This window comes from Sphingomonas edaphi (assembly GCF_003583725.1).
GTDB lineage: Bacteria > Pseudomonadota > Alphaproteobacteria > Sphingomonadales > Sphingomonadaceae > Sphingomicrobium > Sphingomicrobium edaphi.
Genome location: NZ_QXTF01000001.1, coordinates 1169093 through 1281101, shown reverse-complemented (window position 1 = coordinate 1281101; position 112009 = coordinate 1169093). Strand labels below are relative to the sequence as shown.

Below are 112009 nucleotides of genomic sequence, written 5' to 3'. Positions count from 1 at the left end.
CTCCGTCGCCAACCTCCGCCGCCGCGCCCGGTTCCTCAAACGTCGAGGTTCGCGACGGACAGGGCATTCTCCTGGATGAATTCGCGGCGCGGTTCGACCACATCGCCCATCAGCCGGGTGAAGATTTCGTCGGCGACATCCGCCTGCCCTGCTTCGACCCGCAACAGCGAGCGATTGGCGGGATCAAGCGTGGTTTCCCACAATTGCTCGGCATTCATTTCGCCAAGCCCCTTGTAGCGCTGAATGCTAAGGCCGCGACGTCCGGCGGCAAGCACCGCATCCAGCAGCTCGGACGGACGGGTCACAGAAATTGCCTTGCCCTTGGTCTCCTGCTCCTCCGATTCTTCACCCTCCGTGGTCGACTTCTTCAGTGTGCGCAGCGTCGATGGGGAAGCGTAGGTCGCGTCCTGTTCGGCGGCGAGGGCGTGCAGCTTGCGCGCTTCGGCGGAGGTCAGGAAGCTGGGTTCGATGATGTAGGCATCGGTGACCCCACGCCACAGCCGCTTGAGCAGGTAGCCGCCCTCGGCCGCGACTTCGCCCGACCAGCTGGCTTCCTGGTCGCCCTTGCCGAGCCATTCAGCAACGCGCGAGATGATGTCGGAACGCTGCGCGGACGTTGCTACCGGATCGAGGGCCCCATTGATCGCCAGCGCTTCGAGCAGCGCCGGATCATACTTCTTCGGGGCATAGCGCATCAGGGTGCGGACGCGGCGCGCATGATCGACAAGCGTGCGCAGGTCGGCGCCCGAGCGCTGTCCGCCGTCGGTGTCGAGAACCAGCCCGTCTAGCCCAGCATCGACCAGATATTCGTCGAGCGCTGCGTCATCCTTCAGATAGACTTCCGACCGGCCGCGCGCGACCTTGTAGAGCGGCGGCTGCGCGATCATCAGGTGACCCGCCTCGATCAGTTCCGGCATCTGCCGGTAGAAGAACGTCAGCAGCAGCGTGCGAATGTGTGCGCCGTCGACGTCGGCGTCCGTCATGATGACGATCTTGTGGTAGCGCAGCTTCTCGAGATTGAACTCCTCGCGGCCAATGCCGGTGCCAAGCGCCTGAATGATCGTACCGATTTCGCGGCTGGACAGCATTCGGTCGAAGCGGGCGCGTTCGACGTTCAGCAGCTTTCCGCGCAACGGCAGGATCGCCTGGTTATGACGGTTGCGGCCCTGCTTGGCGGAGCCGCCGGCCGAGTCACCTTCCACCAGGAACAGTTCGCTGAGCGCAGGATCGCGTTCCTGGCAATCGGCCAGCTTGCCGGGCAAAGAAGCGATATCCATTACGCCCTTGCGGCGGGTCAGCTCGCGCGCGCGCTTGGCGGCTTCGCGGGCCGCAGCAGCGTCGATAATCTTCTGGACGATGGCGCGCGCATTGGTCGGATTTTCTTCCAGCCATTCGCTCATCTTATCGCCCATCAGCGCTTCGAGCGGCTGACGGACTTCGGAACTGACCAGCTTGTCCTTCGTCTGACTGCTGAACTTGGGATCGGGCAGCTTGACTGAAACGATGGCGGTCAGGCCCTCGCGCATGTCGTCGCCCGTCAAGCTGACCTTTTCCTTTTTCAGCATGCCGGACTTTTCGGCGTAATTGTTAAGGGTTCGGGTCAGTGCGGCACGAAACGCCGCGAGATGGGTACCGCCATCGCGTTGCGGGATATTGTTCGTGAACGGCAGGACATTTTCGTAATAGCTGTCGTTCCATTCGAGGGCGACGTCGATGCCGATCCCATCGCGCACCGCGGAAATGGCGATGGGGTCCGGAAACAGGGGCGTCTTCGCGCGATCGAGATATTTCACGAACGCCGCGATGCCGCCTTCGTAGAACAGCTCATGTTCGACCCGGTCCTCGTGCCGCGCATCGGCAAGGATCAGCCGAACGCCCGAATTGAGGAATGCGAGCTCGCGGTAGCGATGCTCAAGCTTCTCAAAATCGAACTCGGTGATCTTGAACGTGTCGGGGCTCGGCAGGAACGTAACACGGGTCCCCTTTTTACCTTCTGGCGCCGAGCCGACGACCTTCAACGGCGCTTCGGCGTCGCCATGGCGGAAGCGCATCCAATGTTCCTCGCCGTTCCGCCAAACGGTGAGTTCCAGCCATTCGCTGAGCGCGTTTACGACCGATACGCCGACGCCGTGGAGGCCGCCGGATACCTTGTAGGCGTTGTCGTCACTGGTGTTTTCGAACTTACCGCCGGCGTGCAGCTGAGTCATGATGACCTCGGCCGCCGAGACGCCTTCTTCCTTGTGGATGTCGGTTGGGATGCCGCGGCCATTATCCTCGACCGTCACCGAGCCATCGGGGTTGAGCTGGATCAAGATCCGGTCGCAATGGCCGGCCAGCGCCTCGTCGATCGCATTATCCGATACTTCGAATACCATGTGATGAAGGCCGGAGCCGTCATCGGTATCGCCGATATACATGCCGGGACGCTTGCGTACCGCATCGAGGCCCTTGAGGACCTTGATGCTTTCCGCGCCATATTCGTTCTGATTGGGATCGCTAGCCATGCTCTCGATATAGGGATTCGCCACAGGAAGTCACGCGCGCATGCGTAAGCGCGCCTGCGCGCACGCGCGCGGAAGTTAGGTCGAGAGACGGGCGTCGCTTCGCCAACTTGTCACCCCGCTTTCGCCGGGACGAGGGAGCACACGCGACGATGCCGGACATGCCAAGCAATTGGCAAATCCGGCACCTCGTAGGACGGCAAAAAGTTTAGACGACTTGGCGGCTGCCCTGCCCGCCACGGCGGCGGCCGCGGAACGGCCGTTTACGCTGGCCGCCTTCGGGCCGATGAGCGGGATGCCCCTCGGCACGCTGCGGGTGGCGCTGTGGCTGCTGGTCCGCCTGGCGATCGTTGCGCGCATCGCGGCGCTGACCGCGTTCGCGGCGGTCGGCCTTGATCTCCGCCGTAGGAGTGAAGCGGCGGCCGCTGTGCGGCTGGCGCTCGCGAGTGTCCGACTTGCGGGGCGCGGGCTTCAGGCGCTTGATTGCCTCCACGGCGGCCATGAAGCCTTCGGGCAGCGACGCGACCGCGATCTGCTGGCGCGTCGTCTTTTCGATGTCGCGCAGATTGTGACGCTCGTCCGGGCTGCAGAACGCCACTGCAATCCCCTCCGCTCCGGCGCGGGCGGTGCGGCCGATGCGGTGGACATATTGTTCAGGAACGTCCGGCAGGTCGAAGTTCACGACGTGGCTGACGCCCGGAATGTCAATCCCGCGCGCGGCTATGTCGGTCGCAACCATAATTGGCACTTCGCCCGAGCGGAACATTCCGAGCGCGCGCTCGCGCTGACCCTGGCTCTTGTTTCCGTGAATGGCGTTCGCCTCGATCCCCGCAGCGTCAAGGAAACGGACGATCTTGTCGGCCCCATGCTTTGTGCGGCTGAAAACCAATGCGCGGTCGATCGCCGTCTTCTGGAAGAAGATAGTCAGCAACGCCTGCTTTTCCGCCTGGTTCACATGGGTCACCGTCTGGGCGATCCGTTCCGCCGTGGTGGCGGCGGGCTTCACCGCGACTTCCGTCGGGTTGGTTAGATAGGCATCGGCCAGCTGGCGGATCATCTTCGGCATGGTGGCCGAAAAGAACAGTGTCTGACGCTTTACCGGGATCAGCTTCACAATGCGCTTCAGCGCGTGGATGAAGCCGAGGTCGAGCATCTGGTCCGCTTCGTCGAGAACGAGAATCTCGAGCGCCGACAGGTCGAGCATGCGCTGGTCGACGAGGTCGAGCAGGCGGCCCGGGGTGGCGACGAGCACGTCGAGCCCGCGCGATACTTCTCGGATAGAGCGCGGTACGGGCACGCCGCCGAAAATGACGCCAACACTGATGTGCTGGCCCTTAGCATAGGTCCGCGCGCTCTCCGCAATCTGAGCGGCAAGTTCGCGGGTCGGGGCAAGAACGAGCATCCGGGCGCGGCCCGGAACGGGGCGGCCATTGGAGGCCGCAACAAGTCGGTCTAGCGAGGGCAACATGAATGCCGCCGTTTTACCGGTGCCAGTCTGCGCGATGCCGAGCAGGTCGCGGCCCTGAAGGACCAGCGGAATGGCCTGCGCTTGGATCGGCGTGGGCTGCCCGTAATCTTTAGCAGCGAGCGCGTCGAGCAGTGGCTTCGAGAGCCCGAGTTGATTGAAATTGGTCAATGAGAAATCCGATATGCAAATCGAACGGCCGCGCCGTTCTATGGGCGCGGTCCGGTCGGGGTTGGTTGAGCACCCCGCGTGAATAGGAGAGCATGAAAGCTGGTCGAGACGCGGGCCGGGACCTCCTTGAGGAGACCGATCACGCCGCTTGCAAGGCGTCTCGTGTTGCGCTGCGATATAGGGAAACTGCAGCAAAAGTCCAGTCAGTCTGCGAACACGCCCCCCTCGGCGACCTGAAAGCGGGACGCAGAAGCGCCAATTCCAGCGAAAAGGTCGGGCTCGGTCGCGGTCATCCAGGTCTGGCCGCGCCCTTCGAGCCGGGCGAACAGGGCAGCGCGGCGATTGGGATCGAGATGGGCTGCAACCTCGTCGAGCAGCAAGATCGGGGGCGCGCCCCGACGCGCCTCGACCAGACCCGCATGGGCGAGCACGATTCCGATCAACAGCGCCTTTTGCTCGCCGGTCGAGCCGCGCGCCGCCGGCTGCCCCTTGGCGAGATGGGTGACAGAAAGATCCTGCCGGTGCGGGCCCACGGTAGCACGGCCCGCCGCCGCATCACGGCCGCGACTGGCCTTCAGCGCCGCCGCGAGAGTGGAACCGTCCCACCCTTCGAGTGACAACGCCGATCGCGGAAAATCATCGTCGGGGAGGCCGGTCATCGCATCGCCCAGCGCGGCGACCGTTCGGCCCCGGGCAGCGCCGAGCGCCTCGCCATGATCGGCCATCCCTGCCTCGAGCGCGGCGAGCCAGGCCTCGTCCGCACCGTCGGGCTCGGCGAGCAGCTTGTTGCGGGCGCGCATCGCGGCGTCGTAGCGAGCGGCATGGGTCGCGTGGCCCGGTTCGAGTGCAAGGGTCAGGCGGTCAAGGAAGCGGCGGCGCGCGCCGGCCGTATCGCTGAACAGCCGGTCCATCGCGGGGGTCAGCCACAGAACGGACAGACGCTCCCCCAGCGAATTGACCGACGAGGGGACGCCGTTGACCCGCACCTGGCGGCGGTCGGGGGCGGCCGCAGTTGCGCCGGTGCCGAGTTCAGTGCCGTCGGCCATTCGCGCGGCGACCGCGAACCCACCCGGCCCGTTGCTGCGCGCCATGTCAGAGATCGGCACCTGTCGGAGCCCGCGGCCGGGCGTCAGGAGCGAGACCGCTTCGAGAATGTTGGTCTTGCCCGCTCCGTTGGGGCCGGACAGGAGGACGAAGCCGTCACCGGAGCACAACAATGCGTCGCGGTAGTTTCGGAAATCCGTCAGGGCGAGGCGGGCGATAGCCATGGCGCGGGCTTAAGGCGCGGCCCGCGAGCCGTCCAGCAACCGCCCTAGTCGGCCTTCGCCTTGATGTAGCTTTCCAAGATATCCATCGTGATCGGCTCCATCCGCTTCGTGAATTCGGTCATGATGGCCGTCATGGAGGTGGCCACGAGCGGCTGCGCCTTTTCGGCCAACGCACGATTGGCCTGGCCTGCCGGCGAGGTCGCGAACTTCATCAGCTCAAGCCATTCGTCGCCCGAAAGTTTCTTCATTGTTTCGGAGGCTGCTGCGCGGTTTTCCGCCGCGACTTCCTCAGCCGTCAGCTTGAGGTCCTCGGCCGAATTGGCGCCGGACGAGGACAGCATCATGCTGCGCACGAACTTCAGGCCGGTCGGCGTACGCAGAAAGGCCATCATGTCGCGCATCTGGGGATCGGTGAGGTTGGCGGCGTAAAGATCGGCGAGCTGCCGATGAAGGCCGGGGGCGCGTTCCGTCATCAGCCGTTCCAGCTCGGCGCGGCCGCGCTGTTGAACCTTGGCCATGAACCCGGGAAATTCCTTTTCAACCTCGGCAGCGTCCGCGTCAGGTTTCTGCTCCATCGAGGCGAGGTCGTAGCCCATCAGCACGCCTTCGACGAAGAGCGCGGTTGGCTGTCCCAGTTGCGCGAGTTCAAGCGCAAGGGCGTCGTGACTGGTAGCGGCCGCCGGAGCCGCTTGCGCGGCGGCATTGGTCGGATGAATCGCGGCGTTCGCCAGCAGCGCGGCGGTTAGCATACGCAACATCGATGTCCCCCCTTGATCGTCCACGGGCCCCCGCCGCGTTTCACAAAGCCGTTCGCGTCAGACGCGCATCGGCATCAGGACGTAGAGCGCGGCGCTCTTGTCGTTTTCACGGAGCAGCGTCGGCGCCGCGGCATCGGCGAGGTGAACCTCGACCGTATCGCCCTCGATTTCATGGAGGATATCCATGAGGTAGCGCGCGTTGAACCCGATCTCGAGCCCTTCATTGCCATAGTCGGCGGGAATTTCCTCGACCGCGAGGCCGTTTTCGGGACTGGTGACCGACAGGGTGACCTTGTCGCGGTCGACAGCCATCTTGACCGCGCGGGTCTTTTCGCTGGCGATGGTCGCGACGCGATCGACGCCGGCCATGAAGCTTTTTGGGTCAAGCTTCAGCAGCTTGTCGTTCGCGGTCGGGATGACACGGTTATAGTCGGGGAAGGTGCCGTCGATGAGCTTACTGGTCAGCACCGCATTGCCAAGCCCGAAGCGAACCTTGGTCGGCGAAAGCGAGACTTCGACCGTGCCCTCGACCTCGTCGAGCAGCTTACGCAGTTCGCCGACGCACTTCTTCGGGATGATGATGTCGGGCATACCGTCCGCGCCCTCGGGCTTGTCCAGCGTGATCCGGGCGAGGCGGTGGCCGTCGGTTGCCGCGGCCTTCAGCTTGTCGTCCGCGACGTGGAGGAAGATACCCATCAGATAATAGCGCGTTTCCTCGCTGGAGATGGCGAAGCGCGTCTTGTCGATAATCTGGCGGAGCGTCTGGGCCGGAAGTTCGAACCGGGTCGGCAGGTCGCCTTCCGCGATCACCGGGAAATCGTCGCGCGGCAGGGTTGACAGGTTGAAGCGCGCGCGCCCGGCAACGACCTGCATCTTGCCCTCAGCTGCACTGAGTTCGACCTGGCTGCCTTCGGGCAGCTTGCGCACGATGTCAAAGAAGGTGTGGGCCGAGACCGTCGTCGCGCCGGGCTGGCTGACCTGCGCGGGAACACTTTCGTCGACTTGCAGGTCTAGATCGGTCGCCATCAGGCGGAGCGAGCCGTCTTCGCGCGCTTCGATCAGCACATTGGATAGGATCGGAATGGTGTTGCGCCGTTCGACCACCGACTGGACATGGCCCAGGCTCTTCAGGAGGGTCGCCCGTTCGATCGTCGCCTTCATTTCTGCCCCTTCGCGCGCGTGATTGGCCATCGTTATAGCGAGGCTAAAGCGGCGCGGAAGTGCAAAACGGGCACGAAAATCAGCCCCCGCGACAAATGACGCGAGGGCCGGGCGATTCGACTAGCTGGGCATAAGCACCGCATCTACGCGGTGGATGACCCCATTTGACTTTTTCTCGTCGCCGGAGACGACCCGCGCCTTTGTCCCCGCGCTGTCGGAGATGATGATGGCATTGCCTTCCTTGCTCGCGGTCAGCGTGCCGCCCGCCATGGTCGGCAACAGCGCCTTGCCGCCACCGGCCTGAATTGCCTTGTCGATGTCGGTCGCGAGAATCGCGCCCGGCAGGATGTGATAGGTAAGGACGCCGGTCAGTTCGGCACGGGCATCCTCCTTCATCAGCGTATCGAGTGCGCCCGCAGGTAGCTTGTCGAAACCCGCGTCGATCGGAACGAGGACGGTATAGGGTCCAGGACCCGCCAGCGTAGCATCGAGCCCGGCCTGCTTCGCGGCGGCGGCGAACTTGGTAGCGTCGGCGAGGCCCGACGCGATTGTCGCATCACCGGCGGCATCCTTCGCGGCTTCCGATTTCGGGGCAGGGTTGTCGGCGGCCTTGTCGTTGCAGGCACCTAGCGCGAGAATGGCAGCAAGGACGATGGAGGTGGTCAGCTTGTTCAGGGGCATGGTGGTCCTTCCCTGTTGAATGAGCGGCGCCGCGCGGCAGCCTTCTGACCGTCGCGCGGCGTTTTCATCTTGGTCGGTTAGACGAGCGCGTTGATCACCGCGGTGATCAGCTGCGTCGTCGGGTCGACTTGGTAGATGTAGCCATCATTGTAACGGTACCAGTTGTCCGCAGTGTCGTAGTAGCGATCGCGGTAGCCGAACGGCACGTTGTACACGCTGTATGCCGACGGAAGCGGTTGCCCGACCGCGAATGGATCGCCGGTAAGCAGTGCCGCGATGCCAGAAATCAGTCCGGTCGACGGATTGACCTGATAGATTGCGCCGTCGCCATAGCGGTACAAATAATCGCCGCCGTCCGGATAATACGACTGATACTGGTACGGGACATTGTAGTAATTGTAATAGTCCGGATACTGCATCCCGACCGGATAATAATAATAATCCTGGTTCTGGTACGGGAAGAAGGCGTCGATCAGCCCACCGTCGCGGCGGACGCGATAGATATAATCGTCGTCCCAACGATAGAGATAATCGTCATTGTCCCGATACCAATTGCGGTACGGACCATTGAGCATGCTGCCCATCAATGCCGTTGGTAGCGCCGTTCCGACCAGCTTTTTCGCTTGGCCCGGCGGCATGCAGCCGTTGCCCTTCTTGGCAAGGCCCGGAGGACAGCCATCGGCAAAACCGCGGACGAGGCCCTTGTCATTCCAGCGTGGGACAAAGCGGACGCCGTCAATACGATCGCGATCCCAGCTGACTAAACGGACATCGCGGTCGCGACGGTCATCCCTATTCAAGATGCGGATGTCGCGGTTTGGCCGGTCGGTACGGATCTCGACGCGACGGTCCTTCCCACGATCATTTTCCGCCCGCGCCAGTCGCGTGCGGCGGTTATCGTTGTCGCGGCGCTCGACACGCTGCGCCTTAGCTGGGCGGTCGTCGCGTTGGGCCAAGCGCTGGCGCTCCGTACGTTGCGGTGCGCGCATGGCGCGTTCGCCGCCGCGAGGTTCGACCTTCTGGCCACCTCCGCCGCCACCGCGTTCAGCCTTGGCGGACTGACCGCCGCCATGTCCCTTTCCGCCCCCGTGGCCGCCCTTCTCGGCGAGGGCGGGCGAAACGATCGCCAGAGCGGCCGCGCCGGCGGCTAGCATCCACTTGGTCATGGAAAATCTCCTTTCGAACCCCCTCTAACGGCTCACGATGGCGCGCGTTCCGGCGTTTATGGGGCGTTCAGCTTAGGAGGCGCGATACCAGTCGCGTTTCAGCGTCAGCGATGCGCCAATCATCAGAATGCCGGCCAGAACGTAGAAACCAAGGCCGAGGTTCAGCGCGATGTAGAGCGCATTTTCACCCTGAGAAGGGGCGAGCATGTCGGTCAGCTTCCCGAAGAAATAGACGCCGAAGCCGATGCCGATGAGGTTATTGATGAGCAGCATACTGGCCGAAGCCGTCCCGCGCATCGACGGCGGGACAAGATGCTGGACCGCATTGACGACCGGCCCCAGCCAGGCGAGCGAGAGCATATATGGCAGGATGTAGAGGATCACCCCCAGCGCCAGATTCTCGTTGAGGAACGCCGACGCATAAAGCGGCGCAGCCAGTAGGAAGGCGATACCGGGCACAAGCGCGTAGGCGCCGGGGCGCGCGCCCCCGAGCTTGTCGCCCAACACCCCGCCGAGCCAGATACCGAGGATTCCACCGATCAGCACGATAATGCCGAAATAGACGCCGAGTTGGGTCAGCGGCAGGCCGAGGCTTTCGGTGATGAACTTGGGCAGCCAGAAACCGAGGCCATAGCCGCAGATCGAGCCCGACGCGGCGCCGAAGGAGAGCAGCCAAAAGCTAGGCTTGCGGGCGAGGAGCGCAAAGACGGCGCCGAAGCTCGGTTGTTGTTCCCCGGCTTGCACCGGCGCCGCGTCCAGCGCGCCCAGCGTGGGTTCGGGAATGAACCTGCGAATGGCGAAGGCGACGGGAATGCCGACTAGGCCGATGATGGCGAAGGCCCAGCGCCAATTGAGCTCGGTCGCGATCCAACCGCCGAAAAACAGGCCGAGCGCCGAACCGATCGGAATGCCCAGCGAGAAGATGGCGAGCGCGCGTGCGCGCCGCGAGGGCGGGAAATAGTCGGCGATCAGGGCGTAGCTTGGTGCGACCCCGCCCGCCTCGCCAATGCCGACGCCCATGCGCGCTAGGAACAGCTGCCAGAAGCCGTTCGCCGCCCCACACAGCGCGGTAAAACCGCTCCACACGGTGATGGCGACCGAGATGGTGGCAACGCGGCGGCCGCGGTCGGCGAAGCGCGCGATCGGGATGGCCAGCGTCGAATAAAGCGCCGCAAAGGCGATGCCGCCCATCAGCCCCAGCTGCTCATTGGTGAGCTGCAGGTCCTTCTGGATGGGGATGGCGAGGATCGACAGGATCTGCCTGTCGAGAAAATTGAATACATAGCCCAGCAGGAGCAGAGCAAGCACCCGGCGCTGAAGCGACTGAGTAGGTGCGGGGGCGTCGGAAGCGGTCATGGAGAAAGGGGTGGCACGGGGCGCCAGCGATTGCCAGCGCCCCGTGCCGGGGAAACTACATCTTGTAGCCGACGGTGAACATGATTTGGCGCGGATTGCCGTAATAGGCCGTCAGCACACCCTCGGTGCCCAGCGTAGGTATGTAATTGCCGGTGACCGGGTTGGTCAGGAACTCTCCCGTGTTCGCGTTCTGCGCGAGGAAGTTATAGCCGGCCGTGATGTACTTCTTGTTGGTGAGGTTTTTGCCGTGCAGGCCGACCGTCCAGTGGCCGCCCGGCAGCTCGTAGACCGCGCTGGCGTCGAGGAGCGCGAAGCCCTTCTGATCGAGCGTCGGCGTGGGAACCTCGAACTGCTGACTCTTGCTGCGATAGCTCAGCGTCGACGACAAGGTCAGGTCGCCGTCGTAGAGCGGCGAGGCGTAGCGGAGCGTGCCGCTGCCGGTCCACTTGGGCGTGTTCTGAATCTTGCGGTCGTCCGCGAAGTCGATGCCGCCAGCGCCGATATACTTCTTGAATCTGGAATCGAGGTAGCCGACCGACCAGCCGAAGTTCATGCGCGCACCTCCCGGATTGCCGAAGAGGCGCGCATCGCCTTCGAATTCGACGCCTTGGATCCGGGCGCGGGCAGCGTTTGTCGTCGCGCCGCAGAAGCTGGGAACGCCGGCGACGACACATCCGATCGAACCGGGGATCTGCAGGTTTTTATAATCGGCGTGAAACAGCGCCAAGCTGGTGAACACGCGCTTGTCGAGCAGGCTAGCCTTCCAGCCAAGTTCGTAGCTAGTGACCTTTTCAGGATCGAAATCCATATATTCGTAGCGCTCTTCGGGCGTAACCGTGCCGTTGCCATCGAGGTCCGGGGCAGATGCCGACTGGCCACGTGGATCGAAGCCGCCGCCTTTGAAGCCCTTGGAGAAACTGGCGTAGAGGTGATGGTTGTCGTTCGGCTTGAAGCTGACCGAGACGCGCGGCGTGAAGGCCGTGTCCTTGCGCTTGCCCTCGAAGTCGGACGTGGTCGCGATCCGAACGGGATCGAACGCATCGGTGTCGAACGGCGGCGCGCTGCCGAATTCTGGCGATCCGCCGAGAATATAGGACTCGCGCAGCACCTCAGCATGGCGGCGGTCGACGGTGTAACGCGCGCCAACGGAGACGGCGAACTGCGGCGAGATCTCATATGAGAAATCGCCGAAGACGGCCCACGTCTTCGTGCCAACATCACCCTGCGTCAGCGCGGTCAGGCCGGGCAAGACTAGCGGCAACGACGTATAGAGACGAACGTCGAAGGCAGTGTAGGCGTCTGCGTTCAGGTAATAGGCGCCGACGACGCCGCTGAGCGGGCCCTTGTCGACCTCCAGCTGCACTTCTTGGCTGAACTGCTTGTTCTTGTAGACCGCGGGAACGTCGACATCGACCTGCGCAAGCGCGTCAAAGTCGATTGGCGTCGCGCTGTTGTCCTTGCGGAAGGAGGTAATCGACTTCAGGCGAAGCCCGTCGGCGACTTCGACCTGGCCGTGCGCGGCGACGCCCTTCGAGATCACCTTCTGCTTCGGGTCGAGCAGCGCGCCGCGCGAGTTGAAAACGCCGTCCAGCGGCTCCTGCCCAGTCTGCAGGCTAGTTATCAGGCGATGGCCGCCACGAGTGTTGCTAGTGTCCTTGGTATAGTCCGCGCTAAGGCGCAGCAGGGCGCTGCCGTCATTGCCGATTTCGGCCGAGATGCGCCCCGCGATCACGTCCTTGTTATAGTTGTCGTCACCGGTCGTGAAGTTAGTGCCGAATCCGTCCCGGTGCAGCCGCGCGACGGACGCGCCGATACGGAACATGTCGGCGACGGGATAGGAGGCGGTTAGAACGCCGTCCATCTGACCATAGGTGCCGACAGTGCCGCGGGCGCGCAGATCCGGACGGTTAGGCAGCCGACGCGTGACATATTTGATCGCGCCGCCGATGGTATTGCGGCCGTACAGCGTGCCCTGCGGACCGCGCAGCACCTCGATCCGTTCCACGTCGTAAATGTCGAGAACCGCTCCCTGCGGACGGTTAAGATAAACGTCGTCGAGATAGATGCCGACGCCCTGTTCGAACCCAGCAACCGGATCCTGCTGGCCGATGCCGCGGATGAACGCGGTAAGCGTGGAGTTCGTGCCGCGCGATGCCTCGAGGGTGACGTTCGGAGCGGTGTCGCCGATGTCGGTGATATCAATCGCGCCTTCCTGCTCCAGCTGCTCGCCGCTGAAGGCAGTCACTGCAATCGGAACGTCCTGGAGCGATTCCGCGCGGCGACGCGCGGTGACGACGATGTCGCCGGTTTCGCTGATCTCGGCTTCGACCTGCTCGGCGGCGGCGTTGGCGTCGCCCGCGGGCTGTTCCTGACCTTGCGCAACGGCCTGAACCGGCATGGCAGCGCTGGCGGCAATCCCGGCGAGCAGGAGCGCGCGGGATGCACTGATGGTGCGAATCGACATGAATTTCCTCCCCATTGCAGGCGTGCCGGTGCTGTCCGGTCTGGTGCCTTTGATCGTAGCCATAATGAAAGTTGAACCGGGTTTCAACTTATGGAATAATGGCAGTCAAATGGGGGCAAAGATGGACATTCGCGCCACGGCGGCGCTAGCGGTTGAGCCGATGGCTCGCCCGCCCTCCCCTGCCAGTAAGGGCAAGGCGCCGCGCACTGCGCGGGGAGAAAAGACGCTTCGCAAAATTCTGGACGCAGCGCTCGCAGAATTCGGGCAGCGGGGATTTCACGAAAGCTCGATCGTCGGGATCACGCGGCGGGCGCGGGTCGCGCTGGGTACTTTCTACACGTACTTCGACAGCAAGGAGGCGGTGTTCGCCGCACTGGTCCGCGACATGTCGAGCCAGGTCCGCGACCATGTCGCCCCGGCCATCGAAGGCGCGACCGACGGGCTGGATGTCGAGCGGCTCGCGCTCGCATCCTACCTACGCTTCGTCGTTGATCACAAGGAAGTTTACCGAATTATCGACGAGGCCGAGTTCGTCGACCCGCAGGGCTTTCGAACCCATTATGAAACCACCGCCGAGCGCATTGCCGCGCGGCTTGCCGCCGCAACCTCAAAAGGCGAACTACGCGACGATGGCGACCTCGCCAACGAAGTGCGCGCATGGGCGCTTATGGGGATGAACGTTTTTCTCGGCCTGCGCTTTGGCGTGTGGAGCCACGAGGACGCTGACGAAGTCGCGGACCATGCGAACGCGATGCTACGCAAGGGATTGGAGAGCTAGGCTAGGCGGCCCGCTAGCGCAGCGAAGGTCTCGACGTCTTCCTCATCGTGGTAGAGGCCGAAACCGATGCGCAGCACATCCCCGCGCACGTCGGTTATGCACCCCTGCTCCTTCAATTCTGCGCACCAGCGTTGTGCATTCGGACTGCGCAGCGCGAAGAAGCGGGCATGGCGCTCGCCGCTCGGCGGATTAAGCAGTTCGGCACTGCCCAGCGCGGTGCCCGACAGCCGGTCCAGCAGCATTTCCTGAAGCCCCGCAACACGGGCGGCCAGTCGCTTGGTGGTAATGCCGTTTGCGCCGAGCATTCGTCGAATGGCATTGAAGCGATACAGCGCTGACGGGTCAAAGGTCGCGCCCATGAAACGCATTGCATCCTTCGCGTACCCGACCATCCCGGGCGGCAGCGTGAGATCGTCGAACTCCGCGTACCAGCCGGTGAGCGGCGGGCGAGGGCCGAAACCGGGTGGGCAGTGCATGAAGCCCATGCCTTCGCCGGCCATCGCATATTTATAGCCGCCGCCTAGGTAAAAAACAGACGCGGCCACCTGCGCGTCGATCGGCCGGTCAATAGCCATGAAGGCATGATAGCCGTCGATGACCACCCACGGGCCGCCAGGCCGGGAGAGTTGGGCTAGTTCCGCAAGCCGGTCGAACATCCGGCCGCTGTTGAACAGAACATGGCTAACCAGGATAAGGTCAGCTTCGCCCGATTGAGCGGCGGCAAGGAAACGCTCCGCGAAGTCGTCGAAGGACTCAGCTGTGACCCTGCTCAGCGAAATTTCGCCTGACTCGACCCAGCGCGCCATCTGGCGCCGGGCCGAATGGAATTCGCCGTCGCTCATCAGCACGCGCAACGGGCCGTCGGCACCGCGCGGACAGGCCGCAGCCAGACGGATCAAAAAGTCGTGCGTGTTGGCAGAAAAGAGGATCGCCGATGGGTCGCCACTGCCGAGTTCGTCCGCGACGTGGGCCTGCGCCTCGGGCCAGACCTCCCCCATCACTCGGGCCCATTTCACATCGGCGAGCCGGGCAGCATCTTCCCAGCATTCAACCTGGCCCTCGAACGACGCGTCCGGCCACAGGTGATGGCTGTGCGCGGCGAAGTGGAGGCGGTCGGGTGCGGCGGACAGGCTCTTCGAAAAGAGCGGCTTGAATGTCAAAGCCCAATCCCTCTCACAATTCCGTCCTTAGCGACCAGAGTTCGGGAAAGGCGCGCTTGGTCAGAGTGGAAGCCAGATAGGCGGCGCCAGCCGATCCACCCGTTCCCTTCTTGAAGCCGATGATCCGTTCGACAGTCAGCATGTGCTTGTGCCGCCAGGCAGCAAGCGCATCGTCGAGGTCGACCAGCTTTTCGGCTAGCTGGTAGAGACCGAAGAATTCCTCCGGCCGCCGGTAGATCTCCAGCCAGCCATTCTTAATCGCCTCTTCGCCGCTCGTCCCGAGGCCGGCGCGTGCCAGCGCCGCATTGGCCTCGTCCCACAGCGATGGCTCTGCCAGCGCACGTTCGAGCCGGGCGCGTCCTTCGGTTCCGCCTTCGTAGAAGTTGAGGAACTTCGGATCCTTGATGCCGAGCCGATATTCGAGTTCGCGAAACTGCGCCGACTGGAATCCGGACGAGGTACCTAACACATCACGAAAGGCGCTGTAATCGACCGGCGTTAGCGTCGCGAGCACGTCCCAAGAGAGCGTCATCACCGTCTGTATGCGGCTGACCCGTGATAGAGCCTTATAGGCTTCCGCGAACCTGTCCTGGCGCACGAGTGAACAGGCGAGGCCCACTTCGTGCAGCATCTGCTTCAGCCAGAGTTCCTTGGCCTGATGGATGATGACGAACAGCATTTCGTCATGCAGGTCGCTGATCGGGTGCTGTGCCGACAGCAATGTATCGAGCTGCAGATAATCGGCATAGGTCATGCCGGCAGGGGTCGCGGTCATGGGGACGGCTTAGCGCGCCGCCCCGTCGAGGCCAATCCTGTTACTGCTGCGAACCGGGCAGGCCAGGCTGCGAAATCGAGCCGATGTTGCCGAACAGCTCGTCGAAGAAGCTGCGCTTGCGGCCCAGCGTCGGCGTCTTATCACCCGAGGGGTCGACCGATGCGATCATTTCCTTGCCAGTCTTGCTGACCGCAGCGACATTGCCCGCCTGGTCGAACTGGACGCGAAGCACGGTCTGGTCGGTGACCTTGGGATCGCGGAACGCCAGCTGCGCAGTGTTGCGAGACACATAATACCAGTCGTTGGGATCGAACTGGCCGGTAAACGTCGGACGTCCGAGCGTCTTCGCCACAGAGTCCTTGTTGTCGACACCGACCTGGATACCGTCGGCCAACGTCTGGTCGATCACGAAGCCCTTATGGTCGCGAATGCCCGCGCACGCGGAAAGCGCCAGCCCCAGTCCGACAATCGCTGCAACAGTCCGCTTGGCCATTCAATCTTCCTTCTGCGACCGGCGAGGCCTATCAAGAGCCCGCGAAGGCCCAATATGCGGACCCTTGCCGCTCACGCAAGCCGAGTCTCGGCGAAAGGAGAAATGCGATGCGCTCGATCATGGCAATGCTGCGCCCGAAAGGAGCCGATGCCGGAGCGCTGTATCACGCCATTGTCGCCGAGGCGCGCCAGCCGGCCTGGTATCGCGAGGGTGCGGTCGCGGACTCTATGGACGGGCGATTCGCGGTGCTAGCCAGCTTGGTCGCCTTGGCGATCCTTCGTCTGGAGGAGGGCGACGAGGAAGCTGTGCGCCACTCCGTTGCCCTGACCGAAAGCTTTATTTCCGACATGGACGCGCAAATGCGCGAGGAAGGGTTTGGCGATCCGTCGATCGGCAAGCAGGTGCGAGGCATGGTCGGCGCCCTCGCCAGCAGGGTCGACCGCTGGCGCGACGCGCGGGCCGGTAACGGCGCATGGGACGATGCCGTCCGGTTCAGCGTTTATCGAGACTCACTGCCGCCCGCCGAAACCGCGCTGACTTTTGCCACGGAGTCTCTGCGGCGGTTCAACGAGGGTCTGAACGGACAAAGCGACCGAAACGTCATCCGGGGCCACTTCGGATGATCGATTTTTGCCACCGGCTGCAACTCGACCGAATCCGCGACGGTGACCGGGTCGACCTGGTTGCCGACGAAGCGGAGTGCGCCGCCGTTGCCCAGCGCCTCGGCCTCTTGTCGCTAGACCGGCTCGAGGCCCACGCTGCCCTATCCCGGGACGGCCAGCAGATTCGCGCCCGGGGGCGGATCAAGGCATCGCTCGCCCAAGCTTGCGTCGCGACCGGGGAGCCAGTTACGCAGCATGTCGACGAACCCTTCGACCTGACCTTTGCGCCCGCGCCGAGCGCGGCCGACGAGGAGGAGGTCGAGCTCGACAGCGGCGACCTTGACGTGATTTTTCACGATGGCGCCGCCATCGACCTGGGAGGGGCGATCGGCGACACGCTCGCACTGGCGCTCGACCCCTATCCCCGCAGCGCCAATGCCGAGGCGGCACTTCGCGACGCGGGGGTCATGACTGAGGAAGAAGCGAGCCCGTTCGCTGCACTCGCGGCCCTGAAGGGCAAACTCAGCGGCGATTCCGCTCCTTAGAACGGAACGTCGTCGTCAAGATCGGTGTCGAATGCCGCCGGCTGCGGACGCGATTGCGGACGCGAGCTGGACCCGCCCCCGCCGTAGCCACCACCACCGAAACCGCCACCGGACGACGAACCATAATCGTCGCCGCTGCCGAAGTTTCCGCCACCGCCGCCCTCGCCGCGCGCGTCGAGCAGCACGAGTTCACCACGGAATTTCTGGAGAACGATTTCGGTCGTATAGCGATCGGCGCCCGACTGGTCCTGCCACTTGCGGGTCTGCAGCTGGCCTTCGATGTAAACCTTGCTGCCCTTGCGGAGGTAGTTCTTTGCGACGCGGCCGAGATTTTCGTTAAAAATGGCGACCGAGTGCCATTCGGTCCGTTCCTGCCGGTTTCCGTCGCGGTCCTTCCAGGTTTCGGAAGTGGCGATGCGAAGGTTTACAACTTCGCCGCCATTACTGAAGCTGCGGGATTCGGGGTCCTGACCGAGGTTGCCGACCAGAATCACCTTGTTAACGCCCGCCATGTCACTCTCCAACTTTCGCTATGCGCGAGCAGCGTTAGGCCGCGAGCGCGCAGCGGGCAAGCGTCTCAACCGAGCCCGAACGAGACGGCGGTCCAGTAGGTAGCACCGGCCGCCAGATAGGCGAGGATGAACAGGTAAGTGACCAAGAACAGCGGCCAGCGCCAGCCGTTCGTTTCCCGCCGGGTGACGGCGATGGTCGAGATGCATTGCGGCGCGAAGACGAACCAGGCGAGGAAAGCTAGTGCGGTCGCCAAGCTCCACCGGCCGGCTAGTCGCTGCTCGAGGGTTTCGAGGTTGGACTCGTCTTCGGCATCGAGCGAATAGACCGTGCCGATGGCAGCAACCGCCACTTCGCGGGCCGCCATGGCGGGTAGCAGTGCCAAGCTGATATCCTTGTTGAAACCGATTGGCGCCACAACGGTATGAATGCCATCGGCGATGCGGCCGGCGATGGATACGTCGGACTGCTTCTGACCGGGCCCAGCTTGCGGGAAGCTCGCCAGCGCCCAAAGAATGACCGTGGTAAAGAGGATAATCGTCCCGGCACGCTTCAGGAAGATCATCGCGCGTTGCCATAGACCGATGGCGACGTCGCCGAGTCGAGGCATCTGGTATTTGGGCAGTTCCATCATGAAGGCACCACCTCCGCCTTTAACCGCCGTCTTGCTGAGCACGATCGCGGCCAGCAGCGCGCTGACGATGCCCGACAGGTAGAGTGCGAATAGTACCAGTCCCTGAAGGCCTATGCCCAAACCAACCTCCTGCGCCGGAATGAAGGCAGCAATGATCAGCGTGTATACCGGCAGTCGCGCGGAGCAGGTCATCAGCGGCGCTACGAGGATCGTCGTCAGCCGATCCTTGGGGTCGTCGATGGTGCGGGTCGCCATGATCCCCGGCACCGCGCAGGCGAAGCTCGACAGCAGCGGGATGAATGCCCGGCCGGAAAGGCCGGCATGGCTCATCAGCCGGTCCATGATGAATGCCGCCCGGACCATGTAGCCGGTCGACTCCAGAACAAGTATGAAAAGGAACAGGATCAGGATTTGCGGAAGGAACACGATCACCGCGCCGACACCCGCGAAGATGCCGTCGATGATCAGCGACCGTAGAACACCATCGGGCAGGGCATTGCCGATGGCTTCGCCCAGCGCCATTGTTCCGGCTTCCAGCGCATCGGCGGGCACGGCCGACCAGGCGAACACCGCCTGAAACATGATGAACAGGATCGTCGCGAGGATCAAAGGGCCGGCTGCGGGATGAAGCAGCACGCCGTCGAGGCGGTGCGTGATGCGCCGGACGGGGGTTTCGCTCACGATGGCAGCCATCGCGATGTCGCGCGCACGGCGCTGCAGGTTCAGCGGATCGTGGCTGGGGCCATCGCCGGCGCGGATTGCGCGCGGGGCCAGCAGCAGGCCGTGAAGCCGCTCCATCACCTCGGTCAGGCCACGTTTGCGAACCGCCACCGTTTCGATGACCGGCACGCCAAGTTCGGCTTCCAGCCTCGCCGCGTCGAGCTCAAGCCCATCACGCTTGGCGAGGTCGACCATGTTGAGCGCGACGACCGTCGGCAGGCCAAGGTCGATCAACTGCAGCGCAAAGCGCAAATGGTTGTCGAGGTTGGACGCATCGACAACGATCAGCAGCGCATTGGGAAGTCGTTCGCCCTTCTGTTTGCCGAGCAGGACGTCCCGAGTTACCGCTTCGTCAGGGCTGGTCGGGTCGAGGCCATAGGCACCCGGAAGGTCGACCAGTTCGACCGGTGAGCCGTCCGGCAGCAGAGCCTTGCCGACGTGCCGCTCGACGGTGACGCCGGGATAATTGCCCACCTTTTGGCGAGCGCCGGTGAGGGCATTGAACAGGGCGCTTTTGCCGGCGTTGGGATTACCGGCGACCGCCACCAAAGGCACTGGGTTCATGCGGCCTCTGGTATGACGCTAACAGCGCGGGCGTGATTTCGGCGAATCGCAACCGTCATCCGGCCGACCCGGACCGCCAGCGGATCGCGCCCGAACGGGCCGAGGTGCAGGGGTTGGACCGCAACGCCCTCGTCGAACCCGAAGTGGCGCAACCGGCACGCCTCGCCATGGTCGAGCGACTCCCAGTCGATCGTCGAAATGCGCGCGCGCATCCCGATCTTGAGCTGGTCGAGCGACGTGGGGCTGCTAGTCATTTGCGAGTGATTATCAATTTCATCGGCTTGTGGGAAGAGCCACCTCAGCGCGGCGGGTAGCGCAGGCGCCCAAGAAAGCGGGCCAGGCTGGGTCGGCGCATGTCGCTGTCGCCCCAGCCGGCCTTCCATTTTTCGAACCGGGCGACATCGCCGAGGCGGCGGTCGAGGAACGCTGCAGTATCGGTCCAGCCTTCCGTCCGGTCGTCGAGCCAGGTCAGCAGCGTCGCCGTATAGACGCCGGACAGGATCAGCCGTTTCGAATAATGATTATAGTCGGTGGCCGTGTCACCCGCGAGGCGCCACATCGCGTCCGCCGAGCGCCAGCCTGTGCGAAGGGCCAGCGGAACATTTTGCGGCATGGCGAGGATTGAAAGCGCCGAGCGAACTGCCTCGCGTGCCGGGCCGGTCGTTTCCAGACGGAACCAGATCATCGCCCGGATCCGCTGGCTGACGCGCATCGCCGCGATGACATCCGGCGTGAAATGCGCCTCCATTGCCGCATCGACACCATTGATCCACGCTTCGATCATGTGCTGCGCGTCCTTGGGGAAGGCCAGCCGGGCCTGGGCCGGATCGATCCCGAGTTCGGCCGCGGCGCTATCGACCGCCTCGCGTGTCCAGCCGTCGAACACGGCATGTTCGCCGACCTTGAGCGCGAGGCGGCGGCGGATCGTTTCGAGCGGGGTCATGTCGGCCATGCGCCTTACTTGGCCCCGCCCTCGGTCTCGCGCAACCTCACCAGGATCAGCGCGATGACGATCATCGCCGCCCCGCCCCAGTCGAGCGGCGTGAAGGCCTCCCCATAATATAGCCAACCCAGCAAGGCGGACAGGGCGGGCTGTGTCAGCATGGCGATGCCAACGACCAGCGGCGGCAAATGGCCAAGCGCATAAACGAGCAACCCCTGCCCGACGACCTGGCTGCACAGCGCCAGCGCTATGAGACCGGTCCAATCGGCAGGGAATACGGTTTCCCCGGCCATCGCCGCGACTGGAAGGAGCATGACAGCGCCGAACAGACTGGCAAGAAACAGTAGCGGCAGTGGCTGGAGCTCCCCGCGCGTGCGTTCTACGATGATCAGGTAGCCCGTGTAGAGCAGTCCCGCTAGGGCGGCCAGCAGGTCGCCGCGTAGATGCGCGGCCGACAGTTCGGCGCTGCCCCACATCAGCATTGCGCACCCCGCCGCCGCCAGCGTCAGGGCGAGCGCCTGCACTGGCGACGGGAGCTTGTGCGCCAGCCACAGTCCCCAGGCGGCGAAGAAGAAGCTGGAGATATTGCCGAACAATGTAGCGTTGCCGAGCTTGGTCAGCAGAATGCCGGCGTGCCACGCAGCCAGATCGGCAGCGAAGAAAAAGGCGGCGAGCGCGATGGCAATCGTTAGCCCGTGGCGCGGCCGGTGAACCGGCTGTCCGAACATGCGGGCGAGCAGCCACAGGAACGGGAGCGCTAGCGCAAGCCGCCAGAAGCCAGCCGAGATCGGTCCAACCCCGCTGTTTCGGACCAGGAACGGACCGCACGCAAGCGCGAGGTTGCCGACAAGCAGCGCAACAAAGGCCCAGCCGTGGCCTCTTGGCAGGTTTCGAATCGCCACCTATCTCTGGTCCCTGTAACGAAGGAGCCGCCTTATGCCCACGCTGTTCGACCCGGTCGAGATGGGGGCGATCAAGCTTCCTAACCGCATCCTGATGGCCCCGCTAACGCGCGGCCGCGCGACGAAGGACGCTGTACCGACGCCGCTGATGGCCGATTATTATGCACAGCGGGCTACCGCCGGGCTAATCATCAGCGAGGCGACCGGCATCAGCCGCGAAGGGCTGGGCTGGCCCTATGCTCCCGGCCTGTGGTCGGACGCGCAGGTCGAAGGCTGGAAGCCGGTGGTCGAGGCGGTGCACCGCGCTGGCGGGCGGATTGTCGCACAGCTGTGGCACATGGGCCGGCTGGTCCACGACAATGTCAGCGGCATGCGTAACATCAGCGCATCCGCGACGCAGGCCCCGGACTACGCCCATACCTATGAGGGCAAGCAAGCTTATCCGACGGCCTATGGCGCTACCCTCGCCGATATCGAACGGATTGTCGGCGACTATTCTGCCGCTGCGCGAAACGCGGTCGCTGCCGGCTTCGACGGGGTCCAGATCCATGGCGCGAACGGTTACCTGATCGACCAATTCATGCGCGACGGGACCAACCTGCGCGACGACGATTATGGCGGGGCCATCGCCAACCGCCTGCGCTTTATGCGCGACGTGGTCATGGCGGTCCAGGCCGAGGCGGGCGTCCAGCGGACCGCAATCCGCTTTTCGCCCAATGGAGACGTGCAGGGCTGCAACGACAGCGACAATTTCGCCCTGTTCACTGCGGCGGCGATCGAACTGGAAAAGCTCGGTGTGCCTTGGCTCGAGCTCCGCGAGCCCGGACCGCATTCGACGTTCCGCGCGACCGACGAAGCGCCAGTCAGCCCGGCAATCCGCAAGGTTTTTTCCGGCAAGCTGGTCCTCAATAGCGACTATGATGGCACCAGCGCGCAAGCGAAGTTAGATGACGGCATCGCCGATGCGATCAGCTTCGGCCGGCCCTTCCTCGCCAATCCCGACCTGGTAGAGCGGATTCGTCAGGACGCGCCCTTGAACGAGTGGCATGTGAAGACATTCTACTCGCAAGGCCCAGAAGGCTACACGGATTATCCTCGATTAGAGGAACAGGAAGCCGCTTGACCGGTTCGTCCTCCCGCAAGGAGGATGCAGGCATGCGGAAGGAAGTGTTGGCGGGCGCGGCAGCTATCGGCGTGGCACTCATCGGTGGCGCGGCTTTCTATTATTTCCGCGAAAAGCAGACTGAGGAACCCGATTATCGCGCGCTAACCAGCGACGGCGACTACCAGATTCGCGACTATCCGGCCGTGACGGTCGCGGAAACCGTCATCGAAGGCCCGCGCAGGGATGCGCTTGGGCGCGGCTTCCGGGTGCTCGCCGACTATATCTTCGCGAAGTCGCGCAATGGCGAGAAGCTGGCGATGACCGTGCCCGTTATGCAGGACGGGGGCGACCCGATGGCGAGCGATCCACCCTTGTTCGACGATGAATTGGAGGGCGCGTGGCGCACCCGCTTCGTCATGCCTGCCGGACGCGACGCTGCAGATCTTCCGGAACCGCCGGCTGGTGTCGAACTGGTCGAAATCCCGCCGCGCAAGGTTGCCGTCGTGACGTTCCCCGGATTCGCCGATGACAAGTTGTTAGCCGAGCAGGAGGACCGGCTTCGCGGCTGGCTCGCTCGGCGCGGCGAGGCGGTCGAGGCCGCGCCGGAATATGCCTTCTACAATTCGCCGATGATTCCCGGTCCGCTGCGCCGCAACGAAGTGTGGCTGCCGCTCAGCTGAAACGGCCGCGAAGGGCGAGCAGCGCCAGCGCGGCCTCCGCCGCATCACCGCCCTTGTCGCCCTGTGAGGCGTCGGCACGGACGATAGCCTGCGCCTCATTCTCTACCGTCAGGATGCCGTTGCCGACGGCAAGGCCATCCATCGTCAAGGCCATCAGGCCACGAGCGCTTTCCCCGGCAACGATTTCGAAATGATAGGTCTCGCCGCGAATGACGACGCCCAACGCGACAAATGCGTCGAAGCGCCCGCTTTCAGCCGCGAGCGCGATCACGCCCGGCAATTCGAGAGCGCCGGGAACCGTCACCGTTTCGTGCGAATGACCGGCCCTGTCCAACGCGGCCCGCGCACCGGCTAGAAGCATGTCGTTGAGGTGCGCGTAGAAGCGCGCTTCGGCGATCAGGACGTGGGCCAAGGGTCAGGACTCCGAGGAGATGATGCAGCGTTCTTCGACGATGGCCAAGCCGTAGGCGCTGAGCCCGACGGGGGAATGGCGCGTATTGGAAAGCAGGATCATGTCGTGAATGCCGAGCGCCGCCAGGATCTGCGCGCCGATCCCGTAACCGCGAAGGGCAGGACTGGCTTCGCTACCCTTCCCCGACCGCATGTCGGTCGCCCGACTGAGCGATCCGGGCGCGGCGGCATGGAGCGCCACGATGACACCCGAGCCGTCCGCCTCAATCATCCGCATCGCGCCGTCAAGCAAGCCAGCGCGCGCGCTGGCTTCGCCCAGCAGGTCGGCGAAAAGATCGATCGAATGCATGCGCACCAGCGTCGGACGGGCCGGGTCTATCGCACCATGAACCAGCGCTAGCTGCTCCTCGCCGCTGGCCTTGTCGCGGAATACCTGGGCAGTCCAGGCGGCCCCGGAGCGGGCGGTGAAGCGCGTCTCTGCGACGCGCTCGACCATATGATCCTTCTTAAGGCGGTACGCGATGAGGTCGCGGATCGTCCCAATCTTAAGGCCGTGAGTACGCGCGAAGTCCATCAGGTCATCGAGCCGGGCCATCGTCCCGTCCTCACGCATGATTTCGCAGATCACGCCGGACGGATTGAGGCCGGCCAGCCGAGCGACGTCGACCGCCGCTTCGGTATGGCCAGCGCGAACCAGCACGCCGCCCGGGCGGGCTACCAACGGGAAAACATGGCCCGGCGAGACGATCGCATCCGGCCCGTTGTTGGCGTCGATCGCCACCGCGATCGTCCGCGCGCGGTCGGCGGCACTAATTCCTGTAGTAACGCCGTCGCGCGCCTCGATGGAGACGGTGAAGGCGGTTTCCATCCGAGTCCGGTTCTGGCGGGCCATCGGTTCCAGCCCGAGCTGGTCCACCCGATCCTTGCCGAGTGCAAGGCAGATCAGACCGCGTCCGTGGCGGGCCATGAAGTTGATCGCGTCGGGCGTTGCCATCTGAGCCGGGACAACGAGGTCGCCCTCGTTTTCACGGTCATCATCGTCGACGAGGATGAACATGCGGCCGTTGCGCGCCTCGTCGATAATCGTCTCGGCGCCGACGAGCACGTCCTGAACGCCGCCGTCCAGCAGTTTCTCTAGCCGCACGAGAGTGTCGGCCGTGGGATTCCAGTCGGACGCGCCAAGCTTACGAAGCGAGTTGGGGTGAAGGCCGGCCGCGCGGGCTAGGCCGCTTCGGCTAGCCTCCCCGCTGTCGACGAGAGCAGTGAGTCGCTCGATGAGGGTGGTGGACATGCAGCGCCGCTATCACATCGCAATGTGAATCGCCAATGTCAAAAATCACACTGGGCGGTTGGTCATCCGCTCCAAGTAGCGTGCCAGCACATCGATCTCTACATTTACCGCGTCGCCCTCCTCGAGCGATCCCAACGTAGTGTGGCTAGCAGTATGGGGAATAATGTTCACCGCGAAATGCGTGGCGCCATCGAGGTCGCGCACTTCGTTGATGGTCAGAGAGACGCCGTCGATGGTGACCGAACCCTTGGCTGCAATCATTTTGCCGAGGTCGGCGGGGACACTGACTCCAATTCGCGTCGAGTCGCCGTCCGGGCAAGTGCCGACGACGGTTCCGACGGCATCGACATGGCCAGTGACCAGGTGGCCGCCAAGCTCGTCGCCGAGGCGAAGCGCGCGTTCGAGATTGAGGCGCGACCCTGCCGACCAGCGCGGTGCGGTGCGGGACAGTGTTTCGTGGCTGACATCGACCGCAAACCAGCCCGGCCCCTTGTCGACGACCGTCAGACACGCGCCCGAACAGGAGATCGAAGCGCCAAGGTCGACCCCGGACAGGTCATATGAGCAGCCGATCGTCAGGCGTACGTCGCCGCGCTTCTCCTGCGATCGGATGGTGCCGATGTCGGTGACGATGCCGGTGAACAAAGCTAATCCCCTTCGCGGTCGCGCTCGTATACTTCGAGGCGGTCGATGCCAAGGTGCGCGCCGCTGCCGATCCGCCAGCGGCCGTGCGCATCGGCAATCGCGTCAAGCCCGATATAGCCAAGGCTCGACTTTCCTTCCCCGACGAGAATCGGTGCTCGATAGATCAGGATGCGGTCGACCAGGTCGGCGGCAAGAAAGGCCGTCGCGGTGGCGGAGCCGCCCTCGACCAGCAGGTCGTTGACGTCATGAAGCCGGTAAACATCCTGCGGAGAAGACAGGGTTTCCCAGCCAGCCACAGCTTCGCCCCGGGTCAAAAGGGCCCGTCGCGGCGAATGCCCTTCCAGTCCGGGGAGCCGAACGTCGAGACGGGGGGCATCGGCGAGATAGGTTCCCCGCCCGACCAGGATCATGTCGCTGTGCGCACGTTCTAAGTGAACATGGGCACGCGCGTCTTCTCCCGTGATCCACTTGGACTCGCCAGACGGAAGCGCGATCTTCCCGTCGATCGACAGGGCGAGTTTGAGTGTGATGCGCGGACGTCCGCGTTCGATCCGGCTGAGATAGCCGGCCATGCTGACGCGCGCTGCCCTATTCGCGACGCCCGTCCGAACATCCACGCCCGCGCTGCGAAGGGCAGCGAAGCCCTTTCCTGCCGTGCGCGGATCCGGATCGCGCATCGCGGCTACAACGCGGGCGATGCCAGCTGCGGGGATGAGCGTCGAACAAGTTGGCCCGCGTTCGCTCGCATGAGCGCAGGGTTCGAGCGTGACATAGAGTGTTGCGCCCCTTGCGTTATCGCCGGCGTCGGCGATCGCGACAGCTTCGGCATGCGGGCGGCCTCCGTCGCCGGTTGCGCCGCGTCCGACAATCTCGCCGTCCTTGACGATGAGGCAGCCAACATTGGGATTTGGCGCGGTACGGCCGCGTGCGCTATCGCCCAGCCGCACCGCTTCCCGCATCATGCTCGCGTCACTCAATTCCGAGCTGCTTTTCCAATTTTTGGAATTCGCGGCGGCGCGCCTCTTCCGCCTTGCGCTTTTGCTCGGAGGCCTTCTTCTGGTCGGCGATGATGTCGGCATCCGTGCGGTCCGGCCCGTAATTCTCGACATAGACCACCGTCGGCCCGGGAGCCGTGTTGATCTTCGAATCGACGAAGAAAACGATCAGGATGATCATCGTCACCAGCAGCGCCAGGGCAGCGCCGATGACCTGTTCGCGGCTGCGTTGCCGCATGAAGGAGAGAAGGTCGCCCAGCGCCGCGCGCGGGCCGACCATTGGAGGAAGGATCGCCATGCGGCCGAATGTAGGGCGCGGGGCCGCATATCGCCAGCCCCGCCCGCTGGTCATGCCGAGGCGTCGTCCAGCCGAAACGACAGGCTGATTACCGTGCTGGACGCGACAGCTATCCCATCCTCCATCGCCGGCTTGTAACGCCAGGATTGCATGATGTGACGTCGTGCCGCCGCAAGGAACTCAGCATCGGCGTCGCCGACCGGGTCGACCGCGACGACGCGGCCGCGTGGATCAATCGACAGCCGAAGCCTGAGCGTCGCCTCTTCCTCGCTCCGAATTTTTGAGAGCGGATAGGGTGGCTTGATCGCGCTTTCGGGCGTGCGGAAGACGGCCGCGACCCGGACCGGGGCATGCTCGGGAGGATCGACAACCTGCGCGCCCGGCTCCAGTCCGATCGCCCCGCCGGAGCTATTGATCGCCGGCCCGGGCGCCAGCGGAACGATTGGCAAGCTGGGGAGATTGTCAACGATCGGTGTCGGAATGGTCGCCCTGGAATGGATTGGCACCGGCTGCAGATTGGCCTGTGGCTGCGGCGGACCCACCTCAGGCGGCGGTGGATCGATCCGGACATCGATGACCTTGATCGGCACGAATGGGGTCATCCCGACCAGTTCCGGCTTGGCCGCAAGCACCGCCGCGAGAACGGCGGCGTGCCCGGCAACGATGACCATGAGAGTGCGGGCCGATCCGGCCCTGGCGCCGGGACGGGCGGTGGACGCATAAGCAAGCATGACAAGCCTCCTGCTAAGGCTCGTCATGTTACATCATATCATTTAACTGACAAGTTCGAATCGGAGGGTATTCATTATGTCCGTTATCTTCCGGCTTTCTCAAATCTGCTGACAGCGCGGTCCTTGCCCATCAGCCGGACCAGCGGCCCCATCTCCGGACCGGCGTCGCGGCCGGTCAGCGCACGACGGAGCGGGAGAAACAGGGCCTTGCCCTTGCGGCCAGTGCTGTCTTTCAACTTGGCGGTCAACGCGTGCCAGGGATCATTGTCCCAGTCGAGCTCGGCTGCCGCCGACGCGGCTTCGGCCAGCAGCGGCTTGTCGTCTGGCACGACTTCGGTCACCTCGATGTCGCCGCGAATGACCCGCAGCCATTCGGCAGCTTCGCCCAAATGCGCGACGTTGCCTCGAAGGGCCAGCCACTCCGCCTCTCCGATGTCATTGGGCAACCGGTCGGCAACCTCAGCATAGTCAAGTTGATGAAGCAGTTTGGCGTTAAGCTGCTCGACTTCTGCTAGGTCGAAATGCGCCGGCGCCCGCCCGAAGGTCGAGAAATCGAACCCCTCGGCCAGCTCGCCCAGCGTCCGTTTCGCTTCAACGGGTTGCGACGTCCCGAGTCGCGCAAGCAGCGACAAGAGCGCCATCGCTTCGATGCCCGCATCGCGTAGCGCATCCACTCCGGTCGACCCGAGGCGCTTCGATAATTTCCCTTCTGCGGCGACCAGCAGCGCTTCATGCGCAAAGTGCGGTGCAACTGCGCCCAGCGCCTCGAACATCTGAAGCTGCACCGCGCTATTGGAGACATGGTCCTCGCCGCGAACGACGTGCGTGATGCCAAGGTCGATATCGTCGATGACCGACGGCAACAGGTAAAGCCAGCTGCCGTCGGCACGACGGATGACCGGATCGCTGATCAGTGCCGGGTCAAATTTCTGGTGGCCGCGGACTAGGTCGTCCCATTCGATGGATCGGCCATGGTCGAGCTTGAACCGCCAGTGCGGTGCAACGCCTTGGGGAAGAGGTGCGCCGGCAGGCTTGCGCTCGTAAACCGGTGGCAACCCTCGCCCGAGAAGCACCTTGCGGCGAAGGTCCAGCTCCTCGGGAGTTTCATAGCAGGCATAGACCCGGCCGGCGTCGCGAAGCCGCTCGAACTCCCGCTCGTAGGTAGCGAAGCGCTGCGACTGGCGAACGAAATCGTGCGCATGCAGCCCCAGCCATCGCAGGTCAGCATGAATTGCGTCGACATGCTCCTCCCGGCTGCGCTCCAAGTCGGTATCGTCGATACGCAGCAGGAAACGCCCGCCATGTTTGAGGGCGAACAGCGCATTGTGAAGCGCGGTGCGAATATTGCCGACGTGAAGCCGGCCGGTTGGCGAAGGAGCAAAACGGGTGACAACGGTCATGGCCGCCGCCCTATCATCCTCGACGCCGCGAAAGCTAGCGCCGCTCGAGGGTGAGTGTGCCGGCGGTGCCAGAGAGCGTCGCCTCCTTGCCCTCCTTGCCGAAGATGGCGATGTTAGATTCCGCCAGCGCCGCGAACGCACCTTCTTCGGAAGCGCCCGGCCGCGAGCCGCCGCAATTGGAGCTGCCCGACGGCGAGGTCGTGAAGGCAACCGCGTTGCGCTGCTGCGTGTAGGTCCAGCCGCGACGGAAGCATCCTGTGGAAAGGGTCGCGCTGCCGCCTGCGAACGACGCCGTCATCCCCATGGCGGATGCGTCGCGGCCTTCGGCCATCGTGACGTTCCAGCTGCCCTCCAGGCTAGGCACTTCTTCAGCAGCAGCCGGCGTCTCGGCAGGCTCGTTCTGGACAGGCGCGGGCGCATCATCCTGCTGGTTGCAGGCGGCGAGCATCAGCGTGATGAGCGGAAGAAGATATTTCATGGTCAGGGCCTCACGATCGGAGAGGATGTCATTTTGAGTCCAGCAAGTACGCGGTAATCAGGCCCGGCGTTCCATCCATATCTCCCGCCGCACTTGGTCCAGCCACCCCCGATCCTCGTCGCCTCCATGTTCGTCCACATATTTTGCCACAGAATCTAGATCATTCAGCAATTCGACTTTCCGGTCCGGAATCGCTGCGGCAATCAGACTGCACATTCCATCAATCGCGCGCTGGACGCCCTCTTCGCGCTGCGCGCGTGGCTTTCCGGCTTTGCGCGCCGGGTAATCGCGTTTCAGCCGCTTGTGCTGCATGTCCACATAGGCGCGGACCAACGCCACACCGATTTCCGCCCTGCCATGATCCGCGAACATCCGAAGTGCATCGCGCGCCGGCTCATCCGGCCATGCACAGCTTCTACCGATGTACAACTTGAAGCGCTTGGCATGATAATGCGCAACCGGGTCCAGGGCGCCTTCCGCCGCGTAGCGATGTTGCAATGGAATACGCAGGTCCCAGTCAAGATCGCTAAACATCGCCGCCCCATCTTCGAACGTCAGGCCCTCGCGACCTTCGCGCGCCGCCTTGCTGGCCGCGTTGCTGATCTTTTCGAAATCGATGCGGAAATCCTTGAAACGTGGTTTGGCCGCTGCAATCAGCCCTTCCCCGATTTCGCGATACTTGCCCATGCGGGCTAGCTAGACCGGAAACCGTTAGTGATCGGATAACGGCGGTCCCGGCCGAAGTTTCGGCTACCCAGCTTGACCCCCGGCGGTGCTTGGCGGCGCTTATATTCGGCGATCAGAAGCTTCCTTTCGATGTCCCTGACCAGCTCGGCATCGGCCCCAGTCGCGGCGGCCGTTTCTTTCACAGACAACTCCCTTTCGACCAGACACTCGAGGATGCGGTCAAGCAGCGGATAGGGCGGCAAGCTGTCCTCGTCCTTCTGGTTGGGGCGAAGCTCCGCCGTTGGTGGCTTGTCGATCACCCGCTGCGGCATCACCGGGCCTGCGGGACCAAGCGCTCCCTTCGGCCGATGCCCGTTGCGCCATCGCGAGAGGGCGAAGCAGGTCGTCTTGTAGGCATCCTTCAGCACCGAATATCCGCCCGCCATGTCGCCATAGAGCGTGGCATAACCGACGCTCATCTCGCTCTTGTTTCCGGTTGTCAGCAGCATGTGCCCATCGCGGTTACTGATCGCCATCAGCGTCACCATCCGGAGACGGGACTGGATATTTTCAGCAGCGAGCCCATCGATTCCCGGCAGCATCGCCCCAAGCGCGTCGACGCCCGGCACGATCGGGATGACGTCATGACGAACGCCGAGCAGGCGTGCACACTCAGCCGCGTCCTCCAAGCTTTCGTCCGACGTAAATTTCGACGGGAGCATGACGCAGCGCACCTTGTCTGCACCCAGCGCGTCGACCGCTACCGCTGCGGACAGTGCGCTGTCGATCCCGCCAGACAGTCCAAGGATCACCCCCGGAAAGCGGTTGCGCTGCACATAGTCGCGAAGGCCGGTGATCATCGCCAGGTAAATGTCTTCGGGATAGGTCGACAGGTCCGTCCAATGGCCAGCTTCGCAGTGCCAGCCGTTGACCCCTCGCGTCCAGGTCGTGATTGCCAGCGTTTCCTCGAAATCCGGCATCTGGACCGCGATTTCGCCATTGTCGTTGACGACGAAGCTCGATCCGTCGAAAGCCAGTTCGTCTTGCCCGCCGACGCGGTTGACATAGGCCAGCGGCAGGCCGCTCTCGATTACGCGGTCGCGCACCATGCGCTGGCGAAGGTCGTCCTTGTCGAGTTCGTAAGGGCTGCCGTTGGGCACCAAGAGCAATTCGGCGCCCCGCTTCGCCAGATGGGCGCAGACGGGTTCCAGCCAAATATCCTCGCACACCGGCACACCGATGCTGACGCCCTTGAACAGCAAGGGATCAGGGAACGGTCCGGGCGCGAAGGTGCGCTTTTCGTCGAACACGCCGTAATTAGGCAGTTCGCGCTTCAGCGTGCGCCCGACCAGCCTCCCGCCTTCGGCCAGCACCATCGCGTTATAGTTCGCGCCGCCTTCGGCATGGATAGTGCCGAACAGCATCGCCGGTCCGCCGTCTGCCGTCGCGTCGACCAGCCGCTCCGCCGCTTCCATGGTGCGCCGTACGAATTCGGGTTTCAGCACCAGGTCTTCAGGCGGATAGCCGGTCAGCTGAAGCTCCGGATAAAGGATAAGGTCTGCGCCGCTTGCCGCCTTGCGCCACTCGAGCATCGCCTCCGCATTGGCGGAGAGGTCACCCACGCGCTGGTTTAGCTGGGCAAGCGCGATGGTCAGGCGGTCGGTCACCGCGCCGGTTTAGCGGCTGGCAATAGCCGCGCAACCTTGCCCTTAGCGGCGGGCCTTTCTAAGGGGCGGCGGGGCCAGCGACACGGGACCGTCATAAATGAAGCTTCTTGCCGGGAATTCGAACCTGCCGTTGGCGAAATCAATCGCCGACTATTTGGAGCTTCCGTTGACGCAGGCCAGCGTCCGCCGCTTCGCCGACGAGGAAGTCTTCGTCGAAATCCACGAGAATGTGCGCGGCGAGGATGTCTTTGTCGTGCAGTCGACCAGCTATCCGACGAACGACAATCTGATGGAGCTTCTGATTTGCATCGACGCGCTGAAGCGGGCGTCGGCCAAGCGGATCACGGCAGTCATTCCATACTTCGGCTACGCGCGGCAGGACCGAAAACCCGGTCCGCGCACGCCGATTTCGGCGAAGCTGGTGGCCAATCTCATCACCACCGCCGGTGCGGATCGCGTGTTGACGATGGATCTCCACGCCGGTCAGATCCAAGGCTTCTTTGACATCCCAACCGACAATCTTTGGGCGGCGCCAGTCATGGCCGCCGACATCCAGGCGCGGCATTCTGGCAAGAAACTGATGGTGGTTTCCCCCGACGTCGGCGGTGTGGTTCGCGCGCGCAGTCTGGCCAAGCGGCTGGACAACGCCCCGCTGGCCATCGTCGACAAGCGCCGCGAGCGCGCCGGCGAATCGGAAGTGATGAACATCATCGGCGACGTCGAAGGCCATTGCTGCGTGCTGGTCGACGACATCGTGGATTCGGCGGGAACGCTGTGCAACGCAGCCGCCGCCCTGAAGGAACAGGGCGCAACCGAGGTAATCGCCTATTGCAGTCACGGCGTATTGTCCGGCGCGGCTGAATCGCGCGTCGAGGCTAGTGTGCTGACGGAACTGGTCGTCACTGACTCGATCTACCGCGAGGGTGTCGGCGACGAGCACAAGATTCGCCGCCTGTCGATCGCGCCCCTGTTTGGCGAAGCCATCCACCGGATCGCGGACGAAAGCTCCGTTTCCAGCCTGTTCGACTAGAGTTAGGCAGTCAGGCGGATGTGCAACCTCTACCGCCTGCACAAGGGAAGCGACGCAATCCGGCAGATTTTTGCTGGAATGGGAACGAAGCTGTCGTTCCCGGAAGGCATCCCGAACCTAGAGCCGCGTGACGTCCACATCACGGATCCCGGCGCTATCGTCCGGGCAGGCGTCTCAGGGCCTGAATTGGTCATCCGCCGCTGGAGCTGGCCGCAGGCGACCGGCAAGCCGCTCTACAACCTTCGGTCGGAAGGCCGAAACTTCGCTCGCAACCGGGGCCTCGTCATTGCCGACGGCTTTTACGAGTACACCGCGCCTGAAGACCCGAAGAAGAAACGCAAGGACCGCTGGTTGTTCAAGCCAGCCGATGGTGGTCTGCTGGGGATCGCGGGGATTTTGTGCGCGCATCCGCAGGTCGGCGAGGCGTTCACCCTGCTGACGGCAGAGCCCGGTCCTGACGTTGCACCCTTCCATCGACGACAGATTGTACTGCTGCCGCCGAGGGACTGGTCGCGGTGGCTGGACCCCGCCGTTCCGAGTAGCGAGTTGCTGAAGCCGAGCGACGCCGGCTACCTGACGGTCGAACCCGCCTGAATACAGCAAATTTCGAAGGAATGTCTGGAGCGGGCGAAGGGATTCGAACCCTCGACCCCAACCTTGGCAAGGTTGTGCTCTACCCCTGAGCTACGCCCGCTCTGGCGGACCGGAAAGGATGTTCCGATCGGGTGGAGCGGGCGCCTAGCATCGCCTTTTCAGTCCCGCAACCCCTGATGTCATCGGCTTGCCGCCAAAGTGCGCGAGGCCCATATGCGGACGGCACCGCAAGCAAGGAGTATGGCGTGGCGACATTGGGCGTAACCGAAGCCGAGCGCGAGGCGATCGAGCGTTTCCAACGCGAGGTGCTCGACCCGTCGATGACCAGCCTCGTCATCCTGGATTTCTGGGCGGAGTGGTGTGGGCCGTGCAAGCAGCTGGCCCCGGTGCTAGAGAAAGTTGCCGCCGATTATGCCGACAAGGGCGTTCTGCTCACCAAGGTTGATGTCGACGCCGACAAGCTCATAGCGGCACAATTCCGCATCCAGTCGATCCCGACGGTCTACGCGATATTCCAGGGGCAACCGGTCGCGGATCTCACCAATTATCGGACCGAGGGGCAGCTGAAACGGGCGCTCGATCAGCTGCTGGGACAATTGCCGGTCAAGGGCGAGGCGCAGGACCTGGCAGCGCAAATCGAGCCGCTGGTGGAAATGGGAGAGCAAACGCTACGCGAGGGCGATGCCGCGCGGGCGGAGTCCATCTTCGCCCAGATCCGAGATATGGACCCGGCAAATCCCCTCGTGATTGGCGGTCTGGCGCGGGCGATGATTGCCAGCGGGAAGATCGACGAGGCGCGGGCACTGCTGACAGGGCTGGACGAGCAAGTCCTGAAGCATTCCGCGATTGCGCGCGCGCAAGCAGCATTGGACGTGTCCGCGACGCCGTTCGCCGATGTATCAGCCGAGGAGGCGCGGCTGGCATCCAATCCCGACGACCATGAAGCGCGCTTCGCGATTGCGCAGGCAAAGTTGTCAGCAGGCGACCGCGACGGCGCGGCGGATGCTTTGCTGGAAATCATCGGGCGCGACCGCGAGTGGAACGAGGGCGCGGCGCGAAGCCGCCTGCTGCAGATGTTGGAAGCCGTCGGCTTTGAGGACCCGTGGGGTCGGGCCATCCGGCGCCGGCTATCGGCGCTACTATTCACATGATGGGTTCGAAGCCGGCGCGCATCCCGCTGTTCCCGTTGGCGGGGGCAATCCTGTTTCCGCGGGCGCAGTTGCCGCTGCACATTTTCGAGCCGCGCTATCGCGACATGGTCCGCGATGCGCTGGCCGGGCAAGCGCGGATCGGGATGATCCAGCCATCGGGCAGCGGCGAGCCCCCGCCCCTGTTCCAGACAGGCTGTGTCGGCGAGATCGTCGGCGCTGAGGAACTGGACGACGGCCGGTTTAACATCGTGCTGCAGGGATCCAACCGTTTCCGGCTGATTGCCGAGCGGGACCTAGGCACCGATTACAGGCAGGCGGACGTCGACCTGGCCGCCTATGATGATTCGGAACCTGGGCCGCTGGCGCTGATCCAGCGTGCCGAGGTGGAGCGCGAGGCACGGCGATTCGGCGATGCGCTGGGGTTGGCAGTCGATTGGGGCGCGGTTGGGCAACTGGACGACGAGATGCTCGTCAATGCCATCGCGCAGGTCGCGCCATTCGATCCGGGCGCAAAGCAGGCGCTGCTGGAGGAACCGACCTTGTCGGGACGCGCCGACCTGGTGGTGCAGCTGATGCAGTTTCAGCGGTTAGCGCCCGGCGGCGCAGACGTCGGCCAGACACTTCAGTAGGTTGCACGCAGCTGGTCCAGGACGGGCGAGCCGCCAGTTAGATCGGCAGCCCGCGCAGCAGGAGCGGCAAGTCGCCGCTGGTACCGCGCGCTTCGGCCATCAGTCGGTCCTTGATCGGGCCGATGCGGTTGATAACGCCCATGCCGAAGCGGCGCACCTTCGACGCCGTCTTGCCGGGAACCCCGTATATGCGGGTCAAACCATCGGTCGCCAAGCTGACCATGAAGGTGTCTAGCCCGCGCCATCGCTGGTAGCGGTCAAGCAACTGCTGGTCGCCGAGGTCAAGCCCGAGCCGGGCGCCTTCAACCAGCACCTGCGCCAGGGCCGCTGCATCGCGATAGCCGAGGTTCACGCCCTGCCCGGCGATCGGATGGATGCCATGCGCAGCGTCGCCGACGAGCGCGAGGCGATGGTCGGTGATCCGGGCTGCATGGTGGAAGCCGAGCGGATAGCTCGACCGTGGTGCGAGCATTTCGATCTTGCCGAGGAACCCGCCCATCGCCGCCTGTGCCTCGGCCGCGAAATCCGCGTCGCTTAGCGACAGGAGGCCCGGTGCATCGTCCTTCGACACCGACCAGACAATCGCCGAGCGGTGGCAGCCATTGTCGTCGGTCATCGGCAGAAGCGCAAACGGACCCGCCGGATAGAAAATTTCATAGGCCACATTGTCGTGCGGCTTTTCGTGGCGAAGTGTCGAGACGATCGCCGCATGATCATACTTCCACCGTGCGACGCGAATCCCCGCGGCTTCGCGCATTGGCGAATTGCGCCCTTCGGCGGCGACCAGCAGGGCGGCGCGAAGCTCCGTTCCATCGTCAAGCCGGACCGTCACGCCATGCTCGTCGCGATCGATGGAGGCCGGCCGCGCCTTCCAGTGGAGGGAAATATGCTTCCCGGCCTCGGCACGCGCCAGAAGGGCGGCGTGGAGGTTCCGATTCTCATTCATCCAGCCCAGCGGCTCGTCGTCGTCGCCCGGGTCGAAGACTAGTCCGCCGGGATCCAGCCCGTCGGCTACCTCTATCCGGCGAATCGGGCAGCCAGCCGCTGGGAAATGGTCGCTGATCCCGATCGTGTCGAACATGCGCTTCGAAGAGGATGACAGTGCGCTGGTGCGCCCGTCGAACGAGGCCTGCTTGCGCAAGGCGGGATCGGCGGGATCGACGACGATGGAGGTAAGGCCGCTCGCATCGAGAGCAGCCGCCAGGGCCAGCCCGACCAGGCCGCCGCCGAGGATGATTACGTCGCTTCGCTGCATCACCCATCCCCTATCCTGCAGGCGGCACCGATGGAAGTCTTGCCCCGGAGTCCGCCCGAAGGCACAATTAGCGAACAAATGTTTATCCGGGGGAAATGACGTCATGGCGACGGCGGCGCAGCGTGCGCAAAAGAAAGATCTTGGGCCCGACTGGCGCGAGACCTTGTCGGCGTCGATCCGGTCGTTCGTACGCAAGACCGCTGGCGTGGCGCTGGTCGCGCTGGCGATTGCGCTGGGCGTGTCGCTGGTGACGCATAACAGCGTTGATCCCAGCCTGACGACTGCCGCCGGCGGACCGCCGACCAACTGGATGGGCAGTTTCGGTGCCTATTCAAGTGACGCGCTGCTGTTCCTGTTCGGGCCAGCCGCCGCTCTTTTCCTGCCGCTCATCGCGCTTGCGGGGCTGCGCATGGTGCGCGGCGTCGACACCGGCCGAATAGGCCGAGCGCTGCTGATCGCCGCGCTGGGTGTCGGCCTGATCGGGATGGCCTTGGGGTTGTACGCAGGGACCGCGGTATCGGGGCTTCCGGCGGGCTATGGCGGAGTACTGGGCTTGGGCGGCGCCTATGGAGTTGAGGCGGCAGTCAGCCTGGCGAACAATCCGGCAATCGAGGGCCCATTGCGGCTGGCCCTGATGGCCCTGCTCACCCTTGGCGGATTCGTTGTCGGCTGGCTGGCGCTGGGTATTCGCCCGGAGGAGAAGGATTGGGCCGCCGAAAAGCTGAAGCGCGACCGCGTTGCCGCGCCTCGCCCGCGCCGGACGCGCGAAGTCCGGAACGACGACGGCGAAACTGTCGCGGCGCCGCCACGGTCCCGCCCTGCGGTCGCGGTCACCGAACCTGCCAAGGCCATCGCCCCCGCAGCCAAGCCCGGAGCCCGCAAGGGCAAGGTCGCAGGCGCCGGCCAGGCGAGCCTTGCACTCGGAGACAATTTTCAGCTGCCCGCGCTCGACTTGCTCGCAGCGGCGCCGGAAAAGGGTAAGAATACCATCGACCGCGCCGGGCTGGAGCGGAACGCCCGGCTGCTGGAAAGCGTGCTGGAGGATTTCCACGTACGCGGCGACATCGTCGAGGTTCGCCCCGGGCCCGTGGTCACCATGTACGAACTGGAGCCGGCAAGCGGCATCAAGGCCAGCCGGGTCATCCAGCTGGCCGACGACATTGCCCGCAACATGTCGGCCTTGTCTGCGCGCGTCGCAACCATTCCGGGCCGAAGTGTGATCGGCATCGAGCTTCCCAATCAGAAACGCGAGACGGTCAGCCTTTCCGAACTGATCGGCAGCCAGGCGTTCGAAGACCAGAACATGTCCCTGCCCCTGATCCTGGGAAAGAATATCAGCGGCGATCCGGTCATCGCTGACCTGGCGCCGATGCCGCACCTGCTGGTCGCCGGCACAACAGGTTCGGGCAAGTCGGTCGGCCTCAACTGCATGATCCTGTCGCTGCTGTACCGGATGAGTCCGGACGAGTGCCGGATGATCATGATCGATCCGAAGATGCTGGAACTGAGCATTTACGACGACATCCCCCACCTGCTGGCGCCGGTCGTCACCGAGCCCGGCAAGGCGATCCGCGCGTTGAAATGGACCGTCGAGCAGATGGAAGAACGCTATCGGATGATGGCGAGCCTTGGCGTCCGCCAATTGGCCAGCTTCAACGCCAAGGTGCGCGACGCCAAGGCCAAGGGATCGCGCCTCGGCCGGCGGGTGCAGACCGGTTACGATGCCGATACCGGTCAGCCGGTCTACGAAACCGAAGAACTGGAATATGAAATCCTGCCGCAGATCGTCGTGGTGGTCGACGAGCTGGCCGATCTGATGATGACGGCGGGCAAGGAGGTGGAATTCCTCATCCAGCGGCTAGCGCAAAAGGCACGCGCGGCCGGCATCCATCTCATCATGGCGACGCAGCGCCCGTCGGTCGACGTCATCACCGGCGTCATTAAGGCGAACCTGCCGACCCGAATCAGTTTCCAGGTGACCAGCAAGATCGATTCGCGCACCATCCTTGGCGAACAGGGCGCGGAGCAACTGCTCGGCAAAGGCGACATGCTGTATATGCCCGGCGGCAAGCAAATCCTGCGCGTCCATGGCCCCTTCGTCAGCGACGAGGAAGTGCGGGCCGTTGCCGAGCATTGGCGTCGGCAGGGCGTGCCCGACTATATTCAGGCCGTTACGGAAGAGCCAGAGGACGGGGGATATCTGTTCGACGGGCAGCCTGTCGGCGACGACGACCCCGAGACTCAGCTGTACCGCAAAGCAATCCAGATCGTCGCGGAAAGCCAGAAGGCCTCGACCAGCTACCTGCAGCGGCAGATGCGGGTCGGCTACAACAGCGCGGCTCGCCTGATCGAGCGGATGGAGAAGGACGGGCTGGTCGGCCAACCAGACCATGTCGGCCGGCGCGAGGTCCTGATCGACACCGAGGGACACCCCATCTGAGCCTGAACGCCAGGGAACCCATGGGTTCAGGAGGCATTCAAGGCCCGAGCGCCATGACGGGCGACAATCGAACCTGACGGAGAATGACATGAGTTTTGCCACCAACTTCGCGCGCGCCTTCATACCGATAGCGCTGGTCGCGACCGTGGCGGCGCCCGCCCCCGCAGCGAATTCGGCCGACCTCAAGATGGTCGAGGCGAGCCTTGCGGCGACGACGTCGATGACCGCCAACTTCCTTCAGACCGACGGCAAGGGCCGGCAAATGGCCGGAACCCTGCAACTCAAGCGCCCGGGCAAGATCCGATTCGCATATGGCGGCGGGGTCAATATGCTGCTGGTCGCCAATGGCAAGACACTGAGCTTCATTGATTATGACGTCGGGCAGAAGTCGAGCTGGCCGATTTCCAAGTCACCGCTCGCCGTCCTGCTGTCGCCCAATCCGGACCTGGGCCGAATCGCGCGCATCCAGCCAAGCGATAGCCCGCAGGTCGTAGTCGTTCGCGCTCGCGATGCGCGCCGGCCGGAATTCGGCACGCTGGTGCTCGCCTTCCAGCGCTCGCCGGGCGCACCGGGCGGCCTCCGCCTCGAAGGCTGGACGGCGATCGACGCGCAGAACAAGAAGACGACGGTACGCCTCTCCAACCAGCGCTACAACGTCGGGGTACCGGATAGCGCGTTTAACTATGCGGAGCCGAAGCGCAAAAAAGCGTAGCAATCGAAAACGGTTAAGCTTGGCGACAGCTTCGTTGAGCTATCCGTCAGGCTAGATCGTTGTCCGCCGGGGTTTCCCCCTGTTACCCGGGTTACGCAATGATCGCCTTGCGTGACGAACGCTTGGTCGGCCCTTGCTCCATGCCCCCGGAGCAAGGGCCTTTTCGTATCAATCCGGAGGAGCGATGCGAGTAGGCGCGCCGTGCGCGGAGCCACTTGGGGACTTTTGCAACGGACAAAAACTCCGCTACCGGCAATAACGTGACCAAGCTCAAGATCGCCTCCTGGAACATCAACAGCGTTCGTGCCCGTGCGCATATCGTCGAGCGGTTCCTCGACGAGGAGCAACCGGACATCCTCTGTCTTCAGGAAACCAAGGCACAGGACATCGTCTTTCCGGCCGCGCTTTTCCATGCGCGCGGCTATGTTCATCACGAACTTAATGGCCAGAAGATGCATCATGGCGTCGCAATCTTGTCGCGCCTGCCGCTACAGGACAGCGGGCGGCACGACTGGCAGGACAATGGTGAGGCGCGGCACGTCGGCGCGCGCCTAAACTGCGGTATCCGCCTGGAGAATGTCTACATCCCGGCGGGCGGCGATATCCCCGATCGGACGCTCAACCCCAAGTTCGGACAGAAGCTCGACTTCATCGAGCGCATGACGCGCTGGTCTGAAAAGTTGGCTGAGCCGACTTTAATCGTTGGCGATTTTAATATTGCCCCGCTGGAATGCGACGTGTGGAGCCACAAGGCGCTGCTGGACGTGGTCAGCCATACGCCCGTCGAGGTCGAGACGCTGGAACGGCTCCGGCAGGCACATGACTGGGTCGACTTAGGCCGCAAGTTCATCCCGGCGCCCGAGCGCAACTTCACTTGGTGGAGCTATCGGGCGCAGGACTGGGCGGCGAGCGATCGGGGACGGCGGCTCGACCATATCTGGGCCAGTCCGACTCTGGCGGAACAGGCGGTCGCGCATCGCGTGCTGGAGCCGTGCCGCGGCTCGGAGCGGCCATCGGACCATGTCCCGCTGGTCGTCGAGCTCGAGGTTTGACGGCGGCCCCAGCCATCGAGCAGGCAATTGCCGCGCTTCGCGCCGGCCGCGCGGTGACCGTCGGGTCGAGCACCATCCTTCCGGTCGAGACTGCAACCCAGGCGACGCTCGATCTCCTCGATGCCAAGGGCCGCGCACCGATGCTGATCAGTGCGCAGCGCGCTCATGCGCTCGGTCTCGGCAACGAACGCGAGGCGGCGCGCGACGGGCCGGTCGAGATCAGTCATTGCGAATGGCTCGATCGGGATGCCGCGCGCCGGCTGGCCGACCCTGGGCTCGATTTCGACCGGGAGCCGATCGGGCCGCTGACCGCCATTGCCGTGGAAAAGCCGGACGAGGCGCAGGCGGCGCTTACGCTGGCGCGCCTAGCCGGACTTCTGCCTGCGCTGTGGCTGATAGACGATGCTTCCGCCGTCTCCTTGCTGCCCGCCGATATTGCCGGGGCGGTCGCACGGCCCGAAGCGATGATCGTTGCGCGCGCCCGGCTGCCGCTCGACGATTTGCCGCCCAGTCAGATGGTCGCGTTCCGCGATTCGGCAAGCGGCGAGGAACATGTCGCGCTGGTCGTCGGGGCATTCGACGGGAAGCCGCCGCTTGTTCGGTTGCACAGCGAATGCCTGACTGGCGACGTGTTCGGCAGCCTGAAATGCGATTGCGGACCGCAATTGAAGGAAGCACTGCGCATCATTGGCGCGGAAGGCGGCGGAGTGTTGCTGTACCTGCGTCAGGAAGGGCGCGGGATCGGGCTGGCCAACAAGCTTCGCGCCTATGCGCTACAGGATCGCGGACTCGACACGGTAGATGCCAATCGACGGCTGGGCTTCGCCGACGATGAGCGGGGCTATGGCATGGCGGCAGCGATCCTGCGCGCACTAGGCATCGACCAAGTGCGGCTACTGACCAACAATCCCAACAAATTGACCGGGCTTGGCGATCACGGAATTGAGGTGGTCGAGCGGGTGGCGCACCACATGCCGGTCAATCCGCACAACGCCGATTATATCGCGACCAAGCAGGACCGGAGCGGCCACTTGGCCTAGCGATCAGTCACCGAAAAGCGCCGATCCGACGCGGACAGCAGTTGCGCCGAGCATGACCGCAACCGGATAGTCGCCCGACATGCCCATGCTTAGCCCCTTGACGCCATGACGCCGCGAGAGATCGGCTAGCAGGGCAAAAAAAGGTCCGGGTTCCAAGTCTTTAGGCGGCATGGCCATGAGGCCGGCGAGCGGTAGCTGCGAGGCACGAACGGCGTCTAGCAGGTCGCCGAGCCCGCCGATCGCTACGCCGCCTTTCTGCCCCTCTCCACCGATATTCACCTGCACATAAACGATGGGATAGCGCCCTGCCTTCGCACCGGCCGCGACGAGCGCCTCGAGCAAGGATGCGCGGTCGAGCGAATGAATGACATCGAACAACTCGACCGCCTCCGCAGCCTTGTTCGACTGCAGTTGTCCGATCATGTGCAACCGGATTCCCGGATGCGCCTGCCGAAGCGCGGGCCATTTCTCCGCCGCTTCGGCAACCCGGTTCTCGCCAAAGTCAGTCACGCCCCTCGCAATCAGGTCCTCGATCGCCGCTACGTTGTGCCGCTTGCTGACGGCAACTAGCGTGACGTCCCCGGCATTGCGCTGGGCGGCTCTGGCCGCGCGCGCGATCTGATCGCGGACTTCGGCGAGGCGGGTTGCAGCATCGGTCATCGGGGGCGCTATAGAAAGTCGCATGGCAGCGAACCAGCCCCGATGGCCGAGCGAATGGCTGATGACCGACGAGCGGATGGGCGACCGGCTGTTCGAAGCCATCGGCCGGATGCCGCGAGGCGGGGGGATCGTCTTCCGCCATTACGGGCTTGGGGCGGAGCGGCGGCGGCAATTGGCGCATGAGATCGCGGCCGCCGCTAGGAAACGCGACTTGCAGATGGCGGTGGCTGAAGACGTTGTGCTGGGCGACGAAGTCGGCGCCGTCTTGATTCACAATCCAGCCAGAGACCCTGGAAACCGATCCTTTTCGCGCTCTGCGCACTCAGAGGAAGAAGTCCGCGATGCGGTCCGGGCCGGCGCATCGCTCATCTTTCTCTCGCCGATTTTTCCAACGCGGTCCCATCCCGATCGTGCGCCGTTAGCGCCCGAGGAGGTCAGGCGGATTTTGGCCGACTGCCCGGCCCGGGTGATTGCACTGGGCGGGATGAACCGGGCACTCTTCTTACAAAGCGAGCAAGCGGGCTTCTACGGTTGGGCGGGGATTGATGCCTGGCTGAGCCAGACCAACGGCCAGTATTAAAACTTGAATGCCGTGCCGACGTAGACGGCCTTACTGTCGCGATGGTCGTCGGCAAGCGCCGGGACCTGGTCGCGTTCGATCTTGTAACGGACGCCGCCGGTTAGCGCGATGTTGCGACTTATGCTGTAGGCGCCACCGACATCGACCGACACGCTGTCCGGCCGAGTCAGGGCAGCAACTCGGCTATCGTTGCGCTCGCCCCCGACCGCGACGCGGCCAGTGAACTTCTTGAGATTGTAGCTAACTCCGACGATCGCGCTTTCCCGCGTACCGATCACTGGATCCGGACTGCTGGTGCGCGAAACGTCACCAGAAACCGCGAGCCGTTTCCAGCCGACCGCCATGCCAAGGTCATAACGGGTCGGTGCTAGACTGCTGAGCGGAGCCGCTACCGCAACATCGACCGGACGGGCCGGCCTCGTCGGACCGCTGGCCCGCACCGCGACTCGCAGCTGGCTCGGACGCCCCTTGGCCGCGGCGGGCGTGAAGCGGAAATCGGACATCGACGACTCTCGTCCCGCAAACATCGCGGCCAGACGCGGGTCGGCCCCGGCGGGAGTGAAGGACGAAATCTTGTCGAAACTCAACGCGATGGCAGGCGGACGGTTCTTTGCGGCGGCGGCAAGTCCGATAGCGGGAGTCATGACGAACGCCATGGTTGCAAGCGCCAGCGCCGCCTTCCCTCCCGATGTTGCCACCCTGCTGAACACCGTAAAACACACTCCCGTTCGCCTGGGGATATAGCCCCGGGAACCTGTCGGTTCCATGACCGGAGTCGATTCAGCATACGCCTGTTGCCGAGAGTCCACAAACGAGTCCGCCACTGTCCTAAAATCTGTCGCTTGCCGGGACGGGGCTAGCATCTATAACGCCTCTACGAAGAGCCTCACATCGAAGAGAGACCGCATGTCCCGCCTCACCTTTACCGTCGCCGCCGTGATCGCTGCCGGCGTTGCCCTGACCGGTTGTTCGAAGAACCGGGACGTCCCGACCCAGCTGGCGCCGTCGAAGATGACGATGATCGGCGTGAACAGCTACCTGTGGCGAGCCGCAGTCGACACGCTGTCCTTCGCTCCGCTAGTGACGGCCGATTCCAACGGCGGGGTCATCGTGACCGACTGGTATAGCAATCCGCGCACCCCCGGCGAGCGCGTCAAGCTGACTGTTTCGATCCTCGACCAGGACCTGCGCGCCGATGCGCTTCGCGTCGCGGCTAGCCGCCAAGTCAATCAGGGCGGCTCGTGGGTCGATGCGCCGGTCGCAGCGGCAACCGTACAGAAGCTTGAAGACATCATCCTGACCCGCGCTCGCGACCTTCGCCGCACGACCGTCGGCGGGTAAGGCGTCGCAACCATGACCGACCGCTTCGACCCGGCGGTTGCCGACCGGCGCTGGCAGCAGCGCTGGGCGGATGCCGGGAGTTTTCATGCCGACAGCAATTCGCCCAAGCCCAAATCCTATGTGCTGGAGATGTTTCCCTATCCGTCGGGGCGCATCCATATGGGCCATGTCCGCAACTACACGATGGGCGACGTGCTGGCCCGGTTTCGCCGGATGCAGGGATTTGAGGTGTTGCACCCGATGGGCTGGGACGCATTCGGCATGCCTGCCGAAAACGCCGCGATGGAGAAGAAGGTGCATCCGGGCACCTGGACCCGCGCCAACATCGCCGCGATGCGCGAGCAGCTGCAGCGGATCGGCTTTGCGCTCGACTGGAGCCGCGAACTGGCGACCTGCGAACCTGATTACTACGGCCACGAGCAAGCGCTGTTTCTGGACCTGATGGAGCACGGCCTGGTCTTCCGCAAGGAAAGCGAGGTCAACTGGGACCCGGTTGACATGACCGTGCTGGCCAACGAGCAGGTGATCGACGGCAAGGGCTGGCGATCCGGGGCGCCGGTCGAACGCAAGAAGCTGAGCCAGTGGTTCCTGAAGATAACCGATTTCGCCGAGGAGTTGCTCGACGGGCTGAAAACGCTCGACGAGTGGCCCGACAAGGTCCGGCTGATGCAGGAAAACTGGATCGGCCGTAGCCAGGGGCTGCAATTCTGCTTCCGCCTTGCCGGCAACCCGCCTGGCGGCGCGAATTGCGACGTCGATGTCTTCACCACGCGTCCAGACACCATTTTCGGTGCAAGCTTCGTCGCCATTTCACCGGGGCATCCGATTGCCGAGGCTCTTGCCGCGGACAATCCCGCAGTTGCCAATTTCGTCCGCAAGGCGCGGGCCGGTGGGACGAGCGCCGCCGAGGTCGAAACGGCGGAGAAGCTGGGCTTCGATACCGGACTGGAAGTCATCCACCCGCTGGATCCCGACTGGCGCCTGCCTGTGTGGATCGCAAACTTCGTGCTGATGGATTACGGCACCGGCGCGCTGTTCGGCGTACCCGCCCATGACGCGCGCGATTTCGAATTTGCCAAGAAGTATCATTTGCCGATCCGTCGCGTCGTCGCGGCGTCGATCGACGATGCGAACGCGCCGGTCGTCGAGGCCGAGGGCGGCGACGGCATAGCGGTCAATTCGCAATTCCTCGACGGGCTCACCACCGCACAGGCCACCGCCGAAATCGTGCGGCGCGCCGAAGCCGCAGGCTGGGGCCAAGGCAAGGTGCAGTATCGCCTGCGCGACTGGGGTGTTTCGAGACAGCGTTACTGGGGGACGCCGATCCCTGTTATTCATTGCGAATCCTGCGGGCCGGTCGGCGTCCCGCGTGAGCAATTGCCGGTTGTCCTGCCCGAGGACGTTGCCTTCGATATTCCGGGCAACCCGCTCGACCGGCACCCGACTTGGGGCAGGGTCGATTGCCCGCGTTGCGGGACTCGGGCCCGGCGCGAGACCGACACTCTCGACACTTTCGTCGATTCCAGCTGGTACTTTATCCGATTCGCCAGCCAACCTACCGACCTTCCGTTCGACCGGGCCGAGGCAGAGAAATGGCTCCCTGTCGGCCAGTATATCGGCGGCGTGGAGCACGCGATTCTTCATTTGCTCTACGCGCGCTTCTGGACCCGTGCGCTGCAGCGGATGGGTAAGATTTCGGTCAAGGAACCGTTCCGCGGGCTCTTCACTCAAGGGATGGTGACTCACGAAACCTACCAGAGCGCCGACGGCCGCTGGCTCAATCCCGAAGAGATCGATGTCGGTGAAGGCGGTACGCTGATCGAGCGGGCAACAGGCGCGGGCGTTACCCGCGGCCGCGTCGAGAAAATGTCCAAATCGAAAAAGAACACGGTGGATCCGGAGCCCATACTGGCGCGCTACGGCGCCGACGCGGTTCGCTGGTTCATGCTGTCGGATTCACCGCCGGAACGTGATCTTGAGTGGTCCGAAGGTGGCATCGAAGGCGCGGCGCGTTTCGTCCAGCGCGTTTGGCGGCTAGCCATGGCCCCGACCGGCAATCAAGGCGAGGACAAAGCCCTACAGCGAAAGCGCCATCGCACGGTGGCCGCCGTCGGCGAGGCATTCGAGGGCCTGCAATTCAACAAGTCGGTCGCCGCACTGTACGAGCTGACCAACGCCATCGAGAAGGCAAAACCGTCCGCTACCCGCGACGAGTCGATCCGCACCTTGTTGTTGCTAGTCGCGCCAGGTGCGCCGCACCTTGCCGAGGAAGCTTGGGCCGCACGCGGCGAACAGGGCATGATCGCCGATGCGACGTGGCCTGTCTTCGACCCGGCGTTGCTAGTCGAACAGGAAGTGACCATCGCCGTGCAGATTAACGGCAAGCTGCGCGATACGCTGGCCGCGCCGAGGGGCCTTCCAAGGGACGAGGCCGAGGCATTGGCGCTGGCCTTGCCAAAGGTGCAGTCGCAGCTGAACGGTGCAAGCCCGCGCAAGGTGATTGTGGTTCCTGACCGCTTGGTCAATATCGTCACATGACCCGCGTACTCGCTCTTGCTGCCTTGCTGACGCTCGGGGGATGCGGCCTCCAGCCGATGTATGCGGGAGGATCGACCGGTGTTGTTGCGACGAGCCTGTCGGCGGTGCAGGTCGCACCGATTCCCGAGCGGGCCGGCTGGCTTGTCCGCAATGCACTAGTTGACCGGTTGGGCGGCGAGCCCGTTAGCGCGGCATACCGCCTGGATGTCGAGCTCGACGACGATTTGACCGGCTTTGGCATACGCGGCGACAGTTCCGTCTCGCGGGAGCGCCGAACATTGCGCGCCCGCTACCGCCTGGTCAAACTGTCGACCGGTGAGGTGGTGCTCGACGCGACTGCCGGCTCGGACGCGGGGATCGACGTAGTCAGCAGCGAATATGCGACGGTTGCCGCCGAGCAGACCGCTCAGGAGCGGCTGTCGCAAGTCGTTGCCGACCAGATGGTCGCGCGTCTAGCGCTGTTCATGCGCAATCGCGCACCGGGACGATGAAGGCCGTCAAGGCCAACCTGTCTCGCGCGCTCGATCGGCCGGACCCGGCGATCCGCTTCTACTTGTTCCATGGACCCGATGAAGCAGGGTCTCGTTCGCTTGCTATCCAATTGCTTAAAGGCCTTGGAGACGCGGAGAAGTTCATCGTCATGGGGCAGGCCGTGAAGTCGGACCCCGCAGCGCTGGCCGATGAGGCGGGCGCGATGGCATTATTCGGGGGCAAGCGCGCTATCTGGATCGAGCCAGCCGGCGATGAGATTTCGGAGGGCGTTGAAGCACTGCTGGAAACGCCTGCAAGTGAAAGCGCAGTAATCGCGCTGGCTGGCCAGCTGCGGAAGTCTTCCCCCTTGTTGAAATTGGCTGAGTCTCATCGGCTGGCCTTGTCGCATATCTCGTATGTCCCAGAGGGCCGTGACATGGAGCGGGTGGTCGCGGAACTGGCGCACCAAGCCGGGCTGCGGGCCAGCCCGGATGTCGCCCAACGGATCGCGTCGGCGTCCAACAGCAACCAAGCCATCGCCGCTCAAGAGATTAAAAAGTTCGCCCTGTTTCTGGGCGCGTCGCCCGTCGAACAAATGGAACTTGATCATTTGACGATCGACCTGCTCGGCGCAGACAGCGCGGAGGGTAACCTCATGAAGCTCGGCGATCTCGCGCTCGGCGGGAAGATGGAAGAGCTGCTCGACGAGTTGGCACGCATGCCTCAAGGTGGCGGGGAAGCTATACCGGCGCTCCGCGCATTGCAGCGGCGATTGCTTATGATCGCGCCCTTGCGGACCCGGGTGGAGCAAGGCGAGAGTATCGATGCCGCCTTGACGTCAATGGGTAAATCGTTGTTCTGGAAGGATAAACCATTACTCCAGCGGCTCCTGACTAATTGGTCAGCTGCCCGCATCGCGGAGGCGGCGTCGCGCGTCGCAACCCTTGAACGGCAGCTGATCTTCAGTGGTGTGGATACAGAGACGGCGTTGGGCGAAACGATGATCACGCTTGCTCGGGCAGGTGCCCGGCGGCGCTAAGGCGTCAAGTCAGATTGGCTCGCCGCTGAGCCGCTGGCAGATCAGGTCAAGCTGATCGAGCGAGCTGTAGTGAAGCGCCACCGTCCCACCAGCCTTGCCGTGCGCTACCTTGACCCGAAGGCCAAGCAAGTCGCCCAACTGACGCTCGAGCGCCGCCAGATCGGCGTCCACCGGCCGACCGTCCGGTGCAGGGACGGATTTGGCGGCAGCGGACTTTCCCTGCTTTGCCAATTGCTCCGCTTGGCGGACCGACAACCCGCCACGCACAATTTGGCTTGCAAGCTGTTCGGCGTCAGGCGCGGATGCGACTGCTCGGGCGTGGCCCATGCTGATATCGCCTCGCAACAGCATCTGTTTTACGCCATCCGGCAGATCAAGCAGGCGAAGCAGGTTTGTTACATGGCTCCGCGACTTGCCAACGAGCTTCCCAACCGCGTCTTGGCTGTGGCCATAGCGACCGATAAGTTGCTTGTAGCCCTCTGCTTCCTCAATCGCATTGAGATCTTGGCGCTGGATATTCTCGATTAGCGCAATCTCAGCGGTGACGGATTCATCGAATTCCCGGACGATTGCCGGGATTTGATGAAGCTGCGCCTTCTGCGCGGCCCGCCAGCGCCGCTCGCCGGCAATAATTTCAAAACCGCCGTCCACGGCACGAATGAGGATGGGCTGCAACAGGCCTCGTTCCCGGATCGAAGCTGCAAGCTCGTCAATTGCGGCTTCGTCGAAATTCTTGCGCGGCTGTAAGGGGTTAGGGCGAATTCGACCGACTTCGATTTCGCGCACGCCGGCACCCGATGCGGTCTCCGGTTTCGCGGGCCGAACTGCATCGTCGATCAACGCACTGAGTCCCCTGCCCAGCCCGGTGGCCTTCTTCATGCTGCCTCCGCGGCGAGTTGTGGCAAGCGCGCCAGAATTTCCCTGGCGAGCCGGATATAGGCTTCAGAACCCGGGCATTTCAAATCGTAGATCAGGGCAGGCAACCCATGGCTTGGCGCCTCCGACAGGCGCACATTCCTGGGTACCACCGTCTCGAACACCGACGTGCCGAGGCAGGCGCGGACATCCTCCGCAACCTGCTGCGACAAATTGTTGCGGCGGTCGAACATGGTCAGCGCAACGCCGAGGATCGATAGCCCTGGATTGAAGGCAACCCGGATGCGTTCCACCGTTTGAAGAAGCTGGCTCAACCCTTCCAGCGCAAAGAATTCGCACTGCAGCGGCACGAGCAGCTGCCGTGAGGCCACGAGCGCGTTGACGGTCAGCAACCCCAACGACGGCGGGCAATCGAGTAAGCAGATATCCCAGCGCCCGGCGGGCACTTCGTCAAACGCCTGGGCAAGGCGATGCGTGCGATCTTCCATGCCCACCATTTCGACTTCAGCACCCGACAAGTCGACCGTTGCCGGCAGAATGTCGAGGCGCGGCACCTTGGTCGCAACTGCGGCCTCAGTGATCGTTGCCTCGCCTATCAGAACGTCATAGCTGGATCGTTCGCGGGCTGCCTGGCCAATGCCGAGGCCCGTCGAAGCATTTCCCTGGGGATCGAGGTCGACGAGCAGAACCTTCCAGCCGATCGCTGCCAACGCCGTCGCGAGGTTGATGGCGGTGGTTGTCTTGCCCACCCCACCCTTTTGGTTGGCGACAGCAATGCGGATCATCACTTCCCCCTCCGCCTGACGTGTTCGGCAACGACGATGGCCGCATCAGGATGCGTCTGGCTCGGCACCAGACGAAATTCACCCTGCCACGTCCGGCGCGCCTCATCCAGTTCCGATTTCACCGACTGGCCCTTCGGAAGCACCCATTTCGTCTTATCATGGGCCAAATGGCCCGCCATTTCGAACAGTCGGTCCAGCTTGGCGACTGCCCGGGCAGTAATGATGTCGAACTTTGCCCCGAGGCGCTCAACCTTGGTATCGGCGACCTTCACTTCGGTCATTCCGAGCTCGGAGACGCACCTACGCAGAAAATCGGCTCTTAGCTTACGGGGTTCGATCAGTGTCATGGGTGTGCCCCCCAGAATGGCGATGACCATTCCGGGCAAACCGGGTCCTGATCCTATGTCTGCCCAACGGCCCGCCCGCCCCGCCAAGGTGAACAGTTGAGCGCCGTCGAGAATGTGCCGATCCCAGAGATGTTCGACACTGTCCGGTGAAATCAGGTTCTGCTTCTGATTTTCGTGCAATAGAAGACCGACGAAAGCGTCAAGCTTTTCTAATGTTTCACGTGAAACAGTTGGTCCGAGGCCCCGGTTGTCTCCGGTCATGCGGCACGGCGCGCGAGCGCAAAATGCAGCGCCGACAGCGCCGCAGGAGTCACGCCGGCTATGCGCGACGCTTGGTCGAGATCCGCCGGCGACGCTGCAATGAAGCGCTCCTGCATTTCAGTGGACATGCCAGGTACCGACGCGAAATCGAAATCGCCGGGGATGGCGGTCTCCCGGTCGCGCTGACGGACCGCGAGCTCTACGCGCTGCCGGTGAAGATACGGAGCATAGACGGCGTCATCAATCGCCTCATCAACGGCGGGAGAGCTTGGAAGCATGGACCGCACACTGTCCATGAGGTCATCTCGCCTTACCCACTCAAATAAGGGCTTCCGAGCTTTATCCGCCACGCCGAGCTGCTCGCCGGACACGAGCTGCGCGAGTGCGGCGCTTGCTTTCGCCTTCCCCTCGAGATGCGAACGAACTAGCGTTTCCTGCGGACCTCGGAGAGTACCCAACTCAATAGCCATCGGTCCAAGTCGCGTAACCGCATTGTCGGCGCGCAGGTAAAGACGATATTCCGAACGAGCCGTGAGCATTCGATACGGCTCCGTCACCCCTTGGAGAGTCAGGTCGTCGACCATGACGCCAATATAGCTTTCTCCGCGGTCGAAATGCGCCGCAACCAATCCGATTGATTCCGCCGCCGCGTTAAGCCCCGCGACTAACCCTTGCGCCGATGCCTCCTCATATCCCGTGGTGCCGTTGATTTGCCCGGCAAAGTACAAGCCCGGCACATCGCGATGCTGCAGTGACGCATCGAGCCGACGCGGATCGGCGAACTCATACTCAACGGCATAGCCGAACTGAACGATCTCGGCCCTCTCTAGTCCCACGATAGACCGGACTAAATCCTGCTGAACGTCCCGCGCTAGCGAAGTCGAAATTCCATTGGGATAGACAAGGTGGTCGTTTATGCCTTCAGGTTCCAAAAAGACCTGATGTCCGTCACGCTCGCCGAAGCGATGAACTTTGTCTTCAATCGACGGGCAATACCGAGGGCCCCTCCCTTCAATTGATCCGGAAAACAACGGAGAACTTTCGAGGCCCCGACGGATGACCTCATGACTTCGCACATTCGTCCGCGTAATCGCGCAAGCAAGTTGGGGAAGCGGCGCATCGTTGCCAGCAAGGGCCATGTTCCATGCCACACCATCACTTGGCTGGGGCTGAGTTGCAGCCCAGTCAATCGTCCGGCCGTCGAGGCGGGGCGGTGTACCCGTCTTCAACCGCCCTTGTGCAAGCCCTAATTCGCGTACTTGGGCACCTAGGCGATTCGCCGCATTCGAACCTTGCCGTCCGCCTGCCCAGCGTTCATCCCCGCGAAACATCGTCGCAGCGAGGAAGGTTCCAGTCGTAACGATCACCGTCCTTGCCGATACAAAAAGGCCGTCGGACAGCTCCACCCCATCGACCCCGGTGCCCGAAAACCGAAGGCTCGAGACTTCCCCCTCCATCACTTCGACGCCTGATGCGGCGACAAGCGATTGTATGGCCAGTCGATAAGCTCTTCGGTCAGCTTGGACGCGTGGACCGCGAACTGCGCTTCCCTTGCTCGCGTTCAACATCCGACGGTGAATCGCGGCCCGGTCTGCCGCGATGGCCATAATCCCACCCATCGCATCGACTTCGCGAACAAGATGGCCCTTGCCTACACCGCCGATCGACGGATTGCAGGACATCTGGCCCAAATCATCACTGCGATAGGTTACAAGGACGGTTCGAGCGCCGCGGCGCGCGGCAGCGCAGGCAGCTTCGCAGCCCGCATGGCCTCCACCAATGACCAGAACGTCGAACATCGGCTGCCCTTACCTCGGAGGACGGCCTCGCACAATTCACTCGTTTCACGTGAAACACTCGTTACTTGCCGAGACAGAACCGTCCGAACAGCGTATCGAGAAGATCTTCTACGCCGGCTCTGCCGGCTATCCGGTCAATGGCGGTTCGTGCAACGCGTAACTCTTCCGCAACCAAGACGGGGTCCGTTAACGACGCGGCGCGGGCAAGTGCGTCTGAAGCCTCTGCCAGCAAGTCGCGCTCCCGCCGAACCAGCGCAATTTCGTCCTTCCGCGGCAGTAGCTTCAGAGCAAGCCCGACTAACTTAGTCGACAATTCCGGAATGCCCTGGCCGGTATGAGATGACACAGGCAATGCGTGGTTGCTTGCCTCGTCTCGCGGAATATCGCTCTTCGGAAGTAGGACAATCAAGCGTTCGTGAACTGGTGTCGCCTCCGCGGCGCCCAGCCACAAAAGGATGTCGGCACTCGAAGTTTCCTGACGCGCGCGTGCGATACCGATTGCTTCTACCTCATCGTCGGATTCGTGAAGGCCAGCCGTATCCACCAGAACGAACGGGATCCCGGAAATCGACACGGGGACTTCGATCACGTCCCGAGTGGTCCCGGCAATTGGCGTGACTATAGCTCGTTCAGCTTGGACCAAGGCATTGAGAAGGCTCGATTTTCCTGCATTTGGCGGACCGGCCAGCACAACCCGGATGCCATCGCGCAGCGGCTCCACGCGAGGGCTTTCTGCAAGCATTCGAATTTCCGTCGACAGATCCCCAAGTGCGCCGCTCAAATCGTTGTCAAGACTGCCGTCTTCCTCGTCGGCATAGTCGATCGCCACTTCCGCCCGGGCGGACAGCGACAGCAGTTGTTCACGCCAGCGGTCTAGCCGCACGCGGAGCCCACCCCCCGCTCTCACCATGGCCGAGCGACGCTGTAAGTCGGTCTCAGCCGCTAGGAGGTCCGCGAGGCCTTCGGCTTCGGTGAGGTCAAGCCGTCCATTGGCAAGCGCACGGCGAGTAAATTCACCGGGCTCGGCCAGGCGAACGCCGGACTCCCTGACAAGCACGGCGATCAGAGCGTCGACAGTCGCGCGCCCGCCGTGACATTGATATTCGACAACATCTTCGCCGGTCGCGCTGTGCGGACCGGCAAAGCGAATGACCAGAGCGTCATCAATAATGTTGCCGTCGGTGGGATCAATCAGGCGCCGCAGGGTCGCTTGCCTTGCAGGTGGCAGCGATCCCGCCACCTGTTGAGCCAAAGCGGACGCGCGCGGACCGCTTGTTCGTACGACGGCAATGGCGGCAGGTGGCCGCCCGCTCGACAAGGCGACGATCGTATCACCAGCACCTAACGCCATCAGGCGAATAGGCGGCCGAGCCCAACCTGCGGATCAACCCAGCCGTCGTAGATCATCTTGACCGCGACCCACAGGATAACCGCCAAGCCCACGTAGGCGATCCAGCGGTAACGCTCGATGTATTTGGCAATGATATTGGCTGCGATACCCATCAAGGCAACCGCGAAGACCAAACCGACTATCAGGATGCCAGGGTGGTCGCGCGCGGCCCCGGCGACTGCGAGCACATTGTCGAGGCTCATGCTGACGTCGGCGATGGCAACGGCCCAGGCGGCCGCGGCAAAGCTCTTGGCGGGCCGGAGACCGCTATGCTCGTCGCCGTAAATTTCGGGCGAGCCATGGCTTTCGCCGGTGTGGCGAAGCTCTCGCCACATTTTCCACGCGACCCAAAGCAGGAGCAGGCCGCCTACCAAAATGAGGCCAATGATCTGCAGGAGCTGGGTGACGATGAGCGCGAAGAGGATACGTAGAACAAGCGCGGCCAACACGCCAAGCACGATGACTTTGCGCCGCTGTTCGGGAGGAAGGCCTGCCGCCAGCGCGCCGACAACGATCGCATTATCGCCGGCCAATACAAGATCAATCGCCAAGACCTGCAGGAACGCGGCAAAGGCCGCGGGCTCGCCGATGTTGGAGAAGTCCTTAACGATGGCTGCCCAAATATCGGCGGGTCCGCCAAAGCCCAGTCCGGTCGTCGCGGCCGCGGCGGCCAGCAGATTCTCGATCATCATCATCCCCTAAGGTCGTTCAGCGGGCCAAGTCGCTAACGACGCATTTGTTCCCTAAGCGATTTTACTGGTTCATCGAGGCGAAGAAGTCTTCGTTGGACTTGGCGTCCTTCATCTTGTCGAGCAGGAACTGCATCGCGTCGATGGTGCCCATTTGCATCAGGATGCGACGGAGGACCCACATCTTCGACAGTACGGCTTGGTCGACCAGCAGCTCTTCCTTGCGGGTGCCAGACTTGCCGACATCTAGCGACGGGAAAATGCGCTTGTCGGCGACCTTACGGTCGAGAACGATTTCGCTGTTACCGGTGCCCTTGAACTCTTCGAAGATGACTTCGTCCATCTTTGAACCGGTATCGATAAGAGCGGTAGCGATGATCGAAAGCGAGCCACCTTCCTCGATGTTGCGTGCAGCACCGAAAAACCGCTTCGGGCGCTGCAGGGCATTGGCGTCGACACCGCCGGTCAGCACCTTGCCCGAGCTCGGAACCACGGTGTTGTAGGCGCGGCCGAGGCGAGTGATGGAGTCGAGGAGAATCACGACATCCTTCTTATGCTCGACCAGGCGCTTGGCCTTTTCGATCACCATTTCGGCGACCTGCACGTGGCGCGACGCGGGTTCGTCGAAGGTGGAAGAGATCACCTCGCCCTTCACGCTGCGCTGCATATCGGTGACTTCTTCCGGGCGCTCGTCGATCAGCAGAACGATCAGGAATACTTCGGGATTATTGTCGGTGATGGCGCGGGCAATATTCTGAAGCAGCACGGTCTTACCGGTGCGCGGCGGCGCGACGATCAGCGCGCGCTGCCCCTTGCCAAGCGGTGCGACGATGTCAATCACCCGGGCGCTCTTATCCTTAATCGTGGGATCGAGCGTGTCGAGCTTCAGCTTCTCGTCCGGGTAGAGCGGCGTGAGGTTGTCAAAGTTGACCCGGTGCCGGACGGCATCGGGTTCGTCGTAATTGATCTGGTTGACCTTTGTCAGCGCGAAATAGCGCTCGCCATCCTTCGGCGCGCGGATTTCGCCCTCGACCGTGTCACCGGTTCGAAGGCCGAAACGGCGAACGATGTTCGGTGCGACATATATATCGTCGGGGCCGGCCAGGTAATTGGCCTCAGGGCTGCGGAGGAAGCCGAACCCGTCATTGAGCACTTCGATTGTGCCCATGCCCATGATTTCGGCGCCGCTTTCCGCGCGCACCTTGAGGATGGAGAACATCAGGTCCTGCTTGCGCATCGTCGATGCGCCCTCGATCCCCATCTCCTCGGCTTGCGCGACGAGGTCCGCGGGGGTCTTCTGCTTAAGGTCCTTGAGATGCATTGAATTGGTCTTTCGAACGGAAAAGCTGAAATTTGCACTCACGGCAGGACGCCGTGGAAATGGGACGACAATGGGTCGCACCGGCAAAGAAAGGGATCGGCCGATGCAGCCGCCTTTGCCTCGCCCTAAGGCCCCGCGCGGGCCAAAGTCAATTGCCTTCGCGACACCTACATTTTCGGTTGAACCATAGGGACAAACCGGCGGGCGTTACCGCGTTAAAACGGCCGGACGATTACCAGCACGACAATCAGGGCGGTTAGGATGCCCGGAACTTCGTTCATGAAGCGAAGCCGCTTGTCTTCAAGATCGCGGTGACCGTTGCCGAGCTTGCGGCCGTAGGAGGATATCCAACCTTGGTAGCCCGTAAGCAGGAGGACGAAGAACAGCTTCGCCGAAAACCAATGCTGCCCGAAAATGCCAAGATGGACCGCCAACATCAAGCCGAGAATCCAGGTAATCAGCATCGCCGGCGTCAGGATGATCGTTCGCGCACGATCCTCCCGCTGGATCCAAGCCCGGTCTTCGGCCGACCCCGGCGTCGTCGCCTGATGATGGATGTAATAGCGCGGAACGATGAACAGCCCCGCGATCCAGAAAATCACGAAGGTCACATGCGCGGCTTTGACCCACAGATAGGCGGCGCCCAGGAACCCTTGATATTCGGCTAAAATCGGAGCCCCCATCCCTAGCCCTTCACCAGCGAAACCAACTCCTCGACATGCGCGATCGGCGTAGTCTGCTGGATACCGTGACCCAGGTTGAAGATGTGGGGCCGGTCGGCAAATGCGTCAAGGATGCGGGACACGGCCTCACGCAATACCCCTCCGCCCGCTATAAGCGCCAACGGGTCGAGATTGCCTTGCACCGGAAGTGTGTCCGGCAACTCCTTCGCCGCCCAATGGGGGTCGACCGTTTCGTCGAGACCGATCGCATCGACCGAGGTTTCGGCGGCGTAAGCGCGAAGTTTCCCGCCGGCTCCCTTGGGAAAACCGATAACCGGTGTCTCAGGATGACGGGCCCGGAAGGCCGACACAATACGCGCGGTAGGGGCGATGACCCAGCGCTCGAATTCCGCCGGGGCGAGGCTGCCTGCCCAGCTGTCGAACAACTGAATGGCATCCACGCCCGCCTCCACCTGGCCAGTGAGATAATCGAGCGTAACTTCCTCGATCCGCCGGATAATCGCCTCAAACTTGCTGGGGTCCTGATAGGCCAGGCTGCGAGCCTCCGCCTGCTCGCGGCTGCCTTGACCCGCGACCATGTAGGTCGCGACAGTCCATGGACTTCCCGCGAAGCCCAAGAAGGTCGTCTGTGGCGCCAATTGAGCTTTCACCCGCCTCACGGTCGCCCAGATCGTCTCGAGGTGCTGTAGCACCGGCTGGAGACCGCCGAGCGACGCATCTGAAAGCGGGGGAGATAGCCGAGGGCCCTCACCGGCGACAAAGGTCAACTCCTGGCCAATCGCGTGCGGCACAATGAGGATGTCGGAAAAAAGGATCGCGCCGTCGAATGGGAAACGGCGCAATGGCTGCAACGTGATCTCGGCGGCGGCCTCCGGATCATAAGCCATGTCGAGAAAGCCGCCCTTGGTTTCCCGGAGAGTCCGATACTCGGGAAGGTAGCGTCCTGCCTGGCGCATCAGCCACATCGGCGGCGGATCGCGCCGTTCACCACGAAGGACGGAAAGCAGCGGCTTGTCAGTGAAGTGATCGGGCACGGGGGCGGCCACTTTCTTCTTTCTCTTATAAATTAAGATTCAAAAGTTGATGATGTAGATGGGACGTTGGCAGCGGGACTTAAGGCCCTGTCCCGACTTTGCCAACAGGCCCCGAGTCGGCGCGAATCGCCGCTGTTTCACGAGTCGCGATGAGAATCTCCCATGATTCACAGTCTGCGCATTTCCAAATTCCCTTGTGGATAGAGTCTCGAATCCGCCAAGAACCTCGCGGGGCGGAATCCCGCCGAACTTTCGTCCACCGGACTGTCGGTCGCCGTCACCCCGGTTTATCCACAGACTTGTCCACCAGAGGCAATATGTCGTTGATATTGGCCAGTAACAGCTCAATCCGGCGCTCAATGCTTGAGCAGGCGGGCGTCGATTTCGTCGTCCGCTCACCCGATTATGACGAAAAACCGGTGCAGAATGCGCATCGCGGGGATGGCTGCAGTCTCGCTTTACGTCTTGCCGAGGGTAAGGCTCTTTCGGTTTCTGCTGATCCTGACGATTGGGTGGTTGGCAGTGATAGCGTGGTCGAGGTTGGCGGTCAGCGATACTCCAAACCGCGGGATCGCGACGAGGCAGCCGTCCACCTCCGGGCTTTCTCCGGGCAGGAGATGATCCTGTCGAGCGCAGTTGCCTTGGCCAACGGCGGTGAACTGGCCTGGAGTCACGCCGAGGAGACACTCCTGTCCGTGCGTCCGCTCAGCGAAGAATATATCTCTTCGTATCTCGACGCCGAGTGGCCGGAAGTCGGCTACTGCGTCGGTGTGTTCCGCATGGAGGGACGCGGGGTCCAGCTGTTCGACGAGATCAGAGGGAGCTATTTCACCGTTCTGGGAATGCCGCTCCTGCCCTTGCTTGCTGCTCTTCGGGTCAACGGGATCCTGCCGTCATGACGCCAACTGTGCCCTTCGCCGAGGTGATCGGCGACCCGATCAATCACAGCCTTTCGCCGCTAATCCATGGCTATTGGCTCGAAGTTCTAGCTATCGAGGGAAGCTACGTCCGCCGCCGCGTTACGCGCGCCGATCTGCCCGGCTATCTCTCAGAGCGGCGCGGCAATGCTGCATGGCGAGGATCCAACGTGACCATGCCACTCAAACTCGACGCGGTTGCATTGGCCGATGAGGCAACCGATCGCGCCGTCGCTGCCGGGGCTGCTAACGTGTTGATGATGCGCGAAGGTCGGCTCGTGGCCGCCAACACGGATGTCGGCGCCATCGTCTCATTGCTTGGCCGGCTCCACAAGGGGGGCGCCCCGATGCGGGGCGTGACGTTGTTGGGAACAGGCGGTGCCGCGCGGGCCGCCTTGGTCGCGCTCAAAACCGTCGGCATTCCTGCGGTTCGGATCCAGGCGCGCAATATGGCCGAGGCGGCGAAGCTCGCGGTGGAGTTCGGTTTAGAGGCCAATCCCGCGCCATTCACTGCACCGATCGGAGGCGATGGGCTGATCAACGCGACGCCGCTTGGCATGTCCGACTATCCGCGTATCGGCTGCGACCTGTCGCCGCTGCCTGCCAATGGCTGGGTGTTCGACATGGTGACGCAGCCAGCAGAAACGGCGCTGGTAGCCGATGCGCGTGGGCGCGGTTTGGCCGTCGTCACCGGCATCGACATGCTCGTCGAGCAGGCGGCGGCCAGCTTCAAGCTGTTCTTCGAAGCAGATGCGCCACGTGACCGTGACGCCGAACTCTGGCAGAAGCTCGGTCGATGATCACCTTGGCCCTGACCGGGTCGATCGGCATGGGAAAATCGACGGTAGCGTCGATGTTCGCTGAAGCCGGCATCCCCATCTTCGACGCGGATGCGACCGTGCGCCGCCTGCAGGGGCCGGGTGGCCGGCTGGTACCGGCGATCGAAAAGCGGTTTCCCGGGACTACAAGGGAAGGCGCCGTCGACCGCGACGCATTGTCGGCTGCGGTGCTCGGCGATCCCGATGAGCTTGCAGCTCTGGAATCCATCGTCCACCCGGCGGTTCATCATGAGCGGACACGCTTTATAGTCGAGCATGGGGATGCACCCGCACTATTGTTCGACATCCCCCTTCTCTTCGAAACCGGTGGCGATGCCGCCTTCGACAAGGTGATCGTGGTGTCTGCGCCCGCCGCCATGCAGCGCGAGCGAGTCATGCGACGCGCCAGCATGACCCCTGAAAAGTTCGAACAGATTATGGGCCGGCAAATGCCCGACCAAGAAAAGCGCGCGCGAGCCGATTTCATTATCGATACGTCGGGCCCGCTTGAGGACACGCGAAAGCAGGTGAAGGATATCCTCACTTGTCTCGGCCTCGCCACGGGTGTTTAAGGAAACCATGCGCGAAATCGTCTTTGACACGGAGACCACGGGCTTATCCCCGGCGGGCGGTGACCGCATGGTCGAAATCGGTTGCATCGAAATGATCGGGCGGGTCGAGACCGGGCGCCACTATCATTGCTATTTCAACCCCGAACGCCCGATGCCGAGCGAGGCGGAGGCCGTTCACGGACTGTCGGACATCTTCCTGTCCGATAAACCGCGCTTCGCCGACAAGGTCGACGAAATTATCGATTTCATTGGCGATGCCCCCTTGGTGGCGCACAACGCCAGCTTCGACTTCGGCTTTTTGAATCACGAATTGGAACGCTGCGGCCGCCCGCACGTCTGCATGACCCGGATGATCGACACGCTCGTCCTGGCCCGAACGCGTCACCCTGGTGCCAAGCACAGCCTTGATGCGCTGTGCACGCGGTTTGGCGTCGACCGATCCCAGCGGATCAAGCATGGTGCTCTGCTAGATGCGCAGTTACTCGCCCAGGTCTATGTCGAACTGACCGGCGGACGGCAGATCGGGCTCGGCCTGGTCGCTGACGCGCCTGCGGTGGCAACCGCGGCATCGAGCATTGCCGCGGCCGAACGACCGATGCGCGAACCGCGGCCGCATCGGGCCAGCGGAGCAGAGGTCGCGCGCCACCGCGCCTTTTTGGCGACGATCGCCAATCCCTTGTGGGAGCGCTTTCTCGCCCCCACTTCGGAACGTGGCGCGGCCTGACGCATTTCGCGGCGGCGCCCATTTAAGAAAGAAGGAGAGCCAGCATGGATATCAGGGTCTCGGGTCACCAGGTCGACACCGGCGAGGCGCTGCGTTCCCATGTTTCCGATCGGCTGTCGGCAATGGCCGACCGCTACTTCTCCCGCGCGGTAGGAGCGAATGTAACGTTTGGCCGCGGGCCGTACGATGATTTCACCTGCGATATCGTCGCTCCCGTTTCACAGGGCGTAGTGCTCAAGTCATCTAATCGCGCCAATGACGCGCACGTCGCCTTCGAAGGCGCGGCCGACAAGATCGAGCGGCAGCTCAAGCGCTATATGAGCCGACTGCGCGAGCGCCGCGGCGAACCCAATGGCGAGGTGGCCGAAAATGCCGCCTATACCGTCTTCGCCCCGCCGCAGAACGTCGAGGAGCCCATGCCGCCCGCACCTGCCATCGTTGCTGAGACGCGGGTCGATATTCCCGAAGCCAGCGTGTCGGACGCCGTCATGATGCTGGACCTGCGTAACACCAACGCGTTGATGTTTCGCAATCCGAAGAGCGGCGATTTCAACATGGTCTATCGCCGGGACGATGGAACCATCGGCTGGGTCGAACCGTCCTCCAAGTGACAAAGATCGGTTCGGTCGGCTAACGACCTGTCTGTCTGGTCCGCGCGTCCTGCCTGTCCTGGAATCCCGTACGAAAATGCAGCTCTCCCAGTTCCTCGATTTCGACGCCATTCGGGTCGACCTTTCCGCCGGCAACAAGCGCCAGCTGCTCAACCAGCTGTCGCAGATCGCGGCTGCTCGCCTTTCAGTCGATCCCTCCGCCATCGCCGATTCGATCGCGGAGCGGGAGCGGCTCGGGTCGACCGGTTTCGGCGGCGGAGTGGCGATCCCGCACGGAAAGTTACCGCAGCTCGATCGTGTCTATGCGCTCGTCGCGCGTCTGGCGGCGCCGCTCGACTATAAGGCAATCGATGGAGCGCCGGTCGATCTTGTGTTCCTCCTGTTGTCGCCTCCGGATGCCGGCGCCGAGCATTTGAAGGCGCTGGCAGCGGTCAGCCGGCTGGTCCGGAATGGGACCACCCTCGAGAAGATGCGCGGCGCCCGAAGCCGGGACGCTCTGGCCGCAGTCCTGCTCGGCGCTGAGGAACGGGATGCCGCCTGAGCCCGCGCCGACGGGGGAGGAAGCGCATCTGCGCGCACTCGAGGCGCTATACGATGCAGCACCGATCAACGGCTTGTTTCGATCCACCCTTTCCCTCCCAGAAGCCGGGCAGAGCATCATCCGCTTCACCGTCCAACCCGATAGCTTTCACGCTGCGGGCGCGGCGCACGGAACCCTCTATTTCAAGATGCTCGACGATGCCGCGTTCTATGCCGCGAACAGTTTGGTCAGCGACCGCTTCCTGCTAACAACCGCCTTCAACCTGCATTTCACCAAGCCGATGCGCAGTGGCGATGCCCGCGCCGAAGGGCGCTGGGTATCGGGCAGGCGCCGTGTGTTTGTAGCGGAGGCGCGGATCGTGGACGCCGATGGCGAGGAATGTGCGAGAGGTACCGGCACCTTCATGAGGTCCCACATCGCCCTGTCCGGACTCGACGGTTACCGCGCCGGATGAGTGACGGCCGGCTCCCGGCGCACCTCGAAGCGTCGTCCCTGCTCCGTCGTGCGGAGGCAGAGAGGGGTTTCGGTATGATCTTGCATAAGGGAGATGCCGATCGCGGATCTCTTCTGCTGCTCATCGCGTCTCGGGGCGTTCATTGTGCATGCCTGGAAAGGGCCTTGGGACCGACCGGCTACGCTTGGCAAGCTGTGGGACCAGCCGCTGGAGTGGATGCGCAATCGCTTGCGGAATGGACTTCGAAGCGCGTCCGGTTCGATGAGGATTTATGGTTAATAGAACTAGATATCCCGGACCCGCAACGATTCATCGCTGAAACGACCTCTGAAGGTTGACCCGGCGGAACCATTCCGAAATTAGCAACCGTAACGACCACGCGGGGGGCATCCGCATCGGCAAATGACGCCGCAGAGGTGCCACGCAGTCGGGGAATCACCCTCGGCGAGCGCTGCTTGTATTGCAGCAATCGCCAAAGGGTCGGTTCACCGCACAGATTACGGTTTGCATGTTCGTGTCGCTTCGTACCACGTTCCTGGTGATTGCTGCTTTGACCGCTTCGTCGGTCGCCCCGGCCAAGGTCAATCCGGCCGCCGAGCCGCTCATCGCCGAAGGTTCGAATGCCATTCCCGCGGCCGTTGCCGCAATTCCCATTCCCGCCGAGGTTGCTTCCGACCTGTTGAACGCGCCGGAGGCCAACCTTCCGACCGCCTCAGCGAATGCAGAAGCCGACGACGATGTCGCCCCGGGCGCTTCGCTTTCCGAGGCCGTCGCGCAACTTGCCAGCACGGAGGCGGGGAGCCGCGAGCTCGAATGTCTCGCCGGCGCCATCTATTTCGAATCCAAGAGCGAGAGCCTGCAGGGTCAACTTGCGGTTGGCCACGTGATCGCCAATCGCGCGGCATCGGGCCGTTTCCCGTCGAGCTATTGCGGCGTCGTCTACCAGCGCAGTCAGTTCAGCTTCGTTCGCGGCAAGTCGATGCCCCCCATCCCTCGCGCCAGCCGCGACTGGAAGGAAGCAGTGGCCATCGCCAAGATTGTCGATCGGGAGCTTCGTCCATCACCGGTTGGCAAGGCGCTCTTTTTTCACGCCCGACGCGTATCGCCGGGCTGGCGCCTAACGCGGGTTGCAACGCTGGGTAACCACGTCTTCTATCGTTAGTCGCCGCGAAAATCGGTGACCGCAAAGGGGATTGCCTAGTCGGCAGTCCCCTTTTGTTCTATCGGTAATCCATGGCGAGCAGCCCGATTCCCGATTGCTTCCTCGATGCACCCCCGATCGCAGCCGAAGTGGCGCGTGGTGTCACCAGGCTATTCTGTCGTCATGACCTGTTCGCGATGTGCGAAGTGCCGCTGCCAAACGGACGGCGCGCAGACCTGATGGCGATCGGCGCGAAGGGGGAACTGACGATCGTCGAGATCAAGATCAGCCGCGCAGACCTGTTAGGCGACCAGAAATGGACCGATTACCTCGATTACTGCGACCGGTTCTTCTGGGCGGTGCCGCAATTGCTCGCGCCATTACTGGAGCAGGACCGGTTCCTCCCGCAAGACGCAGGCTTGCTTGTAGCCGATCGATATGACGCTGCCGTAGTTCGAGAGCCGTCAACACGACCGCTCGCTCCAGCGCGGCGGAAGGCGGAGACGCTGCGCTTTGCCCGCCGCGCTGCCCGCCGCCTGTCGGCGCAAATCGACCCGTCGCTGGGAGAGTCCTTCTAGTTGATGCTCGGTCCGGCCACCTGCTTGCGGCTCGACTTCACCGTCTCAATCAGGCGAAGCAACTCACGGTTACGGGTATCGCGTTTCGCGTAATCGCGGGCCGAATAGCCGGCGGCATGATCGGGTTTGTCCGGATCGGCGCCCGCCTTCAACAGCAGGCTGACAACCTCGGGTTGGCGCTGCTGCACGGCAATGATCAATGCGGATTCGCCTCTTCGATTGGTCAAGTTCACGTTCGCGCCCATGCGAATCATATAGTCAGCAGCGGTATCGAAGCCGATGCGAGCGGCGATCATCAGGGGGGTATCGCCCTGCTTGTCCCCGATATCGGGGCTAGCACCTTTGTTTAGGAGAAATCCGACCCAGTCGGCTTCGCGATTGCGCGTTACAATGTGCAACGCGGTGTCACCCGAATAGCCGCGATAGTTGATGACGTGCGTTCCTGGCATTTCCGCCATCGGAATGGCCTTGGCGCTGTCGCCATCAGTGACTGCTTTCAGAAAAGCTTCGCCTTCAGAACCGCCAGTCGCCTGCGCACCCGCCTGCACGGACAGAATTCCTACCGCGAGCGCGATGCCCAGCTTCGCCCAAACTCGCATCTTCCCATCCCCTTGAAATGCTGCCTTGATCTGGGCGCATTGGCGCATCAAGGCTGAGTCAGTCATGAATAGCGCAAAACCATTCTGGGAAAAGCCCTTGGCCTCACTCGACCGAGGGGAATGGGAAGCGCTTTGTGACGGTTGCGGCCGGTGTTGCCTGCACAAGCTGGAAGATGATGACACGGGAGAGTTGTTTCCGACGAATGTCGCCTGCAAACTCCTCGACCGTCGGACGGGTCTGTGTTCCGACTATGCCAATCGCAAGAAATTGGTGTCGGATTGCGTAAAGCTCGATCCAAAAAAGCTCGACGAGCTAGAATGGCTTCCATCGACTTGTGCTTATCGGCTACGATCCGAAGGGCAGCCGTTGCCCGAATGGCATTACCTGATCTCCGGCAGCCGCGAGACCGTCCACGAGTGCGGGCAGTCGACGCGCGGCTGGACCGTTAGCGAAGTCGATGCCGGGGACCTGGAATGGCATCTTGTCGACCGTCCGCTCTGAGCCTTTGATGCTGCCGGGTCTGGGCTGGCCCGTCGAATTGCGCGTTCACCCCCGCGCTCGCTCTCTCCGACTTCGCCTTGATGAAGCACGAGGTGTGCTGGCCCTGACCTGCCCCCGCCGCACGAGCCGCCGCGCGGCGCTCGACTGGGCCGCAGGGCAGGGGGGATGGGTTGAAGCGCAGCTTGCGCGCATCGCGCCGGCCGAGCCGTTCGCGGCGGGCACCGCGATTCCCTTTGAGGGGGCGGAAATCATGCTTCATTGGGAGGAGGCTTTACCCCGTGGCCCCGCTCTCACCGAGGGACGGCTGCAATGTGGCGGATCTGCCCAATCCTTTTCGGGAAGGGTCGAACGTTTTTTAAGGCGAGAGGCGCGAGATCGTTTGAGTAAACTTACCCGGCAAATTGCCCACGACGCCGGCTTGTCTGTCCGATCCGTAGCCGTGGGCGATGCGTCGAGTCGATGGGGCAGTTGCTCATCAAGTGGCGCAATTCGCTATAATTGGCGGCTCGTCCTCGCTCCCCTCCACCTGTCGCGCTGGGTCGTTGCGCACGAAGTCGCGCACTTGCGGCACATGAATCACGGTCCGGCGTTCAAAGCACTCGAAGCCGAACTTTATGGCGCGGATCCACGCCCCGCGCGGGCTGAATTGCGGGCGCTAGGGCCGCGGCTGAAGCGGGTCGGCCGCCCGCTCTGATTGCGGTTGCCTAGGTGGCGGGGCCCGCGTCGCCGGCTGCGCAGGAGGCCGGTTCTGGGGATTGCGATTGAGCACTTCGTCCAACCACTGCTGATCGACCTGCGCACCCGGATCGGGTTGCGGTTGTGGTTGTTCCGGGCCCAACGGATCGATGGGCTGAGTTCCGATCGGATTGCCGTCCGCGTCAACCAGCGGGGCGCTCTCCTCCAAATTATAGCCCCACGCTTCTTCGTCTGGCTCCAATTGCCAATCCGGAAGCGGCGCCTGCGTTTCGAACTGCTCGACCGGGCGCTTGGCCACGGCCACCTTCATGAAATCCGAAAAGGCGCGTGCCGGGGCGGTGCCGCCCTGAAGCCCCCCGACCGTGCGAGCATCGTCACGTCCCATCCAGACGCCAGTCGTGAGACCGCTCGAAAAGCCGATAAACCAGCCATCCTTGTTTGACGAAGTGGTGCCGGTCTTGCCGGCGACGGGACGACCGATCTGCGCCGCCCGACCTGTTCCGGACAATACCGCCGATTGCAGAAGGTCGGTCATCTCCGCTGCAACCCAAGGGGCGACCAGCACGCGCTGCTCGGTCGACTGGTGTTGGTGGAGGAGGCGGCCATCTGCTGTGACGACCTTGCGAATCGCGTAGGGCATGACGCTAACGCCGCGATTCTGGACGGATGCGAACGCGCGGGTCATATCGATCAACCGAACCTCGCTCGTTCCCAGAACCATCGACGGATAGGTCGAGATATTGCCGGAAATGCCGAAGCGCCGCGCCATGTCGGCAATGGTGCCGAAGCCCAGCGCATCGCCAATCTTGGCGCTGATCGTGTTGATCGACCGCGCGAACGCTTCGCGCAGCGTAACCGGCCCGGCATAGGTCCGCGTCGAGTTTCGCGGCGTCCAACCCCCAATCGTAACGGGCTCGTCGACGACCGTATCCTCGGGTTTCATGCCCGACTCCAGAGCGGATAGGTACACGAACAGTTTCCAAGCCGATCCAGGTTGGCGTTCGGCCTGGGTTGCGCGATTGTAGATGGAATCAACATAATCGCGACCGCCGATCATGGCGCGTACTGCGCCGTCACGGTCGATTGCTACAAGCGCCCCCTGCGCGCCGCCCGGCGTATTGGCGTTAATGGCGCGGTTGGCGGCGGACTGCATGCCCGGATCCAGCGTGGTGTATACGTCAATCGGCTCGCTCGTCTCGTCGATCAGCGTGTCGAGTTGGGGCAGTGCCCAGTCGGTAAAGTATCGAACGCTGTTCTGCTTGGCAGCGGGCTGGACCTTGATCTCGGCGGCATCGACGCTTGCGGCGGCCGAAGCCGGCAGGAATCCGTTCTGAACCATTGAGTTCAGCACCACTGACGCGCGGTCACGGGCTGCCTCGACGTCGGCCGTCGGCGAATAGTTGGACGGGGCCTTGACCAGGCCGGCGATAATCGCTGCTTCACCCAGGCTCAGCCGCTCGGCGCCATGGCCAAAAAAGGTCCGGCTGGCCGCGTCGATGCCATAGGCTCCGCCGCCGAAATAGACGCGGTTCAGGTATAGCTCGAGGATCTGGTCCTTACTGAACTTCCGCTCGATCGCCAGCGCCAGCACCGCTTCCTTAATCTTGCGCCCGAAAGTCCGGCTGTTGGTTAGGAAGATGTTGCGGGCCAGCTGCTGCGTGATTGTGGAACCGCCCTGCCGCCAGCTGCCCGTATCGAATCTAACCTTGATTGAACGCGCGACACCGATCGGATCAACGCCTAGGTGGCTTCGGAAGCGGCGGTCCTCGACCGCGATCATCGCGGTGCGCATCGTCGCGGGGATCTGTTCATATTCTAGCCACCGCCCAAAACTCGGGCCGAGCGAAACCAACAGCGTTCCGTCGGCGGCCCGCACGCGGACCATCTGGCCAAGGTCTGAACGGCGGGTGAGCTGCTGATAGTCGGGAAGCGATGCCATCGCGACTGCCACCGCAATGCCTAGCGCCAGCAGACCCAGCGCACCAAGCGCAAGTCCCCATTTGATGATCGACAGGCTGATCGTCTTGAAGCGGGAAGGGGCAGGACTGGCCATCGGTGACCAATCCCTATTGGTTGCTGGCCACCTTCACAAGCGCGTCATTCAAGGTCGTTCTCCATCGTCCTTCGGCTCGTCGGCGCCTTTCTTGAAATCGAGCGACGCGCTGTTGATGCAATAGCGAAGGCCGGCGGGTCCCGGACCATCGGGGAACACATGGCCGAGATGACCTTCGCACTTCGCGCAGCGGACTTCGGTGCGCGTCATCCCGTGACTATGATCTGTATGTTCCGCTACCGACTCCCCGCCCACAGGAGCGGTGAAGCTGGGCCAACCGGATCCGCTGTCATATTTGGATTCGCTGTCGAAAAGTGGTTCGCCGCACGCCGCGCAGCGATACGTGCCCTTGTCCTTGTTATTTAAAAGATCGCCGGTGAAGGGACGTTCGGTGCCCGCTTCGCGAAGGATGCGATATTGTTCAGGCGTCAGTTTGTCGCGCCACTCGGACTCGCTCTTGCGCTGGTCAGTCATATCTTCCGGCCCTTCTTCCAAGCAGGTGAAAGCGGCGTTAACCTTGTTGCAACGCCGCATCCCTAGCGTAGTTGCCATGTTGGGCCGGCCATCAGCCCTTGCAACCCTCGCGCTAATCGGCGCCATGGGGATAGCCGCGCCTGCACTGCCGCAAGGCGCGAGCGCCCCCTGCCGCCTGTGTAAATCTGTCGAACCCACGGAATCCAAGCCCACCACTCCGGTCACCTTGGACGTCGAGGCCAGCCTGAACTTCGACAGGCTGATTCTTGCGGGCGCTGGCGACGGCAGCGCAACGCTCTCTCCCGACGGGTCGCGGACAGTTGCCGGTTCGATCTCCGCGATCGGCGCACGCGCTATGGTCGGCGAAGTCACTGTTCGTGGAGAACCGGGGCGCATCGTTCGCGTCGGCTTGCCAGCCCGGATTGAACTCTACGGTCTGGCCGGAGGGTCGATCCGGCTCGAATCCATCCAGTCCGACCTGCCGCCCATGCCAAGGTTGGACAGTAACGGGCGCCTTTCGTTCCGATTCGGAGGCATTTTGAGAATCACCGGCGATCTGGACGGAGAGTTTCGCGGCGACGTGCCGATCGACGTCGAATATTTCTGAGTGCCTCTCGAAAGCTGCTCCGAAACGGAGGAAGCTTAAGGTGCTGGTAACCATAGCGCTGAGCAAAGCCGTAAGCAGGCAGGGTTAATAGGGACCCCACGGATGGACGGCGACTGCTCGGACCAGCCGCCCTATTTATGGAACCAGGGGATACTACATGACCAAGTTCGTTCGTCTGGCGGCGCTGGCCGTCGCTACCTCCCTCGTCGCGACGCCGGCCGTTGCGGGACCGGTCGGTGCCACTCCTAAGGCGAAGGCCTCAGCCAAGATCGTGAAACCGCTGACGCTGACTGCCCAGCGTGATCTTAACTTCGGCACAATCGTCAATGGCCTTGCCACTGGCGGCACGCGCGTCCTGAGCGTCTCGCAGGCCGGCGTGCTGTCCGGTTGCGATGCTTCGGTTGTAGTTTGCTCAGGCACTACCACGTCAGCCCAGTACAAGGTTACCGGCACTAACAACATGACAGTGACCGTTGCGTCGCTCGGGTCGAACCTGATCAATACGACATCGGGTGGTAGCGAAACGCTGGCGTTTACTCCGAATGCTCCAGCTACGGTTGCCCTTGCCAATTCGGGTGCCGTTGGTGTCGATTTTGAAGTGGGCGGCTCGATCACCATCGCCGACACGACTGTGGGCGGTCTGTACGTCGGCGACATCACCGTCACTGTCGATTACTAAGACCACTTCCCGGTCCGCCGGAGATAGGAGAAGGGTCGTCGGTTCTCCGGCGGCCCTTTTTTCTGCCCTTTCTTTGTTCATGGTTAGCTGAATGCTAACCATTTCGGACGGATATTCCTCCAAACAGTTCTGGAGGTTTGCTCATGTCCCTGCCGTTTCGCCTGTCCCGCCTCGCCCTACTTGCGCCGGCATTGATGATGACGGCGGCTCCCGCGCGTGCGGGCGTGGGCGACCTGCTAGTTGCGCCGACGCGAATCGTGCTTGATGGTCGCCGCGGTACGGAGATCATCCTCAACAACATCGGAGACGATGTCGCGACTTATCGTGTGTCAGTGGAACTCAGGCGCATGACGCCCGAAGGTCGCTTAGTGGATGTTGAGGCCCCGTCCGATACAGAAAAAGCGGCACAGGAGATGATTCTCTACGCGCCGCGCCGCGTCACACTTCCCCCCAACCAGCCGCAGACGATTCGCCTTAACGCGCGGGCGCCAGCAGGAATCGCCGATGGGGAGTACCGGGTGCACATGCTGTTTCGGGCAGTCCCGCCGCCTCGCCCGGCTGTCGCGCCGCAGAAGATCGACGGTGTCGCCTTCCAGCTAACGCCAATTTACGGCGTGACCATCCCGGTTATCGTCCGCCTCGGCAACCTCGAGGCAAAGGCCGGCCTCGCAAATATTCGGAAGGTGTCCGATGGCGGAAAGCCGGCGATCGCGCTGGACATCAGCCGATCGGGCGACCGCTCAACCTTTGGCGAGGTGCGGGTGCTCAAGGCTGGAATTTCCGACCCGATTGCCATCGTTCGCGGCGTCGCGGTCTATACGGAACTGGGACAGCGGTCCGTGACAGTACCGATCGATCCCGCGCATCTCTCCGACGCCAATGGCCAGGTCACGGTTCAATATATCGAACCGACCGATACAGGTCCGGTGATGCTGGCCGAAACCAACGCAGTTCTCCGCTAGGGCGAAGGACGGGGCGGGGGCGCTCGATTGCGGAGGCCGTTAGGCTGGATGCGCGGCGCGCTAGCGTCGATGGCGCTCGCCGCAGCGGGTGCCATTGGCGCGTGGGCGGCCAGTCCAGTCACGTCCTCATGGACCGCCAATCCAGAAGAACAATTCCTGCTCGACGTGAATATCCGCCAGCTCCGATTGGGTGATGGAGTGCGCGCTTACCAGACGCCCCGAGGCACCTGCATCGTGTTTGGCGACTTCCTGACGACGCTCGACATGCCGATGAAGATCGATCTTCAATCCAAAAAGGCGTCCGGTTGGGCGTTCCGCGAAGAAAACCGCATCGAAATCGACCGGGCGGTGGGCGTCGCCAAATTCGGCAAGCAACAGGAGCGGATTGCCGACGGCGCGATCAGCGAATCGCCGGAAGGGTGGTGCGTCGATAGCGCATCACTTGCCCGTTGGTTCGGTATTGGCATCACGCCACAGACGGCGGGGTCGATCCTCCTGCTTGAGTCCGAAGCCAAATTGCCGGTCGAGCTGGCGCGCGAGCGTGAGCAGCGCGCGGCCCGCCTCCAAAAAGCGTCCATGCCGCTGGAAGGCTTCCCGCGCGTCAAACTGCCATACCGCATGTGGCGTGCGCCATCGCTCGACTTCATCGTCAACGCCGGCGTTACATACCAGGCGTCGAACGGCATGCGCGTCGACCGCGGCGCCTCGGTTGCCGCCGCGGGTGAAATCGCGCGGCTATCCTACGATGCGATGTTAACAAGCGACAGCAAGGGCCGCCCCCAGTCGCTTCGCCTGCGCGCTTATCGCTCGGATCCGGATGGGGAATTACTTGGACCGTTGCATGCGACCCATTTTGCGGTTGGCGACGTCAATGGCCTGTCGAGCAGGCTGGTTGGCGCGGCAAGTGGTCGGGGCGTAGAAGTCACTAACCGTCCGCTATTCAACCCCGTCGCCTTCGACCGCACACGCTTTGAAGGCGACCTGCCAGCTGGATGGGATGCAGAGCTTTATCGCAATGGTGAATTGCTTGCATTTAGCCGTTCGGACGGCACCGCTCGCTATGTCTTTGACGACGTGCCCATGGTCTATGGAGACAACCGCTTCGAAGTCATCCTCTACGGTCCTCAGGGTCAACGGCGTAGCCGCCTCGAAACCATCAATGTCGGCCAGAACCAGGTTCCCGGCGGTAAGACCTGGTATTGGGCAGGAGTCAGCCAGCCTGGGCGGAACCTATTGAGCGACATCGTTGGGCGCGACGATGGGGGCGGTCCACCTCCTTCGGAATTCATCCGGCCGGACCTTCAGGCCGCGGTCCAGATTGAACATGGCATCGACAAACGCACGTCCGTCGGCCTGCTGGCCACGGCGTTGCTTGCCAATAACGAGCGGCTAACCTTCGTCGAGGGGTCAGTCCGGCGCTCTATCGGTCCCGCTCTGGTCGAGGCCGCCGTCGCGCGCGACAGCAACGGCGGGGTGGCAGCGCGCGCACAGGCCATTGCAAAGATCGGATCGGTTAACATCAGCGCGGAAACGTTGATCGCCAATGATTTCACGCTCAATGGCCGCCGCGAAGGGCGCTACCGCGATACCCGCTTGTCGATCGATGCGCCGCTCAAGGTTGGTCGTCAGCAGTTTTCGGCACACGGTGACGTTCGCCTCGTCGATCGCGGCCGCGCAGACCGGACGCTGGATGCCCGCGGCAGGCTGTCGACCAATTTCAACGGGTTCAACCTGACCAGCATGATCAATTGGCAGCGACGGCTTGGCGAGTCCGGGGGATCGCCGCCGGATCATCTCGATGTCGGCTTGATCGGTACCGGCCGCGTTGGCGATGTTCGCCTGCGCGGCGAAGCGTCGTGGGACATTAAACCTGAAAAGCGATTCCGAAACGCGGAACTGTCAGCCTATTGGTCAGCATCGGACAAAGCCGACTGGGAAGGCGCCATTGGTTACGACGCCGTGTATAAGCGTGGCCGGGCGCGCGTGTCGCATATCCGGCGGTTCAATGCTGTCGCTGCAGCGGCCTCGTTAGAAGCCGGTACCGACGGAAGCTTCGCAGCGGGCATCAATCTCAATTTCTCGCTCGACGCCAGCGCGGGGGCTATGCGCTTCACTAGTCAGAAGCTGGCAAGCACCGGCATAGTCGAAGCGCGCGTCTATCGCGACCTTAACGACAATGGCCTGCGCGATGAAAGTGAGCCCTGGCAGCAGGGTGCATCAATCACAACTGGACAACGCGTCTCGGAAGATTTGACCAATGCCGAGGGCAAGGTTCGCATTGGCGGCCTTCAACCGTTCACGCCCGTTGCGATCGGCATCGACGCGTCCACCTTGGACGACCCATCGCTTGCGCCGCGCAAGGCACTGCAGATTATCGTTCCGCGGCCAGGCGTGGCAGCCAAGCTCGAGATCGGCCTAGTCGGGTCGGGCGACATCGAGGCGATCATGGTCCGGCAAGACGGACGTGGCTTCGAAGGCCTAGACGTGGAGCTACTCGATGCCGAGGGGAAGCCGGTCGCCGTTGTCCGTAGCGACTATGACGGATTTATCCTGTTCGAGCGCGTCGCCTACGGCCGCTACACCCTGCGCCTCACGGCAGGCTCGGCCAAGGTAGCCGGGGTGGCTCAGGCCATCGACAAACTGATCGAGATTGGTCCGGAACGGACCGTTATCCGGCTCGGTGCGATCCGTTTGATGAAAGCGGATACACTGGCACTGGTCGCTCCTGAGGCGAGTTTGCCGGGTAGCGCGCGTTAACCAAAAGTCGTCTCGCGCGACTTTCGGGCCCGCCCGGGCAGGGTGCCCGAAGGCAAGCTTTTCAATTCTCTCAGAAAATTGGTGCGGTCGAGAAGACTCGAACTTCCACGGGCTTTCGCCCACAACGACCTCAACGTTGCGCGTCTACCAGTTCCGCCACGACCGCACTCGTGAAAAAGCAGCGCGGCCGTCGGCCCGCTGCCCTAGGTAGGACGCGGCCCCTAGCAAAGCGTGATGACGCTGGCAACGCCGAACAATCGATCCATTTCGGGACAATGCTTAACAAGGAGGTAACCATGTCTGTGCAAGTTTGTTATCGTGACTGCGATGTTGGGTCCTGCCCTGTTGTTTTTGGCGGCGATTTCGGCCGGTGACGGACCGGTTGAACCGGCCCGGACCCGAGGTGCCGACTTTCGGCCGAGTAGCGCCGTGACGGCCCGGGCCCGCGCCAGCGTCCGGATCCTGGCCGGAGTGTCGTTTGGCCAAAGCCACAGGACCGAAGCTGTGGGCGCAAGCCTCCGCGAGGCGCACATAATGGGCCAGGACGGAACGTTCCATCCGGCTGAAATCCTGGAATTTCAGTAGGTTAAGCCGGTCCTTGGCGGAGGGCGATGTCCACCAGTTGCTCGCCGTCGCGCTGCTTGTCGACTTCGGCACTGTTAAAATTGGTGCTCTCGCCCGGCCCAAGCTCATTGCGCGGCGGCGTAATCGTCCATTTGTGAAGCACGGTTTTGCTTAGCGGGTCGCGCAGCTGGACTTGGATCGGCGGCACTCGCTGCGTCTTTTCAGTCGGATTGATGATCCGGCCCCCTAGAAGCACGAGTTCTTGTCCGCTCTGCATGGGTTGGCGTTCACGCGTGGTGATCATTAGTTGCAATGGCGTAGCGGACGCTTCGGCGATGCCTGCACGCGCCTTCCATTCCGACGGAGCCAGAAACCAGAAGGCCGCTGCGGCGGCCGCAATGAGGAGGACAAGCGCGAGCCATAACGGCCAGCGCCGCTTCTCATACTCGACTTCACCGCCGATCGGAGCGTAGCCGACGAACTCGTCTTCTTCCGCGACGGATGGCGCCTGCCAGCGGGACATCTCATCAGCTGGCGGCCTATCCTCGGCCACCGGCGCAGGCGTGGCTTCATAATCGCCGGGAGGTTCCGTAGTCGACGCTCGCGCCGGTTCGTCGATCCCCTCCCACTCGGCTTCCGAATGTTCTCCAGCGACCGGCTGCGGCGTTTCGGACATGGTGGTTTCCGAAGGTCCGTCGTGCGCAGGATTCGCGACAGCCTCGGCCTCAGGCTCGACCATCGGGGAAGATAGCGGTCCTCCACCGTTGCCTGCGGGAACCTGATCGCTCTCTTCGACCGCGGCTTCAGGATCCTGGTGCCAGCTATGCTTGCAAGACGCGCAGCGGACCTGGCGGCCTCCCGCAGGGATGGCGCCGTCCTTCACCACATATTTGGTGTCACAGGCTGGGCAGGTCAGGATCATGTGGGCGGGCTCTCCCGGAACAGTTAACATGGATAAACAGCAATGCTCGTGCCTTGGCAAGGCGGGCCGCGCCGTGCCACAGCATGGATGCGGGGAAGGGAGCAGCGTTTGGCGGGTACGATCGTCGAATTCGATCGGGTTGGGTTGCGCTACGGCACAGGTGCCGAGGTGCTGCGCGACCTCGACTTCCGCCTGAACGAGGGCGGCTTTTATTTCCTGACTGGGCCGTCCGGCGCGGGTAAAACATCACTTCTCAAGCTGCTCTACCTCGCGCAACGACCGACGCGCGGTCGCATGTCGGTGTTCGGTGACGAGCTCGCGCATGCCCCCCGCGAAGCGTTGCCGCTCTACCGCCGCCGCATCGGTGTCGTTTTCCAAGACTTCCGGCTGATCCGCCACTTGTCGGCGTTCGACAACGTCGCGCTTCCGCTCCGGATCGCGGGTCATGGCGAGGCAGAGGTGGAGGGGCCGGTTCGGGAAATGCTCGCTTGGGTTGGCCTGGCAGACCGGGCAAGCGCGCGCCCGCCAACCCTGTCGGGCGGCGAGCAGCAGCGCGTTGCCATTGCCCGCGCCGTCATCGCCCGTCCGGAACTTCTCATCGCCGACGAGCCGACCGGCAACGTCGATGCGGCAATGGCTCAGCGCATCCTTCACCTGTTGACGGCAATGAACCGGCTGGGAACGACGGTTATCGTCGCTACCCATGATCTCGGCCTGATCGCCGCGACGCCTGGGGCGCAGCTGATCCGATTGGAAAACGGCGCTCTGGTCGATCCGACTGGCGCCCTGCGCAATCCGCCGGGACGGCCTGCGGAGCAAGGCGCATGAGCTTTTTCTTCGTCTCGGAACCGGACCGCCGACTGATCCCAGCCAGCGGGCTTCGCGGGCCGGTGCCTCTGCTGATTGCGATCATGACCTTCGTCATGGTCGTTGTCGCGGCTGCTGGTCTGGCGCTCGCCAATACTGCATCGGTGGTGCGCGGTGGAGTTGAAAGCCGTTACTCCATCCAGATCGCCGATGGGGCGGCCAAGGCCCCAGCGGTCCTCGCCGCCGCTCGCGCCGCAACCGGCGTCTCCCGCGCCGAGCAAGTCCCGCCGGCGGAGTTGCGCCTGACGCTGGAACGTTGGCTTGGACCGGTCGGCGCCGAAGCCGACCTGCCGATTCCCGTCATTATCGACGTCGATCTCAAGCCGGGCGCCGATGTCCGCGTGGTTTCGTCAGCTATCTCCCGCACGGCGCCGAACGCCGCGTTCGTTGCGCACCGGTCCAGTCTTGCGCCACTCTTGAAAGCGCTGAATGGCCTCACCATCCTTGCGTTCGGATTGGTTTTGCTCATCGCCATGGCCAGCGCGGCTGCAATCATCCTGGCCGCACGAGGTGCCCTCGACACGCATCGTGCAACCATCGAGGTGATGCACGGCATCGGCGCGACCGACGGTCAGGTCGCGCGCCTGTTCCTCCGCCAGATCGCGTCAGAGGCTTTGCTCGGCGGGTTAGCAGGCGCAGCGGTTGCAGGAACCATCCTTGGCCTGATCCTCGGCGGTGCCGGCTTCGCTACCAGTCTTGCGGGTGCCCCGCCCTTGCAGTGGAAGGACGCGGTGCTCCTGGCGCTGCTGCCCGTTGCCGTCGCCTTGCTCGCGACGGTTGTTGCAAGGAGCGCCCTCGTCAGGGCATTGCGCGAGCGACTATGATTGCCCGACTGCTCGCCTTCACCGCCATCCTGTACGTGCTCAGCTTTGCCCTGTTCGCGGTGACGCTGGGCACGCCGGCGCCCGCCGATGCGGCGAAGGTTGACGCAATCGTAGTCATTACGGGCGGGAAGGGGCGCATCGAACAAGCAATCCGGCTGCTTGCCGACGGCAAGGGCAAGCGGTTGCTGATTGCCGGCGCCGATCCCTCCGTGCGCAAGGCCGACCTCGTTGCTCGCCTAGGTGGCAAGCGGAAGTTATTCGATTGCTGTGTCGACCTCGGTTCTGAATCAGTCGATACGCGATCCAACGCCGAAGAAGCGAAACGCTGGATGGAGCGGCGCCAGTTCGCCAGCATGCGGCTGGTGACCAGCGACTGGCACATGCGGCGCGCGCGCTATGAATTTAATCGCCAATTCGACAGTAACACGACTATCGTTCCCGACGCCGTGCGGACCGAGCCCGGCTTCACGACCTTGTTCGCCGAATATAATAAATATCTGCTTCGGCGCCTCAGCGTCTGGTTGGATATCTGATGGACGCGCTTCGCTCCGCACTGTTTGCGCTGCTCTTCTACCCCGGCACCCTGCTCTACGTGCTCACCGTGATTGCCGTTTCGCCGATCGGCGACGCGCCCGTACAGCGTGTCGTCCACGCTTGGTCGTCCTTTCACAACTGGCTGGTTCGCAACATCCTTAAGATCCGCATCGAATGGGATGGGGAGATTCCCGAGGGTGCCTATCTGATCGCCGTAAAGCACCAATCGATGATGGAAGCGGTCGATACGCTTCATTTTGCGCGGACGCCGGTCGTCGTGATGAAGCGCGAGCTCACCGTGATCCCATTGTTCGGTTGGGTCACGCGTCGCTATGGCGTAATTGGCGTCGACCGCGACGCCGGTGCGGCGGCACTGCGCACTATGATGACGGAGGCCAGGGCGGCAGTCGCCAAGGGCAGGCCGATCATCATTTTCCCCGAAGGAACCCGGGTTCCTTATGGCGATCGACCCGAGCTTCGACCCGGATTTGCCGGACTGTATCGCGCCCTCGGCTTGCCTGTCGTGCCCGTGTCGCATGACGTGGGCCGCCTGTGGAACAGGGGCTTCGTTAAACGCAGTGGCACGGTTCATTTTAAGGTAGGCGAGGTAATTCCGGCCGGACTCAAACGTCCCGAGGTTGAGGCCCGGGTCCACGCCGCGATTAACGCACTTACCCCCTAAGGGCCGCGCCCAGCTTTTCCGCGGCAGCGACGATCTTCTTCGATACTTCGACGATTTCGGCTTCAGTGAAGCTCTTATCACCGGGCTGCAGTGTCACTTCAAGCGCAAGGCTCAGGCCCGCTTCGCTTTCGTAGCGGTCGAAGATCCGTGCTTCGGTAATCAACTGTTTATCTGCACTGCGAACGGCCCGGGTTAGCGCGTCGGCGGCCAGGCCGACCGGTACCATGAATGCAAAGTCGCGCGTAACCGCCTGAAGCGCTGGCGGCTTGAAGGCGGGACGGGCGCGCTCGACGGAACGCGGCACGGGGATGGCGTCGAGGTAGATTTCCGCGACAATTGTTCCCGTTGGCGCATCGAGTGCCTTTGCGACGCGCGGATGCAGTTCGCCAAACGCGGCCAGGATGGTCTTGGGTCCAAGGCCAAGCGTCCCCGACCGGCCCGGATGCCAAGTTTCTCCCGCGCCCGTGACAAGCTGCAGATTGGCGACGGGGGCCCCGGCCGCCTCGAGCAGCGCGAGCACGTCGGCCTTGGCATCGAACGCGTCGAACAGTCGCGCCTTGCCGGACTGCCAGCTGCGCGGCTGCTTCTCGCCGACGAGCACGATGCCGACCGTCGGCCTCTCTGCATCGGTCAGATAACGGCGACCGACCTCGCACAACCTCACGCTCGCCGCGCCGCGATCGACGTTGCGCCGCGCGGCCGCGACCAGTCCGGGGATAAGCGACGGTCGCATATATTTCATCTCTTCGCTGATCGGATTGGCCAGCATGTGGGCTGCCCCGCCGAACAGGCCGGCTTCCCCCTCGCTGATGAAGCTCCACGTGACCGCTTCATCTAGTCCGCGCGCCGCGGCCGCGCGACGCGCCCTGCGCTCGATCATCTGGCTGCGCGTCGCAGTCGGACGTGCAACACCCTCTCGACGCGGCAGCGGAGTCGAGGGAATAGAGTCATAGCCAACGATGCGCGTGACTTCCTCGACGAGGTCGGCGGGTCCGTCGACGTCCCGGCGCCAACTGGGCACTACTGCGTCCCTGCCCTCGAACTGGAAGCCCAGGCTTTGCAGGATTGAGATCTGCTCGCGTTCGGGCACGTCGATTCCACCCAGCGATAGGGTCCGCGCCGGATCGAAGGTAACGCGCCGCGCCTCAACCGGCGGCTGGCCAGCGCGAGACACCCGGCTCGCCTCGCCGCCGCAGATGTCGAGGATCAGACCGGTTAGCACGGCCAGTCCATCGTCCAAGAACGCCGGGTCGACACCGCGCTCAAAACGGCTGCGCGCGTCGCTGGTCAGCTGCAATTTCTGTCCGGTGCGGGCAATCCGCTCCGGCGTAAAGTAGGCGACCTCCAATAGCGTCTCGGTGGTCGTGTCGCTGACGCCGCTATGCTCGCCGCCCATGATGCCGCCGATGTCGTGAACCTGACGTTCGTCGGCGATAACCGTCATTGACGGGTCGAGCTTATATTCCTTTTCGTTCAAGGCGATGACCGTCTCGCCCTCAATCGCCCGACGGGCGCTGACTGCTCCGGTCAATTCCTTCAGGTCATAGGAGTGGCTTGGCCGGCCAAGGTCGAGCATCACATAATTGGTAATATCGACCAGTGCCGATATCGGCCGCTGTCCCGCGGCCTTCAATCGCCGCTGCATCCAGTCCGGGCTGGTGCGGTTGGTCAGGCCGCGAACGACCCTCCCGAAGAACGCCGGACAGCCTTCGGCATCCTCGATACGAATCTCGACCGGGTTGTCGAAGCTGCCTTCGATCGTAGGCACGTCGAGTGCTTTGAGCGTTCCCACCCCTGCGGCGGCCAAGTCGCGCGCAATGCCGCGAACACCCATGCAATCCTGCCTGTTGGGGGTTATGGCGACATCGAACACCGGGTCGTCCAAGCCAGCATAATCGGCGAAGCTCGTTCCGACCGGTGCATCGGCGGAAAGCTCAATGATGCCCTCATGGTCGTCGCCCAGCTGCAACTCGCGTGAGGAACACATCATGCCGTTGGATTCGACGCCACGGATCGCCGCCTTCTTCAGGGTGAAGTCGCTGCCTGGAACGTATGTGCCGGCACCTCCGAACACGCCGACGAGTCCGGCCCGCGCATTCGGCGCGCCGCAAACAACCTGCAATGGCGTGCCGTGGCCCACATCAACGCTCAGCACTTGCAGCTTGTCGGCCTGCGGGTGACGCTCGGCGGTTAGCACTTTTGCGACGCGGAATGGCTTCAGCGCCTCCGCCGGATTGTGCACATCCTCGACTTCGATTCCGATACGGGTCAGCGCATCGGCGATCGCCAATGCATCCGCAGGGGTGTCGAGGTGGTCCTTCAGCCAGGAAAGCGAGAACTTCATGCGCCGACTCCGCCTGACAGAGTGGGTACGTCGAGGAAGCGGAAGCCATAGTGCTTCATCCAGCGAAGATCGCCGTCGAAGAAGGCGCGCAAATCGTCCATCCCATATTTGAGCATCGCCAGCCGGTCGACTCCGGTGCCGAATGCGAAGCCCTGCCACTCGTCGGGGTCCAGCCCGCAGTTGGCGATAACCCGCGGGTGGACCATGCCGCTCCCCAGCACTTCCATCCAGCCCTCACTGCCGCCGACGACGCGGCGGCCTTTTTCCATCGACCAGCCGACGTCCACTTCGGCCGACGGTTCGGTGAAGGGAAAATAGCTCGGCCGCATCCTCAGCACGACGTCATCGCGTTCGAAAAATGCCTTAAGGAAGGTTTCGAGTGTCCATTTCAAATGGCCCATGGTGATGTTCCGATCGATCACCAGTCCCTCGATCTGATGGAACATCGGCGTGTGGGTCGCGTCGCTGTCGCTGCGATACACTCGGCCCGGCGCAATGATGCGCAGCGGGGGCGTGCTGCCTTGCATCGCGCGAATCTGGACCGGCGATGTGTGGGTGCGCAGGACCATCGGCCGCTCATGTTCGCCATCCACATAGAATGTGTCGTGCATTGCCCGCGCGGGGTGCGTCTCGGGGATGTTGAGTGCAGTGAAGTTGTGCCAGTCGTCCTCGATCTCGGGCCCCTCCGCGACAGCAAAGCCAAGGTCGGCAAAGATTTCGGCGAGTTCGTCCATCACCTGACTAACCGGGTGGATCGAACCCATGGGTGTTTCGGACACCGGGAGGGAAAGATCGACCCGCTCGGTCGCCAGCCGCCGCTCGAGTTCGGCGGACTCCAGCTCATCCTTCTTCTCGGCCAGGCCATTGGCGATGGCCTCGCGCAGCGCATGGATCTTAGGTGCCTCAGCACTGCGCGTCTCGGCATCCATCGCGCCAAGCGATTTCAGCAACTGCGTCACCTCGCCAGACTTGCCGAGTGCAGCGACGCGAACGGCGTCGAGCGCGGCAAGATCGGTCGCGGCGGCGATGTCGGCCTCGAAACGGGCGGCAAGCGGGTGGCTGGTCACGGTACGTCCTTGGGTTCCGGTGTCGGCGGGCTTAAGCAGGCTTTGGGGGCAAAGCGCAAGGAGGCGCACGATGACCGAAAGCTGGCCAGAGTTTGATACCAAACGCGACTCGCCCACCTTCGCGCTGCTGCACGTTGCCAGCCAGATGTTGGGAAAGCTCCGGGTCGCACATTCGACGTGGGTCAATCATGGCTGGCACGTCACGCTTCATCCCGTTCCCGAAGGACTAGCGATCGAGCCGATCGCCGCCAATGGGACCAGCTTCTCCTTGTCGATGGACCTAACCCGCCATGCGATCATCCTCCATGTAGGGGACGGAGAGGTCGACCAACTGCCGATCGACCTTGGCAGCATCGCCGCGCTCCACCACAACCTCGTCGCCATGCTCGACGCGCACGGCTTGCCGTCCAGCTTCCACGGACGGCCGAACGAAATCGCCGATGCCTTGCCCTTCGCCGAGGACGTGGCCTCACGCGAATACCGTCCTGATTCCGCCGAGCGGCTCCTGTCGGCACTGTGTTGTATCGAGCCGGTGTTTGAGCGCTTTCGAGCGGGCTTCACCGGCAAGTGCAGCCCGGTCCATTTCTTCTGGGGCAGCTTCGACCTCGCCGTTACCCGTTTTTCGGGGCGAAAGGCCCCGGAGCACCCGGGCGGCGTTCCGGGCCTTCCCGACCGCGTTACCCGCGAGGCTTACAGCCATGAGGTGTCGAGTGCTGGCTTTTGGCCGGGTGGCGTCGTTGAAGCGGACCCAATTTTTTACAGCTATGCCTATCCGGAGCCCGCCGGCTTCCGCAGCGTAAAGATCAGACCGGCCGCAGCTCGCTTCGATTCTGGCCTCGGCGAATTTGTCCTGCCCTATTCGGCAGTCCGAGCCGCCGCGAATCCCGAAGGCGAACTGACGACCTTCCTCCAGTCGACCTATGAAGCGGCGGCGACTCTAGGTGCCTGGGACCGCGAGGCGCTGGAGCGGGACCCCGTCGCGCCCTAGGCGACGAAGGGATAGGGCGAGATCGTCTTCTTCGTCCGATCGACAGCCAGCATCCGCCCCGCCGGCGGTGTCGCGCGATAGCCGCAGTCCTGCCGGGGACAGAGCGCGCAAGCTGGCCCGACCGGCGTCACGGGTGCTTTATCGAGATCATACCCCTCGGCGCAATGCAGCTTGTGCGCATGCTCGATCGGGCAGCCTAGCCCGATCGCCAGCAGTCCGCCGCCCAGCTCCGTCTTGATCGGCCGCTCGATGGTTCTGGCAACGGTAAAGAAGCGCTGGCCATCGGGCGTCTCGATCAACTGCGTCACCACCTGCCCCGCCGCCTGGAACGCGGCATGCAGGTTCCAGCGTGGGCAGGTGCCGCCGAAGCGGGAGAAGGGAAACTGGTCGCCGGCATAGCGCTTCGAGATATTTCCGGCCGGATCGACGCGTAGCATGAAGAACGGCACCCCACGCTGGCCCGGCCGGTTGAGCGTGGTGAAGCGATGCGACACCTGCTCAACATTGGCTCCGAATTCGCCGCTCAAGCGATCAATTGAATAGCGCATATCCTCGCAGGCGCTCAAGAAGCGGCCATAGGGCATCATGATCGCCCCCGCCGCATAGTTCGCCAGGTGCATGTGGAGCAGCTGGGCAATGCCCTCGTCCGGTGCATTGGCCTCGGCCACCATGCGGTCAAGCAGCGGCGCCAGCTCGAGCAGCGCAAGCTGATAGGCGAGAGCGAAGGTGCGATTCTCGCTCTTCAGCTCGCTAGACAGCAGGAAGAGCCGCCGTTCGCGGTCGTAGAGCTGGCTGATATTGCCTAGCTCGGCCTGCGGCACCGCCTTGGCGGTGACACCCCACGCGTCCTTGAGCCTCCGCCGCATCGGCTCGGTCATCGACAGCGGGTGGCTCAGCGCCCCGCCCAGCGTTTCGCAGGCTTCTTCCAGCGCGGGATAATAGTTGCGGTGCGCTTGGATATAGTCACGCACCCAATTTTCGGGCGTGACCAGCGCCCGCGCATCGCCGCCAGCCGCCACGCCACCCTCGCGGTTCGCCTCCCTCAGCGCGGCGTAAAGCCGGGCGATGGCATCGGCGACCGACGGGGCATTGTTTGCCAGTTCCGCCAGTTCGTAGCGCGGTACGCCAAGGTCGCTCAGCAACAAGTCGGAGAATATTTCCGCGAGTTCGTCCGGCCCGGTGCGGTGTCCGCCGCCATTCGCGAAGGTGCGGATGTCGACCTCGTAAAGTTCGGCCAGCTTGAGCAGCAGCGCTGCGGTAACCGGCCGCTGATTGCGCTCGAGATGGTTGAGATAGCTTGGGCTGATGCCGAGCCGCGCGGCCATGTCCGTTTGCGACAGTTCGTGATCGCGGCGAAGGCGGCGCAGGCGGTGGCCGAGGAACAGTTTGGCGGTCATGGGAGAGAAATTTGTCAATTGCGCCCAACCATCACAAGTCAATTTATGACACTCTGACGCTATTTGCCGATGCCTAAACGCGGATCCCATGGTGGATAGTTCGTCAGAGCTGTCGTTTTCAGTCGGAGAATCCTCGATGACAAATTTTGACCAATGCGTCCCGGCCCCGCCCGGCCGCTTCGACGGAATCGAGCGCCCCTACAGCGCCGTCGACGTACTCCGCTTGCGTGGGTCGGTACCGGTCGAACATAGTTTGGCCCGACGCGGGGCTTTGCGGCTGTGGGAAATGCTGAAGCGTGACGATCCCGTCCGGGCGCTCGGAGCGGTGACCGGGAACCAAGCAATGCAGATGGTCCGCGCGGGTCTGGAAGCTATCTACCTAAGCGGGTGGCAGGCGGCGGCCGACGCCAACACCGCGGGCGCCATGTACCCGGACCAGTCGCTTTATCCGGCCAACACCGGCCCCGAATTGGCCCGAAAGATTAACAGGACGCTGCAGCGCGCCGACCAGATCGAGCATATGGAGGGCGGCTCGAAACGCGACTGGTTCGCGCCGATCATCGCCGACGCGGAGGCCGGGTTCGGCGGTCCGCTAAACTGCTTCGAGATTACGAAGGCCTATATCGAAGCGGGCGTGTCCGGCGTCCATTTCGAAGACCAGCTGGCGGCCGAAAAGAAGTGCGGCCACCTCGGCGGTAAGGTGCTGATTCCGACGCAGGCGGCCGTCCGTAACCTCGACGCGGCGCGCCTCGCGGCCGACGTTAGCGGAGTGCCGACCGTTCTCGTCGCACGTACCGACGCGGAAAGTGCGCGGCTCATCACGAGCGACGTCGACGAACGCGACCGGCAGTTTCTCACCGGCGAGCGCACGGCCGAGGGATTCTTCCGGTTGGAGGAAGGCACCGGCTTGGGCCACTGCATCGCCCGCGGGCTGGCGTTCGCGGCCCATGCCGACCTGTTGTGGTGGGAAACCAGCCATCCTAACCTGGAAGAAGCGCGAATTTTCGCGGAAGCCATTCACCGCGTCCATCCGGGCAAGCTGCTGGCTTATAATTGCTCACCCAGTTTCAATTGGAAGGCCAAGCTGGACGAGGCGACCATCGCAAGGTTTCAGCGGGAGTTGGGCGCGATGGGCTACAAGTTCCAGTTCGTCACGCTGGCGGGCTTTCACAGCCTCAACCACTCCATGTTCGAGCTGGCCCGCGGCTATCGCGACGAGGGCATGGCCGCCTATTCCCGCCTTCAACAGGCCGAAATCGCCAGCGAGCCGCTAGGCTACACGGCGACCCGCCACCAGCGGGAGGTCGGTACCGGCTATTTTGACGCCATAGCCAACGCCATTTCGGCCGGCCAAGCGTCCACCGTCGCGCTCGCCGAATCCACCGAGGCGGCGCAGTTCGCCCACGCCTGAAGGGAGCAAGACCATGACGCATCGGTACTGGATAATCGGCGGTGAGTATCGCGACTGCCAGTTCGACCAAGTCGTTCCGGGAACCGAGGAAATCAGCGGACCCTATCCCGACGCGACCCGGGCGCGGCTGGAATGGCAGCGACTGACCTTCCGTGACCGGCTGTGCGCCACGACCCGATATGTCATCACGCAGGAGGCGCTACGCGGATGAGTAGTGTTCTGGATCGGCCGATAGCGGTTTCCGCGCCGACGTATCTCGAAGGTGCCGAGGCTGTCCTGACCAGCGAGGCTCTGGGTTTCGTCGCCGAGCTTCACGAACGATTCGATGACCGGCGTCGCTCGCTGCTTGCGGCGCGGATCGAGCGACAAGAGCGCATAGACGCGGGTGAATTGCCCGATTTTCCGGCAGATACTCAGCATATCCGCGAGGGCGACTGGAAGGTCGGCACCATTCCGGCTGATCTGCAGGATCGGCGGGTCGAAATAACGGGGCCGCCCAACGCCAAAATGGTGATCAATGCGCTCAATAGCGGCGCGCGGGTTTTCATGGCCGATTTCGAAGACGCGACTTCGCCGGTGTGGGACGAACTGGTTCAGGGGCAGATCAACCTTCGCAATCGCTGGCTCGGTACGCTCGATTTCACCGATCCGTCGACGGGCAAGCATTATGCGCTTGGCCCCGATCCGGCGGTGCTGATCGTCCGCCCTCGTGGTTGGCATCTGGAGGAGAAGCACGCGATCGTGGACGGGAAGCCGGTCAGTGGCGCCTTGTTCGATTTCGGGCTGTACCTCTTCCACAATGCCCACGTGGCGCTCGACATGGGCAGCGGACCTTATTTCTACTTGCCCAAGCTGGAGAGCCGGCATGAAGCCGCACTATGGAACGACGTTTTCGAATTCGCCGAGGATTGGCTCGGGCTTGAGCGCGGCACTATCAAGGCTACGGTGCTGATCGAAACGCTGCCGGCCGCGTTCGAGATGGACGAGATTCTCTACGAGCTGCGTCGAAACATCGTCGGCCTCAACTGTGGCCGCTGGGACTATATCTTCTCGTACATTAAGCGCCTTGGCCGGTCGTCCGACCGGCTGACGCCCGACCGCTCGGCGATGACCATGGATAAGGCTTTCCTGGCTGCCTACTCGTTGCGGTTAGTCGCCACCTGCCACCGCCGCGGCGCCTTCGCGATGGGCGGAATGTCGGCGTTCATTCCGGTCAAAGGCGACGAGGCGGCAAACCATGCGGCAATGAACAAGGTCCGCTCCGACAAGCTGCGCGAGGTCTGCAATGGGCATGACGGAACCTGGGTCGCGCACCCGGCGCTGGTTCGCCCAGCGATGGAAGCTTTTGCAGCGATGAAAGGCCCCAACCAGCTCCACAATATGCCCGACCGCGTCCCCGGCCGCGACGAGATGCTGGAACTTCACCGAGGCGCGAGGACTGAGGCCGGAGCGCGCGAGAATATCCGCGTGGCCATCCCGTATATCGCCGCCTGGCTCGGCGGGCGCGGCGCGGTGCCCCTGTATAACCTGATGGAAGACGCCGCGACGGCGGAAATCTGCCGCGCCCAGCTATGGCAATGGCTGCGGTTCGGAGCGTCGTTCGACGACGACCGCCGATTTAGCCACGACCTGTTCGAGGATTGGCTGGCTGAAGAGATCGGGGCGCTCGGTTCGGTTCCCAACCTCAAGTCCGCCGCCCGGCTGTTGCACGAACTGGTCACTGCGGATCGATTCCAGGAGTTTCTGACCTTGCCGGCGTACGAATGTCTGGACTGAAGTTTTCAACCTCGATCAATCAAACGAGGGGTCGAATACCGCCAACTTCGTCACCCATTATGCCCGAATAGTTTGCGATTTCACCCACACCGGACATGATAAAGGGCGCCGGATCGCTCCGGCGCCCTTGTTTCAATTGCCCGATCCCCACCTGCGTGGGAACGATGGCTTACGCCGCCTTGGCTTCCTTCGGCAGCGCGGCCTTGGCCTGCGCAATAATCGCGCTGAAGGCGTCGGCTTCGTGCATCGCGATGTCGGCCAAGACCTTCCGGTCAAGATCGATGTTCGCAAGCTTCAGCGCGTGCATGAACTGGCCATAGGTCAGGCCTTCGGCGCGGACCGCGGCGTTGATGCGCTGGATCCACAGGGCGCGGAAGCTCCGCTTCTTCACCTTGCGATCGCGATAGGCGTACTGCCCGGCCTTTTCGACGGCTTGGCGGGCGATACGGATCGTGTTCTTGCGGCGGCCATAATAGCCCTTCGCATTTTCCAAGATCCGCTTGTGCTTCGAACGGGTGGTTACACCTCTTTTGACGCGTGCCATGTCTCGCTAGCTCCTTAGTTGAGGCCGTAAGGGGCCCAGAGCTTGACGCGCGCCGTATCGGCGTCGGCAAGCACTTCGGTGCCGCGGTTCTGGCGAATATATTTGGCGTTGTGGCTGATCAGCCGGTGGCGCTTGCCAGCGACACCATGCTTGATCTTGCCGGTGGCCGTGAGCTTGAAGCGCTTCTTTACGCCGCTCTTGGTCTTCAGCTTGGGCATTTTCGTCTCCTTGTAGTCCCCACGGGGACGACGTTTTCGAACAGCCACGGCAGCCCTAACTGGCCGGGCCGTTCGTCTTTCCAATGATTTGGAAGCGGGCGGCCTATAAGCGGCGGTGCGCGGCTTGGCAAGGAGAGTCATCTGCCGGCAACTCGCTCACATCTGGTCGCCGCCCCGGACTGAGGACCAAACGCCACAGAGTTGCCGAAAAAAACGCAGCGGCGCGTGAAACGGCCGAACGGAACCGCTATATCGTCATTAAATGGGGGGTAAATGCGAATAGATTGCGCCCTTGAAGCGCCCGAGGCGGTCACCGCCGACGTTGCCATCGTCGGTTCCGGCGCCGCCGGTCAAGCTGCCGCCAGGCGCCTCCTGGCGCGTGGTTACAGCGTCGTGCTTATCGAAAGCGGCGGAACGGATCATGAGCCGGCGACCGCCGACCTCAACCGCGGCGACGTTGTCGGCCAGCCTTACCATCCGCTCGACCATAGCCGGCTGCGCTTCTTCGGCGGCACGACCGCGATCTGGGGCGGCCGCTGCGCCGAGTTGGATCCGATCGATTTCGAGCGTCGCGAATGGGTGGCGCACAGCGGCTGGCCGATCGGCGCCGCCGATATCGCATCACACCTCGACGAAGCCCGCAGGATTCTGCAGATCGAAGGTGCTGCACCGGACGATATTCCGAGTCCAGGAGTATTGGATCGTCTCTCGCCCAGCGAACTGGCGGTTCGCTGGTGGGCGTTCGATCCCCTGTTCGACCGGTTCACAATCGACCGGTCAGGTGACCTCGACCTGCATACCCGCTGCACCATAATGCTTCACGCCACGGTGCGGGAGGTCGTGCTCGCCGCCGACGGTCACTCGGTCGAACGGCTGGATGTCGTCGCGCCCGGCGGGCAGCGCATCGACATCCGCGCGCGCCAGTTCCTGCTGGCCGCCGGCGGGATCGAGAACCCGCGCATCCTGCTGGCCTCCAACTCAATCGCTCCGGCCGGCGTCGGCAACGAGCACGACCTCGTGGGTCGTTTCTTCATGGAGCATCCGCATGGCCGTGGCGGCCGAATCATCGGCCAGGCCGACTGGCGCTGGCTCGATGCATTCCGCAAGCGGCGATTCAATGGCATCGACGTCGCGCCGACCGTGACGCCGTCAGAATCGTTGCAGCGGCGCGAGGGCCTCCTCAACAGCGCGCTGACCGTCGCGGTCCGGCCGGCGGTGACCGGCAGTCACGCGCTGGTCAAGCGCGCCTATCTTCATGTGAAACACCGGACCGCGCCGACGCGTCGCGGGCGAGGGCTGTGGAAGGTGACGCGGCACTTGGTGCGCGCTTACACCGGGATGGTCGGTCCGCTTCATCCTTGGTTGCTTAAGCGCGCCCGTGGCCTCGATCTCGCGCTCGTACTAAGGGCCGAGCAGGCGCCTAATCCGCATAGCCGGGTCATGCTTGGTGAGCAGGCGGACGGAACCGGCATGCGGCGCGTAAAGCTCGACTGGCGCCTTTCGCCGATCGACGTCGACAGCGTCGCCGGCCTTGTCGCAGCACTCGATCGCGAATCGCGGCGGCTCGGTCTCGGCGCGGTCGAAGCCGCGAACTGGTTATCCGATCCGGCGAAACACTGGGTCTCCGACGACTTGATCAGCGCACATCCCCTGGGCGGCTTTCATCATATGGGAACCACCCGGATGGCCGACGATCCCCATTTCGGCGTTACAGATGGATGGGGCCGGGTGCATGGCGTGGCCAACCTTCACATCGCCGGAAGCTCGCTCTTCCCGACAGGCGGCTGGGCCAACCCGACGCTGACAATTCTGGCCATGGCGCTTCGCACCGCGGACCGGATGGCGGACCAGCTTCAGGCGCCAGCCGCTGCGACCGGCGCTAACCGACCGGACGTTCTCGGTACCACTGGGTAAGGATATATTTGGTGCCCTTGCGCACCTTCATCCCTTGGTGAAGCGTCGCCGGGTTGGGCGTGCCGTTGGCGGATAAGTTGTTCCACACCAGCAGCTTGCCCGTTTCCGGCTGCACTGTCTTGCCGATCGTCTTGAAGCGGGTCGCGCCGCCGTCATCGGGCTGGTTAAGGTAGAGCATGGCGGTCCAGGTTCGCTGGCCGCTGTCGGCGCAATGTTCGAAATAGTCGGCGCCGCCCGGGTTGAACGTGTCGGTATGCGGCTTGAATTCCTGCCCCGGCGCGTAGCGTTGTCCCTGGATTGGCTCGCCATGGCTGGCAGGGATGCCGGTGAGATCGGACAGCTTCGCGACGACGGCGGCGACCAGCGGATGATCCCCATCGAGGTCGCAGGTCTCGCTGGTGCGGAACCGGGCATCGCCCTGGTCGTCGGCGATAGTCGAGGGCCGGCGCCGCTCATCGATCAGGTCGCGAAGCAAGGCGCACTCCGCTTCGCCCAGGAAGTTGCGGTAGATGAACAGGTCGAGCTCGCGCAAGGGGACGCGCTGGGTTCCCGGCGCCGACCGCAGTCGGGTGGCCGGGTCCATATCAGCCCCCACGGCGCGCTTCATGGTTGGCGATTACAGCCTTGGTGACCTCGCGCATCAGTTCCTGCGCGCCGCCGTCCGACTTGTTAGGGATGGTCATGATCGCCATTGCATAGGCAGTCCCGTCAGGCGCGGTGAGAATGCCGATATCGTTGATGCCGCCGATGCGACCCTGGAAGTTTTGGCCGGTGCCGGTCTTGTGGCTCCATTCCCAGCCAGGCTTCAGGGCCGCGCGTACGCGCAGGCCCCCGGTCTTGGTCGATGCCATGATCGAGAGCAGTCGCCGAGTGGATCCGGGCGAGAGCAACTCGCCCTTCTGCAGCCGCGCCAAACCCTCCGCTACGGCACGAGGCGCGGCGCCGTCGTAGGGATCGCGGATGTACCGCTCGAACGAGGCCTTGCGCACCGACGTCGGCAGCGCCGAACGCGCCTTGTAGAAGGCATCGCCGATCGAATAGCTCTGGCTCCAGATCAGGCCGGCGATGCGCGACTGAAGCGCGCGCTCCCCATCGTAAAAGCGGATCGAGCCGAGATTCTTCGCCTCGATCATATTCCGTACTGCTTCGGGGCCGCCGATGGAGCGCATCAGCTTGTCGTTGGCCGTATTGTCGCTCTGCGTGATGGCGGTAAACAGCAGCGACCCCAGCGTCGTCGTGTGGCCGCCGCCCAGGACTTTCGAACGGATCGGCTGGTGGAAGAGTGTCAGGTCGCTGCGGCCCAGCGTGACCTTGTCGTTGAGGCTGACACGACCTTTGTCGACCGCGTCCATCGCAGCGACCGCAACCCACAGCTTGGAACAGCTCTGTTGGGGGAACAGCCGGGTCGCGTTGTAGTCGGCTTGCCAGTTGTCGCGCAGCGAAACGACCGAGACGCCGACGATGCCGTTAAAGCCGCGGCCGATGGCGTTGATCTGAGCGGCGAGGCTCGCGGGCGCAGCGCGCGTCGTCGAAGTGACTTGAGGCCGGACGCTGCCGGGAGGAAGCGGTGCCAACGGGTCAGTCCGCACCGGCTGGCTGCTCGCAAGGCCGGCCGCGGTGGCGAGCCCGAGCCCGAACAGGAAACGGTACGAAACGGACGTCATGGCGTCATATCCCCCAGATACTTAGATAATTGCGCCAAAGCCTTAGCCACAGGAGGCTGAACCCCGGCTGGCAGTGGCGAGCCTCGCAAATCCGATTCGGTTTGCCAACCCTCTAGCGGGCTGGGGGTGCGACTGTGGCCGTCGTGCCACCTCCAAGCAGCGCTCCGGACTCGATTTCGTCTAGTGCGCGATGGGCGGCGATGTAGCGGCGGGCCCGGACGATCCAGCGGCTGGCGTTGGCCGCGCCGGGCAGCCTCATCGTTTCAGCTAGGGCGGAATCCACCTCGCCGGCCTTCAGCTTGGTGAGCGCGCGGTCATAGCGGGCCTGCGGCTGCGGCGAAGGCGTGTCGGCGCGGTGGACGGAGACGATCGTGCCAAGCTCCCGCCGGAACGCATCCCACCATCCCTCGTCGGGGCCGCCGCCGCGCAGCGACGCGCCGAGCGACTCATAGTCCGCGATCAGACTGTCGAGGCGGACCGGGTCGCGCGACGCAGTGATGACGGTCGCGACCGCCGCCTGATGCTGCGGTCCGAAGCGCTGGACCAGCAGCGGTTCCAGATAACCAAGAGCGACGCCTCGATCGATGGCGCGACGAGCAGCGAAGGCAACCAACATGGCGTCGGCACGGCCAGCCGAACCCGCCGCGGCCTGCGTCGCGCTTTCCAAGCTGGCGAGCCGCGCCTCCAGAGCACCGATGCGGGCCGCATCTGCCGCAGGCATGGTCGGAATAGCAGGTTGCGGCTGCACAGGGCGTACCGGAGCTGGTTGCCGGACGATCTGCAGCGGCTGGCGCGGCTCCACGCCGAAGAAGCGCGCGCCCGCGTCCCAGCGAGACAGTCCCCAAGTTGCCAGCGCCGCGCCGGCGACCAGCAGCAGCAGCGACCAGGCAATACGGGCCGTCCAGTTGCTGCCTTGTCGGGAATAGGTCGGGCTCATGATTGGTCCGGTTTGTGACACAGCATCGCTGCAAGGGCCAGAAGACTGTCGTCGGCGGGCATTTCGGCCACGCCCACCTCCTCCCAGCCGCATCCGGCAGCGTCTGCGGCCGCCTTGCTGATCGCAGCGAGGCGGGTCCGGTAACGGCGACCCACCAGCTCGGTCAGCCTCCTTGCTGCGCGCGGGCTGTGCAAGGCGATCACGAGATCGTCCGTGTCTGGAAGGGCGGGATGTTCGATCGCGCGCGACCTGTAGACGGTCACAGAGGTCATATTGCGGCGGCTGGTGTCGATCCGGTCTTCGCCCGCCAAGTGGAGCAATCGAAGACGAGCAGGCATCGTGGAGAGAAGCGCCTCGACATCGCGGTTTCCTGTGGCCGCAACGCTCAATCCCGCGGCATTGGCCGCATCGGCCGTCGCTCCGCCAACCGCATAGACCGGCAAGCGGGCAAGCGCCTGCAACTGCACGCCGGCATGGCGAACGGCATTGGCACTGGTCAGCAGCAGTGCATCGAACTGCCGCGCGTCTGGCAGTGTCCAACCAACCGCTTCGACCTCGAACAGCGGACAGCCGATCGTTTCCATCCCAAGGGTCTGCGCGCGGGCGGCGCTGGCCGAAAGTCCCGGCTCGGGCCTCACGAGCAACAACTTTCTCATGCAGCGTCGAACAGGTGGCGAATGCTGTCCGGCGCGCCCGCCAGCATGGCTCGGGCCATTTCAGCTGGCGTGTCGAGGTCGCCGACCGCGAAGACAGCGCAATCGACAACGCGCTCGCCCCCATCCTCACTCAAAATCTCACAAGTAAAACGAATGCGGCCGCCCTCGATCACCGCATGGGCGCCGATCGGCGAATGGCAGGTTCCGTTGAGTGCGCGGACGAACGCGCGCTCGGTAAGCACCGCGGCATGCGTTTCCTCATGATCGATCGCTCGAAGCCATGCTGCCGTCACGGCGTCGTCGGCGCGGCATTCGATGCCGATCGCCCCCTGCGCGGGAGCCGGTATCATCTCATTCAAGGCAATGGCGGTTCCCGTTTCCGCGCGGCCCAGCCGGTCAAGGCCCGCAGCCGCTAGGAGCGTCGCGGACACATCACCGGCCTGCAGCTTGCCCAGCCGAGTGTCGAGGTTGCCGCGAATGGAGACGATGTCGAGGTCGGGACGAAGCCGCAGCAGCTGCGCCTTGCGTCGAGGAGAACTGGTCCCCACAACCGCGCGCTCGGGCAGCGCCTGGATCGACCCTGCGCCGATCAGCCTGTCTCGCGCATCCGCCCTCTGCAGCATCGCGGCGATGGCAAGCGTCTTCGGCCGCTCGCTCTCAACGTCCTTCATCGAATGGACCGAACAGTCGGTCTCACCCGTCAGCAGGGCAAGGTCCAGTTCCTTGGTCCAAAGCGCCTTGCCGCCGACCTCGGCCAGCGGCCGGTCCTGAATACGGTCGCCGCTGGTCTTGACCGGAATGATCGTCACGCTGCCCGGCGCCCAGCCATGCGCCTGCTCAAGCGCGCTCGCCGTCATCCTCGCCTGGGCAAGCGCGAGCGGCGATCCGCGCGTTCCGATTGTCAGTGGCCGTCCGGTCATGGCGCCCGCGCTAGCGCAAAGCCGGGGTTTCAGGCAAAGGCCTTGTCCGATGGCGCTCATTCTTGCCCTTGAATCCTCGTGCGACGACAGCGCTGCCGCATTAGTCGACAGCAACCGCCAGATCCTTGCGCAGGCAGTAGTCAGCCAGAACGATGCGCACCGGCCGTTCGGCGGCGTGGTTCCCGAAATCGCCGCCCGCGCGCATATCGAAATCCTACCGGGTCTGGTCCGCCAGGTGCTGCATGAAGCCGACATTGCAATCGGCGAAGTGGACGCAATCGCCGCAACCGCTGGCCCCGGGCTGATCGGCGGCGTCATGGTCGGGCTGCTTGCGGGGAAGGGCTTGGCGCTGTCGGCTGCAAAGCCGCTGATTGCGGTCAATCATCTCGAAGGCCATGCGCTCAGTCCGCGCCTGGTCGATAAGCAACTCGCCTTCCCCTACCTGCTGCTCCTCGCCAGCGGCGGTCATTGCCAGCTGCTCGAGGTTCGCGGCGTCGGCGAATACCGACGGCTTGCTACGACGATCGACGATGCCGCGGGCGAAGCTTTCGACAAGGCGGCCAAGCTGCTCGGCCTCGGCTATCCCGGCGGTCCAGCGGTCGAGGCACTTGCTAAGGACGGTGATCCTGCGGCGGTGTCATTACCCCGCCCTCTGGTCGGCTCGAAGGAACCGCATTTCAGTTTCGCGGGTCTGAAGGCCGCCGTGCAGCGGGTGGTTGCGACCGGCGATCATCGTCCGGAAGATATTGCCGCCAGTTTCCAGCAAGCCGTGGTCGATTGTTTCGTTGACCGCACGCGGCGCGCGCTCGAAGTATCTAATGCGCCTGCGCTGGTTGTCGCGGGCGGCGTTGCGGCAAACAGCAGCGTGCGCGAAGCACTGCGCAAACTGGCCGAGGAGGAGGGGCGCCGTTTCTCCGTTCCGCCTGGCTGGCTGTGCACCGACAATGCGGCAATGATTGGCTGGGCCGGCGCGGAGCGGCTCGCCGCGGGACTGACCGACGGGCTGGACGTCCCGGCCCGCGCGCGATGGCCCCTCGATCCGGCGGGTGAAAAGGTAAGGGGGGCAGGGGCCAAGGCATGACCATCGAGAAGCTGGCGGTGATCGGCGGCGGCGCCTGGGGGACCGCGCTGGCCCAAGTCGTGTCGACCGGCGGCCGCGAAACCATTCTCTGGGCGATGGAGGATGACGTCGTGGCGGCGGTGAACCGCATCAACGAAAACCCGGTTTACCTTAAGGGCCTGAAACTCAACCCTGCGATCCGCGCGACCAGCAGTTTCTCCGACCTTTCCGACGCCGACGCCTGGCTGGTGGTAACTCCAGCGCAGCATATGCGCGCAGTGCTCGGCCGGGCGCCCTGTCCCGGAATGCCGCTCGTGCTCTGCTCCAAGGGGATCGAGGAATCGTCGGGCAAAATGCTCCATGACGTGGTGCACGAAGTCTGTCCGTCCTCACCGGTTGCCGTCCTGTCCGGCCCGACCTTCGCCCATGAAGTTGCCGCTGGGCTGCCGACAGCCGTTACGCTGGCCTGCGCGGAAGGAATTATCTGCGAAGGGCTGCGCGAACGCATTACCCAGCCGACGTTCCGCACCTACCTAACGGATGACGTCACCGGAGCCGAAGTGGGCGGCGCGGTCAAGAACGTCCTCGCCATAGCCTGCGGCGTGGTCGAGGGGCGTGCGCTTGGACAAAATGCCAGGGCAGCGCTGATCGCGCGGGGGTTCGCGGAAATGACGCGCTTCGGTCTAGCGATGGGCGCGCGGCGTGAAACGCTGGCTGGCCTGTCGGGCTTGGGCGACCTCGTGCTGACCTGCTCATCGACCAGCAGCCGCAACTTCTCGCTCGGTAAGGCGATCGGCGAAGGCCGCCGCGCTGCCGACCTGATGGCCGATCGCCGCACGGTAGCGGAAGGCGCGCATACCGCGCCTGTCCTGCATCGAATCGCCAATGAACGCGGGATCGACATGCCGATCGTAGCCGCGGTCACTGCGCTGCTAAAAGGGGACGCCGGGGTCGACGCCATCCTCGAAGCTTTGCTCAGCCGCCCGCTGCGCGCCGAAGACTCCTAGAAGTCGACCGCGATACCCTTCTTCTCCCAATCGCCGTAGCGCGTGGGATCGACCTTATCTTCCTCGCCCGCCGGCGGTGGCGAGTCGCACCGCTGAGGTTGGGGCACCGGTGGCGACTTGGTCAGGTACGCCGGCGGCTTCACATGCGATGGCCGTTTCATATCCGCGCAAATGATGCGTAAAGGGCGCCGTGCCAAGCCCGGACAGCAACTCGACCGAAGGACTCGCCGCTCGCAGGGCCGCGCTTCGCATCCTCGATTCCGTCCTGCGAAAGGCGCAGACGATGGACAATGCGGCCCAGCATGCGCGCGGCCTCCCTCCCGCGGACGCTGCGTTGGCAAGCGCCATTGCGGGCGAGACGCTTCGACGCCTTCCGAACCTTGATGAACTGATCGACGGCGTCACCCGTCAGCCACTTCCGGAAGACAGCAAGGCGCGCATGGTGTTGCGGCTCGCGCTTGCGCAAAAGGTTGGGCTCGACACCCCGGACCATGCGTTGGTGGCGACCGCGCTCCCCCTGGTCGACGGCGGTCCGCGCCGTTTGGTGCACGGCGTCCTCGGCACCCTGCTCAGAAAGGGATTGCCCGAACTCACCGAGCCTCGCCTGCCGGCGGCGGTCGAGCAGCGCTGGGGAGCCGCCTGGGGCGAAGAGGTCGTAATGGCCGCTCGGAGCGCGATTGCCCACCGCCCGGCGCTCGATCTCAGCTTCGCAAGCGACGCAGTCTGCGACTCCTATCCGCTAGGAATCCCACTCGCGCCGCGCCATCGCCGCCTCAACCATCATGGCGCGGTGACTGACTTGCCGGGCTTCGGCGATGGCGGCTGGTGGGTGCAGGACCTCGCGTCCTCGATACCCGCGCGGCTCGTTCCAGCGGCCGCGGTGCGGGTATTGGACGCGTGCGCCGCTCCGGGCGGTAAGACGATGCAGCTGGCCGCCGCCGGGCACGACGTGATTGCACTGGACCGCTCGGAAAGTCGTCTGGCACGACTGGCCGCCAATCTTTCACGGACGGGTCTCAAGGCGGAAACCGTAGTTGCCGACGCCTTAGACTGGCAGCCGTCGGAGGCATTCGACGCCGTCCTTCTGGACGCTCCCTGCTCGGCGACCGGCACCTTCCGCCGCCATCCCGAAGTCCTCTATCGCGCTCGCCCGTCGATCATCGCCGCAAGCGCCGACCTGCAGGCCAAGCTACTAGACCGGGCGGCCGACTGGGTAAGGCCGGGCGGTTCGCTTGTATACGCGGTGTGCAGCCTCGAGCCCCAGGAAGGCGAGGAACGCATCGATGCCTTCCTCGTCGGGCGGACCGACTATCGGCTGGAGCCCGCGCCGCAATTGGTTGAAGGCGTGACGCCACATGCACGCGGCTGGCTGCGCGTTTTGCCGGGCATGCTGGCGGACCAAGGCGGGCTCGATGGCTTTTTCGTCGCCCGCCTCGTCCGCTCCTAGTCGCGCTTTGCAGGAAGCTCGCGGCCACCCTGCTTAAGCGTTAGCCCGCTGACCTTATGGCCGTCGACCTGAAATGCTATCCGGGCATCGACCCCGACCGTGCGAAACTCGGTCTCGCTGACCGCCTCGACTGGGATCGGCTTTTGTCCTGCCAGTTGGACCATCATTGGCCCCTCCTCGGGCAACATGACAGTAAAGGCGCCAATCGGAGACGAATAGGTTCCCGCATATCGCTGTAGCGTCGCCCTCGGCACCATGACCGCCGCAACTGGTGGCGGTATCGGGCCGCTGCGGCTCGATATCTCCGGCTTCAACGCACCTTGCTGGTACATCGACATCGTGGGCGCACCCGACTTGTCTTTGGTCAGCTCAAACCAAGTCAGACTGTCGCGGTAGAAGAAGCGGTTGTTGCCGGCAGGGATCACCTCCAGTTCCGACCCGCCGGTGCGTTGTGTATAATATTTGCCTTCGCGCGCAACGAAGCGCCGCTCGCCATTGTCGATGGCATAGACTCCCACCCAGTCCTCGATAGAGCTGGGGTCGATGCTGGCCGGCTGGAAAGCGGGGTATGGCGATCCGATGGCCAGCGCCGCCAGCTGCATCGCCATCATTTCCGGGTTGGTCTGCGGTTCGTCGCTATTAGCGAACACCGCGACGAACAGGTCGTCGTCGGGCAGATAGAGGCTATCCGTGGAGAAGCCGAAGATCCCGCCGCCATGGCCGACGGCCTTGTGTCCGCGCACCTCGCGATTAGCCAAGCCGAAGCCATACGGGCTGTCTCCCGACGCTAACTTGGTCGGCGCGATCATGCGCTCATAATAGGGTTTCGGCACCACCTTACCGGCGTGAAGCGCGGCATTCCATTTCGCCAGGTCCTCGACCGATCCGATCAGCGCGCCGGCTGCATGCGGTACGCTCATGTGTATGACCTGCGCCGGGGCAAGCTTCGCATCGCGTGTGGTGTAGCCTTTCGACATGGCAGAGGTCTGGCTTTCCAGCACCCCATACCGGATGGTACTTAGGCCCAGCGGCTTGGCGATCCGCTCCTCCACCGCCCGGTGCCAGGGCTTGCCGGTCACCTTCTCGATGATCGCGCCGACGAGCACATAACCGCTGTTGTTATAGTCGAACCGCTCACCGGGCTTCGACGGCGACGGCAGGTTGCTGAACTCGGCGATCATTTGCTCCGTCGTAAATTCCCTCGCCGTGTTCTTTTCCGACATCCAGCCCGGGATTCCGGTGTAGGACTGCACGCCGACCGTGTGGTTCAGCAGCTGCGTCACCGTCGCATTGGCGCCCGGCATGGGATAATCGGGCAGGTACTTCGATAGCTTGTCGTCCAGCGACAACTTACCCTCGGCCGCCAGCTGCAGGATGATCGCGGCGCTGAACTGCTTGGTGATCGATCCCATGCGAAAGACCGTGCCTGTACCGATCGGCTTTTTCCCCTCGACGTCGGCGAGCCCGCGGCCCGATGCGAATACCGTCTTGCCTTCATCAACGACGATCACCGCCGCGCCGGGTCCGTCCGCCGGATAGGAATGGTTGAGCAGCGCCTCGGCCTTTTTCGCGAAATCTGCCGGCACCGCGTCCGCCGGTGAGGCCATTGTCAGTGCCGCCGAGGCGGCCATCGCCAAGCTCTTCATAATCGGTCCTTCCTGTCGGGAGGTGTGTTATGCGAACAATACGCATTCGGTCAAGCGAGCGATGCCGCCACCTTGTCCAACGGGCATTATCCCGTCTAATGGCCCACATGGCCGCTCCCATCATCTCTCCGTCGATCCTGTCTGCTGATTTCGCCAAGCTTGGCGAAGAAGTACGAGCGATCGATGGGGCGGGGGCCGACTGGATCCACATCGATGTGATGGACGGCCATTTCGTGCCGAACCTGACGATCGGGCCGGCGGTAGTGAAAGCGCTTCGCCCGCACAGCGACAAGCCGTTCGACGTCCATCTGATGATTTCGCCGGTGGACAATTTTCTCGACGCGTTCGCGGAGGCCGGTGCGGACATCATCACGGTTCACCCGGAGGCCGGACCGCACCTTCATCGGACGATCCAGCGCATCAAGGCGCTCGGCAAGAAGGCGGGTGTTTCACTCAACCCGGCAACGCCGGCCAAGATGCTGGATTATGTGCTCGAAGAGATCGATCTGGTCCTCGTCATGAGCGTCAATCCGGGCTTCGGTGGGCAGAAGTTCATCGCTAGTCAGCTGCGTAAGATCGAGGCGATCGCCAACCAGGTCGCCAAGAAGGACTTGGTCGTCGATATCGAGGTCGATGGCGGCATCGATCCCGCGACAGCGCCGCAGGCGATCGATGCGGGGGCCACGGCGCTGGTCGCCGGCACAGCAGCCTTCCGTGGCGGTTCCGATCAGTATGCCGCCAACATCGCTGCTCTCCGGGGAGGGGCATGAGCGGCGACGTCGTCGGAAAACTCGCCAGAGGCTCATTCTTCTCGCGCCTGTTCGGGCAGGGGCGCCAGCCGCTCCGGCTCGTGGCTGTGCCGCGCGACCATGTCATCGGCGATCGCGCCCGCGGCGACGCGCTGCTGGCCGGGCGGTTTCTGCTCGGTAGCGACACCGTCGCGCTCAACGAAATCGATTTCGCCGAAGTTGGCACCCACGGTCCGCTGGCGCGCGAGATCCAGAGCTTTTCCTGGCTGCGGGACCTTGCCGCCTCGACCAGCCGCGAGCGCGGAGCCCGGCTGGCCGAGGCAATCGCCGGCCGCTGGCTAATTGCCCATGGCACTCGCATCGATAACGCCTGGGCGCCCGAATTGTGGGGCGAGCGGATCCTTTTCTGGACTGCCTATGCGCCCTACATCCTTTCAAGCCGCGACGGTGGTTATCGCTCGGCCCTACTCAACACACTGGCGAAGGGAGCGCGCCATCTCGACGCGCATGCCGACAAGGCACCGCCGGGCCTTCACCGCATCACGGCCTGGGCTGGCGCGGTGGTGGGATCGCTGACGCTGCAGGGCGGCCTTGGTCGCTTGTCACGAAGCGAATCCGGGTTGATGCGGTCATTGTCCGGCGCCCAGTTCGAGGACGGCGGGCTGATGAGCCGCTCGCCGCTGGAACAGATGCTGCTGGTCGACCGGCTGGGTCTCGTCCGCGCCGCCTATTTCGCGGCGAAGCAGGCGCCGCCGGAATCGCTTGAGAACACCGCAGCAGCCGCCCTGGCCGCGCTTCACGGCGTCACCATGGGCGACAATGCGCTGTCCAGCTGGCAGGGCGGCAACCCAGGCGATTCTGCGCGGCTTTCGGCGCTGGTTGAAGGCTGCGGCATGCGCGCCCGCCCGCTACGCGCGGCCCGGGGCTGGGGGTATCATCGGCTCAGCGCGCTCGGCACCATCGTCGTCGTCGATGCTGCGCCGCCCCCCCCGCCAAAAATGGCAGCGATGGGCTGCGCCTCCACTCTTGCCCTTGAAATGAGCGACGGCGCGCAGCGGATGGTGGTCAATTGCGGGGGCCCAGGTCCTGTGCCGACGGAGCTTCCGGACGAGCTCGTGCAGGCGCTGCGCACCACCGCTGCCCACTCGACCTTAGTGCTCAGTGACACCAATTCGACCGCGATTCTGCCCGACGGCAGCCTCGGCAAAGGGGTCGCCGACGTCGGCATCGAGCGCAGCGAGGATAATGACTGCTCGCGCCTTGAGGCGTCGCACGACGGCTATGTCAAAGGGTTCGGATTGATCCATCAGCGTCGCATCAGCCTAGGCAACGATGGTAAGGAACTGCGCGGCGAAGACCGGCTGGTGGCCCGCGGCCGCCGCAAGATTCGAGAGGCCGCGCCCTACGCCATACGCTTCCACCTCGCGCCGGGCGTCGAGGCGACCGTGACCGCCGACGGCATGGGCGCCATTCTCCGCTCGACCGGTGCGCCGCCTTGGAATTTCCGCTGCCGCGGCGCCATGCTGCAGGTCGAGGAAAGCCTGTTCATTGATGGCCGGGGGCAGCCCGTGCCGACGCTTCAGCTTGTCGTTGTCGGGGAGATCTCCGGCGTCGGCGGGGAAATCGCCTGGCAGTTCCGCCGCTCCAGCTAAAAGGACTATTCCAATGACCGCGATCGTGCCCATCCGCCGGGCTCTTATTTCGCTTTCCGACAAATCTGGGCTGGATGAACTGGCCGCGGCCCTCGGCCGGGCTGGGGTAGAAATCGTCTCTACCGGCGGAACGGCGGCGAAGCTGCGCGAACTCGGCGTTGAGGTTCGCGATATCAGCGACCTCACCGGCTTTCCGGAGATGATGGACGGGCGGGTGAAGACACTCCACCCCAAGGTCCACGGCGGCCTGCTGGCGGTGCGCGACAATGCCGAGCATGTCGCCGCGATGGAAGAGCATGCCATCGCCGCCATCGATCTGGTCGTGGTCAATCTTTACCCGTTCGAATCCACCGTGGCGAAGGGCGCGCCGCGTGACGAGATCATCGAGAATATCGACATCGGCGGCCCGTCGATGGTCCGCTCCGCCGCCAAGAACCATGCCCATGTCGCGATCGTTACCGATCCTAGTGACTATGCCGAATTGATCGAGGAAGTGAACGGTCGGGGCGGAACCAGCCTTGATTTCCGCCGGAAACTGGCGGCCAAGGCCTATGCGCTGACCGCCGCTTATGACGCCATGATTTCGCAATGGTTCGCCTATGCCGACCAGGGCGAGCGCTGGCCGAAGCTGTGGGCCAGCTCCAGCAAGCTTGTCATGCCGCTTCGCTACGGCGAAAACCCGCATCAGCAGGCCGCGCTCTACATTCCGGCGGGGCCGCACTCGGCAGGCATCGCGCAGGCCGAGCAAGTGCAGGGCAAGGAGCTCAGCTACAACAACCTTAACGATGCTAGCGCTGCGCTGGAACTGGCGGCGGAGTTCCGGGACGGCCCGCCGACCGTGGTTATCGTCAAGCACGCCAACCCGTGCGGTGTGGCGAGCGGCGACAGCCTGATCGATGCATGGCGGGGTGCGCTGGAATGCGACAGTGTTTCGGCCTTCGGCGGGATCGTCGCCGTTAACCGGCCGCTTGACGAGGAAACCGCTGAGGCGATCGCTGACATCTTCACCGAGGTGGTGGTCGCCCCGGGTGCCAGCGACGGCGCGAAGGCCGTGTTTGCGCGCAAGAAGAATCTGCGTCTGCTACTTACCGACGGCTTGCCCGATCCCAAGCGGCCGGGCCAGTCGATTGCCGTCATCGCCGGCGGCATCTTGGTCCAGGACCGTGACAATGGTCATGTCACCCGCGACATGCTGAAGGTCGTCACAAGGCGAGCCCCGACCGAACAAGAATTCGAAGATTGCCTTTTCGCTTGGACCGTCGCCAAACATGTGAAGTCGAACGCCATCGTTTATGCCAAGAATGGTATCACCGCCGGCATCGGTGCCGGCCAGATGAACCGGCGCGATTCCGCACGGATCGCCGCGATCAAGGCGCGAGAGGCAGCAGAGAAATATGGCTGGGCCAATCCGCGGACGCTAGGATCGGCCGTCGCATCCGACGCATTTTTCCCCTTTGCCGACGGTCTGCTCGCCACGGTCGAGGCAGGCGCCACGGCGGTCATCCAGCCGGGCGGCTCGATCCGTGACGACGAGGTGATCGCCGCCGCCGATGAGGCGGGGCTGGCGATGGTCTTCACCGGGATGCGCCACTTCCGCCACTAGCTGGCAGGTGAGGCGAACCTACCTCGGCGCGTCCCCGCCCGTGCTGGGGTCGGGCAGCGACAGTTCGTCGATGTCAGCTTTGCGCATCTTGAACAGCTCGCGGTCCTGCGGACCGAATCCCTTGACCCACATAACCGCGCCGAAGGCCGCGAGAATGGCGGGGATCCCGATCACAAGTTCCGCCCATTCAGGGAGCATGATGACCAGCTGGCCGATGGCCATCGCGGCCGCGGCCGCCCAGATGAGGGGCCAGCGCCAGCCAGAGACGGGATGGCCAAGGATGCGGTGCAATAGCCGCGACTTTACTATGGCCGCGAAACCCAGCGCTAGCGCTAGCGCGATGGCTGGGCCGGTCGCCTGCCACATGATCGGCCAGTCCCAGCTACGCATCAGCAGGATCAGGCCCGCAGCAAGTCCGGCCTCCAGTACAATCATCGCCAGGCTGATCATCATGTTGCGATGCCGTGCGGTGTAGATCAGCGCCGCTTCGCTGACCGCTGCGGTGGCCGCCACCACTTCGGCCGCCAGAAGGAAACCGAGCGCAGCCGTTCCGGCGACGAAGCCCGCACCAACCAGTCCCATAACCGCTTCGCCCGGTATGCCGAGCGCGAGCGCAATCCCGCCCTGCGCGGCGATAACCCAGAAGCCGACCTGGCGGACCTGCCTGGCCACGGCCTTGTTGTCTCCTTCCGCCAAGTTGCGGCTGATGACCGGGCCCAGAATTGGGTCGAAGCTGGTCTTCAGCTTCGACGGGAGCGACGCGACCTGCTGCGCGACGTAATAGATGCCGACGATCTTGGGCGCGAAGAACAAGCCCAACACGGCAATGTCGATGCGCCGCGATCCCCATTCGACCGCGTCCGCCGCCGCGACCGGCAAGTTGCGGCGCGCCAGCGCCCAGAGCGTGCCGGGCTCAGGATTCCAGCCGTGCGGCAGGCCGTAGCTGCGGACAAAGGGGATGATCGAAGCGATCAGCGCCGCGATCATCGAGAGCGCATAAGCGATAATCAGACCGTCGCGGGTCGAGATGAACGACCAGGCAAAGGCCGCGATCGAGATGGTCCAGGGTTCGATAACTGCCCTGGCGCGCACGGTGGAGCCGACGTCATGACGGTAAGCCAGTGCCGCGAGGCAAATGTCCGACCAGGCGAGCGCGAAGACCGTCACCGGGAGCAGCCACTCCAGCCCGTTAATCTCCGAGTTGGGGAACATCGCCTGAGGAAACATGACGAGGATGAAGATGGCGACCGACGATCCGATCGCGGCAACGAGTAGCGCGTCGGCAACCACGCAGACGTGCGGTTTGTCGGTCTTCGCCAGCTGCTGGGCAAGCCCGCGTTTCAGGCCCAGCGTCGCCAGCTGCGCCGCGAACTCAACGATCAGTACGGCATAGGCGAAGCGCCCAAGCTCTTCCGCGCCGTAGATGCGACCGGCGATGAACAGGAAGGGCAGGCGCGCGATGAGGCGCAAAACAAAGCCGAAAAAGTTGATCCGGCCGCCCCGCGCCAGCGCAGCAAGGTCCGCCGACGGCGCGGCGGGCGTTTCGGTCGAACTCAATGCGCGGCGCCCCAGTTGGCGCCCCAGCCCACTTCGACATCGAGCGGCACGTCGAGGGTGAGCGCCGGCTCGGCCGCCTTGGTCATCACTTGGCGGATGATCACCGCCGCCTCCTCTTCGCGGCCTGCGGGAACCTCGAACACCAGTTCGTCATGCACCTGCAGCAGCATACGAACGTCCGTCAGGCCGGCATCGCCGAGTGCTGCGTCCATGCGGTTCATGGCACGCTTGATGAGGTCGGCGCTGGTGCCCTGGATCGGCGCGTTGATTGCCGCGCGTTCGGCGCCTGCGCGGAAATTGGGGTTGGACGCGCGGATGTTGGGAAAATGCGTCTTGCGGCCGAACAAGGTGCGCGTGAAACCATTTTCTCGTGCGAAGGCCAGCGTGTCGTCGATATAGGTGCGGATGCCGGGGAAGCGCTGGAAATAGCGGTCGATGATCGCCTTTCCTTCCTCTTTCGGCACGCCCAGCCGCCCGGCCAGGCCCCAACTGGAAATGCCGTAGAGAATGGCGAAGTTGACCGTTTTCGCCTTGCCGCGCGTGTCGCGGTCCACCGTGCCGAACAATTCTTCGGCAGTCATCGCATGGATGTCCTCGCCCGCTCCGAACGCTTCCTTAAGTTGCGGCACGTCGGCCATGTGCGCCGCCAGTCGCAACTCGATCTGGCTGTAATCGGCGCTCATGAGCACATGGCCCGGCTCGGCGACGAAGGCATCGCGGATCTGCCGGCCGATTTCGGTGCGGATCGGGATGTTCTGCAGGTTCGGCTCGGTTGAAGACAGGCGCCCCGTTTGCGCGCCCGACAGGCTGAAGCTGGTATGTACCCGTTTTGTGTCCGGGTTGATCTGCGCCTGAAGGGCGTCGGTGTAGGTAGACTTTAGCTTGGTCAGCTGCCGCCATTCCAGCACGCGGCTGGCGACCTCGACTCCTTCTCCAGCCAGCCGCTCCAACTCGTTGACGTCGGTCGAATATTGACCGCTCTTGCCCTTGCGCCCGCCTTTCAGGCCCAGCCGGTCGTACAGCACTGCGCCAAGCTGTTGCGGGCTGCCGATGGTGAAGGGGCCTCTCGCCGCCTCGTAGACCTTTTCCTCCAGCGCCGCGATTTCGGTCGCGAACCTCCGGCTGAGATTGGCGAGGTAATCGCGGTCGACCTTAACCCCCCGACGCTCCATCCGCCCGATCGTCGCGACCAATGGCCGGTCGACCATTTCATAGACTTGCGTCGATCCCTCGGCTGCCAGCCTCGGCTTTAGTCGTTGCCACAGGCGCAGAGTGATGTCGGCGTCTTCGGCGGCATATTCAGTCGCGGCGTCCAGCGGTACCTTGTCGAAGGTGATCTGCTTCGCGCCCACGCCGCAAACCGATTTGAAGGCAATGCACTCATGATCGAAATGCTGCCTAGCCAGTTCGTCCATGCCGTGGCTTGAACGGCCGGCGTCAAGGTCGAAGCTCATCACCAACGTGTCGTCATAGGGCGCAACATTGATGCTCGCCTTGTCGAATATCACCCAGTCATATTTAAGGTTGTGGCCGATCTTCAGCACCGCGGGGTCTTCCAGCAGGGCCTTCAGCTTGCCGAGCACCAGTAGCGCGGGAAGCTGCGACGGTGCGTCGGACAGTAGGTCCGCGCCGACGTGGCCGACGGGAATGTAGCACGCCTTGTTCGGCTGGGTCGCCAAGCTGACGCCGACTAGTCGGGCGACGATGCAGTCGATGCAGTCGGTTTCCGTATCGACCGCGACAAAGCCCTGCGCGCGGGCGTCGGCGATCCAGCGGTCGAGCGCCGCCTCGCTCGTCACGGTTTCATATTGCGTGCGGTCGACGACGATTTTCTCGGGTTCGGCCGGGTTCGCTGCTGGCGTTGAAGTTGACGTCATGGCGGCAACATGGCCTGCCGACGCCGATGCCGGACCGCCGACGCGGTTCAGCAGCGATTTGAAGCCCATATCCTCAAGGAACGCCTTGAGCGGCTCGGATGGGATGCCTTTCAGCGACAGGTCGTTGAGCGGCTCGGGCAGCGGGCTGTCGCACACCAGCCGCACCAGCTCGCGCGACAGGCGGGCATTGTCGGCATGGTCGATTAGCGACTGCCTCAGCTTGGGCTTGGTGATCATGTCGGTCCCAGCCAATACCGCGTCGAGCGATCCGAACTGGTTAATCAGCTGGCTGGCGGTCTTGGGCCCGATCCCCGGTACGCCCGGCACATTGTCGACGCTGTCGCCCATCAGGGCCAAGACGTCGCCTAACTTGTCGGGCCCGACGCCGAACTTGTTCTCGACATAGGCGCGGTCGATCCGCCGATCGTTCATCGTGTCCAGCATGTCGATGCGGCCGTCGTCGATGAGCTGCATCAGGTCCTTGTCGCTGCTGACGATCGTAACCTTCCACCCCGCGCGCACGGCGGCGTGGCAGTAACAGGCGATGATGTCGTCGGCCTCCAGCCCCTCTTCCTCGATGCAGGGGATAGAGAAGGCACGCGTCGCGGTGCGGATCAGCGGGAATTGCGGAATCAGGTCCTCGGGCGGCGGCGGCCGGTGCGCCTTGTACTGGTCGTACATTTCGTTGCGAAACGTCTGGCTCGACGCATCCAGGATCACCGCCATGTGGGTCGGCCCGTCAGCCTTGTGCAGCCCGTCCGCCAGCTTCCAAAGCATGGCGGTATACCCATAGACCGCCCCGGCAGGCACACCGTGACGGTTCGTCAGCGGCGGTAGGCGGTGATAGGCACGGAAGATGTAGCTCGACCCGTCGACGAGATAGAGATGGTTTTGCGTCGCCATATGCGCATCCGCTCTAGCAGGGTAAGCGCATGATGCCAGCCTGTGAGGAGAAGCCGACGATGACCGACAAATTCCAGCGCCATAAACAGCCATGGACTAGTGACGAGATCCAGAAGCTTCACCGTTTGGCCGCCAAGGGAATGAGCCTCAAAGCCATCTCAAAGGCCCTGACGCGAACGGAGGAGTCGATCCAGGCGCGTGCTAAGCAAGACGGGTTGAAGGTCAGCAAATTACGCTGAGGGGCAGGTGTTGGATTTCGCACCACTGCGGACATCGATGCATCCATTTGAACCGTGGTTTTCTCGATTAAGCTCCGTTACCGAAGGTACATGTCTGCCGCATACTGCGTGAGGGCTGTCAAAGCCCTGAGAGTGTTCTGCCCCATCGAAGCTTATACGCTCCGCGCCATGCTCAGTGGCGATGCCTCTGCCATGGAGCGGGACCCCACGCTCTCCAGGCTGCTGAACGTTGTTCGTAGCGCCTCTCCCCTTGGTGATTTCGGCATCTACAAGTCGGTTGTTGAAATCGCTCCAGGGTGGGAACTCTTCAGTCCGGCGGACGATGCTGAACCGACGCTTGGTGAAGTTGGCTCCACGACTAGGTCTCCGACCGCCATCCTCATAATTTACGTACCCATTGATGCGTCCCGCCAGGCAGTGGATAACGCTATAGGAGCGCTTCTGGCAGCGCACCCTTGGGAGATCCCTGTTGTAGAACTAAGCGAGACCTCGCTTTTGACGCGGGTTCGCGCCGCAACTCAAAGCTGAGCGGGATGTCCACTTCCACCCCACTCGGCCATCGCTAAGCTTCTCATCTCGTTCTAGTTTTCGGCCCTTCCTTCAGTAAATCGGGCTACGACGGCCCGCGCCCCGCGCCCCTGGCTGGCGTCATTTACCCGTCGACTGCCCTGCCTTGCTAGCCGCGATGAAGGCGCGCACCTCCGCCTCCAGCTCGGGCAGCGGCACCGCGCCCAGGCTCAGGATCATCGTATGGAACTTCTTGATGTCGAACCGGGTGCCAAGCTCCTTCTCTGCCTCTGCCCGCACCCTCCGGATGGTCAGCTCGCCCAGCTTGTAGGCCAGCGCCTGCCCCGGCCAGCTGATGTAGCGGTCGACCTCAGTCGCAACCTCGTGAGTCGATAGCGCCGTGTGGCGGGCGAGATAGTCGATCGCTTGTTTGCGCGACCAGCCATAGCGGTGGATGCCGGTATCGATCACCAGCCGCGCCGCCCGCCACATTTCGTAGCTTTGCTGGCCGAACCGTTCGTAGGGCGTTCGGTAAATGCCCATCTCGATCCCCAGCCACTCGGTATAAAGGCCCCAACCCTCGCCATAGCCGGAGAAATAGATGTTGCGGCGGAATCGCGGCAGCGACTTTCCCTCCTCTGCCAGCGCCGCCTGGAAGCTATGCCCCGGCGCGCATTCGTGAAGAGTCAGCGCAGGGATATTGTACAGCGGTCGGCTCGCGAGGTTGTGCGTGTTCATCTGGCAGCTCTCAAGGCCGCCGCGCCCCGCGGTGTAGAAAGGCGCCAGCGCCTCGGGTACCGGAATTATCGTGAAGCGGCGGCGCGGCAGCAGGTCGAAATAATCGCCCAATTTCCCGTCTACCCGCTTGGCGGCATAAGCGGACACGCCCAGCAGGTCGTCCGGATTGCGGGCGATGAACTGCGGGTCGGTGCGCAGGAACGCTAGGAACTCGGCGAAGCTGCCCTTGAATCCGCTTTCCGCCATAGTGCGGCGCATGTCCGCCTCGATCCGCGCGACTTCCTTCAGGCCGACCTCGTGGATTTCCTCGGGCGACAGGCCGGTCGTCGTATATTCGCGGATTTCGGCGCGATAATAGGCATCGCCCTGTGGCAGGTCGCGCGCCGACACACCCTGCCTAGCGCCCGGAATATATTCGCTCAGCCAGAAGCTGAGCAGCTTGCGGTAAGCCGGCGTCACCGCGCTGTCGATTGCGGCCGCTGCTTCCGCCCGAAGCCTGGCTGCCTCCGCGCTTCCTATCGTCGACGGCATCTGGTTGAACGCGGCGTAGAAAGCGCTGTCCCTCGCGGCGGTCTTAATAAAGCTGGCAATCGATCCCTCGCGGCCGACCAGCGTAACCTGCGGCGGGGTGAAGCCGCGCTTTTGGCCCGCGCGCATGTTGGCAATCTGCTCGTCAAAATAGCGCGGAATATCGCGCAGCCGAGCGATGTAGCGCTGATAGGCGTCAGCATCATCCAGCGGGTTGCGCTCGTCGAGGTTGGTCCAGAAATTGGTGTCGCTATTGACCGGCATCTCCCATTCGCGGAATCGCGCGTCGGAAATGGAGGCATCGAGGATCGTGCGAAGCACAAACGCATTCACACGCTCGCTCGCGGATAGCTGTCCCGCCGGAATCGCGTCGAGCTGCGCCAGTACAACCGTCAAATAGTCGGCGCGTTCCTGCTGGGTCGCCGGGTCGACCTTGGGCAAATAGGCGGCCTGCTGATTCTCGCCTTTTGCGTCTTCGAAATAGCCATATTCCTTCTGCGTCCAGTCGGAATAGCTTTCGTAGAGGGCACGTAATCGCCGGTCGGCGGCGTTTTCCGCCGGCGGCGCGGCGGCTGTCGCAAGCAGTAGCATCAGCGGGGCTAGGGACTTGAAGATCGGCATCGCACCGGAGCCTAGCGGCTAATCGCCGCGCGGCAATGCGTCAGGGGACGAGGACGGTGTCGGTCGCTTGATCCGACGTCGCCGGATAGTCGAGCGTGTAGTGAAGTCCCCGGCTTTCGTGGCGCGAGAGAGCGGAGCGGACGATGAGGTCCGCGACCTCGACCAGGTTGCGAAGTTCGATCAGGTCCGGCGTCACCCGGAAATGCTTGTAATAATCATTCACTTCCTGCCGCAGCAGGTCGATGCGGTGCTGGGCGCGCTCCAGCCGCTTGGTCGTGCGGACGATGCCCACGAAATTCCACATGAAGCGGCGGATTTCGCCCCAGCATTGCTGGATCACGACTTCCTCGTCGCTGTCGGTCACCCTGCTCTCGTCCCAAGGGCGAATTGCGGGGACCTCGGGCAGATCGTTCCAATGCGCGTCGATGTGCTTCGCCGCGCCTTCGCCAAACACGAAACATTCGAGCAGGCTGTTCGAGGCCAACCGATTGGCGCCATGCAGGCCGGACTGCGTGACCTCGCCCGCAGCGTAAAGGCCGAGCGCGTCGGTCCGCCCGTCAATGTCCACCAAGACGCCGCCGCAGGTGTAATGCTGCGCAGGCACCACTGGGATTGGCTCTTTCGTGATATCGATGCCGAGCCCCATCAGCTTTTCATAAATGTTGGGGAAGTGCGCCTTCACGAACTGTGGCTCGCGGTGGCTGATGTCCAGGTAGACATAGTCCAAGCCGTCCCGCTTGATCTCGCTGTCGATCGCCCGGGCGACGATGTCTCGCGGCGCAAGTTCAGCCCGTTCGTCATAGTCGGGCATGAAGCGGTGGCCGGTTTCGGGATGTTTCAGCAAGCCGCCTTCGCCACGCACCGCTTCGGTAATCAGGAAGTTCTTGACCTCCAGATTGTAAAGGCAGGTCGGGTGGAACTGCATGAATTCCATGTTGCTGACGCGGCATCCCGCGCGCCACGCCATCGCGATGCCGTCGCCTGTCGCACCGCGCGGTGCGGTCGAATAAAGATAGGTTCGCCCCGCCCCGCCGGTCGCAAGGACGGTTGCCCGGGCGGCGATCGTATCCACTTCCCCGCTGGTTCGGTTGTAGGCGTAGAGGCCGTGCACCGCGCCACTGGTCGAAAATTCGGTAGCGTGCCGTCCGGTTACAAAGTCGATTGCAACCATGTCGGGGATCAGCGTGACGTTGGGATGCTCCGCCGCTGCCTTTTCCAAGGCCTGCTGGATTGCCCAGCCGGTCGCGTCGGCGACATGGACGATGCGCCGATGGCTGTGCCCGCCCTCGCGCGTCAGGTGCCAGCCTTCCCCATCGTCGTCGATGTTGAACGGCACGCCAAGCGCGGCCAACCGGGCGATGGCGGCGGGCGCCTCGCTGACGACATGCTCGACCACCGCCTGGTTGTTGAGCCCGGCACCGGCAATCATCGTGTCGCGAACATGCGCTTCGAAGCTGTCGCCCTTTTCCAGCACGGCCGCGACGCCGCCCTGCGCCCAGCCGGTCGCGCCTTCGCTGAGCTTGCCTTTGGCAATCACGCCGACCTTGCGATCGGGCGCCAGGTTCAAGGCCGCGGTCAGTCCCGCCGCACCGGAGCCGATGACGAGGACGTCGAAGTCGCGCCGGCTCAAGCCGCCGCCTCGCGCGTCAGGCTCAGGAACACATCCTCCAGGTCGGGGTCGCGGGTCGACACGTCGACGATGCCCAAGCCTTCCTTCTGCAAGGCCGCCAGCACGTCGCCAGCATTCACCTTGTCCTTTCGATAGGTGATTTCGATGGTGCGCGGGCCCGTCATCTCGATCCGCTCGAAGCAAGGCGCATCGAGCGGCCCCGATATATCGCGGTCGACCTCTACCACCACCGCCTTGTCCTGTGCCTTGGCGATCAGCTGCCGTGTCGGCTCATTGGCAATCAGCTTGCCGTGGTTGATGATGGCGATCCGGTCGCACAGTTGCTCGGCTTCTTCCAGGTAATGGGTAGTCAGTACCACCGTTACGCCCTGTTTGTTGAGGCCGCGGACGTAGTCCCACAATTGTTGTCGAAGCTCGATATCGACGCCCGCCGTTGGCTCGTCCAGCACCAGGATCGGCGGGCTGTGCACCATTGCCTTCGCGACCAGCAGCCGCCGCTTCATCCCGCCTGACAGCGTCCGGGCGTAGGCGTCGGCCTTGTCGGTCAACCGGACCGCAGCCAGCAGCGCGTTGGTGATCCGCTCCGCCTTGGGCACGCCATAAAGGCCCGCCTGGATTTCCAGCGCTTCC

The 112009-nt window shown here is 63.5% G+C and carries 111 protein-coding genes and 2 tRNA genes (1 of these 113 only partly in view); 51 read left to right on the top strand and 62 right to left on the bottom strand.

Annotation, left to right across the window (positions count from 1 at the left end; genetic code table 11):
- Positions 1-35 precede the first annotated feature (35 nt).
- From gyrB to D3M59_RS06515, 9 genes are all read right to left on the bottom strand, one after another.
- On the bottom strand, positions 36-2504 hold the full coding sequence (gyrB, locus tag D3M59_RS06555) for a DNA topoisomerase (ATP-hydrolyzing) subunit B (protein ID WP_119532921.1): 2469 nt from the start codon (positions 2502-2504) through the stop codon (positions 36-38).
- A gap of 205 nt (positions 2505-2709) precedes the next feature.
- The gene (locus tag D3M59_RS06550; protein ID WP_233543159.1) at positions 2710-4137 is read right to left on the bottom strand and encodes a DEAD/DEAH box helicase; all 1428 of its coding nucleotides are present in this window, start codon (positions 4135-4137) and stop codon (positions 2710-2712) included.
- A gap of 203 nt (positions 4138-4340) precedes the next feature.
- The gene (gene recF / locus D3M59_RS06545; RefSeq protein WP_119532659.1) at positions 4341-5405 is read right to left on the bottom strand and encodes a DNA replication/repair protein RecF; all 1065 of its coding nucleotides are present in this window, start codon (positions 5403-5405) and stop codon (positions 4341-4343) included.
- A 44-nt stretch (positions 5406-5449) separates the two neighbouring features.
- Positions 5450-6163: a DUF2059 domain-containing protein gene (locus D3M59_RS06540; protein WP_147416716.1), complete on the bottom strand. Its 714-nt coding sequence runs from the start codon at positions 6161-6163 to the stop codon at positions 5450-5452.
- 57 nt (positions 6164-6220) lie between these two features.
- Positions 6221-7324 carry a DNA polymerase III subunit beta gene (gene dnaN / locus D3M59_RS06535; protein WP_119532919.1) on the bottom strand — a complete coding sequence of 368 codons (1104 nt, stop codon included), beginning with the start codon at positions 7322-7324 and terminating at the stop codon, positions 6221-6223.
- Between the two features lie 120 nt (positions 7325-7444).
- Positions 7445-8005 (bottom strand): fasciclin domain-containing protein, encoded by a 561-nt coding sequence (locus D3M59_RS06530; RefSeq protein ID WP_119532655.1) that lies wholly within the window; start codon positions 8003-8005, stop codon positions 7445-7447.
- 77 nt (positions 8006-8082) lie between these two features.
- Complete coding sequence (locus D3M59_RS06525; protein WP_119532653.1) at positions 8083-9171, bottom strand: hypothetical protein; 1089 nt, start codon at positions 9169-9171, stop codon at positions 8083-8085.
- 72 nt (positions 9172-9243) lie between these two features.
- Positions 9244-10527 (bottom strand): spinster family MFS transporter, encoded by a 1284-nt coding sequence (locus D3M59_RS06520; protein ID WP_119532651.1) that lies wholly within the window; start codon positions 10525-10527, stop codon positions 9244-9246.
- Between the two features lie 55 nt (positions 10528-10582).
- On the bottom strand, positions 10583-12991 hold the full coding sequence (locus D3M59_RS06515) for a TonB-dependent receptor (protein ID WP_233543158.1): 2409 nt from the start codon (positions 12989-12991) through the stop codon (positions 10583-10585).
- A gap of 160 nt (positions 12992-13151) precedes the next feature.
- Between D3M59_RS06515 and D3M59_RS06510 the strand changes: the two genes are divergently transcribed.
- Entirely contained in the window at positions 13152-13769 is a 618-nt protein-coding gene (locus D3M59_RS06510) for a TetR/AcrR family transcriptional regulator (RefSeq protein ID WP_119532917.1), read from the top strand.
- Here D3M59_RS06510 and D3M59_RS06505 read toward each other — a convergent pair.
- The 3 genes from D3M59_RS06505 to D3M59_RS06495 are packed head-to-tail and all read right to left on the bottom strand — an operon-like array spanning position 13766 to position 16197.
- Positions 13766-14929: an aminotransferase class V-fold PLP-dependent enzyme gene (locus tag D3M59_RS06505; protein ID WP_119532649.1), complete on the bottom strand. Its 1164-nt coding sequence runs from the start codon at positions 14927-14929 to the stop codon at positions 13766-13768. The genes D3M59_RS06510 and D3M59_RS06505 overlap by 4 nt on opposite strands.
- Before the next feature lie 13 nt (positions 14930-14942).
- Positions 14943-15704, bottom strand: coding sequence for a tryptophan 2,3-dioxygenase (locus D3M59_RS06500; protein WP_119532647.1), 762 nt, complete (start codon positions 15702-15704; stop codon positions 14943-14945).
- Positions 15705-15744: 40 nt separating this feature from the next.
- Positions 15745-16197 (bottom strand): outer membrane protein assembly factor BamE, encoded by a 453-nt coding sequence (locus tag D3M59_RS06495; protein ID WP_119532645.1) that lies wholly within the window; start codon positions 16195-16197, stop codon positions 15745-15747.
- Positions 16198-16304: 107 nt separating this feature from the next.
- On the opposite strand from D3M59_RS06495, the gene D3M59_RS06490 reads away from it, so the two are divergent.
- Entirely contained in the window at positions 16305-16820 is a 516-nt protein-coding gene (locus tag D3M59_RS06490) for a ubiquinol-cytochrome C chaperone family protein (RefSeq protein ID WP_119532643.1), read from the top strand.
- Positions 16817-17344 carry a YceD family protein gene (locus D3M59_RS06485; RefSeq protein WP_119532641.1) on the top strand — a complete coding sequence of 176 codons (528 nt, stop codon included), beginning with the start codon at positions 16817-16819 and terminating at the stop codon, positions 17342-17344. Before D3M59_RS06490 ends, D3M59_RS06485 begins: the two co-directional genes overlap by 4 nt.
- Here the strand turns inward: D3M59_RS06485 and ssb are convergent.
- The 5 genes from ssb to D3M59_RS06460 all read right to left on the bottom strand — a co-directional run bounded on the left by ssb (position 17341) and on the right by D3M59_RS06460 (position 21617).
- On the bottom strand, positions 17341-17856 hold the full coding sequence (gene ssb, locus D3M59_RS06480; protein WP_119532639.1) for a single-stranded DNA-binding protein: 516 nt from the start codon (positions 17854-17856) through the stop codon (positions 17341-17343). The two genes, D3M59_RS06485 and ssb, sit on opposite strands and share 4 nt — an antisense overlap.
- Before the next feature lie 65 nt (positions 17857-17921).
- The gene (gene feoB, locus D3M59_RS06475) at positions 17922-19772 is read right to left on the bottom strand and encodes a ferrous iron transporter B (RefSeq protein ID WP_119532637.1); all 1851 of its coding nucleotides are present in this window, start codon (positions 19770-19772) and stop codon (positions 17922-17924) included.
- Positions 19769-20026, bottom strand: a complete 258-nt coding sequence (locus D3M59_RS06470) for a FeoA family protein (RefSeq protein WP_119532635.1) — start codon at positions 20024-20026, stop codon at positions 19769-19771. Before D3M59_RS06470 ends, feoB begins: the two co-directional genes overlap by 4 nt.
- Positions 20027-20070: 44 nt before the next feature.
- Positions 20071-20724, bottom strand: coding sequence for a COQ9 family protein (locus D3M59_RS06465; RefSeq protein WP_119532633.1), 654 nt, complete (start codon positions 20722-20724; stop codon positions 20071-20073).
- Between the two features lie 5 nt (positions 20725-20729).
- A complete protein-coding gene (locus tag D3M59_RS06460) occupies positions 20730-21617 on the bottom strand; it encodes a DMT family transporter (RefSeq protein ID WP_119532632.1) in 888 nt (295 codons plus the stop codon).
- Between the two features lie 34 nt (positions 21618-21651).
- On the opposite strand from D3M59_RS06460, the gene D3M59_RS06455 reads away from it, so the two are divergent.
- Positions 21652-22740 carry an alkene reductase gene (locus D3M59_RS06455; protein WP_119532630.1) on the top strand — a complete coding sequence of 363 codons (1089 nt, stop codon included), beginning with the start codon at positions 21652-21654 and terminating at the stop codon, positions 22738-22740.
- Positions 22741-22772: 32 nt separating this feature from the next.
- A complete protein-coding gene (locus tag D3M59_RS06450; protein WP_119532628.1) occupies positions 22773-23402 on the top strand; it encodes an SOUL family heme-binding protein in 630 nt (209 codons plus the stop codon).
- On the opposite strand, the gene ribH is transcribed toward D3M59_RS06450, so the two are convergent.
- The 10 genes from ribH to D3M59_RS06400 all read right to left on the bottom strand — a co-directional run bounded on the left by ribH (position 23395) and on the right by D3M59_RS06400 (position 31984).
- A complete protein-coding gene (gene ribH / locus D3M59_RS06445) occupies positions 23395-23814 on the bottom strand; it encodes a 6,7-dimethyl-8-ribityllumazine synthase (protein ID WP_119532626.1) in 420 nt (139 codons plus the stop codon). The two genes, D3M59_RS06450 and ribH, sit on opposite strands and share 8 nt — an antisense overlap.
- 3 nt (positions 23815-23817) lie before the next feature.
- On the bottom strand, positions 23818-25104 hold the full coding sequence (gene ribB / locus D3M59_RS06440; protein WP_119532624.1) for a 3,4-dihydroxy-2-butanone-4-phosphate synthase: 1287 nt from the start codon (positions 25102-25104) through the stop codon (positions 23818-23820).
- A gap of 45 nt (positions 25105-25149) precedes the next feature.
- Positions 25150-25749 (bottom strand): riboflavin synthase, encoded by a 600-nt coding sequence (locus tag D3M59_RS06435; RefSeq protein ID WP_119532622.1) that lies wholly within the window; start codon positions 25747-25749, stop codon positions 25150-25152.
- A 2-nt stretch (positions 25750-25751) separates the two neighbouring features.
- Positions 25752-26708, bottom strand: coding sequence for a bifunctional diaminohydroxyphosphoribosylaminopyrimidine deaminase/5-amino-6-(5-phosphoribosylamino)uracil reductase RibD (gene ribD, locus D3M59_RS06430; RefSeq protein WP_119532916.1), 957 nt, complete (start codon positions 26706-26708; stop codon positions 25752-25754).
- Positions 26709-26718: 10 nt separating this feature from the next.
- Complete coding sequence (locus D3M59_RS06425; protein WP_147416715.1) at positions 26719-27042, bottom strand: hypothetical protein; 324 nt, start codon at positions 27040-27042, stop codon at positions 26719-26721.
- 50 nt (positions 27043-27092) lie between these two features.
- Entirely contained in the window at positions 27093-27773 is a 681-nt protein-coding gene (locus tag D3M59_RS06420) for an energy transducer TonB (protein WP_158581964.1), read from the bottom strand.
- Between the two features lie 83 nt (positions 27774-27856).
- Positions 27857-29173, bottom strand: a complete 1317-nt coding sequence (locus D3M59_RS06415) for a glutamate--tRNA ligase (protein ID WP_119532616.1) — start codon at positions 29171-29173, stop codon at positions 27857-27859.
- Between the two features lie 34 nt (positions 29174-29207).
- On the bottom strand, positions 29208-29651 hold the full coding sequence (locus tag D3M59_RS06410) for a hypothetical protein (RefSeq protein ID WP_119532614.1): 444 nt from the start codon (positions 29649-29651) through the stop codon (positions 29208-29210).
- A gap of 57 nt (positions 29652-29708) precedes the next feature.
- Positions 29709-30338, bottom strand: a complete 630-nt coding sequence (locus D3M59_RS06405; protein ID WP_119532612.1) for a hypothetical protein — start codon at positions 30336-30338, stop codon at positions 29709-29711.
- A gap of 5 nt (positions 30339-30343) precedes the next feature.
- Complete coding sequence (locus tag D3M59_RS06400; RefSeq protein ID WP_119532610.1) at positions 30344-31984, bottom strand: NAD+ synthase; 1641 nt, start codon at positions 31982-31984, stop codon at positions 30344-30346.
- Positions 31985-32081: 97 nt separating this feature from the next.
- On the opposite strand from D3M59_RS06400, the gene D3M59_RS06395 reads away from it, so the two are divergent.
- Both D3M59_RS06395 and D3M59_RS06390 read left to right on the top strand, forming a co-directional pair.
- On the top strand, positions 32082-33014 hold the full coding sequence (locus D3M59_RS06395) for a ribose-phosphate pyrophosphokinase (RefSeq protein ID WP_119532608.1): 933 nt from the start codon (positions 32082-32084) through the stop codon (positions 33012-33014).
- Positions 33015-33032: 18 nt separating this feature from the next.
- The gene (locus D3M59_RS06390; protein WP_119532606.1) at positions 33033-33608 is read left to right on the top strand and encodes an SOS response-associated peptidase family protein; all 576 of its coding nucleotides are present in this window, start codon (positions 33033-33035) and stop codon (positions 33606-33608) included.
- Between the two features lie 25 nt (positions 33609-33633).
- Here the strand turns inward: D3M59_RS06390 and D3M59_RS06385 are convergent.
- Positions 33634-33708 (bottom strand) — tRNA-Gly (locus tag D3M59_RS06385).
- Positions 33709-33853: 145 nt separating this feature from the next.
- Between D3M59_RS06385 and D3M59_RS06380 the strand changes: the two genes are divergently transcribed.
- Entirely contained in the window at positions 33854-34759 is a 906-nt protein-coding gene (locus D3M59_RS06380) for a tetratricopeptide repeat protein (protein ID WP_119532915.1), read from the top strand.
- A complete protein-coding gene (locus D3M59_RS06375; RefSeq protein ID WP_407695427.1) occupies positions 34756-35388 on the top strand; it encodes an LON peptidase substrate-binding domain-containing protein in 633 nt (210 codons plus the stop codon). Before D3M59_RS06380 ends, D3M59_RS06375 begins: the two co-directional genes overlap by 4 nt.
- Before the next feature lie 37 nt (positions 35389-35425).
- Here D3M59_RS06375 and D3M59_RS06370 read toward each other — a convergent pair whose 3' ends face one another.
- Positions 35426-36643 (bottom strand): FAD-dependent monooxygenase, encoded by a 1218-nt coding sequence (locus D3M59_RS06370; protein ID WP_119532602.1) that lies wholly within the window; start codon positions 36641-36643, stop codon positions 35426-35428.
- A 103-nt stretch (positions 36644-36746) separates the two neighbouring features.
- Between D3M59_RS06370 and D3M59_RS06365 the strand changes: the two genes are divergently transcribed.
- From D3M59_RS06365 to ribA, 4 genes are all read left to right on the top strand, one after another.
- Positions 36747-39083 carry a DNA translocase FtsK gene (locus D3M59_RS06365; RefSeq protein WP_119532600.1) on the top strand — a complete coding sequence of 779 codons (2337 nt, stop codon included), beginning with the start codon at positions 36747-36749 and terminating at the stop codon, positions 39081-39083.
- Between the two features lie 88 nt (positions 39084-39171).
- Entirely contained in the window at positions 39172-39795 is a 624-nt protein-coding gene (locus tag D3M59_RS06360; RefSeq protein WP_119532598.1) for a LolA family protein, read from the top strand.
- A gap of 317 nt (positions 39796-40112) precedes the next feature.
- On the top strand, positions 40113-40847 hold the full coding sequence (locus D3M59_RS06355; protein WP_407695436.1) for an exodeoxyribonuclease III: 735 nt from the start codon (positions 40113-40115) through the stop codon (positions 40845-40847).
- Positions 40844-41887 (top strand): GTP cyclohydrolase II, encoded by a 1044-nt coding sequence (gene ribA, locus D3M59_RS06350; protein WP_119532594.1) that lies wholly within the window; start codon positions 40844-40846, stop codon positions 41885-41887. The genes D3M59_RS06355 and ribA overlap by 4 nt, the downstream gene beginning before the upstream one ends.
- A gap of 3 nt (positions 41888-41890) precedes the next feature.
- On the opposite strand, the gene D3M59_RS06345 is transcribed toward ribA, so the two are convergent.
- Entirely contained in the window at positions 41891-42547 is a 657-nt protein-coding gene (locus D3M59_RS06345) for a YggS family pyridoxal phosphate-dependent enzyme (RefSeq protein WP_119532592.1), read from the bottom strand.
- A 22-nt stretch (positions 42548-42569) separates the two neighbouring features.
- On the opposite strand from D3M59_RS06345, the gene D3M59_RS06340 reads away from it, so the two are divergent.
- Positions 42570-43127: a thiamine phosphate synthase gene (locus D3M59_RS06340; RefSeq protein ID WP_119532590.1), complete on the top strand. Its 558-nt coding sequence runs from the start codon at positions 42570-42572 to the stop codon at positions 43125-43127.
- Here the strand turns inward: D3M59_RS06340 and D3M59_RS06335 are convergent.
- Entirely contained in the window at positions 43124-43771 is a 648-nt protein-coding gene (locus D3M59_RS06335; protein WP_147416714.1) for a hypothetical protein, read from the bottom strand. The genes D3M59_RS06340 and D3M59_RS06335 overlap by 4 nt on opposite strands.
- Positions 43772-44033: 262 nt before the next feature.
- Between D3M59_RS06335 and D3M59_RS06330 the strand changes: the two genes are divergently transcribed.
- From D3M59_RS06330 to holA, 4 genes are read left to right on the top strand one after another with little or no spacing between them, the layout of a single operon-like run.
- Positions 44034-44468 (top strand): DUF3576 domain-containing protein, encoded by a 435-nt coding sequence (locus D3M59_RS06330; protein WP_119532586.1) that lies wholly within the window; start codon positions 44034-44036, stop codon positions 44466-44468.
- Between the two features lie 12 nt (positions 44469-44480).
- Positions 44481-47006 (top strand): leucine--tRNA ligase, encoded by a 2526-nt coding sequence (gene leuS / locus D3M59_RS06325; protein ID WP_119532584.1) that lies wholly within the window; start codon positions 44481-44483, stop codon positions 47004-47006.
- On the top strand, positions 47003-47497 hold the full coding sequence (gene lptE, locus D3M59_RS06320) for an LPS assembly lipoprotein LptE (RefSeq protein ID WP_119532582.1): 495 nt from the start codon (positions 47003-47005) through the stop codon (positions 47495-47497). The genes leuS and lptE overlap by 4 nt, the downstream gene beginning before the upstream one ends.
- The gene (gene holA / locus D3M59_RS06315) at positions 47494-48516 is read left to right on the top strand and encodes a DNA polymerase III subunit delta (RefSeq protein ID WP_119532580.1); all 1023 of its coding nucleotides are present in this window, start codon (positions 47494-47496) and stop codon (positions 48514-48516) included. The genes lptE and holA overlap by 4 nt, the downstream gene beginning before the upstream one ends.
- A 9-nt stretch (positions 48517-48525) precedes the next feature.
- Here the strand turns inward: holA and D3M59_RS06310 are convergent, their stop codons facing one another.
- The 9 genes from D3M59_RS06310 to hemE form a co-directional block, all read right to left on the bottom strand.
- Entirely contained in the window at positions 48526-49395 is an 870-nt protein-coding gene (locus D3M59_RS06310; protein WP_119532578.1) for a ParB/RepB/Spo0J family partition protein, read from the bottom strand.
- A complete protein-coding gene (locus D3M59_RS06305) occupies positions 49392-50177 on the bottom strand; it encodes a ParA family protein (RefSeq protein ID WP_119532576.1) in 786 nt (261 codons plus the stop codon). Before D3M59_RS06305 ends, D3M59_RS06310 begins: the two co-directional genes overlap by 4 nt.
- Positions 50177-50785: a 16S rRNA (guanine(527)-N(7))-methyltransferase RsmG gene (rsmG, locus tag D3M59_RS06300; protein ID WP_119532574.1), complete on the bottom strand. Its 609-nt coding sequence runs from the start codon at positions 50783-50785 to the stop codon at positions 50177-50179. Before rsmG ends, D3M59_RS06305 begins: the two co-directional genes overlap by 1 nt.
- Entirely contained in the window at positions 50782-52584 is a 1803-nt protein-coding gene (gene mnmG / locus D3M59_RS06295) for a tRNA uridine-5-carboxymethylaminomethyl(34) synthesis enzyme MnmG (protein ID WP_119532572.1), read from the bottom strand. The genes rsmG and mnmG overlap by 4 nt, the downstream gene beginning before the upstream one ends.
- A 61-nt stretch (positions 52585-52645) precedes the next feature.
- The gene (mnmE, locus tag D3M59_RS06290) at positions 52646-53935 is read right to left on the bottom strand and encodes a tRNA uridine-5-carboxymethylaminomethyl(34) synthesis GTPase MnmE (RefSeq protein ID WP_119532570.1); all 1290 of its coding nucleotides are present in this window, start codon (positions 53933-53935) and stop codon (positions 52646-52648) included.
- A complete protein-coding gene (locus D3M59_RS06285; protein WP_407695435.1) occupies positions 53935-54666 on the bottom strand; it encodes a YjbE family putative metal transport protein in 732 nt (243 codons plus the stop codon). The genes mnmE and D3M59_RS06285 overlap by 1 nt, the downstream gene beginning before the upstream one ends.
- Positions 54667-54727: 61 nt before the next feature.
- Positions 54728-55984 (bottom strand): transcription termination factor Rho, encoded by a 1257-nt coding sequence (gene rho / locus D3M59_RS06280; protein WP_119532913.1) that lies wholly within the window; start codon positions 55982-55984, stop codon positions 54728-54730.
- A 215-nt stretch (positions 55985-56199) separates the two neighbouring features.
- A complete protein-coding gene (locus D3M59_RS06275) occupies positions 56200-56667 on the bottom strand; it encodes a CopD family protein (RefSeq protein ID WP_119532568.1) in 468 nt (155 codons plus the stop codon).
- Positions 56668-56669: 2 nt separating this feature from the next.
- Positions 56670-57701 carry a uroporphyrinogen decarboxylase gene (gene hemE, locus D3M59_RS06270; protein ID WP_119532566.1) on the bottom strand — a complete coding sequence of 344 codons (1032 nt, stop codon included), beginning with the start codon at positions 57699-57701 and terminating at the stop codon, positions 56670-56672.
- A 317-nt stretch (positions 57702-58018) separates the two neighbouring features.
- Here hemE and D3M59_RS06265 point away from each other — a divergent pair, with 317 nt between their 5' ends.
- The 10 genes from D3M59_RS06265 (at position 58019) to D3M59_RS06220 (ending at position 64057) form a co-directional block, all read left to right on the top strand.
- Entirely contained in the window at positions 58019-58600 is a 582-nt protein-coding gene (locus tag D3M59_RS06265; RefSeq protein ID WP_119532564.1) for a Maf family protein, read from the top strand.
- Positions 58597-59418 carry a shikimate dehydrogenase family protein gene (locus D3M59_RS06260; RefSeq protein WP_119532562.1) on the top strand — a complete coding sequence of 274 codons (822 nt, stop codon included), beginning with the start codon at positions 58597-58599 and terminating at the stop codon, positions 59416-59418. Before D3M59_RS06265 ends, D3M59_RS06260 begins: the two co-directional genes overlap by 4 nt.
- Positions 59415-60008, top strand: coding sequence for a dephospho-CoA kinase (gene coaE, locus D3M59_RS06255; RefSeq protein WP_119532560.1), 594 nt, complete (start codon positions 59415-59417; stop codon positions 60006-60008). Before D3M59_RS06260 ends, coaE begins: the two co-directional genes overlap by 4 nt.
- Positions 60009-60015: 7 nt before the next feature.
- On the top strand, positions 60016-60732 hold the full coding sequence (gene dnaQ, locus D3M59_RS06250; RefSeq protein WP_119532558.1) for a DNA polymerase III subunit epsilon: 717 nt from the start codon (positions 60016-60018) through the stop codon (positions 60730-60732).
- A gap of 44 nt (positions 60733-60776) precedes the next feature.
- Positions 60777-61343 carry a ribosome hibernation-promoting factor, HPF/YfiA family gene (gene hpf / locus D3M59_RS06245; RefSeq protein ID WP_119532556.1) on the top strand — a complete coding sequence of 189 codons (567 nt, stop codon included), beginning with the start codon at positions 60777-60779 and terminating at the stop codon, positions 61341-61343.
- 76 nt (positions 61344-61419) lie between these two features.
- Positions 61420-61884 carry a PTS sugar transporter subunit IIA gene (locus D3M59_RS06240; protein ID WP_119532554.1) on the top strand — a complete coding sequence of 155 codons (465 nt, stop codon included), beginning with the start codon at positions 61420-61422 and terminating at the stop codon, positions 61882-61884.
- Positions 61874-62338: a PaaI family thioesterase gene (locus D3M59_RS06235; protein WP_119532552.1), complete on the top strand. Its 465-nt coding sequence runs from the start codon at positions 61874-61876 to the stop codon at positions 62336-62338. Before D3M59_RS06240 ends, D3M59_RS06235 begins: the two co-directional genes overlap by 11 nt.
- A complete protein-coding gene (locus D3M59_RS06230; protein WP_325048603.1) occupies positions 62263-62676 on the top strand; it encodes a DUF1491 family protein in 414 nt (137 codons plus the stop codon). Before D3M59_RS06235 ends, D3M59_RS06230 begins: the two co-directional genes overlap by 76 nt.
- Positions 62677-62798: 122 nt before the next feature.
- Positions 62799-63500, top strand: a complete 702-nt coding sequence (locus D3M59_RS06225) for a cell wall hydrolase (RefSeq protein WP_233543156.1) — start codon at positions 62799-62801, stop codon at positions 63498-63500.
- Between the two features lie 71 nt (positions 63501-63571).
- Complete coding sequence (locus D3M59_RS06220) at positions 63572-64057, top strand: MmcB family DNA repair protein (protein ID WP_119532546.1); 486 nt, start codon at positions 63572-63574, stop codon at positions 64055-64057.
- On the opposite strand, the gene D3M59_RS06215 is transcribed toward D3M59_RS06220, so the two are convergent.
- Entirely contained in the window at positions 64054-64722 is a 669-nt protein-coding gene (locus D3M59_RS06215; RefSeq protein WP_119532544.1) for an ankyrin repeat domain-containing protein, read from the bottom strand. The genes D3M59_RS06220 and D3M59_RS06215 overlap by 4 nt on opposite strands.
- On the opposite strand from D3M59_RS06215, the gene D3M59_RS06210 reads away from it, so the two are divergent.
- Positions 64721-65158: a YcgN family cysteine cluster protein gene (locus D3M59_RS06210; RefSeq protein WP_119532542.1), complete on the top strand. Its 438-nt coding sequence runs from the start codon at positions 64721-64723 to the stop codon at positions 65156-65158. The two genes, D3M59_RS06215 and D3M59_RS06210, sit on opposite strands and share 2 nt — an antisense overlap.
- Complete coding sequence (locus D3M59_RS06205) at positions 65115-65852, top strand: M48 family metallopeptidase (protein ID WP_325048602.1); 738 nt, start codon at positions 65115-65117, stop codon at positions 65850-65852. The genes D3M59_RS06210 and D3M59_RS06205 overlap by 44 nt, the downstream gene beginning before the upstream one ends.
- On the opposite strand, the gene D3M59_RS06200 is transcribed toward D3M59_RS06205, so the two are convergent.
- Together D3M59_RS06200 and msrB are read right to left on the bottom strand one after the other, a co-directional pair.
- Positions 65814-67907, bottom strand: coding sequence for a transglycosylase domain-containing protein (locus D3M59_RS06200; RefSeq protein WP_119532538.1), 2094 nt, complete (start codon positions 67905-67907; stop codon positions 65814-65816). The genes D3M59_RS06205 and D3M59_RS06200 overlap by 39 nt on opposite strands.
- Positions 67908-67955: 48 nt before the next feature.
- Complete coding sequence (msrB, locus tag D3M59_RS06195) at positions 67956-68381, bottom strand: peptide-methionine (R)-S-oxide reductase MsrB (RefSeq protein ID WP_119532912.1); 426 nt, start codon at positions 68379-68381, stop codon at positions 67956-67958.
- Positions 68382-68457: 76 nt separating this feature from the next.
- Here msrB and D3M59_RS06190 point away from each other — a divergent pair, with 76 nt between their 5' ends.
- From D3M59_RS06190 to D3M59_RS06175, 4 genes are all read left to right on the top strand, one after another.
- On the top strand, positions 68458-68988 hold the full coding sequence (locus D3M59_RS06190; RefSeq protein ID WP_158581963.1) for a DUF4402 domain-containing protein: 531 nt from the start codon (positions 68458-68460) through the stop codon (positions 68986-68988).
- 157 nt (positions 68989-69145) lie between these two features.
- On the top strand, positions 69146-69667 hold the full coding sequence (locus D3M59_RS06185; protein WP_119532536.1) for a DUF4402 domain-containing protein: 522 nt from the start codon (positions 69146-69148) through the stop codon (positions 69665-69667).
- A 143-nt stretch (positions 69668-69810) separates the two neighbouring features.
- Positions 69811-70629, top strand: a complete 819-nt coding sequence (locus D3M59_RS06180) for a fimbrial biogenesis chaperone (protein ID WP_147416713.1) — start codon at positions 69811-69813, stop codon at positions 70627-70629.
- Between the two features lie 69 nt (positions 70630-70698).
- Complete coding sequence (locus D3M59_RS06175) at positions 70699-73386, top strand: MSCRAMM family protein (protein WP_147416712.1); 2688 nt, start codon at positions 70699-70701, stop codon at positions 73384-73386.
- A gap of 79 nt (positions 73387-73465) precedes the next feature.
- Here D3M59_RS06175 and D3M59_RS06170 read toward each other — a convergent pair.
- Positions 73466-73552 (bottom strand) — tRNA-Leu (locus D3M59_RS06170).
- Positions 73553-73704: 152 nt separating this feature from the next.
- On the opposite strand from D3M59_RS06170, the gene D3M59_RS06165 reads away from it, so the two are divergent.
- Positions 73705-73971 (top strand): hypothetical protein, encoded by a 267-nt coding sequence (locus D3M59_RS06165; protein ID WP_147416711.1) that lies wholly within the window; start codon positions 73705-73707, stop codon positions 73969-73971.
- A 1-nt stretch (position 73972) separates the two neighbouring features.
- On the opposite strand, the gene D3M59_RS06160 is transcribed toward D3M59_RS06165, so the two are convergent.
- Positions 73973-74872 carry a zinc-ribbon domain-containing protein gene (locus tag D3M59_RS06160; RefSeq protein WP_158581962.1) on the bottom strand — a complete coding sequence of 300 codons (900 nt, stop codon included), beginning with the start codon at positions 74870-74872 and terminating at the stop codon, positions 73973-73975.
- 87 nt (positions 74873-74959) lie between these two features.
- On the opposite strand from D3M59_RS06160, the gene ftsE reads away from it, so the two are divergent.
- The 4 genes from ftsE to D3M59_RS06140 are packed head-to-tail and all read left to right on the top strand — an operon-like array spanning position 74960 to position 77779.
- Entirely contained in the window at positions 74960-75700 is a 741-nt protein-coding gene (gene ftsE / locus D3M59_RS06155; RefSeq protein ID WP_119532526.1) for a cell division ATP-binding protein FtsE, read from the top strand.
- Positions 75697-76563 carry an FtsX-like permease family protein gene (locus D3M59_RS06150; RefSeq protein ID WP_119532524.1) on the top strand — a complete coding sequence of 289 codons (867 nt, stop codon included), beginning with the start codon at positions 75697-75699 and terminating at the stop codon, positions 76561-76563. The genes ftsE and D3M59_RS06150 overlap by 4 nt, the downstream gene beginning before the upstream one ends.
- Positions 76560-77096 (top strand): YdcF family protein, encoded by a 537-nt coding sequence (locus D3M59_RS06145; RefSeq protein ID WP_119532522.1) that lies wholly within the window; start codon positions 76560-76562, stop codon positions 77094-77096. Before D3M59_RS06150 ends, D3M59_RS06145 begins: the two co-directional genes overlap by 4 nt.
- Complete coding sequence (locus D3M59_RS06140) at positions 77096-77779, top strand: lysophospholipid acyltransferase family protein (protein ID WP_325048601.1); 684 nt, start codon at positions 77096-77098, stop codon at positions 77777-77779. The genes D3M59_RS06145 and D3M59_RS06140 overlap by 1 nt, the downstream gene beginning before the upstream one ends.
- Here the strand turns inward: D3M59_RS06140 and pheT are convergent.
- Positions 77769-80123, bottom strand: coding sequence for a phenylalanine--tRNA ligase subunit beta (pheT, locus tag D3M59_RS06135; protein WP_119532518.1), 2355 nt, complete (start codon positions 80121-80123; stop codon positions 77769-77771). The two genes, D3M59_RS06140 and pheT, sit on opposite strands and share 11 nt — an antisense overlap.
- Complete coding sequence (pheS, locus tag D3M59_RS06130) at positions 80120-81190, bottom strand: phenylalanine--tRNA ligase subunit alpha (RefSeq protein WP_119532910.1); 1071 nt, start codon at positions 81188-81190, stop codon at positions 80120-80122. Before pheS ends, pheT begins: the two co-directional genes overlap by 4 nt.
- A 70-nt stretch (positions 81191-81260) precedes the next feature.
- On the opposite strand from pheS, the gene D3M59_RS06125 reads away from it, so the two are divergent.
- Positions 81261-82178, top strand: a complete 918-nt coding sequence (locus D3M59_RS06125) for a DUF5996 family protein (protein WP_119532516.1) — start codon at positions 81261-81263, stop codon at positions 82176-82178.
- Here the strand turns inward: D3M59_RS06125 and D3M59_RS06120 are convergent.
- Positions 82175-83575: a helix-turn-helix domain-containing protein gene (locus D3M59_RS06120; protein ID WP_119532514.1), complete on the bottom strand. Its 1401-nt coding sequence runs from the start codon at positions 83573-83575 to the stop codon at positions 82175-82177. The genes D3M59_RS06125 and D3M59_RS06120 overlap by 4 nt on opposite strands.
- Before the next feature lie 136 nt (positions 83576-83711).
- Between D3M59_RS06120 and aceA the strand changes: the two genes are divergently transcribed.
- Genes aceA through aceB form a run of 3 tightly spaced genes read left to right on the top strand, consistent with a single transcriptional unit; the run spans position 83712 to position 86762 of the window.
- Complete coding sequence (gene aceA / locus D3M59_RS06115; RefSeq protein WP_119532909.1) at positions 83712-84986, top strand: isocitrate lyase; 1275 nt, start codon at positions 83712-83714, stop codon at positions 84984-84986.
- 13 nt (positions 84987-84999) lie between these two features.
- Positions 85000-85197: a DUF4170 domain-containing protein gene (locus D3M59_RS06110; protein ID WP_119532512.1), complete on the top strand. Its 198-nt coding sequence runs from the start codon at positions 85000-85002 to the stop codon at positions 85195-85197.
- Positions 85194-86762 (top strand): malate synthase A, encoded by a 1569-nt coding sequence (aceB, locus tag D3M59_RS06105; RefSeq protein ID WP_119532510.1) that lies wholly within the window; start codon positions 85194-85196, stop codon positions 86760-86762. Before D3M59_RS06110 ends, aceB begins: the two co-directional genes overlap by 4 nt.
- Positions 86763-86931: 169 nt before the next feature.
- On the opposite strand, the gene rplT is transcribed toward aceB, so the two are convergent.
- Complete coding sequence (gene rplT, locus D3M59_RS06100; protein ID WP_119532508.1) at positions 86932-87306, bottom strand: 50S ribosomal protein L20; 375 nt, start codon at positions 87304-87306, stop codon at positions 86932-86934.
- Positions 87307-87320: 14 nt separating this feature from the next.
- Positions 87321-87524 carry a 50S ribosomal protein L35 gene (rpmI, locus tag D3M59_RS06095; RefSeq protein ID WP_119532908.1) on the bottom strand — a complete coding sequence of 68 codons (204 nt, stop codon included), beginning with the start codon at positions 87522-87524 and terminating at the stop codon, positions 87321-87323.
- 273 nt (positions 87525-87797) lie between these two features.
- On the opposite strand from rpmI, the gene D3M59_RS06090 reads away from it, so the two are divergent.
- Entirely contained in the window at positions 87798-89438 is a 1641-nt protein-coding gene (locus D3M59_RS06090; RefSeq protein ID WP_119532506.1) for an FAD-dependent oxidoreductase, read from the top strand.
- Here D3M59_RS06090 and D3M59_RS06085 read toward each other — a convergent pair.
- The 5 genes from D3M59_RS06085 to hemC all read right to left on the bottom strand — a co-directional run bounded on the left by D3M59_RS06085 (position 89404) and on the right by hemC (position 93615).
- Entirely contained in the window at positions 89404-90045 is a 642-nt protein-coding gene (locus tag D3M59_RS06085; protein ID WP_119532504.1) for a prolyl hydroxylase family protein, read from the bottom strand. The two genes, D3M59_RS06090 and D3M59_RS06085, sit on opposite strands and share 35 nt — an antisense overlap.
- Positions 90023-91102, bottom strand: a complete 1080-nt coding sequence (locus D3M59_RS06080; RefSeq protein ID WP_119532502.1) for a serine hydrolase — start codon at positions 91100-91102, stop codon at positions 90023-90025. Before D3M59_RS06080 ends, D3M59_RS06085 begins: the two co-directional genes overlap by 23 nt.
- Positions 91103-91214: 112 nt before the next feature.
- Positions 91215-92039: a hypothetical protein gene (locus D3M59_RS06075; RefSeq protein WP_119532500.1), complete on the bottom strand. Its 825-nt coding sequence runs from the start codon at positions 92037-92039 to the stop codon at positions 91215-91217.
- Positions 92036-92695: a uroporphyrinogen-III synthase gene (locus D3M59_RS06070; RefSeq protein ID WP_119532498.1), complete on the bottom strand. Its 660-nt coding sequence runs from the start codon at positions 92693-92695 to the stop codon at positions 92036-92038. The genes D3M59_RS06075 and D3M59_RS06070 overlap by 4 nt, the downstream gene beginning before the upstream one ends.
- Positions 92692-93615 carry a hydroxymethylbilane synthase gene (gene hemC / locus D3M59_RS06065; RefSeq protein ID WP_119532496.1) on the bottom strand — a complete coding sequence of 308 codons (924 nt, stop codon included), beginning with the start codon at positions 93613-93615 and terminating at the stop codon, positions 92692-92694. Before hemC ends, D3M59_RS06070 begins: the two co-directional genes overlap by 4 nt.
- A gap of 49 nt (positions 93616-93664) precedes the next feature.
- Between hemC and tsaD the strand changes: the two genes are divergently transcribed.
- Together tsaD and D3M59_RS06055 are read left to right on the top strand one after the other, a co-directional pair.
- Positions 93665-94696: a tRNA (adenosine(37)-N6)-threonylcarbamoyltransferase complex transferase subunit TsaD gene (tsaD, locus tag D3M59_RS06060; protein WP_119532494.1), complete on the top strand. Its 1032-nt coding sequence runs from the start codon at positions 93665-93667 to the stop codon at positions 94694-94696.
- Complete coding sequence (locus D3M59_RS06055; RefSeq protein ID WP_119532492.1) at positions 94693-95682, top strand: NAD(P)H-dependent glycerol-3-phosphate dehydrogenase; 990 nt, start codon at positions 94693-94695, stop codon at positions 95680-95682. The genes tsaD and D3M59_RS06055 overlap by 4 nt, the downstream gene beginning before the upstream one ends.
- Here the strand turns inward: D3M59_RS06055 and D3M59_RS06050 are convergent.
- Positions 95679-95843: a DUF1674 domain-containing protein gene (locus D3M59_RS06050; protein ID WP_407695426.1), complete on the bottom strand. Its 165-nt coding sequence runs from the start codon at positions 95841-95843 to the stop codon at positions 95679-95681. The two genes, D3M59_RS06055 and D3M59_RS06050, sit on opposite strands and share 4 nt — an antisense overlap.
- A gap of 29 nt (positions 95844-95872) precedes the next feature.
- Here D3M59_RS06050 and D3M59_RS06045 point away from each other — a divergent pair, with 29 nt between their 5' ends.
- Entirely contained in the window at positions 95873-97129 is a 1257-nt protein-coding gene (locus tag D3M59_RS06045) for an RsmB/NOP family class I SAM-dependent RNA methyltransferase (RefSeq protein WP_233543154.1), read from the top strand.
- Here D3M59_RS06045 and D3M59_RS06040 read toward each other — a convergent pair.
- Positions 97126-98775: a serine hydrolase domain-containing protein gene (locus tag D3M59_RS06040; protein ID WP_119532490.1), complete on the bottom strand. Its 1650-nt coding sequence runs from the start codon at positions 98773-98775 to the stop codon at positions 97126-97128. The two genes, D3M59_RS06045 and D3M59_RS06040, sit on opposite strands and share 4 nt — an antisense overlap.
- Before the next feature lie 107 nt (positions 98776-98882).
- Here D3M59_RS06040 and rpe point away from each other — a divergent pair, with 107 nt between their 5' ends.
- The 3 genes from rpe to purH are packed head-to-tail and all read left to right on the top strand — an operon-like array spanning position 98883 to position 102779.
- Positions 98883-99545 (top strand): ribulose-phosphate 3-epimerase, encoded by a 663-nt coding sequence (gene rpe / locus D3M59_RS06035; protein WP_119532488.1) that lies wholly within the window; start codon positions 98883-98885, stop codon positions 99543-99545.
- Entirely contained in the window at positions 99542-101176 is a 1635-nt protein-coding gene (locus tag D3M59_RS06030; RefSeq protein WP_119532486.1) for a heparinase II/III family protein, read from the top strand. The genes rpe and D3M59_RS06030 overlap by 4 nt, the downstream gene beginning before the upstream one ends.
- A gap of 13 nt (positions 101177-101189) precedes the next feature.
- A complete protein-coding gene (gene purH / locus D3M59_RS06025) occupies positions 101190-102779 on the top strand; it encodes a bifunctional phosphoribosylaminoimidazolecarboxamide formyltransferase/IMP cyclohydrolase (RefSeq protein ID WP_119532484.1) in 1590 nt (529 codons plus the stop codon).
- Between the two features lie 18 nt (positions 102780-102797).
- Here the strand turns inward: purH and D3M59_RS06020 are convergent, their stop codons facing one another.
- Both D3M59_RS06020 and polA read right to left on the bottom strand, forming a co-directional pair.
- Positions 102798-104336, bottom strand: a complete 1539-nt coding sequence (locus D3M59_RS06020; RefSeq protein ID WP_119532482.1) for a lipopolysaccharide biosynthesis protein — start codon at positions 104334-104336, stop codon at positions 102798-102800.
- Complete coding sequence (gene polA / locus D3M59_RS06015) at positions 104333-107116, bottom strand: DNA polymerase I (protein ID WP_119532480.1); 2784 nt, start codon at positions 107114-107116, stop codon at positions 104333-104335. Before polA ends, D3M59_RS06020 begins: the two co-directional genes overlap by 4 nt.
- Before the next feature lie 59 nt (positions 107117-107175).
- Here polA and D3M59_RS06010 point away from each other — a divergent pair, with 59 nt between their 5' ends.
- Positions 107176-107355, top strand: a complete 180-nt coding sequence (locus tag D3M59_RS06010) for a hypothetical protein (RefSeq protein ID WP_119532906.1) — start codon at positions 107176-107178, stop codon at positions 107353-107355.
- Positions 107356-108003: 648 nt separating this feature from the next.
- Here D3M59_RS06010 and D3M59_RS06000 read toward each other — a convergent pair.
- The 3 genes in view from D3M59_RS06000 to D3M59_RS05990 are tightly spaced (at most 40 nt apart) and all read right to left on the bottom strand, a layout consistent with a single transcriptional unit that may run on beyond the window.
- A complete protein-coding gene (locus D3M59_RS06000) occupies positions 108004-109749 on the bottom strand; it encodes a DUF885 domain-containing protein (protein ID WP_119532478.1) in 1746 nt (581 codons plus the stop codon).
- 40 nt (positions 109750-109789) lie between these two features.
- Positions 109790-111379 carry an L-aspartate oxidase gene (gene nadB / locus D3M59_RS05995; RefSeq protein WP_119532476.1) on the bottom strand — a complete coding sequence of 530 codons (1590 nt, stop codon included), beginning with the start codon at positions 111377-111379 and terminating at the stop codon, positions 109790-109792.
- Positions 111376-112009, bottom strand: the 3' portion of a protein-coding gene (locus D3M59_RS05990) for an ABC transporter ATP-binding protein (RefSeq protein ID WP_119532474.1). The gene runs 299 nt beyond the window's last position; 634 of the gene's 933 nt are visible here — the last part of the coding sequence; its start codon lies off the right edge, out of view; it ends in the stop codon at positions 111376-111378. The genes nadB and D3M59_RS05990 overlap by 4 nt, the downstream gene beginning before the upstream one ends.

Coding starts and splice junctions, on each gene's coding strand:
- msrB (WP_119532912.1), bottom strand. CDS start 68,381: ATGACTGACCAGCGCAAGAGCGAGTCCGAGTGGCGCGACAAACTGACG.
- D3M59_RS06465 (WP_119532633.1), bottom strand. CDS start 20,724: ATGGCCGACATGACCCCGCTCGAAACGATCCGCCGCCGCCTCGCGCTC.
- D3M59_RS06200 (WP_119532538.1), bottom strand. CDS start 67,907: ATGGCCAGTCCTGCCCCTTCCCGCTTCAAGACGATCAGCCTGTCGATC.
- D3M59_RS06160 (WP_158581962.1), bottom strand. CDS start 74,872: ATGATCCTGACCTGCCCAGCCTGTGACACCAAATATGTGGTGAAGGAC.
- D3M59_RS06000 (WP_119532478.1), bottom strand. CDS start 109,749: ATGCCGATCTTCAAGTCCCTAGCCCCGCTGATGCTACTGCTTGCGACA.
- D3M59_RS06310 (WP_119532578.1), bottom strand. CDS start 49,395: ATGAAGAAGGCCACCGGGCTGGGCAGGGGACTCAGTGCGTTGATCGAC.
- D3M59_RS06185 (WP_119532536.1), top strand. CDS start 69,146: ATGACCAAGTTCGTTCGTCTGGCGGCGCTGGCCGTCGCTACCTCCCTC.
- D3M59_RS06275 (WP_119532568.1), bottom strand. CDS start 56,667: ATGGGGGCTCCGATTTTAGCCGAATATCAAGGGTTCCTGGGCGCCGCC.
- D3M59_RS06530 (WP_119532655.1), bottom strand. CDS start 8,005: ATGCCCCTGAACAAGCTGACCACCTCCATCGTCCTTGCTGCCATTCTC.
- rpe (WP_119532488.1), top strand. CDS start 98,883: ATGGCCGCTCCCATCATCTCTCCGTCGATCCTGTCTGCTGATTTCGCC.
- aceA (WP_119532909.1), top strand. CDS start 83,712: ATGACAAATTTTGACCAATGCGTCCCGGCCCCGCCCGGCCGCTTCGAC.
- D3M59_RS06010 (WP_119532906.1), top strand. CDS start 107,176: ATGACCGACAAATTCCAGCGCCATAAACAGCCATGGACTAGTGACGAG.
- D3M59_RS06140 (WP_325048601.1), top strand. CDS start 77,096: ATGGACGCGCTTCGCTCCGCACTGTTTGCGCTGCTCTTCTACCCCGGC.
- D3M59_RS06395 (WP_119532608.1), top strand. CDS start 32,082: ATGAAGCTTCTTGCCGGGAATTCGAACCTGCCGTTGGCGAAATCAATC.
- holA (WP_119532580.1), top strand. CDS start 47,494: ATGAAGGCCGTCAAGGCCAACCTGTCTCGCGCGCTCGATCGGCCGGAC.
- feoB (WP_119532637.1), bottom strand. CDS start 19,772: ATGAACCCAGTGCCTTTGGTGGCGGTCGCCGGTAATCCCAACGCCGGC.
- D3M59_RS06495 (WP_119532645.1), bottom strand. CDS start 16,197: ATGGCCAAGCGGACTGTTGCAGCGATTGTCGGACTGGGGCTGGCGCTT.
- rplT (WP_119532508.1), bottom strand. CDS start 87,306: ATGGCACGCGTCAAAAGAGGTGTAACCACCCGTTCGAAGCACAAGCGG.
- pheT (WP_119532518.1), bottom strand. CDS start 80,123: ATGAAGTTCTCGCTTTCCTGGCTGAAGGACCACCTCGACACCCCTGCG.
- D3M59_RS06190 (WP_158581963.1), top strand. CDS start 68,458: ATGTTGGGCCGGCCATCAGCCCTTGCAACCCTCGCGCTAATCGGCGCC.
- D3M59_RS06175 (WP_147416712.1), top strand. CDS start 70,699: ATGGCGCTCGCCGCAGCGGGTGCCATTGGCGCGTGGGCGGCCAGTCCA.
- D3M59_RS06090 (WP_119532506.1), top strand. CDS start 87,798: ATGCGAATAGATTGCGCCCTTGAAGCGCCCGAGGCGGTCACCGCCGAC.
- D3M59_RS06150 (WP_119532524.1), top strand. CDS start 75,697: ATGAGCTTTTTCTTCGTCTCGGAACCGGACCGCCGACTGATCCCAGCC.
- hpf (WP_119532556.1), top strand. CDS start 60,777: ATGGATATCAGGGTCTCGGGTCACCAGGTCGACACCGGCGAGGCGCTG.
- tsaD (WP_119532494.1), top strand. CDS start 93,665: ATGGCGCTCATTCTTGCCCTTGAATCCTCGTGCGACGACAGCGCTGCC.
- D3M59_RS06335 (WP_147416714.1), bottom strand. CDS start 43,771: ATGACTCCCGCTATCGGACTTGCCGCCGCCGCAAAGAACCGTCCGCCT.
- lptE (WP_119532582.1), top strand. CDS start 47,003: ATGACCCGCGTACTCGCTCTTGCTGCCTTGCTGACGCTCGGGGGATGC.
- coaE (WP_119532560.1), top strand. CDS start 59,415: ATGATCACCTTGGCCCTGACCGGGTCGATCGGCATGGGAAAATCGACG.
- D3M59_RS06070 (WP_119532498.1), bottom strand. CDS start 92,695: ATGAGAAAGTTGTTGCTCGTGAGGCCCGAGCCGGGACTTTCGGCCAGC.
- D3M59_RS06500 (WP_119532647.1), bottom strand. CDS start 15,704: ATGACCGCGACCCCTGCCGGCATGACCTATGCCGATTATCTGCAGCTC.
- gyrB (WP_119532921.1), bottom strand. CDS start 2,504: ATGGCTAGCGATCCCAATCAGAACGAATATGGCGCGGAAAGCATCAAG.
- leuS (WP_119532584.1), top strand. CDS start 44,481: ATGACCGACCGCTTCGACCCGGCGGTTGCCGACCGGCGCTGGCAGCAG.
- ribD (WP_119532916.1), bottom strand. CDS start 26,708: ATGCGGGAAGCGGTGCGGCTGGGCGATAGCGCACGCGGCCGTACCGCG.
- dnaN (WP_119532919.1), bottom strand. CDS start 7,324: ATGAAGGCGACGATCGAACGGGCGACCCTCCTGAAGAGCCTGGGCCAT.
- D3M59_RS06110 (WP_119532512.1), top strand. CDS start 85,000: ATGACGCATCGGTACTGGATAATCGGCGGTGAGTATCGCGACTGCCAG.
- mnmG (WP_119532572.1), bottom strand. CDS start 52,584: ATGTTCGACGTTCTGGTCATTGGTGGAGGCCATGCGGGCTGCGAAGCT.
- D3M59_RS06405 (WP_119532612.1), bottom strand. CDS start 30,338: ATGGGCAAGTATCGCGAAATCGGGGAAGGGCTGATTGCAGCGGCCAAA.
- D3M59_RS06375 (WP_407695427.1), top strand. CDS start 34,756: ATGATGGGTTCGAAGCCGGCGCGCATCCCGCTGTTCCCGTTGGCGGGG.
- D3M59_RS06235 (WP_119532552.1), top strand. CDS start 61,874: ATGCCGCCTGAGCCCGCGCCGACGGGGGAGGAAGCGCATCTGCGCGCA.
- D3M59_RS06410 (WP_119532614.1), bottom strand. CDS start 29,651: ATGAAATATCTTCTTCCGCTCATCACGCTGATGCTCGCCGCCTGCAAC.
- D3M59_RS06145 (WP_119532522.1), top strand. CDS start 76,560: ATGATTGCCCGACTGCTCGCCTTCACCGCCATCCTGTACGTGCTCAGC.
- D3M59_RS06125 (WP_119532516.1), top strand. CDS start 81,261: ATGACCGAAAGCTGGCCAGAGTTTGATACCAAACGCGACTCGCCCACC.
- D3M59_RS06425 (WP_147416715.1), bottom strand. CDS start 27,042: ATGGCGATCCTTCCTCCAATGGTCGGCCCGCGCGCGGCGCTGGGCGAC.
- hemC (WP_119532496.1), bottom strand. CDS start 93,615: ATGACCGGACGGCCACTGACAATCGGAACGCGCGGATCGCCGCTCGCG.
- D3M59_RS06510 (WP_119532917.1), top strand. CDS start 13,152: ATGGCTCGCCCGCCCTCCCCTGCCAGTAAGGGCAAGGCGCCGCGCACT.
- ribB (WP_119532624.1), bottom strand. CDS start 25,104: ATGTCCACCACCCTCATCGAGCGACTCACTGCTCTCGTCGACAGCGGG.
- D3M59_RS06390 (WP_119532606.1), top strand. CDS start 33,033: ATGTGCAACCTCTACCGCCTGCACAAGGGAAGCGACGCAATCCGGCAG.
- D3M59_RS06360 (WP_119532598.1), top strand. CDS start 39,172: ATGAGTTTTGCCACCAACTTCGCGCGCGCCTTCATACCGATAGCGCTG.
- D3M59_RS06285 (WP_407695435.1), bottom strand. CDS start 54,666: ATGATGATCGAGAATCTGCTGGCCGCCGCGGCCGCGACGACCGGACTG.
- D3M59_RS06030 (WP_119532486.1), top strand. CDS start 99,542: ATGAGCGGCGACGTCGTCGGAAAACTCGCCAGAGGCTCATTCTTCTCG.
- D3M59_RS06210 (WP_119532542.1), top strand. CDS start 64,721: ATGAATAGCGCAAAACCATTCTGGGAAAAGCCCTTGGCCTCACTCGAC.
- D3M59_RS06075 (WP_119532500.1), bottom strand. CDS start 92,039: ATGAGCCCGACCTATTCCCGACAAGGCAGCAACTGGACGGCCCGTATT.
- D3M59_RS06085 (WP_119532504.1), bottom strand. CDS start 90,045: ATGAAGCGCGCCGTGGGGGCTGATATGGACCCGGCCACCCGACTGCGG.
- D3M59_RS06340 (WP_119532590.1), top strand. CDS start 42,570: ATGGCAGCGAACCAGCCCCGATGGCCGAGCGAATGGCTGATGACCGAC.
- D3M59_RS06305 (WP_119532576.1), bottom strand. CDS start 50,177: ATGATCCGCATTGCTGTCGCCAACCAAAAGGGTGGGGTGGGCAAGACA.
- D3M59_RS06420 (WP_158581964.1), bottom strand. CDS start 27,773: ATGCTTGCTTATGCGTCCACCGCCCGTCCCGGCGCCAGGGCCGGATCG.
- D3M59_RS06240 (WP_119532554.1), top strand. CDS start 61,420: ATGCAGCTCTCCCAGTTCCTCGATTTCGACGCCATTCGGGTCGACCTT.
- D3M59_RS06525 (WP_119532653.1), bottom strand. CDS start 9,171: ATGACCAAGTGGATGCTAGCCGCCGGCGCGGCCGCTCTGGCGATCGTT.
- D3M59_RS06485 (WP_119532641.1), top strand. CDS start 16,817: ATGATCGATTTTTGCCACCGGCTGCAACTCGACCGAATCCGCGACGGT.
- D3M59_RS06470 (WP_119532635.1), bottom strand. CDS start 20,026: ATGACTAGCAGCCCCACGTCGCTCGACCAGCTCAAGATCGGGATGCGC.
- dnaQ (WP_119532558.1), top strand. CDS start 60,016: ATGCGCGAAATCGTCTTTGACACGGAGACCACGGGCTTATCCCCGGCG.
- D3M59_RS06180 (WP_147416713.1), top strand. CDS start 69,811: ATGTCCCTGCCGTTTCGCCTGTCCCGCCTCGCCCTACTTGCGCCGGCA.
- mnmE (WP_119532570.1), bottom strand. CDS start 53,935: ATGGCGTTAGGTGCTGGTGATACGATCGTCGCCTTGTCGAGCGGGCGG.
- D3M59_RS06415 (WP_119532616.1), bottom strand. CDS start 29,173: ATGACCGTTGTCACCCGTTTTGCTCCTTCGCCAACCGGCCGGCTTCAC.
- D3M59_RS06205 (WP_325048602.1), top strand. CDS start 65,115: ATGCCGGGGACCTGGAATGGCATCTTGTCGACCGTCCGCTCTGAGCCT.
- D3M59_RS06370 (WP_119532602.1), bottom strand. CDS start 36,643: ATGCAGCGAAGCGACGTAATCATCCTCGGCGGCGGCCTGGTCGGGCTG.
- D3M59_RS06345 (WP_119532592.1), bottom strand. CDS start 42,547: ATGACCGATGCTGCAACCCGCCTCGCCGAAGTCCGCGATCAGATCGCG.
- D3M59_RS06520 (WP_119532651.1), bottom strand. CDS start 10,527: ATGACCGCTTCCGACGCCCCCGCACCTACTCAGTCGCTTCAGCGCCGG.
- rpmI (WP_119532908.1), bottom strand. CDS start 87,524: ATGCCCAAGCTGAAGACCAAGAGCGGCGTAAAGAAGCGCTTCAAGCTC.
- purH (WP_119532484.1), top strand. CDS start 101,190: ATGACCGCGATCGTGCCCATCCGCCGGGCTCTTATTTCGCTTTCCGAC.
- D3M59_RS06215 (WP_119532544.1), bottom strand. CDS start 64,722: ATGACTGACTCAGCCTTGATGCGCCAATGCGCCCAGATCAAGGCAGCA.
- polA (WP_119532480.1), bottom strand. CDS start 107,116: ATGGCGACGCAAAACCATCTCTATCTCGTCGACGGGTCGAGCTACATC.
- D3M59_RS06450 (WP_119532628.1), top strand. CDS start 22,773: ATGCGGAAGGAAGTGTTGGCGGGCGCGGCAGCTATCGGCGTGGCACTC.
- D3M59_RS06040 (WP_119532490.1), bottom strand. CDS start 98,775: ATGAAGAGCTTGGCGATGGCCGCCTCGGCGGCACTGACAATGGCCTCA.
- ssb (WP_119532639.1), bottom strand. CDS start 17,856: ATGGCGGGCGTTAACAAGGTGATTCTGGTCGGCAACCTCGGTCAGGAC.
- rsmG (WP_119532574.1), bottom strand. CDS start 50,785: ATGACCGGAGACAACCGGGGCCTCGGACCAACTGTTTCACGTGAAACA.
- D3M59_RS06080 (WP_119532502.1), bottom strand. CDS start 91,102: ATGACGTCCGTTTCGTACCGTTTCCTGTTCGGGCTCGGGCTCGCCACC.
- D3M59_RS06365 (WP_119532600.1), top strand. CDS start 36,747: ATGGCGACGGCGGCGCAGCGTGCGCAAAAGAAAGATCTTGGGCCCGAC.
- recF (WP_119532659.1), bottom strand. CDS start 5,405: ATGGCTATCGCCCGCCTCGCCCTGACGGATTTCCGAAACTACCGCGAC.
- D3M59_RS06220 (WP_119532546.1), top strand. CDS start 63,572: ATGGCGAGCAGCCCGATTCCCGATTGCTTCCTCGATGCACCCCCGATC.
- D3M59_RS06455 (WP_119532630.1), top strand. CDS start 21,652: ATGCCCACGCTGTTCGACCCGGTCGAGATGGGGGCGATCAAGCTTCCT.
- D3M59_RS06260 (WP_119532562.1), top strand. CDS start 58,597: ATGACGCCAACTGTGCCCTTCGCCGAGGTGATCGGCGACCCGATCAAT.
- D3M59_RS06055 (WP_119532492.1), top strand. CDS start 94,693: ATGACCATCGAGAAGCTGGCGGTGATCGGCGGCGGCGCCTGGGGGACC.
- D3M59_RS06515 (WP_233543158.1), bottom strand. CDS start 12,991: ATGTCGATTCGCACCATCAGTGCATCCCGCGCGCTCCTGCTCGCCGGG.
- D3M59_RS06540 (WP_147416716.1), bottom strand. CDS start 6,163: ATGTTGCGTATGCTAACCGCCGCGCTGCTGGCGAACGCCGCGATTCAT.
- D3M59_RS06120 (WP_119532514.1), bottom strand. CDS start 83,575: ATGACCGCCAAACTGTTCCTCGGCCACCGCCTGCGCCGCCTTCGCCGC.
- rho (WP_119532913.1), bottom strand. CDS start 55,984: ATGCATCTCAAGGACCTTAAGCAGAAGACCCCCGCGGACCTCGTCGCG.
- D3M59_RS06230 (WP_325048603.1), top strand. CDS start 62,263: ATGTGCGAGAGGTACCGGCACCTTCATGAGGTCCCACATCGCCCTGTC.
- aceB (WP_119532510.1), top strand. CDS start 85,194: ATGAGTAGTGTTCTGGATCGGCCGATAGCGGTTTCCGCGCCGACGTAT.
- D3M59_RS06490 (WP_119532643.1), top strand. CDS start 16,305: ATGCGCTCGATCATGGCAATGCTGCGCCCGAAAGGAGCCGATGCCGGA.
- D3M59_RS06050 (WP_407695426.1), bottom strand. CDS start 95,843: ATGAAACGGCCATCGCATGTGAAGCCGCCGGCGTACCTGACCAAGTCG.
- ftsE (WP_119532526.1), top strand. CDS start 74,960: ATGCGGGGAAGGGAGCAGCGTTTGGCGGGTACGATCGTCGAATTCGAT.
- D3M59_RS06330 (WP_119532586.1), top strand. CDS start 44,034: ATGTCCCGCCTCACCTTTACCGTCGCCGCCGTGATCGCTGCCGGCGTT.
- D3M59_RS06265 (WP_119532564.1), top strand. CDS start 58,019: ATGTCGTTGATATTGGCCAGTAACAGCTCAATCCGGCGCTCAATGCTT.